111 protein-coding genes, 3 pseudogenes and 1 riboswitch (2 of these 115 cut by a window edge) are annotated in these 110,524 nt (G+C 71.6%); of the genes and pseudogenes, 51 read left to right on the plus strand and 63 right to left on the minus strand.

Annotated elements, in window-relative coordinates; all coding sequences use genetic code 11:
• Positions 1-477, minus strand: partial view of an endonuclease VII domain-containing protein gene (locus ACZ3I4_RS18970; RefSeq protein WP_465383247.1) — the 5' portion only. It extends 3 nt beyond the left edge of the window; 477 of the gene's 480 nt are visible here — the first part of the coding sequence; its start codon is at positions 475-477; its stop codon lies beyond the left edge, outside the window.
• 10 nt (positions 478-487) lie between these two features.
• Here ACZ3I4_RS18970 and ACZ3I4_RS18975 point away from each other — a divergent pair, with 10 nt between their 5' ends.
• A complete protein-coding gene (locus ACZ3I4_RS18975) occupies positions 488-1,444 on the plus strand; it encodes a tyrosine-type recombinase/integrase (protein ID WP_465383248.1) in 957 nt (318 codons plus the stop codon).
• A gap of 1 nt (position 1,445) precedes the next feature.
• On the opposite strand, the gene ACZ3I4_RS18980 is transcribed toward ACZ3I4_RS18975, so the two are convergent.
• Both ACZ3I4_RS18980 and ACZ3I4_RS18985 read right to left on the minus strand, forming a co-directional pair.
• Entirely contained in the window at positions 1,446-1,871 is a 426-nt protein-coding gene (locus ACZ3I4_RS18980; RefSeq protein ID WP_465383249.1) for an organic hydroperoxide resistance protein, read from the minus strand.
• Positions 1,872-1,883: 12 nt separating this feature from the next.
• Positions 1,884-2,306, minus strand: a complete 423-nt coding sequence (locus ACZ3I4_RS18985; RefSeq protein WP_465383250.1) for a MarR family winged helix-turn-helix transcriptional regulator — start codon at positions 2,304-2,306, stop codon at positions 1,884-1,886.
• Positions 2,307-2,371: 65 nt separating this feature from the next.
• Between ACZ3I4_RS18985 and ACZ3I4_RS18990 the strand changes: the two genes are divergently transcribed.
• Positions 2,372-2,896 carry a GNAT family N-acetyltransferase gene (locus tag ACZ3I4_RS18990; protein ID WP_465383251.1) on the plus strand — a complete coding sequence of 175 codons (525 nt, stop codon included), beginning with the start codon at positions 2,372-2,374 and terminating at the stop codon, positions 2,894-2,896.
• Here ACZ3I4_RS18990 and ACZ3I4_RS18995 read toward each other — a convergent pair.
• Positions 2,893-3,666, minus strand: coding sequence for an endonuclease/exonuclease/phosphatase family protein (locus ACZ3I4_RS18995; protein WP_465383252.1), 774 nt, complete (start codon positions 3,664-3,666; stop codon positions 2,893-2,895). The genes ACZ3I4_RS18990 and ACZ3I4_RS18995 overlap by 4 nt on opposite strands.
• 135 nt (positions 3,667-3,801) lie before the next feature.
• Between ACZ3I4_RS18995 and ACZ3I4_RS19000 the strand changes: the two genes are divergently transcribed.
• Together ACZ3I4_RS19000 and ACZ3I4_RS19005 are read left to right on the plus strand one after the other, a co-directional pair.
• Positions 3,802-4,263, plus strand: a complete 462-nt coding sequence (locus ACZ3I4_RS19000) for a heme-degrading domain-containing protein (RefSeq protein ID WP_465383253.1) — start codon at positions 3,802-3,804, stop codon at positions 4,261-4,263.
• 46 nt (positions 4,264-4,309) lie between these two features.
• Entirely contained in the window at positions 4,310-5,269 is a 960-nt protein-coding gene (locus tag ACZ3I4_RS19005; RefSeq protein ID WP_465383254.1) for an NAD-dependent epimerase/dehydratase family protein, read from the plus strand.
• Here the strand turns inward: ACZ3I4_RS19005 and ACZ3I4_RS19010 are convergent.
• Positions 5,258-6,202, minus strand: coding sequence for a threonine ammonia-lyase (locus tag ACZ3I4_RS19010; protein ID WP_465383255.1), 945 nt, complete (start codon positions 6,200-6,202; stop codon positions 5,258-5,260). The two genes, ACZ3I4_RS19005 and ACZ3I4_RS19010, sit on opposite strands and share 12 nt — an antisense overlap.
• A gap of 45 nt (positions 6,203-6,247) precedes the next feature.
• On the opposite strand from ACZ3I4_RS19010, the gene ACZ3I4_RS19015 reads away from it, so the two are divergent.
• On the plus strand, positions 6,248-6,991 hold the full coding sequence (locus tag ACZ3I4_RS19015; protein ID WP_465383256.1) for an alpha/beta fold hydrolase: 744 nt from the start codon (positions 6,248-6,250) through the stop codon (positions 6,989-6,991).
• Here the strand turns inward: ACZ3I4_RS19015 and ACZ3I4_RS19020 are convergent.
• The gene (locus ACZ3I4_RS19020) at positions 6,988-7,974 is read right to left on the minus strand and encodes an AraC family transcriptional regulator (RefSeq protein ID WP_465383257.1); all 987 of its coding nucleotides are present in this window, start codon (positions 7,972-7,974) and stop codon (positions 6,988-6,990) included. The two genes, ACZ3I4_RS19015 and ACZ3I4_RS19020, sit on opposite strands and share 4 nt — an antisense overlap.
• Positions 7,975-8,014: 40 nt before the next feature.
• Between ACZ3I4_RS19020 and ACZ3I4_RS19025 the strand changes: the two genes are divergently transcribed.
• Complete coding sequence (locus tag ACZ3I4_RS19025; protein WP_465383258.1) at positions 8,015-8,749, plus strand: SDR family oxidoreductase; 735 nt, start codon at positions 8,015-8,017, stop codon at positions 8,747-8,749.
• A gap of 20 nt (positions 8,750-8,769) precedes the next feature.
• Here ACZ3I4_RS19025 and ACZ3I4_RS19030 read toward each other — a convergent pair whose 3' ends face one another.
• From ACZ3I4_RS19030 to ACZ3I4_RS19050, 5 genes are all read right to left on the minus strand, one after another.
• Positions 8,770-9,627, minus strand: a complete 858-nt coding sequence (locus ACZ3I4_RS19030) for a sigma-70 family RNA polymerase sigma factor (protein WP_465383259.1) — start codon at positions 9,625-9,627, stop codon at positions 8,770-8,772.
• Between the two features lie 105 nt (positions 9,628-9,732).
• Positions 9,733-10,344: a response regulator transcription factor gene (locus ACZ3I4_RS19035; RefSeq protein ID WP_465383260.1), complete on the minus strand. Its 612-nt coding sequence runs from the start codon at positions 10,342-10,344 to the stop codon at positions 9,733-9,735.
• Positions 10,341-11,438, minus strand: a complete 1,098-nt coding sequence (locus tag ACZ3I4_RS19040) for a sensor histidine kinase (protein ID WP_465383261.1) — start codon at positions 11,436-11,438, stop codon at positions 10,341-10,343. Before ACZ3I4_RS19040 ends, ACZ3I4_RS19035 begins: the two co-directional genes overlap by 4 nt.
• A gap of 17 nt (positions 11,439-11,455) precedes the next feature.
• Positions 11,456-12,244 carry an ABC transporter permease gene (locus ACZ3I4_RS19045; RefSeq protein WP_465383262.1) on the minus strand — a complete coding sequence of 263 codons (789 nt, stop codon included), beginning with the start codon at positions 12,242-12,244 and terminating at the stop codon, positions 11,456-11,458.
• Positions 12,241-13,179 carry an ABC transporter ATP-binding protein gene (locus ACZ3I4_RS19050; RefSeq protein WP_465383263.1) on the minus strand — a complete coding sequence of 313 codons (939 nt, stop codon included), beginning with the start codon at positions 13,177-13,179 and terminating at the stop codon, positions 12,241-12,243. Before ACZ3I4_RS19050 ends, ACZ3I4_RS19045 begins: the two co-directional genes overlap by 4 nt.
• 117 nt (positions 13,180-13,296) lie before the next feature.
• On the opposite strand from ACZ3I4_RS19050, the gene ACZ3I4_RS19055 reads away from it, so the two are divergent.
• Entirely contained in the window at positions 13,297-13,821 is a 525-nt protein-coding gene (locus ACZ3I4_RS19055; RefSeq protein WP_465383264.1) for a 2'-5' RNA ligase family protein, read from the plus strand.
• A 17-nt stretch (positions 13,822-13,838) separates the two neighbouring features.
• On the opposite strand, the pseudogene ACZ3I4_RS19060 reads toward ACZ3I4_RS19055, so the two are convergent.
• A pseudogene (locus ACZ3I4_RS19060) lies at positions 13,839-14,078 on the minus strand (MMPL family transporter); the annotation flags it as partial.
• 5 nt (positions 14,079-14,083) lie between these two features.
• Here ACZ3I4_RS19060 and ACZ3I4_RS19065 point away from each other — a divergent pair.
• A pseudogene (locus ACZ3I4_RS19065) lies at positions 14,084-14,185 on the plus strand (DNA-binding response regulator); the annotation flags it as partial.
• Between the two features lie 9 nt (positions 14,186-14,194).
• Positions 14,195-16,354: an ATP-binding protein gene (locus ACZ3I4_RS19070; protein ID WP_465383265.1), complete on the plus strand. Its 2,160-nt coding sequence runs from the start codon at positions 14,195-14,197 to the stop codon at positions 16,352-16,354.
• Here the strand turns inward: ACZ3I4_RS19070 and ACZ3I4_RS19075 are convergent.
• The 3 genes from ACZ3I4_RS19075 to ACZ3I4_RS19085 all read right to left on the minus strand — a co-directional run bounded on the left by ACZ3I4_RS19075 (position 16,279) and on the right by ACZ3I4_RS19085 (position 19,208).
• Positions 16,279-16,731, minus strand: coding sequence for a response regulator (locus tag ACZ3I4_RS19075; RefSeq protein WP_465383266.1), 453 nt, complete (start codon positions 16,729-16,731; stop codon positions 16,279-16,281). The genes ACZ3I4_RS19070 and ACZ3I4_RS19075 overlap by 76 nt on opposite strands.
• The gene (locus tag ACZ3I4_RS19080; protein ID WP_465383267.1) at positions 16,724-18,283 is read right to left on the minus strand and encodes a PP2C family protein-serine/threonine phosphatase; all 1,560 of its coding nucleotides are present in this window, start codon (positions 18,281-18,283) and stop codon (positions 16,724-16,726) included. Before ACZ3I4_RS19080 ends, ACZ3I4_RS19075 begins: the two co-directional genes overlap by 8 nt.
• Before the next feature lie 97 nt (positions 18,284-18,380).
• Positions 18,381-19,208, minus strand: coding sequence for an alpha/beta hydrolase family protein (locus ACZ3I4_RS19085; RefSeq protein ID WP_465383268.1), 828 nt, complete (start codon positions 19,206-19,208; stop codon positions 18,381-18,383).
• An 86-nt stretch (positions 19,209-19,294) separates the two neighbouring features.
• Between ACZ3I4_RS19085 and ACZ3I4_RS19090 the strand changes: the two genes are divergently transcribed.
• A complete protein-coding gene (locus ACZ3I4_RS19090; RefSeq protein WP_465383269.1) occupies positions 19,295-19,861 on the plus strand; it encodes a TetR/AcrR family transcriptional regulator in 567 nt (188 codons plus the stop codon).
• A gap of 12 nt (positions 19,862-19,873) precedes the next feature.
• Here ACZ3I4_RS19090 and ACZ3I4_RS19095 read toward each other — a convergent pair whose 3' ends face one another.
• Genes ACZ3I4_RS19095 through ACZ3I4_RS19115 form a run of 5 tightly spaced genes read right to left on the minus strand, consistent with a single transcriptional unit; the run spans position 19,874 to position 24,608 of the window.
• On the minus strand, positions 19,874-20,212 hold the full coding sequence (locus ACZ3I4_RS19095) for a DoxX family protein (protein ID WP_465383270.1): 339 nt from the start codon (positions 20,210-20,212) through the stop codon (positions 19,874-19,876).
• Positions 20,213-20,235: 23 nt separating this feature from the next.
• On the minus strand, positions 20,236-21,183 hold the full coding sequence (locus ACZ3I4_RS19100) for a DUF3626 domain-containing protein (RefSeq protein ID WP_465383271.1): 948 nt from the start codon (positions 21,181-21,183) through the stop codon (positions 20,236-20,238).
• Positions 21,180-22,016 carry an undecaprenyl-diphosphate phosphatase gene (locus ACZ3I4_RS19105; RefSeq protein ID WP_465383272.1) on the minus strand — a complete coding sequence of 279 codons (837 nt, stop codon included), beginning with the start codon at positions 22,014-22,016 and terminating at the stop codon, positions 21,180-21,182. The genes ACZ3I4_RS19100 and ACZ3I4_RS19105 overlap by 4 nt, the downstream gene beginning before the upstream one ends.
• 54 nt (positions 22,017-22,070) lie before the next feature.
• The gene (locus ACZ3I4_RS19110) at positions 22,071-23,003 is read right to left on the minus strand and encodes a tyrosine-type recombinase/integrase (protein ID WP_465383273.1); all 933 of its coding nucleotides are present in this window, start codon (positions 23,001-23,003) and stop codon (positions 22,071-22,073) included.
• A 12-nt stretch (positions 23,004-23,015) separates the two neighbouring features.
• A complete protein-coding gene (locus ACZ3I4_RS19115) occupies positions 23,016-24,608 on the minus strand; it encodes an ABC-F family ATP-binding cassette domain-containing protein (protein WP_465383461.1) in 1,593 nt (530 codons plus the stop codon).
• Positions 24,609-25,009: 401 nt separating this feature from the next.
• Between ACZ3I4_RS19115 and ACZ3I4_RS19120 the strand changes: the two genes are divergently transcribed.
• The 5 genes from ACZ3I4_RS19120 (at position 25,010) to ACZ3I4_RS19140 (ending at position 30,272) form a co-directional block, all read left to right on the plus strand.
• On the plus strand, positions 25,010-26,533 hold the full coding sequence (locus ACZ3I4_RS19120; protein WP_465383274.1) for an IucA/IucC family protein: 1,524 nt from the start codon (positions 25,010-25,012) through the stop codon (positions 26,531-26,533).
• Positions 26,530-28,011 carry an IucA/IucC family protein gene (locus ACZ3I4_RS19125; protein ID WP_465383275.1) on the plus strand — a complete coding sequence of 494 codons (1,482 nt, stop codon included), beginning with the start codon at positions 26,530-26,532 and terminating at the stop codon, positions 28,009-28,011. Before ACZ3I4_RS19120 ends, ACZ3I4_RS19125 begins: the two co-directional genes overlap by 4 nt.
• Positions 27,998-29,113, plus strand: a complete 1,116-nt coding sequence (locus ACZ3I4_RS19130) for an alanine racemase (protein ID WP_465383276.1) — start codon at positions 27,998-28,000, stop codon at positions 29,111-29,113. Before ACZ3I4_RS19125 ends, ACZ3I4_RS19130 begins: the two co-directional genes overlap by 14 nt.
• Before the next feature lie 149 nt (positions 29,114-29,262).
• Complete coding sequence (locus tag ACZ3I4_RS19135) at positions 29,263-29,799, plus strand: nucleoside deaminase (protein ID WP_465383277.1); 537 nt, start codon at positions 29,263-29,265, stop codon at positions 29,797-29,799.
• On the plus strand, positions 29,787-30,272 hold the full coding sequence (locus ACZ3I4_RS19140) for an NUDIX hydrolase (RefSeq protein WP_465383278.1): 486 nt from the start codon (positions 29,787-29,789) through the stop codon (positions 30,270-30,272). Before ACZ3I4_RS19135 ends, ACZ3I4_RS19140 begins: the two co-directional genes overlap by 13 nt.
• Before the next feature lie 180 nt (positions 30,273-30,452).
• On the opposite strand, the gene ACZ3I4_RS19145 is transcribed toward ACZ3I4_RS19140, so the two are convergent.
• Both ACZ3I4_RS19145 and ACZ3I4_RS19150 read right to left on the minus strand, forming a co-directional pair.
• Entirely contained in the window at positions 30,453-31,289 is an 837-nt protein-coding gene (locus ACZ3I4_RS19145) for an alpha/beta fold hydrolase (RefSeq protein ID WP_465383279.1), read from the minus strand.
• 64 nt (positions 31,290-31,353) lie between these two features.
• Positions 31,354-32,181, minus strand: coding sequence for an EamA family transporter (locus ACZ3I4_RS19150; RefSeq protein WP_465383280.1), 828 nt, complete (start codon positions 32,179-32,181; stop codon positions 31,354-31,356).
• Between the two features lie 110 nt (positions 32,182-32,291).
• Here ACZ3I4_RS19150 and ACZ3I4_RS19155 point away from each other — a divergent pair, with 110 nt between their 5' ends.
• Positions 32,292-32,723 (plus strand): Lrp/AsnC family transcriptional regulator, encoded by a 432-nt coding sequence (locus ACZ3I4_RS19155; protein ID WP_465383281.1) that lies wholly within the window; start codon positions 32,292-32,294, stop codon positions 32,721-32,723.
• Here the strand turns inward: ACZ3I4_RS19155 and def are convergent.
• The 4 genes from def to ACZ3I4_RS19175 all read right to left on the minus strand — a co-directional run bounded on the left by def (position 32,720) and on the right by ACZ3I4_RS19175 (position 35,920).
• Complete coding sequence (def, locus tag ACZ3I4_RS19160) at positions 32,720-33,208, minus strand: peptide deformylase (RefSeq protein WP_465383282.1); 489 nt, start codon at positions 33,206-33,208, stop codon at positions 32,720-32,722. The two genes, ACZ3I4_RS19155 and def, sit on opposite strands and share 4 nt — an antisense overlap.
• Before the next feature lie 29 nt (positions 33,209-33,237).
• Positions 33,238-33,729 carry a SigE family RNA polymerase sigma factor gene (locus ACZ3I4_RS19165; RefSeq protein WP_465383283.1) on the minus strand — a complete coding sequence of 164 codons (492 nt, stop codon included), beginning with the start codon at positions 33,727-33,729 and terminating at the stop codon, positions 33,238-33,240.
• A gap of 17 nt (positions 33,730-33,746) precedes the next feature.
• Positions 33,747-34,595 carry a hypothetical protein gene (locus ACZ3I4_RS19170; RefSeq protein WP_465383284.1) on the minus strand — a complete coding sequence of 283 codons (849 nt, stop codon included), beginning with the start codon at positions 34,593-34,595 and terminating at the stop codon, positions 33,747-33,749.
• Between the two features lie 113 nt (positions 34,596-34,708).
• The gene (locus ACZ3I4_RS19175; RefSeq protein ID WP_465383285.1) at positions 34,709-35,920 is read right to left on the minus strand and encodes a chorismate-binding protein; all 1,212 of its coding nucleotides are present in this window, start codon (positions 35,918-35,920) and stop codon (positions 34,709-34,711) included.
• Positions 35,921-36,045: 125 nt separating this feature from the next.
• Between ACZ3I4_RS19175 and ACZ3I4_RS19180 the strand changes: the two genes are divergently transcribed.
• Positions 36,046-36,246, plus strand: coding sequence for a DUF5999 family protein (locus tag ACZ3I4_RS19180; protein WP_465383286.1), 201 nt, complete (start codon positions 36,046-36,048; stop codon positions 36,244-36,246).
• Positions 36,247-36,426: 180 nt separating this feature from the next.
• On the opposite strand, the gene gcvP is transcribed toward ACZ3I4_RS19180, so the two are convergent.
• A complete protein-coding gene (gene gcvP, locus ACZ3I4_RS19185; RefSeq protein ID WP_465383287.1) occupies positions 36,427-39,231 on the minus strand; it encodes an aminomethyl-transferring glycine dehydrogenase in 2,805 nt (934 codons plus the stop codon).
• A 77-nt stretch (positions 39,232-39,308) separates the two neighbouring features.
• Positions 39,309-39,413: riboswitch (glycine riboswitch) on the minus strand.
• A 51-nt stretch (positions 39,414-39,464) separates the two neighbouring features.
• On the opposite strand from gcvP, the gene mgrA reads away from it, so the two are divergent.
• From mgrA to ACZ3I4_RS19270, 17 genes are all read left to right on the plus strand, one after another.
• On the plus strand, positions 39,465-40,460 hold the full coding sequence (gene mgrA, locus ACZ3I4_RS19190) for an L-glyceraldehyde 3-phosphate reductase (RefSeq protein ID WP_465383288.1): 996 nt from the start codon (positions 39,465-39,467) through the stop codon (positions 40,458-40,460).
• 41 nt (positions 40,461-40,501) lie between these two features.
• Positions 40,502-41,176 carry a nucleotidyltransferase domain-containing protein gene (locus tag ACZ3I4_RS19195; RefSeq protein WP_465383289.1) on the plus strand — a complete coding sequence of 225 codons (675 nt, stop codon included), beginning with the start codon at positions 40,502-40,504 and terminating at the stop codon, positions 41,174-41,176.
• Positions 41,173-41,925, plus strand: coding sequence for a nucleotidyltransferase domain-containing protein (locus ACZ3I4_RS19200; protein ID WP_465383290.1), 753 nt, complete (start codon positions 41,173-41,175; stop codon positions 41,923-41,925). The genes ACZ3I4_RS19195 and ACZ3I4_RS19200 overlap by 4 nt, the downstream gene beginning before the upstream one ends.
• 401 nt (positions 41,926-42,326) lie before the next feature.
• Positions 42,327-42,701 carry a hypothetical protein gene (locus ACZ3I4_RS19205; protein WP_465383291.1) on the plus strand — a complete coding sequence of 125 codons (375 nt, stop codon included), beginning with the start codon at positions 42,327-42,329 and terminating at the stop codon, positions 42,699-42,701.
• 536 nt (positions 42,702-43,237) lie between these two features.
• Complete coding sequence (locus tag ACZ3I4_RS19210; RefSeq protein ID WP_465383292.1) at positions 43,238-43,687, plus strand: MarR family winged helix-turn-helix transcriptional regulator; 450 nt, start codon at positions 43,238-43,240, stop codon at positions 43,685-43,687.
• On the plus strand, positions 43,684-44,337 hold the full coding sequence (locus ACZ3I4_RS19215) for a nucleotidyl transferase AbiEii/AbiGii toxin family protein (RefSeq protein WP_465383293.1): 654 nt from the start codon (positions 43,684-43,686) through the stop codon (positions 44,335-44,337). Before ACZ3I4_RS19210 ends, ACZ3I4_RS19215 begins: the two co-directional genes overlap by 4 nt.
• 436 nt (positions 44,338-44,773) lie before the next feature.
• The gene (locus ACZ3I4_RS19220; protein ID WP_465383294.1) at positions 44,774-45,136 is read left to right on the plus strand and encodes a hypothetical protein; all 363 of its coding nucleotides are present in this window, start codon (positions 44,774-44,776) and stop codon (positions 45,134-45,136) included.
• 173 nt (positions 45,137-45,309) lie between these two features.
• Positions 45,310-45,888 (plus strand): hypothetical protein, encoded by a 579-nt coding sequence (locus ACZ3I4_RS19225; RefSeq protein WP_465383295.1) that lies wholly within the window; start codon positions 45,310-45,312, stop codon positions 45,886-45,888.
• Positions 45,889-46,027: 139 nt separating this feature from the next.
• Positions 46,028-48,520 (plus strand): DEAD/DEAH box helicase, encoded by a 2,493-nt coding sequence (locus tag ACZ3I4_RS19230; protein ID WP_465383296.1) that lies wholly within the window; start codon positions 46,028-46,030, stop codon positions 48,518-48,520.
• Entirely contained in the window at positions 48,517-50,202 is a 1,686-nt protein-coding gene (locus ACZ3I4_RS19235) for a sensor histidine kinase (protein WP_465383297.1), read from the plus strand. The genes ACZ3I4_RS19230 and ACZ3I4_RS19235 overlap by 4 nt, the downstream gene beginning before the upstream one ends.
• Complete coding sequence (locus ACZ3I4_RS19240) at positions 50,199-50,867, plus strand: response regulator (RefSeq protein ID WP_465383298.1); 669 nt, start codon at positions 50,199-50,201, stop codon at positions 50,865-50,867. Before ACZ3I4_RS19235 ends, ACZ3I4_RS19240 begins: the two co-directional genes overlap by 4 nt.
• Positions 50,868-50,972: 105 nt before the next feature.
• Entirely contained in the window at positions 50,973-51,854 is an 882-nt protein-coding gene (locus ACZ3I4_RS19245) for an alpha/beta fold hydrolase (protein WP_465383299.1), read from the plus strand.
• Positions 51,855-51,863: 9 nt separating this feature from the next.
• Positions 51,864-52,019 (plus strand): hypothetical protein, encoded by a 156-nt coding sequence (locus ACZ3I4_RS19250; protein ID WP_465383300.1) that lies wholly within the window; start codon positions 51,864-51,866, stop codon positions 52,017-52,019.
• Positions 51,980-52,534 carry an alpha/beta fold hydrolase gene (locus tag ACZ3I4_RS19255; RefSeq protein ID WP_465383301.1) on the plus strand — a complete coding sequence of 185 codons (555 nt, stop codon included), beginning with the start codon at positions 51,980-51,982 and terminating at the stop codon, positions 52,532-52,534. The genes ACZ3I4_RS19250 and ACZ3I4_RS19255 overlap by 40 nt, the downstream gene beginning before the upstream one ends.
• 28 nt (positions 52,535-52,562) lie before the next feature.
• A complete protein-coding gene (locus tag ACZ3I4_RS19260; RefSeq protein WP_465383302.1) occupies positions 52,563-53,483 on the plus strand; it encodes a helix-turn-helix transcriptional regulator in 921 nt (306 codons plus the stop codon).
• 112 nt (positions 53,484-53,595) lie between these two features.
• Positions 53,596-54,075, plus strand: coding sequence for a hypothetical protein (locus tag ACZ3I4_RS19265; RefSeq protein WP_465383303.1), 480 nt, complete (start codon positions 53,596-53,598; stop codon positions 54,073-54,075).
• A 118-nt stretch (positions 54,076-54,193) separates the two neighbouring features.
• Positions 54,194-54,583, plus strand: coding sequence for a ClpX C4-type zinc finger protein (locus tag ACZ3I4_RS19270; protein ID WP_465383304.1), 390 nt, complete (start codon positions 54,194-54,196; stop codon positions 54,581-54,583).
• 6 nt (positions 54,584-54,589) lie between these two features.
• Here the strand turns inward: ACZ3I4_RS19270 and fxsT are convergent, their stop codons facing one another.
• From fxsT to ACZ3I4_RS19355, 17 genes are all read right to left on the minus strand, one after another.
• Positions 54,590-58,456 (minus strand): FxSxx-COOH system tetratricopeptide repeat protein, encoded by a 3,867-nt coding sequence (gene fxsT, locus ACZ3I4_RS19275; protein ID WP_465383305.1) that lies wholly within the window; start codon positions 58,454-58,456, stop codon positions 54,590-54,592.
• The gene (locus ACZ3I4_RS19280; protein ID WP_465383306.1) at positions 58,440-59,624 is read right to left on the minus strand and encodes a TIR-like protein FxsC; all 1,185 of its coding nucleotides are present in this window, start codon (positions 59,622-59,624) and stop codon (positions 58,440-58,442) included. The genes fxsT and ACZ3I4_RS19280 overlap by 17 nt, the downstream gene beginning before the upstream one ends.
• Entirely contained in the window at positions 59,621-60,325 is a 705-nt protein-coding gene (locus ACZ3I4_RS19285; protein ID WP_465383307.1) for a TIR-like protein FxsC, read from the minus strand. Before ACZ3I4_RS19285 ends, ACZ3I4_RS19280 begins: the two co-directional genes overlap by 4 nt.
• A gap of 36 nt (positions 60,326-60,361) precedes the next feature.
• Positions 60,362-62,611 carry an FxsB family cyclophane-forming radical SAM/SPASM peptide maturase gene (locus ACZ3I4_RS19290; protein ID WP_465383308.1) on the minus strand — a complete coding sequence of 750 codons (2,250 nt, stop codon included), beginning with the start codon at positions 62,609-62,611 and terminating at the stop codon, positions 60,362-60,364.
• Between the two features lie 271 nt (positions 62,612-62,882).
• Entirely contained in the window at positions 62,883-63,092 is a 210-nt protein-coding gene (locus tag ACZ3I4_RS19295) for a hypothetical protein (RefSeq protein ID WP_465383309.1), read from the minus strand.
• A 43-nt stretch (positions 63,093-63,135) separates the two neighbouring features.
• On the minus strand, positions 63,136-63,900 hold the full coding sequence (locus ACZ3I4_RS19300) for a transglutaminase-like domain-containing protein (RefSeq protein ID WP_465383310.1): 765 nt from the start codon (positions 63,898-63,900) through the stop codon (positions 63,136-63,138).
• A gap of 33 nt (positions 63,901-63,933) precedes the next feature.
• A complete protein-coding gene (locus ACZ3I4_RS19305; RefSeq protein ID WP_465383311.1) occupies positions 63,934-64,545 on the minus strand; it encodes a class I SAM-dependent methyltransferase in 612 nt (203 codons plus the stop codon).
• A 62-nt stretch (positions 64,546-64,607) separates the two neighbouring features.
• Entirely contained in the window at positions 64,608-65,189 is a 582-nt protein-coding gene (locus ACZ3I4_RS19310; protein WP_465383312.1) for a hypothetical protein, read from the minus strand.
• Positions 65,190-65,197: 8 nt separating this feature from the next.
• A complete protein-coding gene (locus ACZ3I4_RS19315; RefSeq protein ID WP_465383313.1) occupies positions 65,198-65,752 on the minus strand; it encodes a MerR family transcriptional regulator in 555 nt (184 codons plus the stop codon).
• A 136-nt stretch (positions 65,753-65,888) separates the two neighbouring features.
• The gene (locus ACZ3I4_RS19320; protein WP_202994508.1) at positions 65,889-66,356 is read right to left on the minus strand and encodes a bifunctional nuclease family protein; all 468 of its coding nucleotides are present in this window, start codon (positions 66,354-66,356) and stop codon (positions 65,889-65,891) included.
• Between the two features lie 148 nt (positions 66,357-66,504).
• The gene (ftsR, locus tag ACZ3I4_RS19325; RefSeq protein ID WP_465383314.1) at positions 66,505-67,176 is read right to left on the minus strand and encodes a transcriptional regulator FtsR; all 672 of its coding nucleotides are present in this window, start codon (positions 67,174-67,176) and stop codon (positions 66,505-66,507) included.
• 68 nt (positions 67,177-67,244) lie between these two features.
• Positions 67,245-67,697: an oxoglutarate dehydrogenase inhibitor Odhl gene (gene odhI, locus ACZ3I4_RS19330; protein WP_133878075.1), complete on the minus strand. Its 453-nt coding sequence runs from the start codon at positions 67,695-67,697 to the stop codon at positions 67,245-67,247.
• A 165-nt stretch (positions 67,698-67,862) separates the two neighbouring features.
• The gene (gcvH, locus tag ACZ3I4_RS19335) at positions 67,863-68,243 is read right to left on the minus strand and encodes a glycine cleavage system protein GcvH (RefSeq protein WP_465383315.1); all 381 of its coding nucleotides are present in this window, start codon (positions 68,241-68,243) and stop codon (positions 67,863-67,865) included.
• Between the two features lie 36 nt (positions 68,244-68,279).
• Positions 68,280-69,344 carry a DUF881 domain-containing protein gene (locus tag ACZ3I4_RS19340; RefSeq protein ID WP_465383316.1) on the minus strand — a complete coding sequence of 355 codons (1,065 nt, stop codon included), beginning with the start codon at positions 69,342-69,344 and terminating at the stop codon, positions 68,280-68,282.
• A 16-nt stretch (positions 69,345-69,360) separates the two neighbouring features.
• Positions 69,361-69,693, minus strand: coding sequence for a small basic family protein (locus tag ACZ3I4_RS19345; protein ID WP_465383317.1), 333 nt, complete (start codon positions 69,691-69,693; stop codon positions 69,361-69,363).
• Positions 69,690-70,655: a DUF881 domain-containing protein gene (locus tag ACZ3I4_RS19350; protein ID WP_465383318.1), complete on the minus strand. Its 966-nt coding sequence runs from the start codon at positions 70,653-70,655 to the stop codon at positions 69,690-69,692. Before ACZ3I4_RS19350 ends, ACZ3I4_RS19345 begins: the two co-directional genes overlap by 4 nt.
• A complete protein-coding gene (locus ACZ3I4_RS19355) occupies positions 70,655-71,257 on the minus strand; it encodes a CDP-alcohol phosphatidyltransferase family protein (RefSeq protein WP_465383319.1) in 603 nt (200 codons plus the stop codon). The genes ACZ3I4_RS19350 and ACZ3I4_RS19355 overlap by 1 nt, the downstream gene beginning before the upstream one ends.
• 353 nt (positions 71,258-71,610) lie before the next feature.
• Here ACZ3I4_RS19355 and ACZ3I4_RS19360 point away from each other — a divergent pair, with 353 nt between their 5' ends.
• The gene (locus ACZ3I4_RS19360; protein WP_465383320.1) at positions 71,611-72,822 is read left to right on the plus strand and encodes an MFS transporter; all 1,212 of its coding nucleotides are present in this window, start codon (positions 71,611-71,613) and stop codon (positions 72,820-72,822) included.
• A 37-nt stretch (positions 72,823-72,859) separates the two neighbouring features.
• Here the strand turns inward: ACZ3I4_RS19360 and ACZ3I4_RS19365 are convergent, their stop codons facing one another.
• On the minus strand, positions 72,860-73,489 hold the full coding sequence (locus tag ACZ3I4_RS19365; protein WP_465383321.1) for a hypothetical protein: 630 nt from the start codon (positions 73,487-73,489) through the stop codon (positions 72,860-72,862).
• Positions 73,490-73,855: 366 nt separating this feature from the next.
• Here ACZ3I4_RS19365 and ACZ3I4_RS19370 point away from each other — a divergent pair, with 366 nt between their 5' ends.
• Positions 73,856-74,773, plus strand: a complete 918-nt coding sequence (locus tag ACZ3I4_RS19370; protein WP_465383322.1) for an SDR family oxidoreductase — start codon at positions 73,856-73,858, stop codon at positions 74,771-74,773.
• Here ACZ3I4_RS19370 and ACZ3I4_RS19375 read toward each other — a convergent pair.
• Genes ACZ3I4_RS19375 through ACZ3I4_RS19385 form a run of 3 tightly spaced genes read right to left on the minus strand, consistent with a single transcriptional unit; the run spans position 74,764 to position 79,099 of the window.
• Positions 74,764-75,723, minus strand: coding sequence for a helix-turn-helix transcriptional regulator (locus ACZ3I4_RS19375; protein ID WP_465383462.1), 960 nt, complete (start codon positions 75,721-75,723; stop codon positions 74,764-74,766). The genes ACZ3I4_RS19370 and ACZ3I4_RS19375 overlap by 10 nt on opposite strands.
• Before the next feature lie 6 nt (positions 75,724-75,729).
• Positions 75,730-77,679, minus strand: a complete 1,950-nt coding sequence (locus tag ACZ3I4_RS19380) for a vWA domain-containing protein (protein WP_465383323.1) — start codon at positions 77,677-77,679, stop codon at positions 75,730-75,732.
• Position 77,680: 1 nt separating this feature from the next.
• Positions 77,681-79,099 (minus strand): sigma 54-interacting transcriptional regulator, encoded by a 1,419-nt coding sequence (locus ACZ3I4_RS19385; RefSeq protein WP_465383324.1) that lies wholly within the window; start codon positions 79,097-79,099, stop codon positions 77,681-77,683.
• 124 nt (positions 79,100-79,223) lie between these two features.
• Between ACZ3I4_RS19385 and ACZ3I4_RS19390 the strand changes: the two genes are divergently transcribed.
• From ACZ3I4_RS19390 to ACZ3I4_RS19400, 3 genes and pseudogenes are all read left to right on the plus strand, one after another.
• On the plus strand, positions 79,224-80,135 hold the full coding sequence (locus tag ACZ3I4_RS19390; RefSeq protein WP_465383325.1) for a GNAT family N-acetyltransferase: 912 nt from the start codon (positions 79,224-79,226) through the stop codon (positions 80,133-80,135).
• 43 nt (positions 80,136-80,178) lie between these two features.
• On the plus strand, positions 80,179-81,000 hold the full coding sequence (locus ACZ3I4_RS19395; RefSeq protein ID WP_465383326.1) for a PhzF family phenazine biosynthesis protein: 822 nt from the start codon (positions 80,179-80,181) through the stop codon (positions 80,998-81,000).
• A gap of 12 nt (positions 81,001-81,012) precedes the next feature.
• Positions 81,013-82,646 (plus strand): annotated as a pseudogene (locus ACZ3I4_RS19400) (ABC-F family ATP-binding cassette domain-containing protein).
• On the opposite strand, the gene ACZ3I4_RS19405 reads toward ACZ3I4_RS19400, so the two are convergent.
• Entirely contained in the window at positions 82,643-83,491 is an 849-nt protein-coding gene (locus tag ACZ3I4_RS19405) for a hypothetical protein (protein ID WP_465383327.1), read from the minus strand. The pseudogene ACZ3I4_RS19400 and the gene ACZ3I4_RS19405 overlap by 4 nt on opposite strands.
• 90 nt (positions 83,492-83,581) lie before the next feature.
• On the opposite strand from ACZ3I4_RS19405, the gene ACZ3I4_RS19410 reads away from it, so the two are divergent.
• A complete protein-coding gene (locus tag ACZ3I4_RS19410; RefSeq protein WP_465383328.1) occupies positions 83,582-84,892 on the plus strand; it encodes a neutral zinc metallopeptidase in 1,311 nt (436 codons plus the stop codon).
• On the opposite strand, the gene ACZ3I4_RS19415 is transcribed toward ACZ3I4_RS19410, so the two are convergent.
• The 3 genes from ACZ3I4_RS19415 to ACZ3I4_RS19425 all read right to left on the minus strand — a co-directional run bounded on the left by ACZ3I4_RS19415 (position 84,893) and on the right by ACZ3I4_RS19425 (position 87,345).
• Positions 84,893-85,666, minus strand: coding sequence for an N-formylglutamate amidohydrolase (locus ACZ3I4_RS19415; RefSeq protein WP_465383329.1), 774 nt, complete (start codon positions 85,664-85,666; stop codon positions 84,893-84,895). It lies immediately after the preceding gene.
• Positions 85,667-85,671: 5 nt separating this feature from the next.
• Positions 85,672-86,682 carry a glutamine synthetase gene (gene glnII, locus ACZ3I4_RS19420; protein ID WP_465383330.1) on the minus strand — a complete coding sequence of 337 codons (1,011 nt, stop codon included), beginning with the start codon at positions 86,680-86,682 and terminating at the stop codon, positions 85,672-85,674.
• A 153-nt stretch (positions 86,683-86,835) separates the two neighbouring features.
• Positions 86,836-87,345, minus strand: coding sequence for a DUF4142 domain-containing protein (locus ACZ3I4_RS19425; RefSeq protein WP_465383331.1), 510 nt, complete (start codon positions 87,343-87,345; stop codon positions 86,836-86,838).
• A gap of 71 nt (positions 87,346-87,416) precedes the next feature.
• On the opposite strand from ACZ3I4_RS19425, the gene ACZ3I4_RS19430 reads away from it, so the two are divergent.
• The 4 genes from ACZ3I4_RS19430 (at position 87,417) to ACZ3I4_RS19445 (ending at position 92,092) form a co-directional block, all read left to right on the plus strand.
• A complete protein-coding gene (locus ACZ3I4_RS19430) occupies positions 87,417-88,457 on the plus strand; it encodes an LLM class flavin-dependent oxidoreductase (RefSeq protein WP_465383332.1) in 1,041 nt (346 codons plus the stop codon).
• A gap of 10 nt (positions 88,458-88,467) precedes the next feature.
• On the plus strand, positions 88,468-89,118 hold the full coding sequence (locus ACZ3I4_RS19435) for a chemotaxis protein CheB (protein ID WP_465383333.1): 651 nt from the start codon (positions 88,468-88,470) through the stop codon (positions 89,116-89,118).
• A gap of 72 nt (positions 89,119-89,190) precedes the next feature.
• Positions 89,191-91,641 carry an Hsp70 family protein gene (locus ACZ3I4_RS19440; RefSeq protein WP_465383334.1) on the plus strand — a complete coding sequence of 817 codons (2,451 nt, stop codon included), beginning with the start codon at positions 89,191-89,193 and terminating at the stop codon, positions 91,639-91,641.
• Positions 91,642-91,648: 7 nt separating this feature from the next.
• A complete protein-coding gene (locus ACZ3I4_RS19445; protein WP_465383335.1) occupies positions 91,649-92,092 on the plus strand; it encodes a GNAT family N-acetyltransferase in 444 nt (147 codons plus the stop codon).
• 10 nt (positions 92,093-92,102) lie between these two features.
• On the opposite strand, the gene ACZ3I4_RS19450 is transcribed toward ACZ3I4_RS19445, so the two are convergent.
• Positions 92,103-92,831, minus strand: coding sequence for an SMI1/KNR4 family protein (locus ACZ3I4_RS19450; RefSeq protein WP_465383336.1), 729 nt, complete (start codon positions 92,829-92,831; stop codon positions 92,103-92,105).
• Between the two features lie 84 nt (positions 92,832-92,915).
• Between ACZ3I4_RS19450 and ACZ3I4_RS19455 the strand changes: the two genes are divergently transcribed.
• Positions 92,916-93,938 (plus strand): sialidase family protein, encoded by a 1,023-nt coding sequence (locus tag ACZ3I4_RS19455; RefSeq protein WP_465383337.1) that lies wholly within the window; start codon positions 92,916-92,918, stop codon positions 93,936-93,938.
• Between the two features lie 125 nt (positions 93,939-94,063).
• Positions 94,064-95,161, plus strand: a complete 1,098-nt coding sequence (locus ACZ3I4_RS19460) for a methyl-accepting chemotaxis protein (protein ID WP_465383338.1) — start codon at positions 94,064-94,066, stop codon at positions 95,159-95,161.
• On the opposite strand, the gene ACZ3I4_RS19465 is transcribed toward ACZ3I4_RS19460, so the two are convergent.
• The 5 genes from ACZ3I4_RS19465 to ACZ3I4_RS19485 form a co-directional block, all read right to left on the minus strand.
• A complete protein-coding gene (locus ACZ3I4_RS19465; RefSeq protein WP_465383339.1) occupies positions 95,162-97,867 on the minus strand; it encodes a CHAT domain-containing protein in 2,706 nt (901 codons plus the stop codon).
• Positions 97,868-97,935: 68 nt separating this feature from the next.
• On the minus strand, positions 97,936-98,487 hold the full coding sequence (locus ACZ3I4_RS19470) for a hypothetical protein (RefSeq protein WP_465383340.1): 552 nt from the start codon (positions 98,485-98,487) through the stop codon (positions 97,936-97,938).
• Positions 98,484-99,050, minus strand: coding sequence for an RNA polymerase sigma factor (locus ACZ3I4_RS19475; RefSeq protein WP_465383341.1), 567 nt, complete (start codon positions 99,048-99,050; stop codon positions 98,484-98,486). The genes ACZ3I4_RS19470 and ACZ3I4_RS19475 overlap by 4 nt, the downstream gene beginning before the upstream one ends.
• Positions 99,040-100,086: a S8 family peptidase gene (locus ACZ3I4_RS19480; RefSeq protein ID WP_465383342.1), complete on the minus strand. Its 1,047-nt coding sequence runs from the start codon at positions 100,084-100,086 to the stop codon at positions 99,040-99,042. The genes ACZ3I4_RS19475 and ACZ3I4_RS19480 overlap by 11 nt, the downstream gene beginning before the upstream one ends.
• A 124-nt stretch (positions 100,087-100,210) precedes the next feature.
• Positions 100,211-100,810 (minus strand): TetR/AcrR family transcriptional regulator, encoded by a 600-nt coding sequence (locus tag ACZ3I4_RS19485; protein WP_465383343.1) that lies wholly within the window; start codon positions 100,808-100,810, stop codon positions 100,211-100,213.
• Positions 100,811-100,872: 62 nt separating this feature from the next.
• On the opposite strand from ACZ3I4_RS19485, the gene ACZ3I4_RS19490 reads away from it, so the two are divergent.
• From ACZ3I4_RS19490 to ACZ3I4_RS19505, 4 genes are read left to right on the plus strand one after another with little or no spacing between them, the layout of a single operon-like run.
• A complete protein-coding gene (locus ACZ3I4_RS19490) occupies positions 100,873-102,036 on the plus strand; it encodes an acyl-CoA dehydrogenase family protein (protein WP_465383344.1) in 1,164 nt (387 codons plus the stop codon).
• A gap of 30 nt (positions 102,037-102,066) precedes the next feature.
• Positions 102,067-103,269: an acetyl-CoA C-acetyltransferase gene (locus tag ACZ3I4_RS19495; protein WP_465383345.1), complete on the plus strand. Its 1,203-nt coding sequence runs from the start codon at positions 102,067-102,069 to the stop codon at positions 103,267-103,269.
• Entirely contained in the window at positions 103,269-105,260 is a 1,992-nt protein-coding gene (locus tag ACZ3I4_RS19500; protein WP_465383346.1) for a 3-hydroxyacyl-CoA dehydrogenase NAD-binding domain-containing protein, read from the plus strand. Before ACZ3I4_RS19495 ends, ACZ3I4_RS19500 begins: the two co-directional genes overlap by 1 nt.
• Complete coding sequence (locus tag ACZ3I4_RS19505; protein ID WP_465383347.1) at positions 105,257-106,333, plus strand: CaiB/BaiF CoA transferase family protein; 1,077 nt, start codon at positions 105,257-105,259, stop codon at positions 106,331-106,333. Before ACZ3I4_RS19500 ends, ACZ3I4_RS19505 begins: the two co-directional genes overlap by 4 nt.
• A 2-nt stretch (positions 106,334-106,335) precedes the next feature.
• Here ACZ3I4_RS19505 and ACZ3I4_RS19510 read toward each other — a convergent pair whose 3' ends face one another.
• From ACZ3I4_RS19510 to ACZ3I4_RS19525, 4 genes are read right to left on the minus strand one after another with little or no spacing between them, the layout of a single operon-like run.
• Positions 106,336-106,989, minus strand: a complete 654-nt coding sequence (locus ACZ3I4_RS19510; RefSeq protein ID WP_465383463.1) for a response regulator — start codon at positions 106,987-106,989, stop codon at positions 106,336-106,338.
• 59 nt (positions 106,990-107,048) lie between these two features.
• Entirely contained in the window at positions 107,049-108,323 is a 1,275-nt protein-coding gene (locus ACZ3I4_RS19515) for a sensor histidine kinase (RefSeq protein ID WP_465383348.1), read from the minus strand.
• Between the two features lie 17 nt (positions 108,324-108,340).
• Entirely contained in the window at positions 108,341-109,096 is a 756-nt protein-coding gene (locus ACZ3I4_RS19520; RefSeq protein WP_465383349.1) for an ABC transporter permease, read from the minus strand.
• Complete coding sequence (locus ACZ3I4_RS19525) at positions 109,093-109,818, minus strand: ABC transporter ATP-binding protein (protein ID WP_465383350.1); 726 nt, start codon at positions 109,816-109,818, stop codon at positions 109,093-109,095. Before ACZ3I4_RS19525 ends, ACZ3I4_RS19520 begins: the two co-directional genes overlap by 4 nt.
• 92 nt (positions 109,819-109,910) lie before the next feature.
• Between ACZ3I4_RS19525 and ACZ3I4_RS19530 the strand changes: the two genes are divergently transcribed.
• On the plus strand, positions 109,911-110,102 hold the full coding sequence (locus ACZ3I4_RS19530; protein ID WP_465383351.1) for a hypothetical protein: 192 nt from the start codon (positions 109,911-109,913) through the stop codon (positions 110,100-110,102).
• Between the two features lie 122 nt (positions 110,103-110,224).
• On the opposite strand, the gene ACZ3I4_RS19535 is transcribed toward ACZ3I4_RS19530, so the two are convergent.
• Positions 110,225-110,524, minus strand: partial view of a class I SAM-dependent methyltransferase gene (locus ACZ3I4_RS19535; RefSeq protein WP_465383352.1) — the 3' portion only. Its footprint extends 408 nt past the window's final position; the window shows 300 of its 708 coding nt (coding positions 409-708); its start codon lies off the right edge, out of view; its stop codon occupies positions 110,225-110,227.

The following is a 110,524-nucleotide window of genomic DNA, read 5'->3' on the forward strand; positions in this document are numbered from 1 at the left end:
GCGTTGAGAGCGGAGGTAGTCGGCGCAACCTTCGAGCAGCAGCGGCTGCTCCTTTGCTATGCCGATCACTCGGTTGCACGCCGAGCAAAGCAGCCCACGGATTCTCCCCGTCGAGTGGCAATGATCGACCTGCAACGGGAACGGCGTCGCTTTGGAGCCGTCGCGGCGAGGCCGTCCGCTGCGCGGCACTTCGAGCTCGCTCTCGTGTGTTCCACATGCCGCGCATCGGTGCCCCTGGGCGGCGAGCATCCTGTCGTATTCGTCCACCCTGATCCGGTAGAGCCGCCATAGATTCATGCGCCGCACCGATGCCGCGTCTCTGGGTGGCGTCGTTCGCTTGCGCTCAGCATTGATCTTGCTCCGACAGTCCAGGCATGTGGGGTCAGCCTTGGTCGCCTGCCACCCGAAGTCAGGCTTGGGTTTCGACGTCGAGCATCGCCGGCAGACGCTACGTAAGTTCGTGTATGAATGCTGCATACTATTACATATGCATGAAACCCAAAGTTTTCTCGCGAAGGACCTGATTCAGGATTTTCTGGCGGCTCGGGCTACGCGGAAGCCGTCGGTTCATACGCTTCAGGCGTACGAGCGGGATTTGAACTTGGTTGTCGGGCTGATCGGCTCGGAGGGGGTCACTCTCGGTGACCTCTCCCCTCGTCTGCTGCGCGGTGCCTTTGCCCGTTTTGCGAGCACGCGGGCGCCGGCGTCGGTGGCGCGGGCGTGGACGAGCTGGAATGCGTTCTTCACGTTTCTGGTGACTGAGCAGATTGTGGCCGGTAATCCGATGTCGGCGGTGGACAAGCCGCGGGCGGCGGCCCACTCCCCCAAGCCGTTGCGGGGTGAGGACACTCCGGAGCAGTTGCTGGTGGCGGTGAGTAAGGCGGATGACCGTCAGCGGGATCCGTGGCCGGAGCGGGATGTGGCGGTTCTGGCGTTGGCTTTGTGTGCGGGTTTGCGGTTGTCGGAGTTGCTGGCGTTGCGGGTGGGGTCGTTTCTGGGGCGTCCGGGTGAGCGGCGGGTGGAGGTGGCGGGTAAGGGTGGGCGTCCGCGGACGGTGCCGGTGGAGCCGGAGCTGGATGCGGTGGTGCAGCGGTATGTGGAGAGCCGGCGGGTGCGGTTCGGGCGGGTGCGGCCGGATGAGGCGTTGATGGTGGATCGTAAGGGCGCTCCGCTGCAGCGTGGTGGTCTGCAGTATTTGGTGAGCTCGTGTTATCGGCGGGCGGGTGTGAATGATCGGGTGCCGAAGGGTGCTCAGTTGCATGCTTTGCGGCACACGTTTGCGACGCGGCTGGCTGAGGACGGGGCGAATGCCAGCGAGATCATGCGGTTGCTGGGGCATGCGTCGCTGGCGACGTCGCAGAACTACATCGAGGTGACGGCGGAGCAGCAGCGCGCGGCTGTACGGGCGAACCGTACGAACCGCGCGCTGGGGCAGTTGGGGTGAGTCAGGCGACGGAGAGTTTGACGTCGATGTTGCCGCGGGTGGCGTTGGAGTAGGGGCAGACCTGGTGGGCGGCTTCGAGGAGCTGGAGGGCCTTGTCGTTGTCGACGCCGGCGAGTTCGGCTTCGATGGTGGCGTTGAGCTGGAAGCCGGGGGTGCCGTCGGTTTTGGGGCCGATGCCGACGTCGACGGTGATGGCGGTGTCGGTGAGGTCGATCTTCTCGTTGCGGGCGACGAGTTTGAGGGCGCTGTGGAAGCAGGCGGCGTAGCCGGCGGCGAAGAGTTGTTCGGGGTTGCTGTGGGCGCCGCCGGGGCCGCCCATTTCCTTGGGGACGGCGAGGTCGAAGTCGAGGACGCCGTCGCTGCTGCGGACGTGGCCGTTGCGGCCGTCGCCGGAGGCGGTGGCGGAGGCGGTGTAGAGCGTGGACATGTGGTGGTCCTTTCAGGTGGCGCCGCGGAGGCGGCTCAGCAGGTGGGTGAGCTGGTGGATTTCGTCTTCGGTGAGGTCGACGGCGCAGGCGATGCGGGCGGGCAGGTCGGAGAGTTCGTCGCGTAGGTGCCGGCCGGTGTCGGTGAGGGTGACGTCGACGGTGCGTTCGTCGGTGCTTCCCCGGGTGCGGCGTACGTGTCCGGCGGTTTCGAGTCTTTTGAGCAGGGGCGAGAGGGTGCCGCTGTCGAGGTGGAGCTGGTGGCCGAGGTCGCGGACGGTGGTGGGTCCGTGGTCCCAGAGGGCGACCAGGACGAGGAGTTGTGGGTAGGTGAGGCCGTGTGGTTCGAGGATGGGCCGGTAGATCGCGGTCATCGCGCGGCTGGCGGCGTAGAGCTGGAAGCAGACCATCTGCTCGAGCGCGCTCGGGGTGACCATGCGGAGAACGGTAGTGCGCAATTCAGTTGTGCGCAATTGGTGTGTGGCGTTGGTCGCAACTCTGTGTGATCCTTGCCGGCGTGCCGGATATCCGTTTCGTACAGCTCTCCCCCGTCGCGTTGTCGGCGTTGATCGCGGGTGACCTGGCCGCCGCCAGTGCCGCGGCGGGTGCTGCCTTGAGCCCGTACCTGGTGGATGAGGCCTGGTTGTGGCGTATCCGCCTGGCCGAGCTGGAGGCCGATCCGGCGCGGGCGGAGTGGATCGCCCGGGCGGCGGTGGCCGAGCCGGAGGGTGTAACTGTCGGTCACGGAGGGTTTCATGGGCCGCCGGATGATGACGGTGTGGTCGAGGTGGCCTATTCGGTGGATCCGGGGCATCGGCGTAAGGGGTACGCCAAGGCGATGCTGCGGTCGCTGCTGGAGCGCGCCGACGCCGATCCGCGGGTGTCGGCGGTGCGGGCGAGTATCCGTCCCGACAATGTGGGGTCGCGGGCGACGATCGCCGGGTTCGGTTTCCGCAAGATCGGTGAGCAGTGGGATCCGTTGGACGGCCTGGAGGATGTGTTCCTGCGCAGGTGCGCCGGCCGTTAGCGGTCGAGCTGGACGATCAGCGGCAGGTGGTCGGAGACCGGCGGGCGGGGTGTGGAGACCTGCACGACGCGGCCGAGGGCGTCCATGCCGCGGGGGTCGGCCAGGATGTGGTCGAGTTGGGCGCGGGGCATGGGGCTGGGGAAGGTGGCGGCCCGGCCGAGGGGGCGCCAGCCGGTGACGGCCCGTACGGGGCGGGTCGGCATGTTGAGGTCTCCGAGCAGCACCCGGGGGGCGGGCAGAGCACGGAGGGCCCGTACGGCGTGGCGTAGTTGCCGCAGGTTCCAGCCGGGCACGAAGGACAGGTGGGTGGTGGCCACGGTCATCGGGCCGCGGGGGGTGTCGAGGACGGCGGCCAGCAGCACGCGGGGTTCGTCCTGCAGCAGTCGCAGCCCGTTGTCGGGGTCGTAGATGGGTGAGCGCATGGGGGCGCCGGGCAGGGTGGTGATCTGCCAGCGGGTGACCGGGTAGCGGCTGACCAGCGCGATGCCGTACAGGGGGTGTTCGTTGTCGTCGTCGCTGCGCCAGGGTTGCCAGGTCTCCCCCGGTGTGCCGACGACGGCGGCCGCGAACCGGTGGACGGGGGCGCCGAGGGCGTCGGCGGCGATGGCGGTGAGGTCGAGCAGGCCGCTGCGGGGTTGAGCCCGGTCGACTTCCTGCAGGCCGAGGACGTCGGCGTCGAGGTCGGCGATCGCCGCGGCGACCCGGTCGGCGTGTACCGTGCCGTCGGACAGTGATCGTCCGTGCAGCAGGTTGAAGGTGGCCAGGCGCACGAGATACGACCTTAGCCAAGACGGGGGCGGCGATGTTCATCAAGATGCTGTGCTGTTCGGCGCTGGTGTTCGTGGCGGTGGCGGCGATGGGCATCTGGCTGCAGCGCCGGCGTGGCAAGTGACGATAATGCGTTCATGACTCAGGAATTGATCGCCGAGCTGGAGGCTCAGGAGGCCGAGCTCGAGCTGGCCCGTTTCGACAATGCGGACGCGTGGCGGCTGGGCAGTCTGCTGGTGCAGCTGGCGGGGCAGCGGTCGCTGCCAGTGGCGATCGACATCCGGCGCGGGGCGCAGCAGCTGTTCCATGCGGGTCTGGCGGGCAGTGTGGCCGACAACGACCGGTGGATCGAGCGCAAGGTGCGGGTGGTGGAGCGTTACGGCGCTTCGTCGTATCTGGTGGGCCGTCGTCTGGCCGTGAAGGGTCAGGAGCTGGATGCGGGCATGGGTGTCGACCCGGCGGATTATGCGGCGCACGGCGGGGCGTTCCCGATCCGGATCCGCGATGTCGGGGTGGTGGGGGTGGTGACCGTGTCGGGTCTGCCGCAGGCCGAGGATCACGCGCTGGTGGTGGAGGCGTTGCGGGCGTTTCGCTCGTAGCGAGAAAACCTTCCGGAGCCCGTACGGGGGAAGGCAGGGTCGGCGCATGAGATTGCTGATCCTGGGCGGGTCCGGCTTTGTGGGCCGGGCTGTGGCCGACGAGGCTGTGGGCCGCGGGTATGACGTGACCGTCTTCAACCGGGGTTCCAAGGGCGCGCCGGCCGGGGTGCGGGCCTTGACCGGGGATCGCCTGGGTGACTTGGGGGCGTTGGCTGCGGGGACGTGGGACGCGGTCGTGGACACCTGGTCGGCGCAGGGTGAGGTGGTCCGGCGTACGGCGGAGCTGCTCAGCGGCCGGGCGGGCTACTACTCGTATGTGTCGAGCCGGTCGGTGTATGCGGGAACCGGGCCCGAGAAGGCCGAGCAGGCGCCCCTGGTGGACATCGCGGACGAGGGGTATGCCGGGGACAAGCTGCGCGGTGAGCGGGGTGCGGCCGTGTTCGACGGTCCGGTGCTGCTCGGGCGGGCGGGGCTGATTCTGGGCCCGTACGAGGACATCGGTCGTCTGCCGTGGTGGCTCAACCGGCTGGCTCGGGGCGGGCCGACTCTGGCGCCGGGGCCGCGGGATCTGGGGTTGCAGTACATCGACGCCCGGGACCTGGCCGTTTTCGTGCTGGACATGGCGGCGCGGCGGGCCGGGGGCGCGTTCAATCTGGTCAGCCGGCCCGGGCATACCACCATGGGTGAGCTGCTGGACACGGCGAACGAGGTGACCGGTGGGCGGGCCGGGCTGCGCTGGGTCGATCCGGGCGTGATCGAGGCGGCCGGGATCGAGCCGTGGAGCCAGTTGCCGATCTATCTGCCGCCCGGTGAGCTGCACGCGTTCCTGCACCAGGGGGACGTGAGTAAGGCGTACGGGCAAGGTCTGGTCTGCCGTCCGGTGCGCGAGACGGTCGAGGACACATGGGTGTGGTTGCAGGGCCTCGGGGGGCAGGCGCCGCAGCGTGGGGACCGGCCGCGGGTCGGGCTGGATCCGGCGGTGGAGGCGAAGGTGTTAGGCGAGTAGCTCGGCCAGGCGGGCGGCGCCGATGTTGCCCCCGGAGATGATCACGCCGATGCGGCCGGGGGTGATGTGGCCGGCGAGCAGGGCGGCCAGGCCGCTGGCGCCGCTGGGTTCCATGACGAGTTTGAGGCGGTCGACGGCGAAGCGCAGCGCGTAGCGGATCTGGTCGTCGCTGACCAGCACGATCTCGTCGACCAGCCGCTTGTTGATGGAGTAGGTGAGTTCGCCCGGGATGGGGGCGGCCTGCCCGTCGGCGATGGTGCGGGGCACGGGGACGGCGATCCGCTCCCCCGCGGCCAGCGACAGGTAGGTGTCGTTGCCGGCTTCGGGTTCGACGCCGATGACGCGGATGCCGGGTTGCAGGCCCTTGGCGGCGATGCTGCTGCCGGCGATGAGCCCGCCCCCGCCGACCGGTACGACGATCGCGTCGAGGTCGCCGGTGTCGGCGAGCAGTTCGAGGGCGGCGGTGCCCTGCCCGGCGATGACGTCGGGGTGCTCGTACGGGGGGATCAGCGTGAGCCCGCGGTCGGCGGCCAGCGCCTGCCCGATCTGTTCGCGGTTGCCGGTGTACCGGTCGTAGGTGATGATCTCGGCGCCGTACCCGGCGACGGCGTCGAGTTTGGACGGCGGGGTGTCTTCGGGCATGACGATGACGGCGGTGGTGCCGAGTTCGCGGGCCGACAGGGCGACGGCCTGGGCGTGGTTGCCCGAGGAGTAGGCGGCGATGCCGCGGGCCAGCTGGCCGGGGGCGAGTTTGCGGATGGCGTTGTAGGCGCCGCGGAACTTGAACGCGCCGACGCGCTGCAGGTTTTCGGCCTTGAGGTGGACCTGGGAGCCGGTGCGGGCGTCCAGGGTGCGCGACCGGATGACCGGGGTGCGGTGGGCGACCCCGTCGATGCGTTCGGCGGCGTCGCGGACGTCGGACAGCGTGACCATAAGTCGTTTCCCCCCGGGCCGGTCCGTGGCGTAGCGTGCGCGCCGATGACGCTATCGCATGATTCTTACGGTTCCGGCCCGGCGGTTCTGCTGCTGCATTCGACGGTGTGCGATCGCCGCATGTGGGATCCGCAGGTCGGGGCTCTGCCCGGCCGGGTGATCCGGTGCGATCTTCCCGGGTACGGCGACACGCCGGTGGCGTCCCCGCCGGTCGACACGGCCGCGCTGGCGCTGGAGCTCGCCGGTCCGGGGCCGGTGGCGCTGGTCGGTTCGTCGGGCGGGGGCCTGGTCGCGCTGGAGATCGCCGCGCGGTGGCCGTCGCGGGTGTCGGCCCTGGCGTTGCTGTGCACGGCGGCGCCGTCGCTGAACCCGACGCCGGTGCTGCGGGGCCTGTGGGATCAGGAGAACGCGTTGCTCGAGAAGGGCGACGTGGCGGCGGCAACCGAGCTGATGGTGCGGTCGTTCGTGGGGCCGCGCGCCTCCGGCGAGGTGCGCGATTTCGTGGGGCGGATGCAGCGGCACGCGTACGAGGTGCAGCTGGCCGCCGGGGACGTCGAGGAGTTCGAGGCCGACTGGTCGGTGGGCACGATCACCGCGCCGGCGCTGCTGGTGTCGGGGGCGCACGACCTGCCGGAGTTCCGGGAGGTCGCCGTCGACCTGGCGGGGCGTCTGCCGGGGGCGCGGCATGTGGAGCTGGAGTGGGCGGGCCATCTGCCGAACCTGGAGGACCCGGAGCCGGTCAACGAGCTGCTGACCGGCTTCCTGCGATCTGTCGGCACCGGGGCCTAGTGCGCCCGTGCTGTCCGATCGTCCGAGGCGTCGCGGTACTGCTTGGGTGAGGCGCCGACCACTCGCCGGAAGGCCGTGCTGAAGGCGCTCTCGGATTCGTAGCCGGTGGCGACGGCGAGTTCGGAGATCGAGCGGGTGTTGCGGCGCAGGGCGTCGCGGGCCAGGCTCATGCGCCACTGGATCAGATACTCCCCCGGTGCGGTGCCGAGCTGTTTCTTGAAGGCGGCGGCGAACGCCGAGCGGGACATGCGGGCGATGCCAGCCAGTTCCTGCAGGCTCCAGCGGCGCGAGACGTCGGCGTGCAGAGCGCGCAGGGCCGCACCGACGCCGTCGTCGCACAGGGCCCCCAGCCAGCCGGCCGGGTGGCCGGTCTGGTTGACGTGCGCGCGCAGCACGTGCACCAGAAGGATCTGCACGAGGTGGTCGAGCACCAGGGAGCTGCCGGCGGTGCGGTTCTTCGCCTCGATGCTGAGCAGCTGAGCCACCTGGGCCAGCTGTCTGTTGCGCTGCTCGCCTGCCCGGACGTGCAGGAGTCGTGGGAGCACGTCGATCAGCATGGTGGCGTTGGCCTCGTCGAACCAGAACTGCCCGCCGCACAGGCCGAAGTCCGCATCTGCCTCGGCGCCGAGGCGCACCCGGCCGTTCACGGCCGTCTCCCACAGGGCCTGCGCCGGCCGCGGTTCGACGGTGAGGGAGCTGGCCAGCCGGTACGCCGGAGAGTTGACGACCAGGAAGAGGTCGCCTTCGCGCAGGCGCACGGGTTCGCTGTCGTCCTCGAACACCAGCCAGCACTCACCCCGATCAACACCTCCGAGGCGCACGTGCGCGAACGACTCGAAGCTCAGCGCCCACGGCCCGGCCGCGCCGAAGTCCGGATAGACCTCCGTGCGGGGACGGAGCAGGGCGATGGCGGCGGCGAGCGGGTCACCGGACTCCAGCGGCACCCCCGCCTTGGACGATACGTAAGAAACCCCGGACTCCACGTTATGGATCGTACAGCCAGCCGGATTCAGGATTGTTCTCATGACCACCACGCATCAGACCGCGCTTGTCACGGGCGCCAACAAGGGCATCGGCTTCGAGACCGCCCGTCAGCTCGCCCGGCAGGGATTCACCGTCTGGCTGGGATGCCGTGACCAGGGCCGGGGCGGGGCGGCCGCCAAGGAGCTGGCCGCCGACGGCGACGTCCGCTTCGTCCGCCTCGACGTGACCGGCACCGCCGGCATCCAGGCCGCCCGGGAGCACATCGCCCAGCAGAGCGGCGTGCTGGACGTCCTGATCAACAACGCGGGCATCGCCCTCGGGGATCAGGACGGCCCGCCCAGCACGGTCACGTCCGAGACGATCGCGACAACGCTGGACGTGAACTTCTACGGCATGCTGCGTGTCACCCAGGCCTTCCTGCCGCTCGTGCGCCAGGCGCGGGCCGGGCGCATCGTGAACGTGAGCAGCTCGATGGGCTCGCTGAGCATGCTGACCGCCCCCGGGCAGCCGCTGGCGCCGTTCGGCATGAGCTACGCCTACGCCACGTCCAAGACCCTGGTGAGCACCCTCACCGGCTGGTTAGCCGTCGAGCTGAAGGACACGCCGGTGAAGGTGAACGCGGTGTGCCCCGGGTTCAACGCCACCGACATGAACGGCCACATGGGCACCCAGCACCCGTCCGAGGGCGCGAAGGTTGTCGTCCGGGCCGCCACGCTGCCGGCCGACGGGCCCAGCGGCAGCTTCTTCGACGCCGCCGGCCCGGTGGGCTGGTGACCGCCGGCGCTCACCCCGGCTCAGGCGGCGGTGCGCAGGCCGTGCAGGTCGGTGGCGCCCAGGCGGGACGCCATCGTGGTGCGGGCGGCGATCTTGGCGACGTAGAGGGCGCGTTTGCGGGCGACGCAGCCGTCCCGGCCGGGGGCGGCGGTGTGCTGCTGCTCCAGGTGGGTGCTCAGGCCGGCCTTGAGCAGGGCCAGGGCCTCGGTGCGCAGCTGCGAGACGCGTGACTCGGTGACGCCGAGGTCGGCGGCGACCTCGGCCAGGGGCCGCTCGCGCAGGTAGGAGGCCTCGACGACGTGGCGCAGCTTGTCGGGCAGCGCGGCGACGGCGTCGCTCAGGTAGCCGATGCGCTCGCGGTGCAGCAGCATCTCCTCGGGGTTGAGGGAGGTCTCGGTGACCATCTCCTCGGCGGTGCCGGCGGTGAAGCCCTGCAGCGAGAGCACGGCGGCGCGCTGCACGTCGTCCTGGGTGGTGGCGAGCTCGCCGACGGCGACGCCGAGCAGCGAGGCCAGTTCGGTGTCGGTGGGGGTGCGGCCCAGCTGCACGGTGAGTTCCTGGCGGGCCTGCTCGGCGCGGCGGGCGCGGGCGCGCACCGACCGGCTGGCCCAGTCCAGGCCGCGCAGCTCGTCGAGCAGGGCGCCCCGCACGCGGGTGGCCGCGAACCGGCCGAACGGGACGCCGCGGGCCGGGTCGTACGCGCGGGCGGCGGTGACCAGGGCGGTGTAGCCGGCCGAGGCGAGGTCGTCGCGGTGCACGTGCGGCGGAACCTTGAACAGCATCTCGCGGACCATGTGGCCGACCAGGGCCATGTTGTCGCGGATCAGGATCTCCTGGTCGCGGGTGACGGCCGGGTTCTCGGTCGGAAGCGTGTTCATGGTGGTTCTCCCCCTGTCGTTGCTGACAGGAAGAGACTTTTGTGGGCGCCGGGTGCAGGTTCCGGTGACCCACAGTTGCTACTTGGTTGCTCTACGGAAGAGTTCTCAAGTGAGCAGCCAGCCGTTCTCCACGGCCAGGCGGACGGCTTCGGCGCGGGTGCGGGCGCCGGTCTTGCCGATGGCCGCGGACAGGTGGTTGCGGACGGTTCCTTCCGACAGGTGCAGTTCGCGGGCGATGTCGGCGACGGTGCCGCCGTCGCGGGCGGCGCGCAGCACCCCGGTCTCGCGGTCGGTCAGCGGGGAGTCGCCCTGGGCCAGGGACTGGGCGGCCAGGGCGGGGTCGACGACGCGCAGCCCGTTGTTGACGCGGCGGACGGCGTCGGCGAGCTGACGGGCCGGGGTGTCCTTGACGATGAAGCCGCCCGCGCCGGCGGCCATGGCCTGGCGCAGGTAGCCGGCCCGGCCGAAGGTGGTGACCATCAGCACCCGGACGCCCGGCTGGACGGCCAGCAGGGCGCGGGCGGCGGCGACCCCGTCGAGGCCGGGCATCTCCACGTCGAGCAGGGCGACGTCGGGTTCGGTGGCCTGCGCGGCCGCGACCACCTCGTCGCCGCGGCCGACCTCGGCGACGACCTTGAGGTCGGGTTCCATGTCGAGCAGGGCGGCCATGGCCCCGCGGACGAGGGCCTGGTCGTCGGCGAGCAGCAGTTTGATCATGTTGGTACCTCCACGCGGACCCGGAATCCTGGTTCGTCGTCTCGTGTGCCGGCGGTGAAGATGCCGCCGGCGGCTTCGGCGCGGCGGCGCAGCCCGGCGAGTCCCTGCCCGGTCGGGCCGGGGTGGGCGCCGGGGCCGTCGTCGACGATTTCGACGCTGCCCGCGCTCAGCGAGACCCGGGCGTGGCGGGCGCCGCTGTGCCGGACCACGTTGGTGACGGCCTCACGGATCGTCCAGGCGAACAGTTCCCGGTTGCGGCTGGGCACCTCGTCGGCGGCGCCGGGCAGGTCCGCTTCCACGTTGGCGGCGGCCAGGGCTTCGCGGGCGGCGGCGATCTCGCCGGGCAGAGAGATTCCCCGTACGCCCATGGCGGTGGCCCGCACGTCGGCCAGGGCGTCGCGGGCCAGGGCTTCGAGGTCGCCGAGTTCCTTGCGGGCCCGGTCGAGGTCGACGTCGAGCAGCCGCTGGGCGAGTTCGGCCTTGACGGTCACCACGGTCAGCGAGTGGCCGAGGATGTCGTGCAGGTCGGCGGCGATGCGGGCCCGTTCGTCCTGCACCGCCCGTTCGGAGAGTTCGCGCTGGGCGATGACCAGGCGGGCCTGACGTTCGGTGGCCGCCCTTATCCCGTACGAGGCCAGGCCGCCGAGCAGCACGGCCAGGCCGTACCCGCCGTCGGCCCACCCGTCGACGACCCGCGGCAGGATTTCGGCCGCGGCGAACAGGGTGAGCGCGAACGGGGCGGCCTGCGGCAGGGGCAGGTTCACCACGGCCAGGGCGCCGATGTAGACCAGGCAGGTCAGGGCCTGATCACCGGCGCCGGGCAGCTGCAGCCCGAACAGGGCCAGCAGCAGGGCGATGCCGAGCCAGGTGCGCAGGGTGTGGCGGGGCGGGCGGACACCGCGGCGGATGTGCCGGGCCCGGGCGACCAGGACCAGGTAGGTGACCGCGAACACCGCCACCGATCCCAGCCCGGCGATCCGCCAGTACAGCGACGGCTGGGCGAGCAGGGCCTGCACGTTGCCGCTGAGGTAGAACAGCCAGACGGCGGCGAACACCCAGCCGTACTTCGGGGGGCCGCCCGCCGCCGTCGTCATGAGGCTGAACTTACGGGTCACACGCGGGCGGTGTCGCGGCGGAACCGCCACATCGCGCCCGCCGCGAACAGGGCGGTCCAGGCGACGACGTTGACCACGGCCAGCCACAGGGTGCCGTCGTGGGTCAGCGGGTAACGGGCGATCTCCCCGACCCCGTAGACGGGGGTGAACTTGGCGATCGTGGCGAAGGTGTGGCCGAGCTGGTCCAGCGGCACGAACAGCCCACCGGCGAACGACAGGACGGCCAGCACCGGGCCGAGGATCTGCATGACGTTCTCGCTGGGCAGCAGGTAGCCCATGAACAGGCCGAACGCGGCGAACACGAGCGCGCACACCCAGGCCAGCAGCCCGCACAGGATCCAGGCGGAGGCCGGCAGCTGCGCCCCCGACAGCGCGCCGACCACGAACGCGACGACCACCGACACCGCACCGATGATCATGGCGATGACCAGTTTCACGGCGATGTAGGCGGCCGGGCGCAGCGGGGTCAGCCGCAGCTGCCGGCTCCACCCGGCGGCCCGTTCGATCGAGACCATGGCGCCGCCGCTGGTGGTGGCCAGCATCGCGCCGTAGACGGCCATGCTGATCAGGATGTAGCCGGTGAGGTTGCCGCCGCCGACCCGTTCGGTCTTGTAGTCGCCGCTGGTGCCGAACAGCAGGAAGAACACGGCCGGCATGACCAGGGTGAACACGACGGTGCGGCGGTTGCGGACCATGCGGCGCAGCTCGAGGGCGATCATGCCCGCGCTGAACCCGCCGAGTTTCGGCAGGCTGCGTTCGGGCCGGGCCAGGGCGGTGGTGGTCATCGGGTCTCCTCGTCGGACGTCAGGGCCAGGAACGCGTCCTCCAGGTTGCGGCTGGTGATCTCCAGGTCCCGGGCGGTGGTGCGGGTGAGCAGGTGCCGGGCGATCGCGTCGCTGTCACGGCCGTGCAGGTAGACGGTGTCGCCGCGGACCTCGGCCTGTTCCACCCCGGCGATCGCGGTCAGGGCGGTCTCGTCGGCGCCGGGCAGGGTGGCGCGGACGGTGCGGCCGGCCGCCAGGGCCTTGACCTCGGCGGCGGTGCCGTCGGCGACGATGCGCCCGCGCCGCACGAACACGATCCGGTCGGCGTACGCGTCGGCCTCTTCCAGGTAGTGGGTGGCGAAGATGACGGTGCGGCCGCGGGCGGCGTCGTCGCGGATGGCCGACCAGAACTCGTGCCGGCCGGCGACGTCCATGCCGGTGGTCGGCTCGTCGAGGATCAGCAGTTCGGGGTCGGGCAGCAGCGCCATCGCGAACCGCAGCCGCTGCTGCTGCCCGCCGGAGCATTTGCCGACCAGGCGTTTGCCGATGCCGGTGAGCCCGGCCCGGTCGAGGGCGTCGGCGGCGGCCGAGCGGGGCCGGCCGAACAGCACCGCGGTCAGCCGGACGGTTTCCTCGACGGTGTAGTCCTTGAGCAGCCCGCCCGTCTGCATGACCGCGGAGATCAGGCCGAGCGCGACCGCCTCCTGCGGCGGCCGGCCGTAGACGGCGACGCGGCCCTGGCTGGGCTGCGACAGCCCGAGCAGCATGTCGACGGTGGTGGTCTTGCCGGCGCCGTTCGGGCCGAGCAGGGCGACCACCTCGCCGGGGCGGATGGTGAGCGTGATGCCGTCGACGGCGGTCACCGCGCCGAAGCGCTTGACCACGCCGTCCAGGTCGACCGCGGCCGTGGCGGTGCCGGGCGCGGCGGCGGCCCCGGGCGCAGTGGTGAGAGTCATGGGTTCAGCGTGGGCCGCCGGGCGGGGCGGCGCCGCTGCCGCGCGTCACGACGTGACCGTGACATTCGTCAGGGCCGGGCACTGGCGCGCCGCGGCCGCCTCGCCCAGAATGCGTCGATGGAACCGACCCACAGCGCGCTGATCGTCGCCGTCGCCGAGGCCGAACCGTACGTGGCCGCCCACCGCGACCGCCTCGACCGGGCCGCCTCGTGGGGAGTGCCCGCCCACATCACCGTGCTGTACCCGTTCCTGGCCCCGCCGGCCATCGACGAGCACGTCCTGGCCGGGCTGGCCCAGGCCGCGGCCGGGGTGCCCGCGTTCTTCTGCTCGCTGGCCTCGATCGGCTGGTTCGGGGAGCGGGTGGTGTGGCTGGCCCCGCACCCGGGCGAGCCGTTCCGGGCGCTCACCGCCGCGGTGAGCGCCCGGTTCCCGTCGGTGCGGCCCTACGACGGGCAGTTCGACGACATCGTCCCGCACCTGACGGTCGGCCACGACCATCCCGTGGCCGACCTGAAGGCCGCGGCCGACGCGGTCGGCGAGCATCTGCCCATCCCCTGCCGGATCACGTCGATGCGGCTGGCCGTCGGCGTCCCCGAGGGCGGCGCGTCCTGGTCGACCCTGGCCGAGTTCCCCCTGGGCTGAGCAGGCCCCCGGCCGGGTCAGCGCAGGGCCAGCTCCTGCGGTTCGGGCTCGCCGGCGGGCCGGGCGGCCAGGTGGCGGGTCAGTTTCCCGCCTTCCACGTCGACGTCGGGCAGCAGCCGGTCGAGCCAGCCCGGCAGCCACCACGCGGACCGGCCGAGCAACGTCATCACCGCCGGCACCAGGATCATCCGCACGACGATCGCGTCGAACAGGATCGCCACCCCGAGACCGAACCCGACCGACTTGATGATCGCTTCCGGGCCGGGCCATGGCCAAGCTGGAGGTCCGCGACCGCGCCCAGCTGGTCGTGCTGGCCTACCAGAGCGGCCTGGTTACCCCCGGGGATCCGCTGCCGGGCGGATAGGGTCGGATCATGACCGAGTGGCTGCCGGAACGTCTGGCCGCGACTGAACGCGAAGCCGGCGCCCCGTTCGACCTGAGCGCCTGCGTGCGCGAGCCGATCCACCGGCTCGGCGGCGTCCAGTCGTACGGGGCCCTGATCGCCGTGCGCGCCGGGCGGGTGACGGTGGCCAGCGACAACGCGGCCGCGGTCCTCGGCATGGACACGCCCTCGGACGACTCGTTCCTGACCGCCGGGCAACGCGACACCCTGTACGCGCTGGCCGGCGCGGGCAACGGCCCGTCGGCGGTGCCGCTGGACCTGGACGGCCGGCTTTTCGACGTCACCGTGCACGCCAGCGACGACCATGTCGTGCTCGAGTTCGAACCGGCCGGCGACAGCCGCGAGTTCGGCACCCTGTACGCCCCGGTCCGCCAGGCCCTGACCGGGCTGCAAAGCGCGGGCACGGTCGTCGGCGCCTGCCAGGCCGCCGTCCGCGAGATCCGCGAGCTGACCGGCTACGACCGGGTGGTGGCCTACCGGTTCGAGTCGGCCGACGGCCCCGGCGAGGTGATCGCCGAAGAGGCCGCCGACGGCCTGGAGCCGTGGCTGGGCCTGTGGTTCCCGGCCACCGACATCCCGCCGCAGGCCCGCCGCCTCTACGAACGCAACTGGATCCGGGTGATCGCCGACGTCGGCGACACCACCGCCGTCCTGGTGCCCGAGGTGCTGCCCGGCACCGGCGAGCCGCTGGACCTGTCGCTGTCGGTGCTGCGCACGGTGTCGCCGTTCCACCTGGAATATCTGCGCAACATCGGGGTGGCCTCGTCGATGTCGGTGTCGCTGCTCGACGGCGGCCGGCTGTGGGGGCTGATCGCCTGCCACGGCCGGGACGCCAAGGTGCTCAGCTCGCAGACCCGGGCCGCGTGCGAGTTCTTCGGGGTGGCCCTGTCGCTGCACCTGGCCGCCCTGCGCGAACGCGACGAGGCGGCCGCCCGCGAGCAGTCCCGCACGGTGATCGCCCGGCTGCTCGAACGCTATTCGATGGACCTGTCGATGCGCTGGTCGCAGAACCCGGCCGGGCTCGAGCAGGTGATCGCCTGCGACGCGGTCGTGGTGCGCACGGACGGCGCGTTGTCGGTGCACGGCATCGGCGCCGGCGAGGCCCGCGACGTGCTGGCCACGCTGACCGTGCCGGCCCCGGGCGACGTGTGGCACAGCGACACCGCCGGCGGGCCCTTCCCGGGGGCGCTGGTGCTGCCGTTCGGCACCGGCGAGGACTGCATCGTGTGGCTGCGCCGCGAACGCACCGTCGCCCGCCGGTGGGCCACCGACCCGAGCACCCCGGTGACATTGGGCCCGCACGGGCAGCGGCTGACCCCGCGCGGGTCCACGGCGGTGTTCCTCGCCTCGGTCCGCGGGCGCAGCACCCCGTGGACGACGACCGACCTGGCCATGGCCGTCGAACTGGGCCGCGCGGTGATGGGGGTGGCGGTGGCCCAGGCCCGGCAGCTGGCGCTGCTCAACGTCGACCTCGACTCGTTCGCGCACGCGGCCGCCCACGACCTGAAGGAGCCTTTGCGGGGGATCGCCAACACCTCGACGTTCATCATCGAGGACGCGGCCGCCGGGATGGACCCGGTCACGCTGCGCCGCCTGGAATCGATCCAGCGGCTGGCCACCCGGATGGACGAGCTGCTCAACGCCCTGCTGTCGTACGCGCGGCTGGGCCGTACGGAGCTGGCCCGCTCGCCGGTGTCTCTGCCGACGGCCGTGGCGCGGGCGCTGGAGGTGGCCGGGCCGCGCCTGGACGAGGCCGGGGTCACGGTCGAGGTCGCCGACTCACCGGGCGAACTGTCGGCCGACCCGGTCCTGCTCGATCAGGTGCTGGTCAACCTGCTGGTCAACGCGGCCAAGTACGCGCGTCCCGGCGGCGGCCGGGTGGTCGCCGGCGTGTCCTCGGGCGCCCTGTTCGTCCGCGACGACGGCATCGGGATGCCGGCGCATCTGCGGGAGCAGGCGTTCCAGCTGTTCCGGCGGCTGCACCCGGAGGCTGTCCGGGACGGCTCCGGGGCGGGCCTGGCGATCGTGCGGCGCATCGCCGAACGGCACGGCGGTCAGGCCTGGGCCGACGAGTCCCCCGGCGGCGGCACCACCGTCTGGGTCACCTTCGCCGCCCGCGACCTCCAGTAATCCAGGGTCTGGCTGAGCACGCTCTGGAACAACGCGAAGTTGATCGGCTTGTAGATGTAGCTGTCCGCGCCGGCGGCGTAGCAGGCGTCGGCCTCGGCCTGGTTCTCCGACGAGGTGAACACGACCAGCCGCAGATCGTCGAACTCGGTGCGGGCGCGGACCTGGGCGATCACGTCGAGACCGCCCTCGCCGGGCATGTTCAGATCCAGCAGCACCAGCCCGGGCGCCTCGGCGGCGGCGTCGTTGAGGCGGGGCAGCACCCCGGAGCCGGACCGCAGAAATTCCAGCCGTACGCCGGGATGGGAGCGGCCGAGGGCCCGGGCGATCGCCTCGATGTCCTCGTCGGAGTCCTCGACGACCAGCACCAGCTCACTCATGGGCACTCCGCTTCACGCCGAGCAGGGCGATGTCGTCGGTCGCGTCGGCGGCGCTGCTCAGTTCGTCGACGAGGGTCTGCAGGGGCACGTCGCGCAGCCGGGCCAGGGCCTTGCCGAGGGCTTCGTCCTCGAACATGCGCCCGTCGGCGTCGCGGCTCTCGGTCAGCCCGTCGGTGAACATCAGCAGGACGTCGTCGGGGTTCAGCTGCAGCCGGGTCCGCGCGAGCCGCGGCTCGTCGAGGATGCCCAGCGGGATGCCGCCGCCGCTGGTGCGGCGCGGTTCGGCGCCGCCCTGGATGAGCACGGGGGCGGGATGCCCGGCCGACGTCCACTCGACGTGGCCGTCCGGGCCGATCAGGGCGACCGCGGCGGTGATGAACCGCCACGAGCCGTCCAGGCGCAGCCGCGCGTTGAGCCGGGTCAGCGCCCGGGCCGGGGACAGGCCCTCCTGCAGCAGCGTGGCCAGGGTGTGCCGGGCCATCCCGGTCAGGGCGGCCGCGTCGACGCCGCGGCCGCACACGTCGCCGATGACCGCGGCGACCTCGCCGTTGCCGCGCACGATGACGTCGTAGAAGTCGCCGCCGACCTCCAGGACCCGGTCGCCGACGGTGTAGGAGGCGGCCAGCACCAGCCCGTCGGCGCGTGGGAGCCGGCTGGGCAGCAGATGTTCCTGCATCCGCACGACCTCCTGGCGGCGCTGCTCGTACAGGGTGCTGTTGTCGATGGCCAGGGCGGCCCGCGCGGCCAGGTCCCGCAGGAACGCCGGCGGCGGGATCCGGTCGGCGGCCCGGTCGAACAGGAACACCAGCAGCCCGATGACCCGTCCGCGGGCCCGCAGCACCTGCGCGTGCTCGCCCGGGGTGGCCAGCCGTTGGACCGCGCCCGGTTCGCGCAGCATCGCGTCCAGGCGCCGCATGTCGACGTGCACGGCACTGCGCAGCACCGGCTTGCCGTCCTCGTGGATGAACACCAGGCAGCCTTCGGCGATCGCCGGGACGGCCATCCGCGGCACCCGGTACATCGTCTGGGTGGTGTCGAGCACGGCGTCCATCTGCAGCGACGCCTCGGCCAGCAGCGCGTCGCGGACCTGCTGCTGCTGCTCGTCGCGGACCGCGCCGAGGCGCCGGACCGCCTCCCGGGTGACCTCGACGACCTGCAGCAGGCACTCGCCCACGAAGGCGGCGTCGGCGGTGTCGTCGACCCCGGCCATGATGGTGCCGGCGGGCCGGCCGGGCAGGTCGAACCGGGCGATCACCATCCGGGTGATGCCGGGCAGCGCCACCGGCTCCACCCGGACCGGCCCGGCCTGCGGCGGGGCGAGCCGCACGGCCAGCTCCCGCAGCTCCTCGGTCAGGGGAAGGCCCTGCCATCGGTAGGCGAGGATCTCGTCGCCGTGCTCGGCGTGCCGCAGCCCCCACACCGTGCGGACCCCGGGCAGCTGGTGCAGCGGCGGCAGCACCAGCCCGGCCAGCTGCTCGCGCGCGTGGATGACGACGGCGGCGCTCCACAGACGGTGCAGGGCCGCGGCCCACCGCACGTCGACCTCCGACAACCCGTCACCCCCAGCGGGAGCCAGTATCCCCTGGTTGATTGCCCACCAGCAACTATGCCGGGGCGGGCCGGCCGGATCGTTGCCTGTTCGCCGCCGGTCAGCGTGACTCGAGGCGGCCCAGCGCCGGGTCCACGGCCGGCAGCGGGGAACCGGTCAGGAACGCCGTGCTGACCTGCTGGATCACCGCGACCAGGGCCGGGTTCTCGTCGGTTGTCTCGGTGACCGCGTACCCGGTGACGCCGCCCAGCGAATGCTCGGCCCCGTGCAGCGTCAGCAGCGCCCGCGCCCCCGGGCTGTCGTGGTACACGTCGGTGAACCAGTCCGGGCCGCGGGTGGAGGTCAGCGCCGACTGGTCCTTGTCCCCGGCCACCACCAGCGCCGGCACGTCCAGGGTGCTGAAGTCGGGACTCATGAACGGGAAATGCGCGGCCGCGAACGCCGACAGGTCGGCGCCACCGCGGCCGGTCGCGGCCAGCAGCACCCCGGCCGACACCCGGGCGTCGCGATAGTCGTCGTCCAGGCCGGCGACCCGCGCCCCCAGCAGCATGCCGGCGCTCTGCGCCCCCCACGAGTGCCCGGCCACCGCGATCCGGGAGTCGTCCAAGCGGCCCGGAACCACGGCCTGGACCGCGTCGAGGCGGTCGATCACCCGGATCAGGTCCCGCACCCGCAGACGCCAGATCTCCGGGGTGCGGGGGTCCTCCGGCGGCAGGCCGACGCTGCGCGAGTCGAGGTGGGTGGGCTGCACGACGGCGAAGCCGTGCCCGGCCCAGAACTCGGTCAGGGGCGCGTAGCCGTCCAGCGACTGGCCGAACCCGTGCGAGAACACGATCACCGGCATCGGCCCGGCCGCGGCGAACGGGGCGGTGACCCGCGCGGACAGGCCGCCGAGGTCGACCGGCTTGACGGACAGGATCTGGTGCATGACATGCCTCCAGGCAAACGGAGCGTTGTTCCGGAAGCAAACATACGGAGCACTGTTCCGTTTGACAACCCTGTCATGCTGGTCCGGTGAGCGAGAAGTCCAAACGGGCCGACGCGCGCCGCAACGAGGAGACCCTGCTCGACGCGGCCGCCGCCGTCTTCGTCGCCGCCGGAGTCGAAGCCCCGGTCCGCGACATCGCCGCTAAAGCCGGCGTCGGCATGGGCACCATCTACCGGCACTTCCCCACCCGCGCCGACCTGATCGTCGCCGTCTACCGCCACCAGGTGCAGGCCTGCGCCGAAGCCGGCCCCGCCCTGCTCGAAACCTGCGACAGCCCGTACGAGGCGCTGGTCCGCTGGATCGGCCAGTTCGTCGACTTCCTCGTCACCAAACACGGCCTGGCCGCCGCCCTGCAATCCGACCAGACCGGCTTCGAAACCCTGCACGCCTACTTCCTCGACCGGCTGCTGCCCGTCTGCGCCCAGCTGCTCGACGCGGCCGCCGCCCACGGCCAGATCCGCGCCGACGTCCAACCGATCACCCTGATGCGCGGCGTCGGCAACCTGTGCATCGGCGCCGAGACCGACACCCGCTACAACGCCCGCCAGATGGTCGACGTGCTCATCGCCGGCCTGTGCGTCACCAGTGCATGACGCGCCTCCGCGTCACCAGTGCATGACGTTGACGACCAGCGCGGCGACCTCGGTGACGAAGAAGACCGCCCACCCGGCCAGATTCCGCGAACCCACCCGAAGATGCGCGGCCAGCGCCCCGCTGAAATAGAGCACCAGCCCCGCCGCCGCCAGCACCCCCAGCACCGGCACCGCGAACCCGGCCACCAGCCCGGCCGCGCCCAGCGCCAGCAACGACCCCAGCACCGGCACCCACGACCGCGGAATCCGCTTCAGGTCGGCCTGCGCCCTCGGATACTCGTGACCGCTCAGATAGACGACGGCCGCGAACCCGGTGAACACCGCGGCGACGATCGTGACAATGGTGTACATGCCCCCAGGGACGACCCACCCCGTCACAACGTGACAGGCGTACCCCGCAGCACCAGGATGTGCCACAGATACTTCAGCAGCTGCAGCACCTCGGCCGCCGAACCGAACGACGACCACACGGCCGGCTCGTGGGTGGCCCGCCCGATGACCGCCGCGTCCAGAACCGCACAGCCGTAACGGTCGGCCACCGCCCAGGCCAGCGGCGGCACCTGCGGCCCCCGCAGGTCGGCCGGGAACTCCCCGGCCGGCAACGCGAACCCCGGCGACCACCGCAGCTCAGGCGCCAGACCACGCAGCTGCGCCTCCACCGGCGTACCGCGGAAACCCGGGTCGGCCACCACGGCCGTGACATCCTCGCCCAGCGTCAGCCCGCCATGCACCTGGGCCTCGACGTAATCGTCCATCGCCCGGCCCGCACCGGTGCGGGGCGCCCCCAGCAGAGCCACCCACTCGGCAGGCGTTTCCGCGGCCAGGTTCAACGCCCGCCCGGTCCGCGCCACCTCGTCCAGCAACGCCGCCCACACCGCCCCGAACGAACCCGCCGTCCCGACCACCCGCGGCTCGGTGACACTGTCGCCGTGACTGAACGTGGCCCGCGCCGACACCGACGCGTCCAAAACCAGATGACAACTGCCGAACCGCGGCGACGCCCCGTCCGGATAGCCGGCCAGATTCAACCCGCCGTAGATCGGCCGGCCCGCCGCACCCTCGTACACGCCGGGAAACATGCGCTGCTCCCACCGGTCCCGGTCCCCACCGGCGTACGCGGTCAGCCCGCCGTTGGAAATCCCGGTCTCGAACTGGCTGCGATAAACCCCCTCGGCCGCCAGATGCGCGGCCACCGTCACCCCGTCGGCCAGCAGCCGATCCGGATGAAAACTCACCGTGATCGGCGCGTCGATCGTCACCGGCCCCGGCTCCGGGAACAACTCCCGCACGTACGCCAGCGCCCGCTCGACCGGCGAACTCACTTCGGCTCGATCACATTGAAGCTCAGCAGCAGCATCAGGATCACACCCAGCGCCACCCGGTAGTAGATGAACACGCTGTACGAGTGCCGCGACACGAACCGCAGCAGCCAGTTGACGCTGAAATAGGCCACCACGAAACTCACCGCCGTCGCGATCAGCGTGTTCGCCCAGCCCACCCCGTCGGCGATGTTGCCCGCCTCCTGATAGCCCTGCAGCAGCGACGCCCCCAGCAACGCCGGAATCGACAGGAAGAACGACAACTTCGTCACCGTCACCCGGTCGAAGTCACGCAGCAGACCGGCCGACATCGTCGCCCCCGACCGCGACACCCCCGGAATCAGCGCCAGGCACTGCACCGTGCCGATGATCAGCGAATCCTTCCAGGTCACGTCCTCCTGATGCTTGACCTGCGTGGCCGCATGATCGGCGAACGCCATCACCCCCGACCACAGGATCAGCGCCCCCGCCACGAACCACAGGCTCCGCAACGTCGTCTCGACCTGATCCTTGAACAGCAACGCCACGAACACGATCGGGATCGCCCCCAGCAGCACCGCCCACCCGAACCGGAAATCCGGATTGTCCCGCTTACCCTTGTCGAACAACCCGGCCAGGAACGCCGGAACCACCCGCGCGATGTCCTGACGCAGGAAAATGATCGTCGCCAGCACCGCACCCGACTGGATGATCACCGTGAACGCGGTGATCGCCGGATCATCGATCCGATACCCGAGCAACTTCTCCAGGATCGTCAGGTGGCCGGTACTCGACACGGGCAGGAACTCGGTAAAGCCCTCCACCGCGCCCAGCAGCACCGCTTCGAAGATGTTCAAACCCGACCGCCTCTTTGATCCGCTTTTTACCGCGGACGAGCATAGGGGGCGCCGTCACTGCCCGGCGCGGCGGGCACGCGCAGCCGCCAGGGTGTAGGCCGGATCACGATCCAGATTGTGCCGGTCCCGGTCGTAACGCCGCGTCGTCCGCGGATCGGCATGCCCCATCGCATCCTGCACATCCTCCAGCGGCACCCCCTCGGCCCGCGCCGCCGTCGCGAACGCATGCCGCAGCGAATGCGGCGACAACCGGTCCGCCCCCGCAATCCCCGCCTCGGCCGCCAACCGCCGGATCAACCGGAAAATCGCATGCCGATCCAGCCGGGCCCCCGTCGACGTCCGGAACAACGGCCCCTCATCGTGACCGCGAACCTCCAGATAGACGTCCAGAGCCTGCGCCGCCGCCGGCGTCAGCGCACGCCGCCGCGCCTTGTTGCCCTTGCCCACGAACCGGACCGTCCGATGGCCACGCTCCCAGCCGACATCCTCCAGATCGAGGCTGACCAACTCCCCCACCCGCAAACCCAGATCGGCGAGCAACGTCATCACCGCATGATGGCGTTCACTCGCCCGCGACGCCCGGGCCAGCAGCGCATCCACTTCCTCCGGGCTCAGCCCCACCGTCGCCGAATGATCCCGCGACACATTCGGCCGGTCCGCGCCGGCCACCGGATTCGCGTCCACCGCCCGAATCTTGACCAGAAAGTCGTACCAACTCGACAAACCAGACAGCTTGCGGGCCACGGTCGCCGCGGCCAGCTTCTGATCCTCCAGACCCCGCGCGTACGCGTTCACATCCAGAAACGACGCCCGCAAAGGATCCCGGCCGAACCCGGCACACCACTTCAACCACGCATGCACATCACGCCGATACGCCGCCCGCGTGTGCTCCGACAACCGGCGATTCGCCAGCCACACCTCCGTGACCTGCTCAGCCGCCCCGACATCGGCCAGCTCACCGCCACCCTGCCTCGGCACAAGCTGCATGACCCCATCGTGTCAGCTTTCGATCACCACACCGCCCGCGACATGCCAGCGCCGCCCGAACCCGGCCGCCTCCGCGAAAAACCGGTCATGCGTCACCACCAGCAACGTCCCCCGATACCGCCGCAAAGCCTCCTCAACCACATCCAACGCATCCAGATCCAGAAAGTTCGTCGGCTCATCCAGCAGCAACACCCGCGCCGGACTGTTCACCAGCACCGCCAGCAGAAGCCGCCGCAACTCCCCCGCCGACAAACTCCGCAACGACACCTCCCACTGATCCGGCCCGAACTGATGCCCCAGCAACAACCGCTCCGCATCATCGAGATACACCGGCACCCGCGACCGGAAAAACTCCATCACCGTCTGCTTCGACCGCACACCATCACTGGTCTGCGGCAACACCGCCGTCTCGTCACCAGCCAGCGCATGGAGCAACGACGTCTTCCCCGCCCCGTTCCGGCCCGTGATCAAAACCCGGTCACCGCGGCGCACCTCCAGATCCACATGCTCGAGCAGCACCTTCGGACCCGCCGCCACCGTCAGATCCCGCGCCTTCAGCACCACCTCACCGGGATCAGCCTGATCAGCCGGAAAAGCCAAAGTCAACGGAGGACGCGTACGCGGCCGGGCAACCCACTCCACCGACTCCATCTGCCGCCGCAGACGCCGCTCCCGCACCTTCGCCTTACGCGCCACCAGACGAGCCACCCGCCGCAGATGCGGACCCGCCACCCCCAACCCCGACGCGTTCTCCACCCCGAGCGAAAACTGCTTCGTCCGCTCGATATCGGCCTCCCACCGCCGGCGATCCTTCTCCTGCGCCTCGAAATCCAGCAACAGCCGCTCCCACCGCCGCTGCTTCTCCGCCCGGAACGCCGAATAACCACCACCCGGATAGTCCTGCACCTCGGTGTCGATCCCATCGAGCTCCAGCACCCGCGACACCACCGCATCCAGAAACGCCCGATCATGACTGACCGTCAGAACCGCACCCCCGTACGAGGCCAGCCAGCCCTGCAACCACGCCATCCCCTCGGCATCCAGATGATTGGTCGGCTCATCCAGCAACAACACATCCGGCTCGTCCAGCAACGCCCGCGCCAGCAACAACCGCGCCTGCTCACCCCCGCTGACCACCCGCAACGCCAGCTCATCAGGCAAATGATCAATATCCAGACGCTGGCGGATCTCGGCCAGCCGGCTCTCCGCCTTCCACCCCTCCAGAGCAGTCCACCGCTCCTGCACCGCCGCGAACGAGGCCAGCACGTCCTCGCCGCGCTCCAGACGCGACTCCAGCTCCCGCATCTGCGCGGTGACCGCGGCCAGCTCACCGAGGCCGCCGGTCAAGAACGCCCCGACCGTGCCGTCCGGGTCGGGCATCTGCTGCGCCACATAACCCACCCGGGTCCGCGGCCCATAGGTCACCGCACCCGAATCCGGCTTCAACTCACCGGCCAGCACCCGCAGAAGAGTCGACTTGCCCGCACCGTTCGGACCGACGATCCCCACCCGGTCACCGTCATTGAGCACCAGGTCGAAACCCTCGAACAGGGGCTCACCATCGTACGAACGAGCGAGATTGACAGCTTTCAACAAGAGCCACACTCCAAGGGGCGAAAACACCGACAGGACAGCACCGCCATCGAGCGGGCACTCACAGAGGTCGGGTCGCTCTCACATGAAGAAAGGCACTCCTAGCTTCCGGCAACAGAACCGTGCCCACTCTGCCCGGCCGGGGATGCGGCCGCAACCGCTTTACCGACCGCCGCGCCATCCGCTGCCGACCCGACTCCGCACGACGCGCCCACCAAGCCTCGAGCCGGGCTCGAGAAGAGAGGCAGGGATGTCGTTGATTCCTTTGGGCTCTTGATTCTTGAGGTCGGGTGCACCGGTGTTCAGGTGCACACCCTGTAAGCCGTCCTAGGATGGTGGTTTGGTTACTGCGTTCTCGCTCACCCCGGACCGCCCCGCGCGGATCTTGTCGAGGCCGTGCGGACAATTGGTTCGTGCCGCGACCACCCGGAAACGCCCACACCGCCGGTCCCCTTCGGACACGGACGGAACTGGCGTCCCTGCGTCCCGACCTGATCGCAGACTACGACGCGGCACTACCGGGAGCCCGGGCCGCCGTCCTGTCCCGCCTGCTCGGTGCGGTGGCCCGCGAACCACTCCCGGAGCTACAGGCCCGAGACACCGGCCAGGCCACCTTCGGCCGGACAAGCCTCCAGTACCCGTCCGAAGCGGCGCTGCCCTTCGCCCGAGCAACCGCCGGACTGGCCGTCCACGTGAACGACACCACGGCAGTCACCGACCCGGGTGAACTCGTCCGCCTGCTGTGGGGCGACGTCCCCCTCGCCACCGAGATCGACAACAGCGTCGCCAACCTGGCCCTGGCCCGCGCCGACCGGCCCGCCCGCCAACTGCCCCAACCCGGCGACCCGGACGCGCTCGGACGCATCGAGCAACTCGTCACCGACGGGCACCCCCTGCACCCCTGCTGCCGCACCCGCGGCGGCATGACCGTCGCCGACGTCCTCGCATACGGGCCCGAACACTCCCCGATCATCCGGCTCCAACGCCTCCGCGTCCCCCGCGACCGCTGGTACGGCACCGCCGCACCCATCCTGTTCGCCCACCCGTGGCAGGCCGCCCGCCTCGTCACCCGCCACCCCTGGCTCACCCCGGACGGCCAGACCGAACCCGTACGCCCCTTGATGTCGCTTCGTACGGTCGCGCCCGTGAACGGAGGACCGCACATCAAAACCGCGGTGGACGTGCAAATGACCAGCGCCGTCCGCACCGTTTCACCGGCCGCCGTGCACAACGGGCCCCTGCTGTCCAAACTCCTGCGCCACCTCACCGCCGACCAGCCCATCGACATCCTCGCCGAAATCTCCGCCGGCGCCGTCATCGTCGACGGCGAACCGCAACGCCACCTGGCCCACGTCATCCGCGAAGCCCCCCAACTGCGGCCCGGCGAACTCGCCATCCCCCTGGCCGCCACCGACGCCCTCGACGTCGACGACCCGTACGAGTGGACCGCCGCCCTCGCCGACGTCTTCTTCGGACCCGTCACCTGCGTGCTGGCCCGCGGCGTCGCCCTGGAAGCCCACGGCCAGAACACCCTCGTCGTCGTCCGCGACGGCCGCCCCCAGCGCATCCTCTACCGCGACCTCGGCGGCGTCCGGGTCAGCGCCCGCCGCCTGCGCCACGCCTGCGCCGAACCCCCGCCCCTGCACGGCGACCTGCCCAGCGACGACCCGGCCGAACTACGCACCAAACTCGCCGCCGCCGCCTTCGGCACCGTCGCCGCCGAACTGATCGCCACCTTCACCCGCACCCACGGCGCCGACCCCGACCGGCTCTGGGGCATCATCGCCCGCTCCGTCCGCGCCACCGGCACCGAGGACGTGCCCTCGCTGCTCAAAGAACCGCTCCCCCTCAAGGCCACCACCGCCATGCGGCTCGCCCCCGACCCGCTCGACGACCAGTGGGCCCTGATCGACAACCCGATGACGGGACACGCATGAACAAGACCCTGCGCCCGGAACGGATCGCGCACACCGAGGCCGCCCTGGCCGTGCACGCCCCCGAACTCGTTCCCGGCTTCCTGGCCGCCCTGCCCGAAGCAGCCGACACCGTCGGACGGCGGCTGCGCGGCGCCCTCGTACGCGAAGGCATCAAGGACATGGGCCCCGGCACCCGCCACGGCTTCGGACGCGTCGAATACCCCAGCGCCGGCGTCGACGACCCGCTCGACCTGCTCGACGGCCTCAGCGCCCCCGGCTTCGCCGCCGAAATCCGCAACGCCGTCATGAACCTCGCCATCGCCCTCGCCCGCCCCCACCCCCCAGCCGGCGACGACCCCGACGAACAAGCCATCGCCCTGGAACGCCTCGCCGTCGCCGGGCACAACCTGCACCCCTGCGGCCGCACACGCCTGGGCTGGGACACCGGCGACGTCCTCGCCCACGACCTCGAATCCGAACGCACCCGCATCGGCTTCGTCGCCGCCCGCACCGACCTGCTCGTCGGCGACGACGTATACCCCGAAATCGGCGCCCCGCCCGGCTACGCCGTCCAGCCCGTCCACGCCTGGCAACGCGACAACGTCATCCCCGAACGCTACGGCGACCTGCTACGCACCAAAGCACTGATCATCCTCGACGACGAACGCGAAGCCATCCCCACCGCGGCCCTGCGCACCCTGCTGCTGCCCGGCACCGGCCAATACCTCAAACTCTCCCTCGACATCCAGGTCACCTCGACCCGGCGCAGCATCAGCGTCGCCAGCACCCGCAACGGCCCCGCCGTCTCCCACCTGCTGCACCAACTCGTCGACGACGACCGCATCCTGCTCATGGCCGAAACCGCCGGCGCCGCCGTACCCGTCGGATCGGGACGCGACCTGTCGGCCATCCGCCGCGACGGCCTCACCGGACGCCTGCAACCCGGCGAACGCGCCATCCCCGGCGGCGCCCTGCCCCTGCTGCTCGACGAACTCGTCACCGGCGACCCGGGCGACTGGCTCCGCGCGTACGGGGAAATGATCATCCCCCCGCTCATGAAACTCACCGCCCAGGGCGTCGCCCTCGAAGCCCACCTGCAGAACTGCCTGCCCACCTTCATCGCCGGACGCCCCCACCGGCTCGCCCTGCGCGACTTCGCCGGACTCCGCCTGCACCCACCCCGCCTCGCCGCCGCCGGGCACACCATCGACCTGTGGCCCGGCTCCGTCGTCGGCACCCACGACCTCGACCTGTTCCGCGCCAAGATCGGCTACACACTCTTCCAGGCCCACCTCGGCGAAATCGTCATGCGCCTGCCGCTGGACGAGACCGACGCCTGGAAAATCCTCCGCCGGATCGTCGACGACCACGTCACCGGCGACGACCACGCCGCCTTCACCGCCACCCAGGTGCCCCACAAAGCCCTCGTCCGCATGCGGCTCGCCGGCGACGGCGACATCTACGTCCCCGTACCCAACCCCCTGCATGCACCCGCCTGACCACGTCGCCCAGGCCCTGCTCACCCTCGAGCCACCGGCCTGCGCCTACGTCTACGACACCGCCGCCCTGCGCGCCCGGGCCACCCTCGTCCGGCAGAACCTTCCGGCCACGGCTTCCCTGCTGTACGCGGTCAAAGCCAACGGCCACCCCGCAGTGCTCGCCACCCTGGCCGCCGAATGCGACGGCCTCGAAGTCGCCTCCGGCGGCGAACTCGACCTGGCCCGGCAAGCCGGCGCCCGCCGCATCGTCTTCGGCGGCCCGGCCAAAACCGACGCCGAACTCGCCGCCGCCCTCGACGCCGGCGTCCAGATCAACGCGGAAAGCCTCCACGAACTACGCCGCATCGCCGCCCTGCGCCCCGGCGCCGAAGTCGTCCTGCGCGTCAACCGGCCCGGCGGCGCCCTCACCGGCAGCCACACCATGACCGGCGCCCCCACCCCCTTCGGCCTCGACGAAGCCCAGCTCGGCGAGGCCCTGTCCGTGCCCGGCGTCCGCATCATCGGCTTCCACCTGCACGCCGTGTCCAACAACCTCGACGGCGCCGCCCACGCCGCCTTCGTCCGATCAGCCCTCGACTGGGCCCTCGGCACCGGCATCCACCCCCGCGTGGTCAACGTCGGCGGCGGCTTCGGCGTCGACTACCTCGGCCCCGGCCAGATGGACCTCACCCCGCTCCGCACCATCCCCGTGCCCCGCGGCGTCGACCTCATCTTCGAACCCGGACGCTTCCTGGCCGCCGACGCCGGCTGGTACGCCGCCACCGTCGTTGACGTCAAAACCACCCACGGGCGCACCTTCGCCGTCCTGCGCGGCGGCACCCACCACTTCCGGCTCCCGGCCGCCTGGGGCTACTCCCACCCGTTCACCGTCCTGCCCGTCCCCGCCTGGCCCCACCCCTACCCCCGCCCCGAAGCCACCGATACCCCGGTCGACGCCGTCGGCGAACTGTGCACCCCCCGCGACGTCCTCACCCGCAACCAGCACGTCCGCTCGGTCCGCGCCGGCGACCTGCTGGTCTTCGGCCGCACCGGCGCCTACGGCTGGGACATCTCCCACCACGAATTCCTGCGCCACCCACCACCCACCTTTGTGATCCTCTAAGGCGTGTTTCATTACTGGGGTAGGCCTGCGGCGAGGTCCAGATTTCGTCTGCGTGTGGCCCGCGGAAGGCAGGCTACCGGTGTTGTAACCGGCCTTTCGCGGGCCGCACGCAGACGAAATCTGGGCCCCGGCGCAGGTCTGGTCCAGTTATGAAACACGCCTTAGGCGGCATGACCCCCGACGAACTCGTCCAGGCCGCCCTCGACGTCGCCGAAGAAGGCATGACCCACGGCGAGATGCCCATCGGCGCCGTCCTCGAAATGGACGGCCGCGTCATCGCCCGCTCCTACACCCGCGACGTCGGCCTCGGCCGCCGGCTCGTCCACGCCGACCTGCTCGCCATGACCGAGGCCGACACCCTCCTCGGCTGGCAGCCACGCCCCGCACCACTCCGCCTGGCCGTCAACCTCGAACCCTGCCTGATGTGCGTGGGCGCGGCCATGGCCCTCAAGGTCTCCGACATCTACTACGGCCTCGAATCCCCCGCCGACGGCGGTGCCCGGATCGCCGCCACCTGGCCGATCGACCCCGCCCTGCCCTGGTACCGCCCACCGGCCATCACCGGAGGCATCCACCGCACCCAAGCCCGCGACCAGTTCCGCCGCTACGCCGAAGCCGGCCCCGACAACAACTTCCGCCGCTGGGCCCGCACACTGGTGGCTGAGTCGCCAGAATGCAGGACGTGAACCTTCGCCACGCCGCCCGCGCCATCATCCTCGACGAGCAGGACCGGATCCTTCTCGTACGCCACCGGACGCACGGAACCACCGTCTGGGCAGCGCCGGGCGGCAAAATCGAGGCCGGGGAGACCCCGCTGGAAGCCCTGCGGCGCGAACTACGCGAAGAAGTCGGCCTCACCCTGCACACCACGCCACCACACGTGTGGCATCGCAAGGTGCCCGCCCCCGACTACCTGCCCGGCTACGACGTGTCCGTCAGCGACTACTTCCTCGTCCACACCCCGGCCTTCCTGCCGCGCGGCGACATGAGCGACATCGAACTGGCCGCCGAGAACGTCTACGGCGTCCAATGGTGGCCACTCGCCGAGATCCAGGCGTACCGGGGACCGGACCTCTTCGGCCCCCGCAACCTGCCCGCCCTGCTGGCCGACCTGATCACCCACGGCGCGCCGCCCGAGCCGGTCGTCCTGCTCCAATAGCCCACACGGGCCTGGTGCTTTCGATAGCTCAGCGAGCCGCCCGTAGGGTCGCTCTTCCGCTGTTGTCGTCAGAGTCTCTCCATTTAGAGCGTCCTAGGATGCTGGTTTAGGTCGACTGTCAGCCGGTGGCCGGCCGAGATGTTGGACTGCTGCCCGGTCAACTTGCGGCACACGGCCGATTCAGCCTGCCAAAGTGGCGATCAATTCGACCAGTTGCTCAGGGGATTCCTCGGTGACCAGGTGACCGGCGGCAGGTATCACGCGCAGCTCGGCGTCGAGGATGCGGCGTGCCGCGGGTCGCAGGCGCTGCGGTGAGATGAGGCGGTCATGCTGCCCGGTCGCAACGACGACCGGGACCGCCGATGGCGCCGAGACGATGTCGCTGCTGCTGACCGGGCGGGTATGCCGGGCGACCAGGGTCATCCAGTCGGCCAGTTCCAGCCGGACGCTGCTGCCGGGCGCGGACAGTGCTCGCAGCAACCGGTCGCTGCTGGTCGGGCCCGGCCGGGCCATCCAGGCGGTGAAGGCCAGCAGGATGCCGGGCGTCAACCGGACCGAGCACAAGCCACCGGTCGAGACCGCCACCTTCCCGTGGATGCGGGGACTACGGGCCGCCAGCACGACTGCACCGCCGAACGAATGGCCGAGCAGCACCACCGGGCCGGTCGTCGCGTCCTCGACCACCCGGTCCAGCCACGACCCGTACCAGGCAAGACGGCCGTCGGCCGGGGCGACGTCGCTGCTGAGCCCGGGCTGACCCGGCACGTCAGCCGCGATGACCCGGTAGCGACGAGCCAGCACGGTCAGCAGCGGCAGGCAGGCCGCAGCGCTGAACCGGTCTCCGGCGACGAACACGACGGACAGCGAGCCTGCGCCGGCACGCAGCAGGTGGGTGTCGAGCCCTCCGGCGTGCAGCACATCGCGTTGATGGTCGACCGACCAGGCATCGAGCTGACCTTCGCACCACCGACGCACATTGTCCCGGCCGGCCTCGCTGCGGTAGATCGTGGCATTCACCTGCGTGATCATCCCACTCCGGCCCGCTGTGCATTGCCCCCAGAAGTACACCGGGGACAGCAAGTCACGCCGGTTTCGGTTCGGCCGGCGAGCGCGGCCGCTCCTGATGGAAGGCCACCCCGGCCACGACCAGAACCACCCCCGCCACTTCGCCCCACGACGGCCACTGGGACAGCACGACTATCCCGATCACCGTCGCCACGGCCGGCAGCAACGACACCATCAGGGCGTACGTGGCTCTCGGCAGGCGGGCCATGGCGAGCTGGTCGGTGACGTACGGGATGACCGACGAGCACACCCCGACACCGGCCGCGGCGGCCAGCAGCAGCGGGTCGCTGAAGGCGGGCAGGGCCGGGATCATGCCGAACGGCAGGGCCAGCACGGCGGCGATCAGCATGGCCATGGCCAGGGCGTCGATGCCGTCGTCGGCGGCCATGCGGTGGCTCAGGACGATGTAGAGGGCGAACAGCACCGCGTTCAGGCCGGCCAGGGCGAAACCGAGCGGGGAGGCGACCAGGCGTACGTCGGTCAGCAGGTAGACGCCGGCCACGGCGACGGCCAGGGCGGCCAGGTTGCGGGGGGTGCGGGCGGCGAACGCGGCCAGGACGATCACCGGCAGGAACTCGATCGCGGCCACGGTGCCCAGCGGCAGGCGGTCGATGGCCAGATAGAAGACGCTGTTCATCAGGGCCAGTACGGCCGCCCAGGCCCACAGGACCCGGGTGCGGCGTACGTGCCAGGGGCGGCGCCACAGGGCGAGGACGACGGCGGCGGTGGCGATGCGCAGCCAGGCGACGCCGAGCGCGTCGATGCGGGCGAACAGCAGCACGGCCAGCGCCGGGCCCAGGTAGTGGAAGATCGCGCTGACGACGAAGTAGAGGTATGGCGGCACGCCTTCTAGTCTCGAAAGACACCGGGCGTACGACCATGAGCGATCGACGGCGCGGGAGGCCAATAGTGTCGGCTTCGGAAAGCCTGAACGGCGAACGGTTCCCGAATCGAATGGACGAGGCGAACCGGCGGTTGCTGCGGGCCCTGCGGGACGATCCGCGGGCGAGCACGGCCGAGCTGGCCCGGCAAATCGGGATGTCGGCCCCGGCCGTACGGGAAAGGCTGTCCCGGCTGGAGCAGAGCGGCGTGATCCGCGGGTATCGCGTCGACATCGACCCGGCCGCGGTCGGGCTGCCGGTCGCCGCGTGGGTGCGCATCCGCCCGGGGCCGGGTCAGTTGCCCAAGCTGGCCGCGCTGGCCCGGGCCACGCCGCAGGTCAGCGAATGCCACCGGATCTCCGGCGAGGACTGCTTCCTGATGAAGGTGCACGTCGCGGCGATCGAGGACCTCGAGCCGCTGCTCGACCGGTTCCTCATGCACGGCCAGACGAACAGCTCGTTCGTGGTCGCGACCCCGGTCCAGCCGCGGTCACCGCTGGTTTAGGCGCGGGGCAGGCGGCGGATCTCGCGCAGGGCCTGGCGGCGGACGTCACCGGTCAGCGTGTCGACGTAGAGCGTGCCGTTGAGGTGGTCGGTCTCGTGTTGCAGGGCGCGGGCCAGGAAGCCGGTGCTGTGCAACACCAGCGGCTCGCCGTGGCGGTCGAAACCGGTGGCCGTGACCGACATCGCGCGCCTGGTCGGGAAGTAGAGGCCGGGAATGGACAGGCAGCCCTCGTCGTCGTCCTGCTCGCCCTCGAGGGCCGTCAGCACCGGGTTGACCATGTGACCGACCACGTCGTCGACGTTGTAGGAGAACACGCGCGCGCTCACACCGATCTGCGGCGCGGCCACCCCGGCCCGGCCGGGCTCGCGAACCGTGTCCTCCAGGTCGTCGATCAGGGCGCGCAACTCCGCGTCGAACGAGGTGACCGGGTCGCATTCGGTGCGCAGCACCGCATCGCCGATGATCCTGATGGGCCGTACCGTCATGGGGGAAAGGCTATCGGCTCGTTACCGGCCTAGCCGAACAGGGCCAGCTGCTCGGAGGCGAGAAGTTCGCGGAGTTTGGCCAGCGAACGCCGGGTCTGGCTCTTGACCACGCTGACCGGCAGTTCGAGCACGTCGGCGACCCGGTCGACGCTGTAGTCCTCGAAGTAGCGCAGGATCACGATCGCGCGGTCACGCTCGGGCAGGCGGGCCAGCGCGTCGAGCATGGTCAGCCGCAGTTCATGGCTTTCCCGGTACGCCGGCTCGTGCAGGACCTCGCTGGCCGACTCCGACGACGAGCGGCGCCGCCGGTGGTCGAGAAAGACCCGGAGCAGGATCTTCTGCGCGTACGCCACCAGGTTGTCCGACTCCGAGGCCCGGCGCCACGACAGGAACAGCTTGGTCAGCGCGTTCTGGGTCAGGTCCTGCGCGAGATGCCAGTCGCGGCACAGCATGAACGCCGTCGTGCGCAACCGCTCGGCGTGCGCGCCGGCGAACTCGACGAACTGCTCCTCGTCGGTCATGAGGCGGACACCGCCGGTCACGAGACGAACACCGGGGCCCGGCCGAACCGCTTGTCACCGTCGTCGACCAGGCCGGCATCCATGATCATGCCCCAGCGCGGGTCGGTGGCGATCGTGATGGCCTCGTCGGTGGTGAGCACCTCGCGGCCGGGCGGGTTGACGCCGTCCCGGCCGGCCAGGCAGGACGCCACGTCGAGCTGCACGGACGTGCCGTCGGGCCAGCGCGAGACCACGACGTAGCTCTGCTCGCAGTTGTCGGGCACGGGCACGATCGAGACGGCCGCGGTGGCGCCGCGGGCACTGTCGGCGGGCAGCCGGCCCATCGTCATCCGCAGCATGCCGGGCCCGTCGCCCCGATCGAGGTAGATCTGCACGTGCAGATCGTCGTTGGCCGCGACGGCCGCGTGACTCGTCCGTCCGGGCGGGAGTAACTGGGTCAGAAGATGAAGCATGGCCCCCGTTGTCGCCTTCTTCCGCGGTCCGGCAGCGCTTTCGACGCCGCTGTGGACCGCCAAACTACGCTCCGGGGGCGCCGTCGCGGGGGGCGTTACGGTGACTGGCACAGATCCGGGAGACTTCTGCGCCGCCCGGGCCATCGGGGCGGTGCTCGCCGGAAGGGCCGGCGCCTGACCCGGAGCGGCCGGCTCGGCCACGACCGCCCGGCGGGGCTCGGAATGCGCGGCGAGACCGCCCAACAGCACGACGGCCAGCAGCCCGGCCGCGCCCGCGCCCACCGTGCCGGCCCGGCGGCGGCGCCGGCGGATGCGCCGGCCGTCGCGCACGGCGGCGCCCACCATGTCACCCAGCGGCGGCGGCCGCTCGCTGTCGAGCTCGGCCCGCATCAACGCCCGGAGGTCCTCGGTCACAAACGAAACCCTTTCCGCACCCATCTAGGGCAAAGACGAGCCGGCCCGTCCGTTCGGTGACCACCGGCAGGCGCCGACGCCAAAGCGTGACCAATGGTGCCCGGCCGCGCCACTTATCGGCCGGCCAGGGCCGCCTGGACCGGGGCCAGCTTGGCCGCGGCCTCGGCCACCTCGGCCGCCGGGTCGCTGTCCCAGACGATGCCGCCGCCGGCCCACGCGTGGAGGCGGTCACCGTCGGCGGCGACCGTGCGGATGGTCAGGCCCAGGTCGACGTGGTCGTGGCCGATCCAGCCGACGGCGGCCATGCTCACGCCGCGGCCCACCGGCTCGAGCCGGGCGATCTGCGACAGGGCGGCGACCTTGGGGGCGCCGGTGACCGAGCCGCCCGGGACCAGGGCCCGCAGCAGGTCGGGCAGCGCGAGCGGGCCGTCGATCGGGGCCGAGACCACCGACTCGGCCTGCCAGAGCCCGGACCAGCGGCGTACGGCGAAAAGCTCGTCGACCGTCACCGGGCCCGCGCCGGGCAGCCGGGCGAGATCGTTGCGGGACAGGTCGACGATCATCACGTGCTCGGACCGTTCCTTGGCCGAGGCCAGCAACTCCCGGCGGCCCGCGGCGGTCGCCGGGCGGGTGCCCTTGATCGGCCGGGTGACGACCCGCCCGGCGCGCACCTCGACCAGCGTCTCGGGTGAGGCGGTGGCCAGCGCCCAGCCGGGGCCCGCCAGAACGCCGCCGTAGCGCGCGCCGGGCAACGCGGCCACCCGGTGCAGGGCGGCCAGCGGCGAACCGGCGTACGGGGCGCTGGTGTGGCCGACGACGTTGACCTGATAGACGTCACCGCGCCCGATGGCGTCCCGGACGGCCGAGACGGCGGCCGCATGCTCCTGCGGCGTCCACGACGGGGTCCACTCCCCCAGCTCGAATCCGGGCTTGACGGCGGGCTCCCCGGGGCGCGAAGGCGGCGAATCGGTATGGACATGGACAACCGCGTACACATCGGGGATGCCCGGCACCGGTGAAGGGGCGCCGAGGGGGCCTCCGGACATTACGGAACCGGCATCGGCCGACACGTACAGTGCCGCGCCGCAGACCGAGCCAGCGCCGGTCGGACAAACCTGGTCATCCGTTCGGCCAATGTTTCGCACGCGGAGTCCGTTGTCGGCCAGGTACTCGGAGACAAGCTCTGCGGGGTCGCCACCGTCACTCCTGAACCACTGGAACGAATTTGACGCACGGTGACGGCCCTGGCAGGACGCCGGACGACCCGGCGGCGACACAGAAGGGTGGGCCGCAGAGTGGCCGAACGACCGGCTTCCGTGGACCATCGGAAGCGAGGATTCTGTCAATGGAGACACCGTCACCCGCTCGATCCGTCGTCGTTCGATTTGCGGTAACGTCCGTCACCGTCGTTGTGAGTCATCACACAACCCCCCGACCGGAGCAACACACAATGTGCCAGCACCAGACCCCCTGTCCCAGCGCAGACGCCACCGATCGTGAGGCGGCCCGCACCGTTTCGACGTGCCGAGAGCAAGGCTGGAGCCTTCTCTGCAACGGCGTCATCGTCTTCGAGGACACCGGCGAGATTTTGCCCGACGGCACCATGATCGAGCCGCACCGGGGACCCGCGCCACACGCTCTCGCGGCCTGAGCTGAACGGCCTCTGAGAGGTCGTTGAAAGACCCGTTGAGAGGTTCGGCACCACCGTTCGACATGGTTACACAGAGTAGTCGAACGATCCCCATCCGACCCGGCCGGCCCGCGTGAACGACGACGATTCGCGCGGCGGACGGGAAGGCGCGTCCCGCGAACGGAACGCGCCTCATTCGGATCAGTCCTCGAACGCCTCCGGCGAGGGGCACGAGCAGACCAGATTGCGATCCCCGTACGCCCCGTCGATGCGGCGCACCGGCGGCCAGTACTTCGCCGTCCGGTCCACCCCCGCCGGGAACCCGGCCACCGACCGCGGGTACGGGTGCTCCCACTCGTCGGCCGTCACCGCCGACGCCGTGTGCGGGGCGTTGGCCAGCGGATTGTCCCCGGCCGGCCACACCCCGGCAGCCACCTGGTCGATCTCGCCCTTGATGGCGATCATCGCCGCCACGAAACGGTCCAGCTCGGCCAGATCCTCGCTCTCGGTCGGCTCCACCATCAGGGTTCCGGCCACCGGGAACGACATCGTCGGCGCGTGGAACCCGTAGTCGATCAGCCGCTTGGCCACGTCGTCGACCGAGACACCGGTGGCCTTGGTGATCGGCCGCAGGTCGAGGATGCACTCGTGCGCGACCAGGCCGTTGTTGCCCGCGTACAGCACCGGGAAGTGCTCACGCAGCCGCGCGGCCACATAGTTCGCCGTCAGCACGGCCGTGCCGGTCGCCGCGGCCAGCCCGTCCGGACCCATCATCCGCAGGTACGCCCACGAGATCGGCAGAATGCCGGCCGAGCCGTGCGCCGCGGCCGACACCGCGTGGTGCTCCCCCGGCTGCAGCGGGTCGCCCGGCAGGAACTCGGCCAGGTGCGACCGGACAGCGACCGGGCCCACCCCAGGACCGCCACCGCCGTGCGGGATGCAGAACGTCTTGTGCAGGTTGAGGTGCGACACGTCGGCGCCGAACTTGCCCGGCCGGGCGAACCCGACCAGCGCGTTGAGGTTGGCCCCGTCCACGTAGACCTGACCGCCCGCCTCGTGCACGGCCGCGCACAGATCGGCGATCGACGTCTCGTACACGCCGTGGGTCGACGGGTAGGTCACCATGATCGCCGCCAGCGACTCCGCATGCTTCTCGACCTTGGCGTGCAGGTCGGCCATGTCGACGTTGCCCAGGTCGTCGCAGGCCACCACGACCACCCGCATGCCGGCCATCACGGCGCTGGCCGCGTTGGTGCCGTGCGCGCTCGACGGGATCAGGCACACATCACGGTGGGCCTCGCCCCGCGACCGGTGATAGCCGCGAATGGCCAGCAACCCGGCCAGCTCACCCTGCGAACCCGCGTTCGGCTGCACGCTCACCGCGTCGTACCCGGTGATCTCGGCCAGCCACCCCTCCAGCGTCGCCACCAGCCGCTCGTAGCCGGCCGTGTTCGACGCCGGGGCGTACGGGTGGATGTTGGCGAACTCCGGCCAGGTGACCGGCTCCATCTCGGTGGTCGCGTTCAGCTTCATCGTGCACGACCCGAGCGGAATCATGCCCCGGTCCAGCGCGTAGTCCCGGTCGGACAGCTTGCGCAGATAGCGCAGCATGCTCGTCTCGGAGTGATGCGAGCTGAACACCGGATGCGTCAGGTATTCGCTCGTGCGCCCCAGGGGCTTCGCCCCGCAATCAGCAACAGCGGTTTCCCGTACGCCGAAAGCCCGCAGAACGGCGGCGACATGCGCCTCCGTCGTCGTCTCGTCGGCCGCGACCGACACCCGGTCGGCGTCCACCAGCCGCAGGTCGATGCCCGCCTCGGCCGCCGCCGCCACCACCGACTCCGCCCGGCCCGGAACGACCGCCGTCACCGTGTCGAAGAACGCGTTGTGCGCCACCTCGACACCCCCGGAGGCCAGACTCCCGGCCAGCGTCAACGCGTGGTTGTGCACCCGCTTGGCGATGTCGCGGAGCCCCTGCGGACCGTGATAGACCGCATACATGCTCGCCATCACGGCCAGCAGGACCTGCGCCGTACAGATGTTGCTGGTCGCCTTCTCACGACGGATGTGCTGCTCCCGGGTCTGCAACGCCAGACGGTAGGCCGGGGCGCCGTCCGCGTCCTTCGACACCCCGACCAGGCGGCCCGGCAGCGAACGCTCGAGCCCGGCCCGCACGGCCAGGTAACCGGCATGCGGCCCGCCGAAGCCGAGCGGCACACCGAAACGCTGGGTGGTGCCGGCCGCGATGTCCGCCCCGATCTCCCCCGGCGCGCGCAGCAGCGTCAGCGCCAGCAGGTCGGCCGCCACGGTCACCAGCGCGCCCTGAGCGTGCGCCTGCTCGATGACCGGCGCGTGATCCCGTACGGCGCCGGAAGCTCCTGGGTATTGCAGGTGCAGGCCGAAGAACTCGCCCGGAAGCTCCTCACCGGCGCCGAGATCCACCAAGGCGAGCTCGATGCCCAGCGGCTCGGCCCGGGTCCGCAGCACGGCGAGCGTCTGCGGAAGCGTGTCGGCGTCGACCACGTACACCTGGGACTTGCTCTTGGAAGCCCGCTTGGCCAGTGTCATCGCCTCGGCCACCGCGGTGCCCTCGTCCAGCATCGAAGCGTTGGCCGTGGTCAGCCCGGTGAGGTCGGTCACCATGGTCTGGAAGTTCAGCAGCGCCTCCAGCCGGCCCTGACTGATCTCCGGCTGGTACGGGGTGTACGCCGTGTACCAGGCCGGGTTCTCCAGCACGTTGCGCCTGATCACCGCCGGGGTGTGCGTGCCGTAGTAGCCCAGCCCGATCATCGAGGTCGTCACCCGGTTCTGCGACGCGATCGCGCGCAGCTCGGCGATCGTCTCCTCCTCGGAGGCCGCCGCGGGCAGATCCAGCGACCCGTGCCAGCGGATCACCTCGGGGACCGCGGCGTCCATCAGGGCGTCCAGCGACGCATACCCGATGGTCTTGAGCATGTGGGTCTGCTCGTCGGTGTCCGGCCCGATATGCCGGTTCGCGAACGTCATGACGGACTCCTGAGAGAGAGGTCGACAAGGCGGCCTCCCCCTCTGTCACATCCCGTCCGAGGAATGCTTCAGAGTCGCCTGCCCACGCGGTCCTTTTGCCTGAGAGGTTCCGGGGAGGATTTGCCCCTTCGGCGCCGCCCTCAACCGTTTCCGGCCGTGGCGGACTCTCCCGCATGGCTGGCACCCAACCTACCAGCGATCATGGAGACCACCCTCGTCTCTAGGGTGGGGTTGTGACCTACACCCCCGCGGGCGACCGCTACGACACCATGCCCTACCGGCGGACCGGACGAAGCGGGCTCCGGCTGCCCGTCATCTCACTCGGCCTGTGGCACAACTTCGGCCACGAACGTCCCTGGCAGCGCCAGCGCGACATCGTCCGCCGCGCGTTCGACCTCGGCGTCACCCACTTCGACCTGGCCAACAACTACGGCCCGCCACCCGGCAGCGCCGAGGAGAACTTCGGCCGCATCCTGGCCACCGACCTCAAGGCGCACCGCGACGAGATCGTCGTGTCGACCAAAGCCGGCTACGAGATGTGGCCCGGCCCGTACGGCGACTTCGGCTCCCGCAAATACCTGATCAGCTCGCTCGACCAGTCGCTGAAACGGCTCGGCCTCGACTACGTCGACATCTTCTACCACCACCGGCCCGACCCGGAGACGCCGCTCGAGGAAACCATGGGCGCGCTCGACGCCGTGGTCCGCGCGGGCAAAGCCCAATACGTCGGCCTGTCGAACTACAACTCGCAGCAGACCGCCGCGGCCGCGGCCATTCTGCGCGACCTGGGCACGCCCCTGCTCATTCACCAGCCGTCGTATTCGATCCTCAACCGCTGGATCGAGAAGGACAATCTGCTCGACACCCTGGCCGACGCCGGCGCCGGCTGCATCGCCTACAGCCCGCTGCAGCAGGGCCTGCTCACCGACCGCTATCTCGGCGGCATTCCCGACGATTCCCGCGTCCGCACCAGCCACTTCCTCAACGAGGACGCGCTCGACAAGCAGACCCTCGGACGCATTCACTCGCTCAACGACATCGCCCGCAAACGCGGCCAGTCACTGGCCCAGATGGCCCTCGCCTGGGCCCTGCGCGACGAGCGGATGACCAGCGTCATCATCGGCGCCAGCAGCGTCGGGCAACTCGAGAACAACGTCGCCACCATCGGCAACCTGTCGCTGACGGAATCCGAGATCGGCGACATCGACGGCACGGTCCTCGACCTGTAAATCGGCGGCATTTCCCGCCCGGCGTCACTACCGTCGTCCGCATGATCGAACTGGTCGAGCGGCACACGGTTCTCGCAGTCGTGGTCGGATCGCGGGCGTACGGACTCTCCGGGCCCGGCTCCGACCACGACCGCCGCGGCGTGTTCGTCGCCCCGACCCGCTCCTTCTGGACGCTGGACAAGCCGCCCACCCACCTCGACGGGCCGCAACCCGAACAGTTCTCGTGGGAAATCGAACGGTTCTGCACGCTCGCCCTGCAAGCCAACCCGACCGTTCTCGAAGTGCTCTGGTCCCCCATCGTCGAAACCGTTTCCCCCGCCGGTTCCGAACTGCTGTCCCTGCGGGGCGCATTCCTCTCCCAAAAGGTCGCCACCACGTACGGCGAATACGCCCGCGACCAGCTCAACCGCGTCGCGGCCCGGCGCGCCCGCACCGGCGAGACCAACTGGAAACAGGCCATGCACATGATCCGGCTGCTCCTGGCCGGCGCCCACGTGCTGCGAACCGGCGACGTCCTCGTCGACGTGACCCCGCTGCGGTCCACGCTGCTCGACATCAGGAACGGCGCGATGACCTGGGACTCGGTCACCTCCTGGGCCACTTCCCTGCAGGCCGACCTCACCCTCGCGGCCTCGGCCACCGACCTGCCCGCGGCCCCCGACCGCGACACCATCAATCAACTGCTTTCCCGCGTACGCGAAAAGGGGCTGGAATGACCGTCACCGTGCCCTCCTGGTCGGCCGAAGTGGTCGCGGCACTGCCCTATCCGGTGGTCTTCGCCACGGTCAGCGGCGCCCACCTGTACGGCTTCGCCTCCATCGACTCCGACCTCGATCTGCGCGCCGCCCACCTGCTGCCCGCGGCCGAAGTCGTCGGATTGCGAACCGGCCCCGAAACGGTCCAGTCCGCCGGCGTACGCGACGGGGTCGAACTCGACGTCGTCTCCCATGACCTGCGAAAATTCGCCCGCCTGCTCAACAGCCGCAACGGCTACGTCCTCGAACAACTGCTCTCCCCCCTGGTCGTCGCGACCGGCCCGCTCCACAACGAGCTCGTCGAATTGGCGCCGTCGTTCGTGACGTCCGGCCACGCACACCATTACCTCGGATTCGCCACCTCCCAGGAAAAGCTGTTCAACCAGACCGGCCGGTTGAAGGCCGCCCTGTATTGGCTGCGCGTGCTGCTGACCGGCATCCACCTGATGCGTACCGGCCGGCTCGAAACGGACCTGTCGGTGCTCGGCACGGGCCTGCCCTATGTGCCGTCCCTGATCGACCTGAAGCGCTCGGCCGAGAAGGCCCCTTTCCCGGCCGACCTCGAACCCCGGTTGCGCGCCGACGCCGCCACCCTCCGCACCGAACTCGAATCCGCCCGCGACAGGTCCCCCCTGCCCGCACAGCCGCCACCGGCCGCCGTCGACGCACTCCACGAACTCGTCGTACGGTCCCGCCTGGCCACGGTCTGAGCCTGTCGCCTCATTACTGCGCTCTATGGGCCGGCCTCAGGTCCGCACCGCCGGCCTCATTCCCGCGTTCTATGGGTCCGGCCCCAGGTCCGCACCGCCGGCCTCATTCCCGCGTTCTATGGGTCCGGCCCCAGGTCCGCACCGCCGGCCTCATTACCGCGCTGTGTGGGCCGGTTCGCACCGCACTGTTTCCTGCACCGCGCATATCACCCCCGCAGCGCCCTATACCGGTCACCGAGCCTGTGCCCGGTTTGCCGCTACGCCGAGCCGACGTCGTTTCCGGAATACCGCGCTGTGGTAGTCGCCGAAGGCGTCGTTTCAGTGTTCTGGCGCTCTGCCCTTAAGGCATCCTAGGACACTAGGAATTCTGTTTCCGCCTGTTGTCGGTTTACGCTGATCGCATGTCCACCGCTGCTCGTGTCGCCGTTCACCTCGCCCGGCCCCACCGGCCGGTTCTGGTGGCGGGCACCCTGGGCGAATTGGCCGGGCCCACGCACGGACTCGTCGAGTTGCCGTTGCGGCTCTGGTGGGGCCCGCAAAGGGCGTTCGATCTGTCCGAGCCGACGATGCTCGCGTGGATGTACGAAAACGTGCTGCGCGAGGCCATTCGGGTCGAAGAACTACGCACCTATCTGCACGGCCCGACCCTCGTCGCGGTCTGGCGCGAGCTCAACCTCCCGCGCGGCGTCCGCGCGGCCTGGGAGGCGCGGCACCCACGGCTTCGCCGGGCCGCCGCCCGGCGGCCCACCGACCAGCTCGTCGGCGCCCCGGCCTGACCGGCCGCACCGATCCAATGGCGCGGCCGTCAACGTCTCCGCCGTTCGCGGCGTCACGGCCCAGGTCCAGCCGCCCGCGGCTTCCGCGCGGGTGCGGGCGCCGGTCTCGCCGATGGACATCCTCCAGCGGCACCCCCTCGGCCCGCGCCGCCGTGGTCAGCACCGCGACCGGAAACCAGCGGAGGTGCGGCCCGCCGTAGCAGCCGGGCCAGGCCTGCACGGCCGGCGGCGGTCAGCACCGCGATGGGAAACACGAACCGATAGCCGAGCCGCGGCGGCGGCGGGCGACGTAGGCGCCCGACGCGCTCCGGTTACCTGGCGCCGGCGGTCAGTCGGAGGCGATGGCCAGCGTGAGCGCCACGGCGGACAAGCCGGTGGTGACCCGCTCGTCGCGGCGGATCTTGGCGGCGGCGGAGCCGATGGCAGCTAGCGCGAGCACGACAGCGACGACATGCGAGCCTCAGACAATTTGAGTCGGCTAATCGTTGGAACACGACAACGGTTTGGGCCGTGGGACTATCCGCTAGAGTTGCCGGGTGGTCTCGCCTTCCCGTCCCGCAGCGCCGGCTCAGCTGGGCGTGCTGCTCGCCGGTCGCGGCGCGGTCGCCGGAAACCGGGTGCGCGACGCCCTGGCCGGGGCCGGGCTGACCTTGCGGTCGGTGCACACGCTGATGCATCTGGACGGCGGCCCGGTCAACCAGCAGACGCTGATCGAGCTGCTCGGGGTGGACCCCAGCGCCCTGGTCGCGGTGCTGAACGAGCTGGAGGGTCTCGGCCTGGTGTCCCGGCAGCGCGACCCGGCCGACCGCCGCCGGCACATCGTCGTGATGACCGGGAAGGGCGCCCGCGCGCTGCGGGACGCGGACAAGGTTCTCGACGAGACCGACGACGACCTCTTCGGCCCGCTGTCCCCGGCCGAGCGCGAGCAGCTCGAACGGCTGCTGACCAAGGTCGCCGCCGCCGGCTCGTGCGGTGATCAGCAGTGACGGTGACCGACGACTTCTACGCCGACGTCGCGCGGATCGCGCTCACGGTGGCCACCAAGCACGGGTTCGTGCTCGGCGGGGGCTTCGCCTGGCTGGTCAACGGGCTGGTCGAGCGGCCGACCGAGGACGTCGACCTGTTCACCGACACGGCCGGGGGCGTCGCCGCGGCGGCCGGCGAGGTGAGCGCCGCGCTGCGGGAAGCCGGCTACCGGGTCGTACGGGAAGAGGGTGACGAGCTTTTCGAGGGGATGGACGAGGACCTGCAGGAATTCCTCGTCGCCGGCGAATCCCGGGCGCTGCGGCTGACGCTGTGCCGGCTCGACCGCCGCCGCACCCCGGTCGTCATGGAGGTCGGTCCGGTCATGCACCTCGACGACCTGGTCGCCACCAAGGTCGCGGCGCTGGTCAACCGGCGCGAGGTGCGCGACTACATCGACGTCGCGGCCGCGCTCGAACGCTACTCGCTCCCCCAGCTGCTGGCCCTGGCCCGCACGGCCGACCCGGCGCTCGACCCGGAGGACGTGGCCGACGCCGGACGCTACCTGGACCGGCTGCACGACGCCCGGTTCGCCCTCTACGGCCTCAGCAAGCACCAAATCGCCGAACTGCGGGAACGCCTCGCGCAGTGGCCGCGCGGCTCATCCATATAGCCGGCAGATCACTTAGTGGTCCGGTGCGTAAGTCCTTCGGGGGTTATGCGGCCAGGGCGAGTGCGGCAGGCTGGTGATCGCAGCCAGCGGGTTGCTGGGGGTTCTGCTCTTTCTTTTTGTGCCGCTCGATCCGGGCCATGAGGTCCTCGAGGTCGGCCGGGGTGAATCTCCATGTGATGGGCCGGGCAGTCGCGTTGTAGCGCTGCTCGAATGCGGTGGGCCGGTCTTCGACCTGGTCAAGGCTGGTGAAGTCGTTAGGTGTAGGCGAGCAGGGTCAACTGCCGTCGTTCGGTGGCGGTCAGCGTGATGAGGCGTGCGTGAGGGACGGGCACCGGCCAGCTTCCATCGAAGGCGATCGTGTTGAAGGCCGGACGAGGATGCCGCTCAGGCGTGCCGGAAGCCGGCAGGACACGCCGCAGGGGCAGGATGTGAACCCATGCCGGTCATTCCTGCTTCCACCAAGACGTCTCTGCCGCAACGGCTTCGTGCCCGGGCCAAGGCGAACTGGCCGCAGCTGGCCGGAATCCAGGTGCGTTACCACGGCCAGTTCGCCTACGTCACCGTCGAGTTGACCGGCGGTGAGCAGTTGCCGGTGATGCGACTGCGTTACAGCGGCTCCGCCCACCGCTGGAGCCTGGCCACCTACCGCGCCAGCAACAACAGCTACGAGGACCAGTACTGGTTCAGCGGCACCACAGAAGAAGCCCTCGACTTCGTCTGCGACGTCCTCATCAGCCCCATCACCGACTGGTCGCATCGAAGCCCCGAACCGTCAACCCCCAACGGACTTACGAACTGAAGCACTAAGCGTCGAAAGGAGTTGCCTTTCTCTTCTCGCTTAGGGCAGGTCGGCGACCAGTCCTACGCGGAATGCCCGACCCGATCGGCCATCCGGAACCGTCCATGTCGGTCACTACGTGGTGACGGTAGGTGGGGGATGCTGGCAGTCCACCGATCAGGAAGCGCCCGCCGATGACTTACGAGCCGCCCACTCCCCTGCCCGCGGAGCCGCTACTTCCGCCCCAGCCGCGCCGGCTCAACCGGGCCTGGGTCATTCCTGCCGCCGCAGTTGCTGCACTCGTCCTGTTCATGGCCGGCTGGCTGTCCGGCAGCGCCTACACCGACAACCAGCAGACCAAGTCCAACAACGCGGCCACAACCGTCGCACCGGCAGTCGATCCATACGCAGCCCTTGACGAGGGCGAGATCGGCGTCCCTGACGAAGGTGTGGCGGAAACGACTCCGCCAGCCGGGCCGATGCTGTCCCCAGCCGATATCAAGCTGACCCCGAAGGTCGCCGAGAAGAACTGTTTCGGCTCGGCGGGCTGCAGTGTCACGGTCAAGGTGCAGATGGCTTACAACGGCCCGACCCTGTCGGAGGACGAGACCTTCGAAGTCACCTACCAGTTGACCGGCAGCGAGGACGGGCCGATCATCGGCACTTTTGAGGTGACCGGGCCGAGCTACACCGAGGACGAGCAGTCACTATCGACCAAGTCGAGCAAGACGAAGATCACCGCGAAGGTGACGGACGTGGAAAAGGTCGGCTGACACCATCGCAAGCCCGGCATGGTGGCCGTGGGCAAATTCTGCCCCAATTCGGCTTTCGTCCCTCGCCACCAGGGGTCGATAGAATAAGCGTGACCTGCAGTTATGTGCTACTTAACGCCTACTCTACAGTTGACAGATCATGACGCTGACCGACCGCCTTCCCGGTTCCAATGATCCCGACGCCGTGTTCGACGCCTTTCAGAAATGGGCGACCGAGCAGGGCCTGGCCCTCTACACCCATCAGGAAGAGGCGCTCATCGAGATCGCCACGGGGGCGAACGTCATTCTCAACACCCCCACCGGCTCGGGGAAGAGCCTGGTGGCGACCGGGGCGCACTTCGCCGCGCTGGCCGATGGGCGCACCACCTTCTATACCGCGCCGATCAAGGCGCTGGTCAGCGAGAAGTTCTTCGCCCTGTGCGCAACCTTCGGGGCGCACAACGTGGGCATGCTGACCGGGGACGCCAACGTCAACGCGGACGCCCCGATCGTCTGCTGCACGGCCGAGGTGCTGGCCAACCTGGCGCTGCGCGAGGGGGCGGACGCCGACGTCGGCCAGGTCGTGATGGACGAGTTCCACTTCTATGCCGAGCCCGACCGCGGGTGGGCCTGGCAGGTGCCGCTGATCGAGCTGCCGCAGGCCCAGTTCATTCTCATGTCGGCGACGCTCGGCGACACCACCCGCTTCGTCGACGACCTCTCCCGCCGTACGGGCCGGGAGACCGCCGTCGTGGCCAGCGTCGAGCGTCCCGTCCCGCTGCTTTTCTCGTACGCGATGACGCCCCTGCACGAGACGATCGAGGAGCTGCTGCAAACGAAGCAGGCGCCGGTCTACATCGTCCACTTCACGCAGGCCGCCGCCCTCGAGCGCGCGCAGTCGCTGATGAGCATCAACATGGCCACCCGCGAGGAGAAGGACAAGATCGCGGCGGCCATCGGCAACTTCCGGTTCACCGCGGGCTTCGGCAAGGCGCTGTCCCGGCTCGTGCGCCACGGCATCGGTGTGCACCACGCGGGCATGCTGCCCAAATACCGGCGCCTGGTCGAGACCCTGGCCCAGGCCGGCCTGCTCAAGGTCATCTGCGGCACGGACACGCTGGGCGTGGGCATCAACGTGCCGATCCGCACGGTGCTGTTCACGGGCCTTTCCAAGTACGACGGGGTCAAGACCCGGCTGCTCAAGGCGCGCGAGTTCCACCAGATCGCCGGGCGCGCCGGGCGGGCCGGGTACGACACGCTCGGCACCGTGATCGTGCAGGCCCCCGAGCACGTGATCGACAACGAGCGGGCCCTGGCCAAGGCGGGCGACGACCCCAAGAAGCGGCGCAAGGTCGTCCGCAAGAAGCCGCCGGAGGGCTCGATCGGCTGGGGCCAGCCCACGTTCGACCGGCTCGTCGCGGCCGAACCCGAACCGCTGACCAGCTCGTTCCAGGTGTCGCACGCGATGCTGCTCAACGTGATCTCGCGCGGCGGCGACCCGTTCGTGGCGATGCGGCACCTGCTCACCGACAACCACGAGGAGCCGGGCGCCCAGCGCCGCCACATCCGCCGGGCCATCGGCATCGCGCGCGCCCTGATGGCGGGCGGGGTCATCGAGCGTACGGGGGAAGGAACTTATCGCCTCACCGAGGACCTGCAGCTCGACTTCGCCCTGAACCAGGCGCTGTCGCCGTTCGCGCTGGCCAGCCTGGAACTGCTCGACCGGGAGGCGCCGGACTACCCGCTCGACGTGGTGTCGGTGATCGAGTCGACGCTGGAGGACCCGCGGCAGGTGCTGTCGGCGCAACGGCAGAAGGCCCGCGGCGAGGCCGTCAACGCGATGAAGGCCGAGGGCATCGAGTACGAGGAGCGGATGACGCTGCTCGAGGACGTGACCCACCCGCGGCCGCTGCTGGAACTGCTCGAGGCCGCTTACGAGACGTACCGTCAGGGCCACCCGTGGGTCGCCGACTACGAGCTCAAGCCCAAGAGCGTCGTGCGGGACATGTACGAGCGGGCGATGACCTTCACCGAGTACGTCTCGTTCTACGGCCTGTCCCGCTCCGAAGGCCTGGTGCTGCGCTATCTGGCCGACGCGTTCCGGGCGCTCCGGCAGACCGTGCCCGAGGACGCCCGTACGGAGGAACTGACCGACCTCATCGAATGGCTGGGCGAACTCGTGCGGCAGGTCGACTCCAGCCTGCTCGACGAGTGGGAGCGGCTGCGCAACCCGGGCGAGCAGATCGAGGAGGTACGCCTCGACGACAAGCCGCCCGCGGTCACCCGCAACACCCGGGCGTTCCGGGTGCTGGTCCGCAACGCCATGTTCCGCCGCGTCGAACTGGCCGCGTTGCGCCGCTGGGACCTGCTGGCCGAGCTGGACGCCGAATCCGGCTGGACGGCCGACCGGTGGGAGGACGCGATCCTCGACTACTTCGACGAGTACACGTCGCTCGGCACCGGCCCGTCCGCGCGCGGCCCGTCCTTCCTGCACATCGAGGCCGGTCCCACGGCGTGGGTCGTGCGGCAGGTGTTCGAGGACCCCGAGGGCGACCACGACTGGGGCATCGAGGCGACCGTCGACCTCGCCGCCTCGGACGAAGCCGGCGCGGCGGCCATCGTCGTGACCGCGGTCGGCCCGCACTCCGGATGACCCGCGGGCGTGTCGCCGCCGGCTTCCTGCTGGCGGCGATGCTGCTGCCCGCGTTGACGGCGGTGGCCCACGCGACCCGGCTCGAACTGGCCGACGGCGTGCTGCTGTTTCTGGCCGCCGTCGTCGGGGTGGCGCTGCTGGGCGGTCTGGGCCCGGCCCTGCTCGCCGCCGTCGGCGGGTTCCTGCTACTCAACTACTTCTTCACGGCTCCCGTACGCAGTTTCGACGTCAACACCGGGCGGGGCGCGCTGGCGCTGACGGTGTTCGTGCTGGTCGCCCTGTCGGTGTCGTGGATTGTCGACCTGGCCGCCCGCCGCCTGCGCCGGGCCGACGCGGCCGCCGACGAGGCGCACGTGCTGGCCGCGGTGGCCGGAGGTGTGCTGGCCGGGCCGGATCCGCTCGCCGGGCTGCTCACCGAGTTGCGCGAGCACTTCGGGCTGGAGTCGGTGTCGCTGCTCGAACGCCGCGGGGACGGGTGGGGTGTCGTCGCTTCCACGGCGGCCGACACGACGGTGGCCGGCTCTGCGAAGGCGGGCCCCGCGGCAGCCGTCGCCGCCTCCGCGCCGACGTTGCCGCTCAGCACGTGCGCGTTGTCGGGCAGCCAGCCCTCGGCGCCGTCGAATGCTGCCGCCGCCGGAGCTGCGGAAGCTGCCGGAGCTGCCGACCGTTCGATCCTCCAGCAATCCGACATTTCTGATTTTTCGGATTCACGTGAAACATTCGGTTGTGCTGGTGGTACGGCCACCGCCTCCCCCTCCCACCCGGGTGCCTTGGACCCTAACGCCTCCCCGGCGGACTCGGCGGCTTGTCCACAGGGCGCGACTTATCCACAGCTCGCCCCCGCCCCGCTTGACGACCACGACCTCCTGGCACTCGCCGACGACGGCCTGATGCTGGCCCTCCGGGGCCGCGAACTGGACGACAACGAGCAGCGCATAGCCGCCGCGTTCGGCGCCCAGGCGGCCGTGGCGCTCCGCCAGCAGCGCCTGGCCACCGCGGCCGAGGGCGACCGCGTCCGCACCGCCCTGCTGGCCGCGGTCAGCCACGATCTGCGCACTCCCCTGGCCTCGGCCAAGGCCGCCGTGGCCGGCCTGCGCAGCGACGACGTCCAGTTCGGCGAGGACGACCGCCGCGAGCTGCTGGCCACCGCCGACGAGTCCCTCGACCGCCTCGGCGGGCTGCTGGCCAATCTGCTGGACATGAGCCGCCTGCAGGCCGGCGCGCTCGCGGTGCATCCGGCCGACGTGGGCCTCGAGGATGTCGTCCCGCCGGCACTGGACGAGCTGGGCGACCCGGGCCGTGCCGTCCTGCTCCGGCTGCCCGACGACCTGAATCCCGTACGGGCCGATCCCGGTCTTCTGCAGAGGGTGCTCGTCAACGTCATCGGGAACGCCCTGCGCTACAGCCCGGCCGGCCGCCCGCCCGAGATCACCGGACGGGTCACCGGCGGCCAGGTCGAGCTGCACGTGACCGATCATGGGCCGGGCATCCCGGCGGGCGACCGCGAGCGGGTCTTCCAGGCGTTCCAGCGGCTGGGCGACCGTGACAACCACACCGGCGTCGGGCTCGGCCTGGCCCTGTCCCGGGGCCTGACCGAGGCGATGGACGGCACCCTGACCCCCGAGGAGACCCCCGGAGGAGGCCTCACCATGGTCCTGAGCCTGCCGATGGGCACGCCGTGACGCGCATCCTGGTCGTCGACGACGACCCGCAGATCCTCCGGGCGCTGCGGATCAACCTGCGCGCCCGCGAATACGAGGTGGAGGTGGCCGCTGACGGCGCGAGCGCGCTCAAGGCGGCCGCGGCGCATCCGCCCGACCTGGTCGTGCTCGACCTCGGGCTGCCCGACCTGGACGGCGCCGAGGTCATCCGCGGGCTGCGCGGCTGGAGCAGCGTCCCGATCATCGTGTTGTCCGGGCGGGCCGAGGGCCGCGACAAGGTGGACGCGCTCGACGCCGGCGCCGACGACTACGTGACCAAGCCGTTCGGGGTGGACGAGCTGCTGGCCCGCATCCGCGCGGTGACCCGGCGCATCCAGGCCTCCGGCGCGGCGCCCGGGCCGGTGACCATCGGGCAGTACACGATCGACCTGACCGATCACACGATCGTCCCGGAGCAGCGGCTCACCCCGACCGAATGGCAGCTGCTCGAACGGCTGCTGCGCAACCCGGGCAAACTGATCACCCAGCGCACCCTGCTGCACGAGGTCTGGGGACCCCAGTACGGCTCCGAGACCAACTACCTGCGCCAATACATGGCCCGGTTGCGGCGTAAACTCGAGGACGATCCGGCCCGCCCCGCGCACCTCATCACCGAGCCCGGGATGGGTTACCGCTTTCAGCCGTAAGAGGCGCCATTCGCAACACCCGGCTGGTGCCGTCGGCCGATACTGGTCTCGACGCCCCGGCGTCAGTAACGTGACCACTGATTGACGGTGGCCCGAGGAGTGACCGTGTCGTACAGCGACGTGTACACGAGCGACGGACGACGCCTGCGCTACGAGGTGTCCGGCGCCCGCGACGGGGTTCCCGTCTTTCTGCTCCACGGCACCCCCGGCAGCCGCGTCGGGCCCAAGCCCCGGGCCGGCGTGCTCTACCGTCTCGGCATCCGGCTGATCAGCTACGACCGCCCCGGCTACGGCGGCTCCGACCGCCATCAGGGCCGCGCGGTGGCCGACTGCGCCGGTGACGTGGCCGCCATCGCCGACGACCTGGGCCTCGACAAGTTCACTGTGGTCGGACGCTCCGGCGGCGGCCCGCACGCGCTGGCCTGCGCCGCGCTGCTGCCCGAGCGGGTCACCCGGGCCGCGGTGCTGGTCAGCCTGGCCCCGCACGACGCCGAGATCGACTGGTTCGGCGGCATGATGCCGTCCAACGTGCAGGAGTTCGGCACCCCCGTGCAGGACGAGTCGCGCCTGGTCGAAAGCCTGCGTTTCCAGGCCGACCGCACGCGGCGCAGCCCGGTCAGCCTGCTCGAGTCGCTGCGGCAGGAGATCGCCGGCCCCGACCGCGTCGTGGTCCGTGACCTGATGATCCAGCAACTTCTCGTCGAGACGTACGCCGAGGCGATGCGCGGCGGCCCGTACGGGTGGATCGACGACGTGCTCGCCAGCCGCCGCGACTGGGGTTTCCACCTGACCGACATCGACCAGCCCGTACGCGTGTGGCACGGCGCCGAGGACAACTGCGTCCCGCCCGCCCACGCCCGGTGGCTGGCCGACCGCATCCCCAACGCCGAGCTGACCGTCCAGTCGGGCACGGCCCACTTCGGCGCCATGGAGATCCTGCCCGAGATCCTGTCCTGGCTGGCCCAGCCCGCCGCCGTCCTCGTCTGACGGCCGCTCATGTCGACGTTCGTGCTCGTCCCCGGAGCCTGGCACGGCGGGTGGTGGTACGAGCCGCTCGCCGCCGAACTGGAGAAGCTGGGGCACACGGCCGAGTGCGTCACCCTGGCCGGGCTGTGGCCCCACGACGACCTCACCCGGAGGCCGGTCACCTGACGACCCACGTCGATCAGGTGGCCGAGCTGGTGGCCGACCTGACCGCGGGCGGCGGGCAGGTGTTGCTGGTCGGGCACAGCTATGGCGGGCAGGTCGTCAACGGCGCCGCCGACCGGGACCCGTCCAAGGTCAGCGCGCTCGTGCACCTCGACAGCGACGTGGTCGAGGACGGCGAGTCGTGCTGGGACGTGACGACCGAGGACAACCGCAGATACTTCCTCGACTCGGTCGGCGGGGACGGGCTGGGGCTGGCGCCAATGCCGTTCTTCGACGAGCGGGCCCGGCCGCATCCGTTCGCGACGCTGCTCGAGAAGAGCCGGCTGACCGGGGCGTGGCGGCAGGTGCCGATCAAGCGGTACGCCGCCGCCCTCGACACCCCGGGCGGCCCGCAGGCGCCGACGACCATGGAGCGGCTGCGCCACGATCCGGGCTGGCGGTACGAGGAGTGGCCGGTCACGCACAACGTTCTGCGCGACGGCCCGCAGCGGGTCCTGGAGCTGCTGCGCGACCTGTGAGCGGCCGGTCATCGGCTATCGTGCGGTGATGTCGGGCGCCACCATCGAGAACAAGTCGACACTCGTGTATTTCGGGGACGACTCGTTCACGTACGCCGGGCGGCACCTGCACGAGACCGAGATGCGGGTGCACACGCACAGCTTCGTCGAGGTGGCGATCGTGGCGGGCGGCCGCGGGGTGCACCACAGCCTCAACGGGCGGCAGGCCCTCACGGTCGGCGACACGGTGCTGCTGCGCCCCGGCGTGTGGCACGGCTACGAGCAGTGCCACGACCTGGAGCTCTACAACTTCTGTTTCTCGGCCGAGTTGCTGCGCCGCGAGCTGGCCTGGACCCGCGACGACCCGCTCCTCGGCCATTTGCTGTGGACCGGCCCGTACGCGGAACGCCGCCGCGGCATCCTGGCCACCCATCTGACCGAAAGCGCCCGCGAGGCCTGTTTCGCACACCTCGACGCGCTGGCCGCCCTGCGTTCGCTGCCGCCGCACCTGCACCGGGCCGACCAGATCGCCCAGGTGGTGCTGGCCCTCGGCTGCGTCGCCCGGGCCGTCGGCGCCGACGTGCGCCGCGAGCCGCAGCACCCGGCCGTGGTCGAGGTGATGCGCCGCATCGAGGGCGACCCGGCCCGCAACTGGACCCTGGCCGAGCTCTCGGAGGGCCTGCACCTGGCCCCGGGCTACCTGGTCCGCCGGTTCAAGTCGGTGACCGGCCTGCCCCCGGTGGCTTTCCTGTCGCGCCACCGGGTCGAGCTGGCGGCCGAGATGCTGCTGCACACCGACCGCACCGTCCGGACGATCGCCGAGAGTGTGGGCTGGCCCGACCAGAACTACTTCGCCCGCCGCTTCCGCGCCCACTACGGCCTGACCGCCACCGAATACCGGACCCGCTTCACCACCGGCAAGGCCATCGGCTCCCCCGTCGCCACCGACGACCCGCCACTGGACGGGTGAGAACCGGCGGGTGGCTTGGTTCGTCGGTTTCCGGCGTGGTGGGCAGGCGTGCCGGCCTCGGACCGCAGAGTTACTGGGAACCGTTGCGTACCGGATCGGGAAGGGAACCGTCGTGAGCGACGCCGGCCAAGTGAGTGAAGTCGAACTGCCCGGCGCAGGCTGGTGGCTGCAGTGGCGACGGGACGGTTTTTGGCGTGACGTCAACGACGCTCAGCACCGCGACGAGGCCGCCGGCGTGCACGTACCGGCGGACGACGATTGGGCTGCCTGGACCGGAGACCTGCAGCCTCAGGCGCACGGCGGCGAATGGGGTGAGGCACCCACCTGGTGGCTCGCCTACGGCGAGCTTCCCGCAGACGGTGAGATCGTCACCGTCGTGCTCGACGATGGCACGCACCCTGCAGTGCATGTGATCGGCCGGGTCTGGGCGTGTGAATGGCGGGCCGTCGCGCAGCCGGCGACCGTGCACGTCGCCGGCCAGACGTTCGTCGTGCCGTTCAGCGAGCCGATCTCTCGTCGCTGGCTCGATGAAGGCCCGGCAGACGACGGTCCGACCGACGGCGGCTGGTTCCGTCCGGGGTTGCCCGGCTGACCCGGTCGGCGCCGGCCAAGGCGATACCAGCCTCACTGTCGCTCGACTTCCCGCCTTGTCAGGCCTAACCTGACAGACGTCAGGGAAGCCCTGACACGTCGCTCTCTGAGGGAGAACCATGACGAGCAAACCAGGCATCGCTGCGACCGCGACCCCGCTGCGCTGCTCCTTCTGTGCCAAGCCGAGCTCGGAAGTCGAGAAGGTCGTGGCCGGCCCCGGCGTGTACATCTGCAACGAGTGCGTTGGTCTGTGCAACGACGTCCTCGGATCCGGGCAACCGGACCCGGTCGAGTCGGGCACGCGCCTGTCCGCCTGGGAGGAGGGCATGGCCGATGAGCAGATCCTCGACCAGCTTCCCCGCATCGCCGCGGTCGGCGCCCAGTCCGAGGCGAGCCTCCAGCGACTGGTCACCGTCTTGCGAGAGCGCAGAGTGACCTGGGCCCGCATCGGCACTGCCCTCGGGATGACCCGGCAGTCCGCCTGGGAGCGGTTCTCCGGCGAGGAATAGGCGTCCTCAGAACGGATGTGGGTCGAGGGTTCGGTGCAGGTAGCGGCCCTCGCGCAGGGCCTCGACGGCCGGGTGGGGGTCGCCCAGCGTGTCGCGCAGGCGGCGCTGGGCCTCGCGGTCGGCGGTGGCGCTGCGGCCCTCGATGTCGGCCCGGATCAGGGTGAGGTTGGCTCTCGCGCGGGCCGTGTCGGGGTGCTGGGGGCCCAGCACCTGTTCGATGCGCTCCACGACCGGCACCATCATCGCGTACGCGTCGGGGACCGCGCCCCACTCGGCGGTGAAGATGGCCTGGTTCATGCGGGCGGCCAGCGTGTAGGGGTGGTCGGCACCCAGGCGGCGTTCGAAACCGTCGGCGGCCTCGGTGGCCAGGCGCCGGGCGGTGCCCGGGTCGCCGGTCGCGCGGGCCACCGTGGAGCGGTTGTTCAGGCAGGTCAGCGTGTGCGGGTGGGAGGCGCCGAGGCTGGTCCGGTACGCCCGTTCGACGCGGCCCATCTCGTCGGCCGCCGTGTCGGGTTCACCGATCGCGGCCAGGCTCACCGCGCGGCTCAGGCGGCAGGCCAGGGTCTCGGGGCTGTCCGGGCCGAGCAGCCGGTTGAGGTTGTCGTACGCGGTGTCGAGCCGGTTGGCCGCCTCGCGGTTGCGCCCGGCGCTGCGTTCGGAGACCGCCAGGTTGGCCATCACGCTGTAGGTGCGCGGGGCGTTGTCGCCGAGGGACTGCCGGTTGCGGTTGAGGATGTCGGTCAGCAGCACGATCGACTCGACGTACTCGCCGGCCTCGCGCAGGTCCCGCCCGTAGTTGCTGCCCACGGTCAGGGTCAGGGTGTGGTGTTCGCCCAGCACGAGCGTGCACCGCTCGTACAGGTGCCTTTCCCGGTCGCGGGCCTCGCGCACCCGGCCGGACAGGCGCAGCGAGCTCGCCAGGTTGTTCATGGCCATCATGGTGCGCAGCACGTCCTCGCCGAAGATCTCGGTCCAGGCCGCCGTGGTCCGCTCGTCCAGGCGCAGCGCGTCGGCGTACAGGCCCAGCGCGCGCAGCGAGGCGCCCAGGCCGCCTGCCGTGGTCAGCGTGTTCGGGTGGTAGTCGCCGAGCAGTTCGCGCTGCTCGGCCAGGACCCTCTCGTCGAGCGCGCGGGCCTCGGCGAAGTCGGCCCGGTCGCGCAGGATGTTGGCCAGGTGGAACTGCAGCTGCAGCAGCTGGCGGCTCAGCGACGCGCGGGCGTAGTCGTCGGTCAGCTCGTCGCGCAGCCCGGTCCAGCGGCGCACGTACTCCTCGGCCAGCCGGCGGGCGTCGTTGTAGCCGCCGGACTGCCACACGTACCGGACCCGGTCGATGATCAGCCGCCGGACCGGCTCCTCGTGCGACAGGTAGGCCCGGGACACCTCCAGATGCGCCCACAGCTGCCGGAACCGGGGCCAGGTGGCCGGGTCGTCGACCTCGCCGGTCGGGCGGGCGGCCGCCAGCACCTGGTGGACCTGCCGGCGGGCCTCGTCGAGCTGTTCGGGGCTCATCCGCTGGCGGACGACGTGCTGCACGATCCGGTGCACGTGGATCTGCCCGCCGCCGATGTCGAGCTTGAGCAGCGCGAGCCGGTTGATCTGCTGGATCAGCGCGCCGCGGTACATGGGGTCGGTGACCATCGGGTCGAGCGGGCTGAGCAGTTCGGCCATCCGGTCGCTGTAGATGAGGTCGAGCGCGATCTGCGGCGCCAGCACGGAACAGAGCATGAGCAGCCGGTACGCCGCGGCGGAGCGCTCCTCGAGACGTTTGAGCGACAGGTCCCACACCGACTCGAGGTTGGCCGGGCCGAACCGGTCGATGTGCTCGAGGTAGTCGTCGATGGGGGCGCCGGTGTCGGCCAGCCACGCGCCGGCCGCGGCGACCGCGATGGGCAGGTCGCCGAGCAGCTCGGCCAGCCGGGCCGCGTCCTCGCTGCGCAGGCTGGGCACCCGCTTGCGCAGGTGGGCGACGCTCTCGCGGCGGTCGAAGACGTCGACCTGCACGACCTGGGCCCGTTCGCCCCAGGCGGCGTCGCGGGAGGTGACGATGACGTGGCCGCCGGGGCCGCTGGGCAGGAACCGGCTGACCGCGGCGATGTCCTCGGCGTTGTCAAAGATGATCAGCCAGCGGGGCAGGGTGCGGCCCCGGCGCAGCTCGCCCAGCACGGCCTGGGCCTGGTCGGCGATGCCGCCCTCGGGGGCCAGGCCCAGTTCGCGGGCGAGGTCGGAGAGCTGGGTGTCGACGAAGGTGACCGGGTCGGCGTCGATCCACCACACGAAGTCGTACGCGTTGCGGAACCGGTGGGCGTACTCCATGGCGACCTGGGTCTTGCCGATGCCGCCCATGCCCTGCAACGCCACCGGGGACGCGCCGGACAGCACCACCGGGCTACCGCTGATCCGCAACTGGTCGCGCAGGTCGAGCAGGTCCTTCTCGCGGCCGGTGAACTGCACGTTGCGGATGGGCGCGTTGAACAGCACGGTCGAGCGGCCGGGGTAGCGCAGCCCGATGCGGGACCGGTCGAAGTCGTCGGACGGGTGCCCGGCCAGCCGCAGCAGCCGGGCGACGGCCACCTCCTCGGTCTGCCCGGCCAGGAAGGCCGAGTCGCGCTCGGACGGCCCGCGCAGGGCGCTCACGTCGGAGACGTACGCGATCAGGGGCGTCCGGGGATCGCGCTGGCCGGGGACACGGGCCTGCTCGGCGAGCGCGTTGGCCGCCGACACCACGGTCAGGAGCCGGCCCTCGGGCGTGGGCACGTTGTCGGCGTCCGGGTCGACGGCGACCGCGTTGACCGTGACCCCGGCCGTCTCGAGCACCTTGGCGATCCACTCGGCCCAGAGCCGGTCGTCGGGCGCGTACCGCAGGGCGATCTTCGACTCGGGCAGGACGGTGGGGCGCACGAACCGGGCGGCCGTGCGTTCGCGCAGCGATTCCTCCATCGGCGGCAGCGACGTGATCTCGCCGTCGGTGATGTAGCCGGTCAGGGTCTCGTACGCGGCCAGCATCGAGCTGCGCGAGCCGGGCCGGTCGCCGAAGGTGGCCAGGGTCTCCTCGTACGCGTAGAACGGCACGTACGGCACCTCGACGGCCGACCAGTAGGCGTCACGGTCGCGGCCCTCCAGCCCGGCCGGCAGCCCGGTGAACCGTTGCCGGGCGGCGAGCCGGCCCGCGTCGGCGCGCTGCAGCTCGGCCAGGTCGACGCGCATGGGCACGGGCAGGATGCGGATCTGCCGGCGTCCCTGCTGGGCCGAGACGTTGGCGGCCACCGTGGCGGCGCCGTCGATGCCCTGCTCGCTGAAGGTGAAGCAGTCGATGAGCACGTCGGGCATGTGGACCGTGCAGATGCCGGCGACGTCGCTCCACCCCGTACGGCTGTCGATGAGGGCGTAGTCGTAACGCCGGCGCATGTCCTCGCGCAGCGCGTCGAACAGCTGCCCGCCGCCGAGCCGCTCGTAGAAGTCGTCCCAGTCGCGCTCGAAGACGCTGCGCGCGTAGTCCTGGTTCTGGCTGCCCGCGCCCAGGAAGTCGAGGGTGGCGCCCTCGGGGAAGTGGTCCCAGCCGATCGTGAAGGCGTGCCGGCTGACCCGGGCGTAGTCGCGGTGCCAGTCGTCGTCGCGATCGACGTCCTGCAGGGTGGCCTGCTCGTAGCCGCGGACCAGCTCGATCACGCCACCGGAGTCGGCCAGCGCCTGCGGGTCGATGAACGGGCGGAAGAACCGGTGCAGGCCGGGCGATTCCAGATCCCAGTCGGCCACCAGCACCCGTTTGCCGTTGGCGGCCAGGATCCAGGCCACGTTGGCCAGCGCCATGGTGCGGCCGGTGCCGCCCTTGTACGAGTAGAACGTGACGATCTTGCCGTCACGGTTCTCGGTCATCGGGGCTCCCGGTGAGCTTGGGCAGGGCCGAGTCGGCGCCCTTGGGCAGGAACACCGGGGCGTTCTTGCGGTACGCCGTGCAGGCCTGGTCGATGATGGACGGCATCCGCTCGACGAGCCGGTCGGCGTCGCGCAGCAGCGTGATGCGGTTGCGTGCGATCCCCGCGGCGACCAGGGTATCGGCCACGGTGGCGTGCAGGGTGGCGCCGCGCGCGGCGTATCCGGGGTCGGAGCGGTCGGCCACCAGCAGCACGGTCGCCCAGTCGGGGATCCGCGTGGCCAGCCCGGAGAGCCGTTCCAGGCCGTCGGGGGTGGCCACCACCCACGGGTCGATCAGCACCAGCGCCGCCCCCTGGGCGAGCACGCCGAGTTCGCCGGGACGGTCGACGATGCGGGCGGGCTGGCCGAGCCGTTCGGCGACGTTGGCCACGTACTCGGCGATCGGGAACTGGTGCAGGTCCCGGTACGGGGTCCAGGCCCGCGGGGACGACCCGTAGGAGCCGGACGAGCGGCCGGCCGGCACGTCGGCGCGCTGCGGGGCCAGCACGGCCACGGTGAACAGGATGTCGGTGGGGGCAGTGGGCTCGGCCGTGACCTCGTCGATGGCCACGGCCAGGGGCGCCGGCCGGGGGGCCTCGGCGGCCAGGGTGACGATGCGGTAGGCCAGGCGGCGCACGATCGCGCGGTACTGCTTGCGGTAGAGGGCGAGCCGGGACATGGCCTGCAGGCCCTCCTCGGCGTACTCCGGGATGCCCGCGCCCAGGCGCAGCGCGGCGGCCCGCTCGGCCTCGTGCTCCCACGGCGGCCACGGCACCCACAGCACCGGCAGCAGGAAGTGGTCGGCCATCTCGGGGTCGGCGTAGCGGCTGGCGAACGAGGCCCGTTCGCGCAGCGGCCACGACTTGTTGAAGTATCCCGGCGAGTACAGCGCGACGAAGACGTCGGAGCTGCTCAGCACGCCGGCCAGCGCCGCCTTCCAGTCGGTCAGCGGCTGCACCAGGTCGTCGTAGTAGCCGACCTGGGTGCGGCGGTCGGCGCCGACCAGCCGGGCCACCTCGGCCGACAGCTCGGTGAACAGCTGCCCGGCCCAGTGGTCGGTGTCGGGCCGGTCGCCGGCCCGCAGCCGCACCGAATGGCCGTAGCTGAGGTAGAAGTAGTACCGCGTCATGCGGCATCCCCCCGCTCGAAATCGGTGCGCAGGTCGAGCGAGCCGGGCAGGCGCAGCGGCTTGACCCAGTAGTTGAGGCGGATGTCGACCACCCGCTGCGCGATCCGCCAGACGACGGTGTCGAAGACCACCCGCTGCCCCGTACGCAGGAGCCCGAGCAGCCCCTCGGCCTGGTATTCGGCGCGGTAGTCGTCGCGCAGCCTCGTCGGCACGAAGATGTTCACGTCGGAGACCACGGGCGGCAGCGGGGTGCTCAGCGGCGTCCACAGCACCGGCACGACCGCGGTCTCGTACGGCTCGGCGAAGGCGTGGCGCGGCTGCACCTCGCGCCGGGTGAACAGGTCCCATTCGCGGGCGCACCACTCGCTGCCGGTCAGGTACGGCGTGGACAGCAGGCTGATGAAGACCTGGCAGGTGCCGGCCGCGTGCAGCAGCTGGCGCTCCCACAGCTCGCCGCCGCCGCGGGCCACGTCGAGGAAGCCGGGATCGCGGCCGGGCATCGAGCCGATCAGGTTGTTGACGTTCTCGCTGAGCTCGTCGAAGAACTGCATGACGAACCGGTTGGGCTCGCGGGGCTGACCGGCGGCGTGCTTGGGCGGGTCGGGCCGCCAGTAGCTCAGAAAGAACACCGGGGCGGACGGGTCGTCGCGCCCGGCCGCCTCGGATCTGCCCGCGTCCTCTGCCACAAGACGCTCAGTCAACCACGTGATCGCAACCTCCATCCAGGACGGTCGGGATCAGCCGGCCCAGCTGCCGACGGTGTCGGCCATCCGGCCCACGAAGCGGGCGCCGGCCGGGGTGAGCCGCCCACCGGATCGGAGCGCGTCGATGGCCTCGGCCGTCCAGTCGCGGTACCGCCGGAACAGCTTGCGGCTCGGCTCGTCCCCGTCGCGGTCGGCCCGGTGCCGCCACACGTCGGCCACCGCCAGATGCGCGTACGCCCCCTGCAGCGCCGCCTCGACCGGGCGCGGATCGGGCCGCCAGCCGACGCGCAACCGGTCGCCGCCGGCCCCGTCGGGCACCAGGTCGATCAGGTCGAGCACCGCGCCGAGCTTGCTGTGCTGGAACTCGTGCACCAGCAGCACGGCCAGGTCGGCCGGGTCGGTGCGGGCGAGGCCCAGCGCCCCGAACGCGTGCCGGGAAGTGGCGCTGCGCAGGGTGCCGTCGGGTGCGGGGGCGAGCGGGACGATCGCGCGCAGGCCCTGGCGCAGGCCGTCGATCTGCCCGGGCGCGTCCCGGCTCAGCTCCTGCCACGCGCCGGCCAGGGCCGAGGACCAGCCGTCGGCGGCGGCCGCGTCGAGATGGCCGGTCGCGGCGTGCTCGAGGCGGTCGCGGTACGGGTCGGCGTCCTCGAGCAGGATGCGGACGCCCTCGACGGTGAGCCAGCGCGCGGCGTGCCAGCCGTGCGGGCCGGCGCCGGCCGCGATCGTCGCCCGGCCGCCCGGCCAGCGCAGCGTGAACGAGTCCGGCCCGGCCGTCACCGTGACCTCGGCCGCGGGCGCCGCGAAGAACCCGACCGTGGGCAGGTGGATGCGCCCGCCGTGGGCCCGCACCGGCACCTCCACGCCCAGTCCGGCCCGCACGGCGACGGCGGCGGCGAGGGCGGCCGCCCAGTCCGGGTCGCAGTCGCGGCCCCCGTCGAGGCAGCTGACCGCCCACGGCCGGACGAACGGGTGACGCAGCACCTCGTCGAAGACCGTGGGCGCCTGCCGTTCCAGTTCGGCCAGCAGGCGGCCGCCCGACGCGGTCTCGCCCGCCACCTCCCCCACCAGGGCCCGGTTGACCGCCAGCTCGGCGTCGGCCAGCCAGGCGACCGCGGCGGCGTCGCCGTAGCCGTAGCCGAGGCCGTCGAAGGCGTCCGCCGGGAGCGCGCCGAGGTCGCCCGCGACCGGACCGGGATGCTCGTTGATCGTGATGATGAGCTCCTTCAGGTCGGCGCAGTACACGGAAGGATTGTCGAAGCCGGCGGCCTGCGACCAGCGGTGGGCGGTGAGGCCGCCGCCGCACTGCCGGACGAGCTCGCAGGACCGGCAGGTGGCTGAGAGCGCGGACAGGCCGGCCCGGCGGCGGCGCATGGCCGGCAACCGGGTGACGTCGTCGGCCGAGGCGTCGAAGACGGTCAGCCCGGTCGCGCCTCCGCCCGGCGCGGTGGTCTTCATCGAGTCGGGTTCCTCCCAGGCCCCGTCGGTCTCGATGACGGCCACGTCACCCGCGTCGAGACCCACGGCCTCGGTCCCGGTCGGCCCGCCCAGGCCGAGCGAGCGGATCGAGTCGAAAAGGCGTACGGGGAAAGGCTGGTCGTCGGCGGCCCAGCGGTCGTGGAACGCGGTCAGCCACGGGCCGAGCGGCTTGAGCGGCGGGTTGTCCCAGGTGGCGTGGGGCAGCAGCAGGTCGATGCGCGGCGGATCCTCGGCCCGCAGCGCCTCATAGACGGCGATCGGGTCGTTGGCGGCGTCGATCGTGCACAACAGCCCGGCGTAGAGCGGCCGGTAGCGGGGCTCACGCAGCCGCCGCAAAGCCACCCGCACGCGGTCGTGGCTGGACGCGCCGTTGCGGTACCGGCGGTGGCGGTCGTTCTCGGCGCGGCCGCCGTCGAGCGAGACCCCCACCCGGACGCCGAACTCGAGCAGAAGCTCACAGGTCGCGGCGTCCAGCCGTACGGCGTTGGTCTGCATCCGCAGGTCGAGCTCGCAGACCCGGGTGATCGTGCCGCGCAGCTCCTCGAGGGCCGCGCGCAGCCGGCGCGGGCCGAGCAGCAGCGGCTCGCCGCCGTGCAGCACCACCCCGACCGAGGCCAGGCCGTGCCGCGCGGCGTGCTGGGCGATGCGGCCCGCCGCGGCCCGTACGGTCTCCGGCGCCATCGCAAGCGGCCGGCCCCGCCACGACTGGTCGGCGTGCTCGTAGATGTAGCAGTGGTCGCACGCGAGATCGCAGCGGCTGTGGACCTTCAGCACGAAGTGGCGCAGCGGGCGCCACGGGGTGTCCACCCCGGGTCAGATGCCCGAGCTGAAGGGGGTGACGTCGGATCGTTCGTGCGTTCGTTCGTGACGGACGATGCGCCGGACGATCGTCGCCGACGCCGTCCGTTCGATCCGGTCGATGGGGCTCCGCCGAGCCTCGTCGAGCGGGTGCGGAGCGGGTGATTTCGCGGAAGGCAACGGCACGACAATTCCCCCAGATCCCGGTCGAGGCATCTGGAAGCATAGACAACACTTGAGGTCATGTCACGGGCACGCTCGGTGCTCGGGACCGGTGCCGTCAGTGCCGATTCGTGCCGATCACCCGATACACCGTGGTCTGCTCCAGCACGCGCGGCTCCTCGACATCGCCGTCACAGAGCAGCGCGACCGGCTGGCGGGGCAGACCGGAGACCTTGTCGGGCATCCAGCCGACGACCAGCCAGACCCGGCCGCCGCCGCCGGTGGCGCCCGGCTCGCGCAGATAGAGCGGAAAGTGCTGCGGGATCACGTCTGCAGACGCTACGCGCTGACCGGGCCGCCGCGCCGGGCTTTCACGGACTGACCAACGACTCCCGCGCGCCCCGGCGGGTGTTGAGCACCGTGCCGGGCACCTCGACGGGCACGTCGCCGGCCGCGATCCGGTCGATCAGAGCAACGTCGACCGGGTCGTCCGGGCCAGGCATCGGGTCCCACACGTCCCACGGAAGCGTCTCGACGCCGGCCCGGTCCCGCATCACGTTGCCGGCGATGAACCACAGTCCCGCCATGTTCGCCGGCGGGTGCCCGAACAACTCCGGATCGGCCTTCCCGTCGCGCACCAGCCGCCACGCGTCCGGTCCGGGCAGGAACCGGTCGCGGGGCACGTCCAGCGGATCGAAGTCGATCTTCAGGGCCTCGGCCTGCAGCGCGTCGATCTGGGCGTCGACCAGACGGCCCCCGACCTCGACGACCCAGTGGTCGTCGTAGCGGCCGGGGGTGAAGTAGGCGCCGAACCCGGCCCGGGAACGCGCCTCGAACCCATGGGCCCGCAGCATCGCCACGGTCAGGACGGTGAAGCTGCGGCACATGGTGGGCACCCGGTCGCCGGGCTCCCGGGCCTCGCTCAGCGGACGGTCCCCGGCCGCGTCCAGCAGCGCCGCGGCCGGTCGCAGGTGCACGGTCGGCGGGTCGTCGAGCTTCACCCCGTACGACCCGGCCCACGCCTCGTGGATCAGCAGTCCCTGCACGGTCCGCACGATCGTCGCCACATCGGCCGGCAGCGCGGCCACCGCCTCGGCATGCCGGCCCAGGCCGGTCATCTCTCTCCGTTGTCTCATGTGCTCAGGATCGGGGCTGACACCGTGTGAGAGTCAAGCGCGGCGGCGGACCTTGACCGTGTTGTCGGTGCGGTGGTGGGCCACGCCGTCGATGACCTGCTCGCGCGGGTGCTCCTCGGCCAGCAGCACCTCCCACCCGTCGTCCAGCTGCAGGCTCTTGACGACCTCGTCGGGGCCCGGCAGCGGCGGCATGTCGTCGTGCTCGGGACGGTGCACCGGCCCAGTGTCCAGGTGCCCCTCGATCAGCAGGATCCCCCCGGGCGCGACGGCGGCGGCCGCCCGGCGCAGGATCGCCTCGCGGTCGAACTCGCGCCAGTGGTGCAGGAACTGGGCGCTGACCAGGTCGTACTCGCCGCCGGGGAACTCGTCCGTCAGGTTCCGCTTCTGAAAGTCGATCGTGTCCACGCCCCGCTCGGCGGCGTGCTGCCGCGCCCGGTCCAGGGCCACCCCGGAAATGTCGACCGCGGTCACCCGCCAGCCCCGCCCGGCCAGCCAGATCGCGTCGCCGCCCTCGCCGCAGCCCAGATCGAGGGCCCGGCCCGCGGGCAGGTCGCTCACCTCGCGCACCAGCACCACGTTCGGCTTGCCACTCCAGATCCGGCCGCTCTCGGCGTACCGGGTGTCCCACGCTTGTTCGTCGCTCATGATCCCAGCCTGCGGCACGATCCCCGGGGCGCCTACAAAGCTTGCCGAACCAGCAAACCGGGCTACCCGCACAGCTTCCTGGCGACGTACACGGTCCACTTGTCGCCCTCGAACTCGGGCAGGCCCATCAGGGTCCGCTCGTCCTCGACCATGAACTGCAGCCAGTTGCGCAGGGCCGGACGTGGGGTGCAACGCAGACGCCCGGCCACGGTGAGCTGGGCGAACGACTCGAAGGCGAGCGGCACCGGCCGGGCCGCGGCCGCCTCGACCTGCTCATAGGTGGGCGACGGACCATCTCCTGACCCGGGCATCACCGCCACCGCGAGACGGGCGTACGCCGGATCGGCGGGCTGCTCCATGCCGTGCACGCTCACTGTGGCCGCGTTGTGGTTCTGCACGTCGAAGCTCAGCACGAAGTCCCTGGTCTTCTCGGCGAACGTCGCCGAGAAGCTCTGACCGTTGCTCCAGTTGACCTTGATGGCCTCGAACGACGGCCGGACCGACGGAGCGGGAACGGGCGCGGCCCGCCGATCGCGCCGCCGGAACTCGCTGACCCCGACCACGACCAGCGCGACGACCGCCAGAACGGCGATCAGCGCGGTGCCGGGCCGGCGGGAGTCACTGCCCTGTTCGAGAACATCCACGCAACGGGTCAGCCGGCGCGCTTGCGGGCCCGGCGGGCGGCCAGCTCGTCACCGGCGGACGGCGCGGGGTCGGAACCCACCGGCACCGGGCCGCCGGCCGGCTCGGCCGGCAGGTTGGTCAGCGAACCCTGGATCTCCTTGAAGGCGCCGCCGATGGCGATGCCGAACACGCCCTGGCCGCCCTGGAGCAGGTCGACCACTTCCTCCGGAGAACGGCACTCGTAGACCGTCGTGCCGTCGGAGATGAGGGTGATGCCGGCCAGATCCTCCACGCCACGCGAGCGAAGAGTCTCGATCGCCCGGCGGATGTTCTGCAGGGACACACCGGCGTCGAGCAGGCGCTTGACGACCTTGAGAACGACCAGGTCGCGGAACGAATAGAGCCGCTGGGTGCCCGAGCCGGAAGCGTCCCGGATGCTGGGCACCACCAGCGTCGTGCGCGCCCAGTAGTCGAGCTGGCGGTAGCTGATGCCGACCGCCTGGCACGCCGTCACCCCGCGATAACCGACCGAGCCGTCCTCGCCGACGAGAGGACCCTCACGTTCAAGGGGCTGCTCGTGCACGCGACCACCTCCCCGCTGCGCGGTGCCGCCGCTTCACCTGGACTTCACGAGCGTATATCTCAGCGCCCGCGGAAACAGCTAGGTAACGCGGCGACACGCCGCGACGGAGCGAGGCGCTTGTCGATCAATAGGGCGGTTATCCCGCGAAATCCTCGGGCCGGACCTGATCGAGGAACTCACGGAACTTCTCGACCTCGTCCTCCTGCTCGTCGGGGATGACGATGCCGGCCTCGGTGAGGACCTCGTCGGCGCAGCGGATCGGCGCACCCACCCGCAGGGCGAGCGCGATCGAATCGCTGGGCCGGGCCGAGACCCGCACCCCCTCCTCGCCGATCAACAGGTCGGCGTAGAAGACGTTGTCCTTCAGCTCGGTGATCTCGACCGCGGTCAACGGCGCCTCGAGGGCGGCCAGGATGTCCCGCAGGAGATCGTGGGTCAGCGGACGGGCGGGCTTGACACCCTGCTGCTCGTACGCGATCGCGGTCGCCTCGACCGCCCCGATCCAGATCGGCAAATACCGATCACCGTCAACTTCTCGGAGGAGGACGATCGGCTGGTTGCTCGGCAGCTCCACCCGAACTCCGACCACGCTCAGCTCGCGCACCGCCGCCTCCGTGTCGTTGTCTGCGTGTCGTTGTTGTGAGTCGTTGTTGTGCCGCCCCGCAACGGCTGCCCCTATCCTGCACGGTACACGCACGCCGTCCGGATCCGACGGCTCCCGCATACCCCTGGAAAGCCTAGGCGAATCCGCCTCAACGGCCGAGTTCGCCGCGCAGTCCGGCCCGCACCAATGCGGCGTGCAAACGCTGCGAAAGCGCCTGCAGATCGCGGGCCGTCTCGTTGGCCCGGGCCCGCGCGGCCGGGTCGCTCTGCCGCACCAGAGGCGCCAGGAGCTGCGTGAACAGACCAACCTCACGATCCGAGGCGGCCCGGAAACCCCGCAGGTGGCGCAATTCCAGCCCGAACTTCGTGAGACCCACCACGGCCTCGACAATGATCACGGCATCGCCGTCGTACCAGCCCGGCGGCCGCGCGGTCACCAGACCCATCCGCTCGAGCTCGTCGAGGAGCTCGGCCGACGCGCCCGTGCGTTCCATCACATCCTCCCGGGGGACCCGGGAGTCGGACGGATCGGCCGCCTTCTCGGCGCCCACGGCGACCAGGGTCGGGCGGCTCGGCGCCACCGGTTCCTCGGTCTCCATGCGGTCGAGCTGCTCGCGGATCACCCGCAACGGAAGATACTGATCGCGCTGCGCGGTCAGCACGAACCGCAGCCGGGCGACGTCGTTCCACGAGTACTTCCGGTACCCGGAGGCGGTGCGCTGGGGATCGACCAGCCCCTCCGCCTCCAGGAACCGCAGCTTGGAGATCGTGGTGTCGGGGAACTCGGTGCGCAGATGGGCCAGCACCTCCCCGATGCTCATCAGCGCAGGCTCGCGCCCGCCCTGGGGACGCGAGGCCCCCGGGTCGCGCGCGGCCGCCCCCGACGAATTCACCCCTGGCTGCCCTCACCCTCGGGCCGCGGACCGGCGATGAACACCAGCCGGAACTTGCCGATCTGGACCTCGTCGCCGTTGCTGAGCGTGGCCGCCTCGACCCGCTCACGGTTGACGTAGGTGCCGTTCAGCGAGCCCACGTCGCGCACCGTGAAGGTGCCGCCGTCGCGGTGGAACTCGGCGTGGCGGCGGGACACCGTCACGTCGTCGAGGAAGATGTCACTGTCGGGGTGACGTCCACTGGTCGTCACGTCGTGGTCGAGCAGGAAGCGTGCACCCGCGTTGGGACCCCGGCGCACCACCAGCAGCGCCATCCCGGGCGGGAGCGAGCCCGACATGCGGCTCGGCACCACGTCGGTGTCGGGACCCTCGAGCACCTCGTCGAGGGCGCCGAGGTTCAGCGTGGACGTGACGTCGAGTGGGGGGAACTCGTCGTCTGGGCGCGTCATCGGACCACCTCACGGATCAGTTGGTCGTGGCGTGCGGCCAAGGTCTCCCCCGCCGCGCCGTAAGGCTGGGACGCACGACTATCGGTTTCAAAGAGATAACACTGTTGTGCCCCGCAACCCTAGTCAGGGCCAATATCGCGGGGCAACCGGACGCGCTGACTTCAGTCAGCTCTCCGTCAAAGCTTTGTATGCGTCGGCGTCGAGCAGCTGCGCAATCGCGCCGGAATCGGCCGGCGCGATTTCCACCAGCCAGCCCGCCGCATAGGGCTCGGCGTTGATCAGCTCGGGCTCGTCGGTCAGCGAGGCGTTCTTCGACACGACGGTGCCCGCGATCGGCGCGTAGATCTCCGAAACGCTCTTCGTCGACTCGATCTCGCCGAGCGAGTCGCCCGCCGCCACCTCGGTGCCCTCGTCGGGCAGCTGCACGAAGACGATGTCGCCCAGAGCATCCTGCGCGAAGTGGGTGATGCCCACCCGCACGGGCCCGCTGCCGTCGCCGGCCACCCACTCGTGTTCCGCCGTGTACCGCAGGTCCTCAGGAATCACGCTTTCTCTCCCGTTTTCACGATTCCCGGCGCCCTTTCAGGAGGCCGGACGTGCGTATTGCATTGGCTTGGCGTCCCGGACGGCGGTCACTTCGACCAAGGTCCGTTGTTCCAACGTCACGCTACCGCCGCCGCTGTTCACCGACGCCACCACCCCGCCCGGGATCTGCAGCGCCGTCTGCATGACCGAAGGCTGCCCGATCACGGTCAGCACGAACGGCCCGGTGAGCCGTTGACCGTCGGCGAGAATGCCGCCGCCCTCGGCGTCCACGAAATAGCTCGACGCCACGATACGTACGGGCTGACCGCCCGCACCGCCGATCTGCATGACCTCACCGCCGGCGCCGCGCAATTCCTGCACGGTGTTGAGGACCGCGTTCGCCTTGACCCCGTCGATCACGATCCGCAGCCCCGGACCGCGCCCCGGCAGAGTCCCGGCCAGCAGCCCCAGCTCGTCGGACCGCTTCTGCGCCTCGGCCAGCGCCGCCTGCCGACCGGCCACGCCCGACGTGAGCTGCCGCTGACTGGTCTCCAGCGCGCTGATCTCGCTCTGCAGACGGCTGTCGCGCGCCTCCAGATCGCTCAGGATCCGCACCAGATCCTCCTGCCGGGCGCTGGCCAGGCCCTCGTCGCTGCCGTTGCTGCGCAGCTGCACCACCAGCGTGAACCCGAACAACGCGACCAGCACCAGGATCAGCACGCCGGCCGAGCTCGGGCGTTTGCCGCGCGGCCCGCCTCCGGCGGCCGGGGTGGTCGGGGCGGGCGGGTCCGCTTGCGCTTCCTTTTCCCGTACGGGCTCAGGTGGCTCTGTTGTCTCCGAGGTGTCCGGCTGGAGCGTCTCGGCCGGGGGCGGCTCGGATGCGGGCGCCTTCAAGTGCTGCGTCAGCACCCGCGTCGACTCCCCCGCTTCCGGCGCCGTCACCGGATCAGGTGACGGCGGGGAAGGCACCGACAGACGCTGTGTCGGGCCGTCCAGCTCGACCGTCGACGAATCCATCGCGGGCCGCTTCGGCTGCTCGAGCGTCGGACCCTCGCCGGAATCGGGCGGCGGCTTGCGGCCGGCCGTGGGCATGCCCTGCGCGGGCTCGTTCTCCTCGGTCATCGTGTCCCTGCCCCGGTCAGGCCCGGAACAGGTGCCGGCGAATGGCCGCCACATTGCCGAAGATGCGCACCCCGAGCACCACCACCACGCCCGTGGAGAGCTGCGTGCCCACGCCCAGCTGATCGCCGAGATAGACGATCAGCGCGGCGACCAGCACGTTCGAGATGAACGAGACGACGAACTGCTTGTCGTCGAAGATGCCGTCGAGCCGGGAGCGCACCCCGCCGAACACCGCGTCCAGCGCCGCCACCACCGCGATCGGCAGATAGGGCTGCAGGGCCAGCGGCACGGTGGGATCGAACAGGATGCCCAGGGCGACACCGGCGATCAGGGCGAGTACGGCGATCATCGGCCGCCTTCCGAGGTGGAGCTGGACGGCTCGGCCGGGGAGGTGGCCGGACCGGAGGACGTCAGGGTCGAGGGGGTCGGCGGCGGCGTGGACGGCTGGGCGACCCGCAACTTCAGCTCGGTCGCCGCGACAAGCTGCAGGTCCTCGGCCTTGCGGGCGTCGAACGACATGCCGTACTTGCCGGACAGCTGGTCGAAGAAGCGGCCCGCGTACCCGTCCCGGAAGTCCTTCGCGAGGTCGTCGGGGCCGATCGCCACCACCTCGTACGGGGTCGTGACCGGACGCAGATCGACGAGAATCGCCTCGCCCGCCTGCCGGATCGTCGACGTCGCGGTCAGCCGCTGCCCGTTGATCGCGATCGCCTCGGCGCCCAGCGACCACAGCGCGTTCGTGGCCAGCTGCAGATCCGAGTCCTTGACCCGGGCCACCGTGTTGCGGTCGCCGGTGACCGGGTCGATCGGCGTCGGGCCGTCACCCACCGTGACCTTCGCCCCCGACCCGCGTACGGCGGCCAGACCCGTCGCCGCCTCGGTGTCGCGCAGCCGCTGCACCTCGTCGTCACTGAGCTCGGCCTCGCGCAGCCCCGACACCTCTTCGGCCAGCTTGTCGGCCCGGTCCTGCAGCGCCGACGTGACCTCCCGCCGGTTCTGCACCTGCTGGATCAGCTCGGCGCGGGCGGTCGTGCGGGCCGGCTCGTCGGCGACCGTCTGCTTGTACGCGACCACGAGCAGGAACCCGAGCGCGACCAGCGTGACCACCAGGGCACTGCCGGACAGCCGTTTACGCAGGCCGGTCGGCTCGCCCTCACGCAGCTTGCGGGCGGCGGCGTCGGCGTACCCGGGATCGAGGGGATTGCGGAACAGCTCGGTGAGGAAGTCGGGCTGATAGGTGCGCTTCGGAGGCTGCTCGGCGGCCTCGGGCTGCTGGGTGCGCTTCGGAGGCTGCTCGGCCGTCCCGGGCATCACTGGGCCGTCCGGGGCGCGCGCAGCAGCTGCGTGGCCTGGGCCAGATAGAGGACGCCGGCGGCCCAGTAGAGACCGAGCGCCCACCACGCCAGGCCCCACCCGATCGGGCCGGCCCACGAGTCGATCGACGGAACGGCGTTGGCCAGCAGGATCACCGGGAACGCGGCCAGCAGCACGAACGTGCCGGTCTTGCCCACATAGTGCACCGGCGGCGGGCCGTACCCGTGGCGCCGCAGCACCAGCAGCGCGATGGCCAGCACGAACTCGCGCAGCAAGAGAGCGCCGGTCAGCCAGTACGGCACCACGCCACGTACGGTGAAACCGATCAGAGTGGCCAGGATGTAGAGCCGGTCGGCGAACGGGTCGAGCAGCTCGCCCAGGCGGCTCACCGAGTTCATCCGCCGGGCCACGAAGCCGTCGACCCAGTCGGTGGTGCCGCCGATGGCCAGCACGATCACCGCGGCCACGTCGTTCTCCGGGCCCAGCAGCAAGTAGAGAAAAAGCGGCACGCCGAGCAGGCGAATGAAGCTGATGACGTTCGGGATGGTCCAGATCCGGTTGGACGGGGCAGCAACGGACGGCGCAGGCTGCTGCGACATCGCGATTCCTCTCCCCCTCCGGTGCCGGGCTCGCCGCCCAGCATGACCCCGGCGCACACGCCGGCCCGGATAGACGCGTCCCCCGACGCCCGGGCCCCCCACCGGTCACTCGCCGAGCAACTATAACGAGCTTCAGAATCTTCGTCGCCAACCAGTCACGTGTCGCACATCGCGTCCGGCATCCTAGGAACCTAGTTCTGTTGAGCCAGAGCGCCCAGATCGCGGCCTGATGGATCATCTGACCGGGCGCTTTGGGGATCGATAGGGCTAAGATCCGGAGCATGTCCTCGACGCCGCCGTAGGGAACCCGTCGTCTCCCGGTTCCCTGTCGCTTCGTTCGAGGAGTCTCTTTCATGTCCCGCGCCCTCGGCGGGGGAAGTTACCGTGCCGTGCTCACGTTGCCGTTCGCGCTGCGCACCTTTGTGCCCGCGATCGGCGGCCGCCTGGCCTACGGTCTCTTCCCGCTTGCCACCTTGTTCACGATCCAGCAGTCCACCGGTTCGTTCACCACGGCCGGTCTCGCGGGGGCCGGCTTCGGCCTTACCGCCATCGCCTTGCCCGCCAAGGCACGTCTGGCCGAGCGGTACAGCCAGCGCGTCATCCTTCCCCCGCTTGCCGTGGCGTGCGCCGCGGCCCTGATCGGCGCCACGGTGGCCGGCAATCCGGTCGTGCTGGTCATCCTCATGACGCTGGCCGGCCTGACGGCCCCACCCCTGGGCCCGGCGATGCGAGCGAACTGGCGCCGGCTCACGGCCGGCACCTCGCTCAAACCCCGGGCGTACGGCTTGGACTCGGTTGTCGAGGAGACGCTGTATCTGATCGGTCCGCTCATCGCCGGGCTGCTGGTAGCGGTGGGGCCGGCACGGTGGGCGCTGGTTCTCACCGCGGCCTTGCTGCTGTCGGGCACGCTCGGCCTGGCTGCCGCCCCACCGGCTCGTCACCGCGAACCGACGACCCGAGGTGAATCGACGGCCCCGCAAAAGTGGTTCAACCCCGGACCGCTGCGCTCATCCGCCCTGCGCCGGCTGCTCGCGACGATCCTCGTAGTCGGAGCCGGAACCAATGTGGCTTATACCTGTCTGGCTGTCATCGCTCAGGACCACGGCAAGCCCGGAGCCGCCGGCCCGCTGGAAGCGTCAATCGCAGTGGGCAGCGTGGCCGGTGGCCTGCTCTGGGCCCGCCGCGAACACGGCCGGCACCATTTCCGGCAGCTTGCGATGCTGGCCGGCGTACTCGCGGCCGGCCTCACGACCGCCTCGGCAGCGCCCGGGCTGGTCGCGCTCGGTCTTGTGCTGTGTCTGACCGGGACGGCGCTGGCCCCGATTTTCGTCGTTGCCTACCTGGCCGCCGACGACCTGGCCGGTGAGGGCGCCGCCACCGAAGCCGGCACCTGGGTGAACGTAGCCACCACCGCGGGAGGCGCGGCCGGCGCCGCACTCGCCGGGATCATCGCGGAGTCGTGGGGAGCGCGCCCGGGTCTCCTGTCCGGTGGTTTGCTCCTGGCGGTGACGGCCGCACTCTTAGCCCTCACCGCGCGTCAACCACACCCGGCACCGACCAGATGACTGTCACGCTGCCCGCTCCGCGCCGGTAGCCCGCGTCTCAGGGCGCGTCGAACATGTTGAATTCGTCGGGGCGGCTGACGATGCTTCCCAGCCGTGCGCGAAGTTGATGCATGCCTGCTTCCGCGTATGGTCCGGCGGGCGCCCCGGCATCGCACACCGAGGACTCACGCCCGTTCCACATCATCGAATAGGTCCGCCGCTCCCCTGGTGCGAAAACCTGCCGGCTGCTGCCCCGCCCAGCACTGCATTGGTGCGACGACCAGAACTGCATGTTCTGGAAGTCGACCGTCAGTTCGATCGAGCCTGTGCCGACGTCACGCGTACAGATTTGCTTACCGACGTTCTCGATGGTGACGTGGATCTGGAACGCGGATTCCCGGAAGACAATTGGCGGCTCCGGAAAGGTCGATACCTTCAGGTCCGCGTCGCCGCAGGTCTCGTGGGCCGGGTCGGCGGAGGTGCTGGTCGCGGTCGGCTTGGCCGGGGAGGCGGGCGATGCGCTGCGGCCGGCTCCGGGCAGCAACGTGGGAAGATTCAGGCCCCGGCCGAAATCGACGATCTGAAGAACATTCGCCACCAGGCCGAGAAGAACCACCGCCAGGCTTCCGCCCAGAACTTGCGCCAGTCTTTGCGAGGCTCGATGCGACGGCGGAGAGGTGTCAGGCACCGCATCATTATCGTCTTTGCCATCAAGCCCAGCGACGTTCCTCGTCGAAAGTTCGCGTCCTGACTTCAATCGGTTTCCGGGCCGCCTGCCGGTGTCGAACAATCTCTTGTTCTCACGGTCCGAATCGGCTGCCGCCCCCGCTTAACAGAGACTCGATGGATTGCGCGGTCCGCGGCTCGGTCCTTTCGATGGCCGGGCAGAGAGGGGGCATGGACGCCGTTGATTGCTCGCCGCCCGGGCCGAGATCTTCGGCACGGGCATGTGGTCACCCGCCCACGAGGAGACCGCGAGCAACCCCAACCGTGGGATCAGGAGGCGCAGAAACCCGGACACGGGCTGTCAGGTTTTGGCGGGAGAGTCGTCGGCATGTCAGAACAACCATTGGCAGGCAAGATCGCTCTCGTGGCCGGGGCGACCCGCGGCGCCGGGCGGCAGATCGCTGTGCAGCTCGGCGCGGCCGGGGCGACGGTCTATGCGACCGGGCGCAGCACCCGGGGCAAACGGTCGGAGATGAACCGGCCGGAAACGATCGAGGAGACCGCGGAACTGGTCACCGCGGCCGGCGGCACGGGGATCGCGGTCGCCGTCGACCACCTCGTGCCCGGCGAGGTCGAGCGGCTCGTCCAGCGGATCGACGGCGAGCAGGGGCGGCTCGACGTGCTGGTCAACGACGTGTGGGGTGGCGATCCGCTGGCCACCTGGCACAAGCCGGTCTGGGAGCAGCCGCTCGACGCCGGGTTCCGGCTGCTACGGCTGGCCATCGACACGCACATCACGACCGCGCACTACGCGATGCCGCTGCTCATCCGGAACCAGGGCGGGCTCGTGATCGAGGTCGGCGACGGCACGACGGCCTACAACGAGAGCAACTACCGGCTGTCGGTCTTCTACGACCTGGCCAAGACGAGCGTCAACCGGCTCGCGTACGCCTGGTCCCGGGAGTTGCCGGAGCATGGCGGGACGGCGGTGGCGGTGACCCCGGGCTGGCTGCGCTCGGAGATGATGCTGGAAAACTTCGGCGTGACCGAGGACACGTGGCGCGACGCCTGCGAGAAGGAGCCCCACTTCGCGATCTCGGAGTCCCCGGCGTACGTGGGCCGGGCCATCGCCGCCCTGGCCGCCGACCCGGACAAGGCCCGCTGGAACGGCAAGTCGGTCTCCAGCGGCGAACTGGCCCAGGTCTACGGGTTCACCGACCTCGACGGCAGCCGGCCCGACGCGTGGCGCTACCTGGTCGAGGTGCAGGACCCGGGCCGGCCGGCCGACGTGACCGGCTACCGGTAAAGGGCGGCGGTGCGCTCGGCCGCCTCCCGCAGGCGCGACCGCAGCGACTCCGGTTCGAGCACCTCGACGTGCGGGCCGAGCCGCAGCATGTACGAGTAGGCGACGTCGAGCGATTCGACCCGCAGCCGGGTCCGGACCCACCCGTCCGGATCCGGCTCTCCGGCCCCGGTCAGGGCCTCGTCCAGGGCGACCGTCTCGGCGACGAACCGCAGCGCCCGTACGCCGTCGGGGCTCAGCCGGATCGTGATGACCTCGCGCAGCATCTGCCGTACGAACTCGACGGCCCGGCCGGCCCAGAACTCCGCCAGGTCGAAGGGCTCGTCACGGTCGAAGAACCGCCCGGTCGGGGTGACTCCGGTGATCCGGTCGACCCGGTAGGTGCGCAGGTCCTCCCCCACCTTGCCGACCAGATACCAGACACCGTTCTTGAGGACGAGCCCGTACGGCGCCACCGTGCGGGTCACCTCACCCTGCCGGTAGGTCATCGTCAGTTCCTGGTCGTGCCACACGGCCTGGGCCAGGTCGGCCAGCACGGCCGGGGTCTGCGGATCCTGGAACCAGCCGGGCGCGTCGAGGTGGAACCGCTGCCCGGCACGTTCGGACGCCTGCTGCAGGCCGGGCGGCAGCGCGGCCAGAATCTTGAGGCGGGCCGTGCGCGCCGCCTCGGTCATGCCCATCTCGCGGGCCGGGCCGGGCAGCCCGGCCAGGAACAGGGCCTCGGCCTCGGCCCGGGACAGCCCGGTCAGCCGGGTGCGATACCCGTCGACCAGGCGATAGCCGCCGACCCGGCCCTGCTCGGCGTAGACCGGGACACCGGCCGCGGACAGGGCGACCACGTCGCGATAGACCGTGCGTTCGGACACCTCGAGCTCGCCCGCCAGCTCGGACGCCGTCATCGTGCCGCGCGACTGCAGCAGCAGAACCAGGTTGATGAGCCGCGCGGCACGGATGACTGATCAGCGCCCGCGCCGGGCCCGCACGTAGTCGTCGACCACATAGCGTCCGAGCTCGTCGGCGTCGGGACTGAAGACCCGGCCGCCGTTGCGCTCGGCCACCTTGGCCACGAACCGCTGCAGACCGGGGTCCTCGCCCAGCATGAAGAAGTTGAGCGTGGCCCCGAACCGGGTCAGGTGATCGACCTCGTGGACGGTGGCGCGGATGGTTTCCGGCAGCGGTGGCCACCAGAACATCGCCTCGCCGTCCTCCAGATGCGCCGTGGGCTCGCCGTCGGTCACGACCAGCACCACCGGCTCGGCCCCCGGATGCCGCCGCAGGTGCCGGCCAGCCAGGTTGAGGGCGTGCTGCAGGTTCGTGCCCTTTTCCATGGACGGCTCGATCGCGGCCAGCTGACCCTGCGACAACGTCGACGCGTACGGGCCGAAGCCGATGATCTGCAGCGAGTCTTGCGGGAACTGGGTCTCGACCAGATGCGACAGCGCGAGCGCGGTCTGCTTCATCGGGCCCCAGCGGCCGTCGGCGAACATCGAATACGACAGGTCGACCAGCAGCGCGACCGCCGCCGACGCCCGCCTCTCGGTCTCGGCCACCTCGAAGTCGTCGGGCTCCAGGCGTACGGGAAGGACACCCACCCCGTTACCCCCGGCCCGGCGCCGGACCGCGTTGCCGATCGTGCGGACCACGTCGAGCGGCTGCTCGTCGCCGAACTCCCAGCGCCGCGACGACCCGATCAGGTCCCCCGCGGCCCCGGCGTCACGCAGGTCGTGCTGCCCCTGCTTGCGCCCGGAAAGATCGTCGAAGACCTGGGCCAGAGCCGTACGCCCGAGCCGGCGCAGCGCCTTCGGCGAGAGGGTCAGACCCTCGGTGTCACGCGTCACCCAGCCCTGCCGGGTCAGCTCTCGTTCCAGTTCCCGCAGCCGCCGTACGTCGTCGGCCGCGCCCCGGCCCAGCTGACGCTCGACCATCTCGACGTCCACGTCGTCGAGCGTGGCCCCCGGATGTTCCTGCCCGAGCTGGTCGAGCAGCTCGTCCAGGTCGCCGATCTCGCCCAGGGCCGAGGCCGCGTCGCCGTAGCCGAGGTCGTTCGGGCCCTTCATCCGTTCGCCGCGTCCCCAGTTGAGCTGGGGCCGCAACGCGCGCAGATTGTCGGTGAGCTGCCCGAGCTGACCCCGCAGCGGGCCGTCGCCCAGGGCCTGGTCCATGAGCCGGGACAGCTCCTCCTGCTGCTGCGGGCTGAGCGAGCGCATGAGCCGCTCGGCCGCCGCGGCCCGCCGGGCCAGGGAGTCGATCAGCTCCTCGACGTCCTTGGGGTTCTCCGGGAAGAACTGGCCGTGCTTGTCCATGAACTGCTGGAACGCGTCGTCGGTGTCCTCGCCCCGGGCGTGCTTGGTGAGCAGGTCGTTGAGGTCGGACACCATCTCGTTGACGCCGTCGAAGTCGCCCTGTTCGAGGGCCTGCTTCATGCCCGCGAACCGCTGCTCGACCACCTCGCGCCGCAGCCCGTCGAGGATCTGCTCGTAGAGCTGCCGGGCCTCGGCGGACGCCCAGTTGTAGTCGGACAACTCCTCGACCGCCCGCGACGTGGAACGCGGCAGGTTGTCGAGCACCGCCTCGGCGAAGCGGGAATCGTCGTCGTCGCGGCGGTGCAACTCGTCGCGTTCGGTCGCCACGGCCTGGTCGAGCAGCTGCTGGGCCCGGGTGACCGCGCCGTCGAGGTTGCCCCGGCGCAGCGCCTCCCGCCGCATGCGGCGGGCCCGGTCGCGCAGCTCGTCGAGCCCGCGACCGGCCCGGGGGCCGCGCCGGATCAGGTCACGCAGCACGTCGCGCAGGTTGTCGCCCTCGAGGACACGCTCGCCGACCTCGTCGACGGCGGCGCGCACGTCGTACGGCGGGGCGAGCGGGTCGGGCCCGTCCCGCCACACGCCGTACCGAAACCGGTTGCCGGCCATGTCAGCTCCCGTACAGGGTGCGGCCGTCGTCGGTCAGCTCCTTGGCCAGCCGTCTGGTCAGGTGCAGCCCCTCGAGCACGAACTCGATGCCGGACGCGGCCTGCCCCGGGCTCGGCGCGTCACCGAGACCGAGCCGGTCGAGCACCTTGGCCAGGCCCGGCACGGTGCCGATCTGACCCAGCAGCTCGTCCGCGCTGACCAGGTCGCCGGTCTCGATGATGGCGCCCTCGGAGACCAGGTCGGTGAAGCCGGACAGGTCGAGCCCGCCCAGCCGGTCGCGGAACGTCTCGGCGGTGGCGACCCGCAGCAGGTGGCTCAGCACCTCGGTCTCGCGGCCCTCCTCGCCGCTCTCGAACTCGACCTTCCCTCGCAAGGTCGAGGTCACCGACACGGTGTCGCAGATGCGGGCCACGGCCTCGCGTTCCTGCCGCAGACCACTGCGGCGCAGCGCGGACGCGGCCACCGTCTCGGCGGCGGCGATCGCGAACCGGGCCGAGATGCCCGAACGGGCGTCGACCGACGGCGACTCGCGGACCGCCCGGGTGTATCGGGCCAGCACGTCGAGCAGGTGCTCGGGCACGGCCGCGACCAGGTCGGCCTCCTGGCGGATCAGCTCGGTCTCGAGCGCCAGGTCGACCGGGTAGTGCGTGCGGATCTCGGCGCCGAACCGGTCCTTGAGCGGCGTGATGATGCGGCCGCGGTTGGTGTAGTCCTCCGGGTTGGCCGAGGCCACCAGCAGCAGGTCGAGCGGCAGCCGCAGCTGGTAGCCGCGGACCTGGATGTCGCGTTCCTCGAGCACGTTGAGCAGCGACACCTGGATGCGCTCGGCCAGGTCGGGCAGCTCGTTGACGGCGAAGATGCCCCGGTTGGTCCGGGGAACCAGGCCGAAGTGAATCGTGTCGGGGTCGCCCAGCGCGCGCCCCTCGGCCACCTTGATCGGGTCGACGTCGCCGATGAGGTCGCCGACGCTGGTGTCCGGGGTGGCGAGTTTCTCGCCGTAGCGCTCGGAACGGTGGAGCCACGAGATCGGCAGCAGGTCACCGGTCTCGGCGACCAGCCTGCGGCTGGCCGGGGTCAGCGGCTGATAGGGGTGTTCGTGCAGCTCGGAGCCGGTGATGACCGGCGTCCACTCGTCGAGCAGGCCGATCAGCCCGCGGATGAGCCGGGTCTTGCCCTGGCCGCGCTCACCGAGCAGGACCATGTCGTGGCCCGCCAGCAGCGCCCGCTCGACCTCGGGCAGGACGGTGTCGTCGTAGCCCACGATGCCCGGGAAGCGCGGGCCGCCGTCGCGGAGGCGGGCGAGCAGATTGTCGCGCAGTTCCTGCTTGACGGTCTTGAACTCGTGGCCCGCGGACCGGAGCTCGCCGAGGGTGCGCGGAAGGTCGGATGGGGGTGTGATCGCGGTTGGTGCGTCTGTCACCGAAAGAACGCTACTCCGCCGTTGTGACAAGCGACCGCCCCTCGCGCCCGGAGCGGCTCCGGGAAAGCAGTTCGGGGCGGCAATATCGGTTGTCGGCCAGCCGGAGCGGTGCCAGTGTCACGGCGTGCACACGGGTCTGTTCTGCGACATCGATCTGGCCGCGCGTATCGAGCGCCTCGAGGCCGGCCTCATCGCCCGCGGCAGCGACGCCGCCCGCCGCCGCGGCGCCGATCCGCGCGGGTTCGCCCGGCCCCTGGCCGGCGGGGTGGCGAGCTTCGCCGAGGCCGGCTCGCCGCTGAACAAGGTGGCCGGTCTCGGCTTCGCCGGCGTCCCGGCGGCCGCCGACCTCGACACGATCGAGCGAGACTTCGCGACCTGCGGCAGCCCGGTCCAGGCCGAGGTGGCCACGCTCGCCGACCCGGCGATCGGTGAGGTGCTGACCGGGCGGGGCTATCGGCTCGTGTCGTTCGAGAACGTCCTCGGTTGCCGGCCGGGCCCCGTGGCCGTAGCCGGGGCGGCCGGAGTCGAGGTCCGGCTGGCCACAGCGGCTTCCGGAGTCGAGGTGCGGCGGGCCACGGCGGCTTCCGGAGTCGAGGTGCGGCGGGCCACGGCGGACGAGTTCGGCCGGTGGCTGGACCTGGTCGCCGACGCGTTCGCCGTCGCGGACAGCCAGGGCGTCGCCTCGCACGAGGAATTCCCCCGCGAGACGGTGGTCAACGCCATGCGCGACATGGCCGCGGCCGGGCTGCGGCACTACCTCGCGCTGCGCGACGGCGTCCCGGCCGGCGGCGCCAGCATGCACGTGGTGGACGGAGTGGCCCAGCTGACCGGCGCGGCGACCCGGCCCGAGCACCGCCGCCGCGGCGTCCAGTCGGCGCTGCTCTCGGCCCGGCTGGCCGACGCGGCCGACGAGGGCTGCGACCTCGCCGTCGTCACCACCCAGCCCGGCTCCCGATCCCAGCAGAACGTGCAGAAGCAGGGTTTCGACCTGCTCTACGCCCGCGCCGTCCTGGTCAAGCCGGAACATGCGGTGTGAAACACACTGGCGTCCGTGCAGGTGGGGCGGCAATGTTGCCGGCATGGCGACCATTGAGCGATACGCGGCCTTCACCGAGGATCCCCTCGGCGGCAACCCGGCCGGAGTGGTGCGCGACGCCGCCGGGCTCGACGAGGCGGCGATGTTGAATATCGCGGCCGGCCTCGGCTACTCGGAGACCGCGTTCCTCACCGAGGACAAGGGCGGCGGCCACTACCGGGTGCGCTACTTCAGCCCGCTCGCGGAGGTGCCGTTCTGCGGGCACGCCACGGTCGCCACCGCGGTCGCGCTCGGGCCGGGCGATCACCAGTTCACCACCAACGCCGGTGAGGTGCCCGTGACCGTCGACGAGCACGGGCGGGCGACCCTCACGAGCGTGCCGCCGACGATCGGCGACCTGCCCGCGCCGGCCCTGAAGGCGCTGCTCACGGCGCTGCGCTGGGACGAGGAAGACCTCGACCCGGCCTTTGCGCCGCGGGTGGCGTACGCGGGGGCGCACCACCCGGTCCTGGCCGCGCGGACGCGGCAGCGGCTGGCCGAGCTCGACTACGACTTCGGGGCGCTCCAGGCGCTGATGCTGGCGCAGGAGTGGACGACCATTCAGCTGATCTTCCGGACCGGTCCGGCGGCGTTCGACGTCCGCAACCCGTTTCCGGTCGGCGGCGTGGTCGAGGACCCGGCGACCGGGGCCGCGGCGGCCGCGCTGGGTGGCTATCTGCGGGCGCTCGGGATCGTCGGCGAGGACGCCACCGTCGAGCTGCGGCAGGGTGACGACCTGGGCCGGCCCAGCCGGCTCACCGTCGCGTTGCGGGCGGGCGACCCGCGGGTGCGGGTCAGCGGCAACGCGGTGCCGATGACCGCCTAGACTCGGGGCCCGATGAGCGCCACTCTGATTGCCCGTGATCTCGCCGCCGGGCACGGCGACCGCGTCCTGTTCTCCGGCCTCGACCTGGTCGTCGCGCCGGGCGACGTCATCGGCCTGGTCGGTGTGAACGGGGCGGGCAAGACGACCCTGCTGCGGACGCTGGCCGGTCTCGTGCCGGCCGACAGCGGAACCGTCTCGCTCAGCCCGCCCAGCGCGAACGTCGGCTATCTGCCGCAGGAACGCGAGCGCCGCGAGGGCGAGACCGTGCGCGACTTCCTGGCCCGCCGCACCGGCGTCGGTCCGGCGCAGGCCGCCCTCGACACCGCGACCGAGCGGCTGACCGAGGGGGCGAAGGGCGCCGACGACGAGTACGCGACGGCGCTCGAACGCTGGCTCGACCTGGGCGGCGCCGACCTCGACGAGCGGGCCGGGCAGGTGGCGGCCGAGCTGGGCCTGGCCGTCGGGCTCGACCACCCGATGACCGCGCTCTCCGGCGGGCAGGCGGCCCGGGCGGGCATGGCGTCGCTGCTGCTGAGCCGGTACGACGTGTTCCTGCTGGACGAGCCGACCAACGACCTCGACCTGGACGGGCTGCGCCGCCTCGAGGAGTTCGTCGGCAGGCTGCGGGCGGGCGCGCTGCTGGTCAGCCACGACCGCGAGTTCCTCACCCGTACGGTCACCAAGGTCCTCGAACTCGATCTGGCCCAGCAGCAGGTCAACCTGTTCGGCGGCGGCTACGCGTCCTATCTGGAGGAGCGCGACCGGGCTCGCCGGCAGGCCCGGGAGAACTTCGAGGAGTACGCCGACAAGAAGGACGACCTGCTCGATCGGGCCCGCACGCAGCGCGCCTGGATGGAGAAGGGCGTCAAGAACGCGCGCCGCAAGTCGCCCGACAACGACAAGATCGGCAAGGCGTACCGGGCCGAGTCGAGCGAGAAGCAGGCGGCCAAGGCCCGTCAGACCGAAAGATGATCGAGCGCCTGGAGGTGGTGGACGAGCCGCGCAAGGAGTGGGAGCTGCGGATGGAGATCGCCGCCGCGCCGCGCTCGGGCTCGGTCGTGGCGACCCTGCGCGAGGCGGTCGTGCGGCGCGGGGACTTCCAGCTCGGACCGGTCACGCTGCAGATCGACTGGGCCGATCGGGTGGCGATCACCGGCGTCAACGGCTCCGGCAAGTCCACCCTGCTCGCGGCCCTGCTCCAGCGGTTGCCGCTCGACGAGGGCTCGGCCCATCTCGGTTCCGGCGTGGTGGTGGGCGAGATCGACCAGGCGCGCGGGCTGTTCCTCGGCGGCCAGCCCCTGATGGCGGCGTTCGGCGAGGCGGTTCCCGAGCTCAGCGACGCCGACGTGCGGACGCTGCTGGCGAAGTTCGGGCTGCGCTCCGCGCACGTGCCCCGGCCGGCGGCGAGCCTGTCACCGGGCGAGCGCACCCGCGCGGCCCTGGCGCTGCTGCAGGCCCGCGGCGTCAACCTGCTGGTGCTCGACGAGCCCACCAACCACCTCGACCTGGTCGCCATCGAGCAGCTGGAATCGGCCCTGAGCTCGTACGCGGGAACGCTTCTGCTGGTCACCCACGATCGGCGGATGCTGGAGGCGGTCACCACCACGAGGCATCTGGAAGTCGCCGACGGCAAGGTCACCGGTTAGGGCGTGTCGTCGAGCAGGATCGTCGCGCGGACGCCGGTCAGGCCGACCGCGGGCCACGACACCACCAGGTCGAGGATGTCGCCGGCCGGGCGGGGCAGGGCGAACTCGGCGGCCGCGTAGGAATCGCTCGCCTCACCCTCGTACGGGTCGAGGTGCACGGCCTGCTGGTCGCGCAGCACGGCGACCGTGGCGCCCCACGGACCGTAGGTGTCGATCGGCAACGCAATGCGGGTGTGACTGTGCACGGCCATCGACAGCGTGCCGTCGACGTCGGTGAGGCGGGACAGCACGACCACGCCGTCCTGGTCGCGGGCCAGCACCCGGGGCCGGGCACACACCCGGCCGGTCTCGATGCGCGGGGCGTCGAGAACGGCGTCGCCGAGCAGATGGCGTACGCCCGCGGGAACCGGTGCCATGTAGACCGGCGCCTCCCAGACCGACGCGCAGTCCCGCTCGACCTCCTCGCGACCGGGCACCGGCAGCACGGCCGTGAACTCGGGGAAGCCGATCTCGGGCCAGGCCAGCACGAGGCGCAGCTCGTCGTAGTGGGCCGGGAACCTGGTCCGGGTGCGCCACACCTCGTCGTCCCACGCGACGGCGCCGTACTCCCAGTGCGCGCGGCCCGCGGCGTCGAGCCAGCCCACCCGCAGATCCACCCCTTCGTCGTACGGGGGAAGCAGGTTTCTCGGTGAGCGGGGGCCGGGAACGCCGCGCCGAGCGATCAGCTCGACCTCCAGACCGGACGGACGTGACGTCATCTGGACCACGCCGACACTCAGCGAGGGGTCACGAATCAGCAGCCCACCGCGGTGCGCGGGCACTCCCATGATCTCCTCGGGGCCCATGCGCCCACGGTAGCCCCATATTCATCTGCTTTAGAACGCGTGGACCGGGGAACCTACCCTGAACCCGGCCACCTTGAAGAGGAGAAGCCGATGCCGTCGAAGCGTCTGTACCTGGTGGCTGTGATCGCCGTGGCCGGGTTGCTCGGTGGGTGCGGCCTCGTCCCGCTCGAGGAACAACAGGGGCAGCAGCGGCGCGGGAGCACCGGCGACTCGGTCACCCCGGCCCTGCGCGATGTGGAGCGTTTCTGGACGGCCCGGTTCGGTGAGGTGTCCGGCGGCGAGAAGTTCACGCCGGTGCAGGGCGGCTACTACCCGTACTCGCAGGCCGATCCGCCGCCGTCGTGCGGGGGCCAGCAGGCATCGTACGAGCCGAACGCCTTTTACTGCCCGCCCGACGACTTCATCGCCTGGGACGCCCAGGAACTCATCCCGCAGCTCGAGAACGACTACGGCCCGCTGCTGGTCGGGGTGGTCATCGCCCACGAGTACGGGCACGCCATCCAGACCCGCCTGGGCACCGGCAACCAGCCCACCGTCGTGCTCGAGCAGCAGGCCGACTGCTACGCCGGGGCGTGGATGGCCGACGTGCTGGCCGGCAAGTCCACCGCGTTCAAGAACGTGACGCCCGCGCAGCTCGACGACGCCGTCGCGGGCGTGCTGACCCTGCGGGACCAGCCGGGCACACCGGCGCTGGCCGAGGGCGCCCACGGCAACGCGTTCGACCGCATCCGGGCGCTGCAGGACGGCGTCGAGGAGGGTGTGACCACCTGCGCCGGATACAACCGGCAGAACCTGCCGGTCACCGAGGTGCCGTTCACCACCCGCGAAGACGCCGAGAGCGGCGGCAACCTCGACTACGACCAGGCGGTGTCGCTGCTCGCCGACGACGCCCAGGCGTACTGGCAGCGCACCTATCCCCGGCTGGCCGGCGCGCGGTGGGCCGATCTGCCCATCCAGCCGTTCCGCGCCGGCAGCCCGCCGGAGTGCCCGAAGCCGGACGCCTCGGCCGAGGGCCGCGCGTTCTACTGCCCCGACGGCGACTTCGTGGCCTTCGACAGCACCGAGCTGGGCCCGGCGCTGCACAAACGGATCGGCGACTTCGCGCTCGGCATGCTGATGGGCGACCTGTTCGCCCGGGCCGCGCAGGACCGCCGGGGTCAGCCGACCCGCACCGAGCAGGGCCAGCTGACCGTCGACTGCCTGGCCGGCTCGTGGACCAACGACCTGCTGACCCGCGACCGGAACAGCCGCGTCAGCCTCTCCCCCGGCGACCTCGACGAGGCGGTGCAGGCGTTGCTCGCGTTCGGCCGGGCCGGCGAGGGTGAGGGCCCGACCGCGTTCGGCCGCATCGCCGCCTACCGCGAAGGCACGCTCAAGGGCCTCGCCGCCTGCACCGACTGATCAGAGCGCGGCGGTCAGGGCGGCCAGCGCCTCGGCCACGTCGCCCAGGCCCTCGTGGGGGTCGCCGCCGGGCTCGGTCATGTACGTGTCCCGGCGGATCTCCACCATCAGGGCCGACACCGCGGTGTTCCGGCCGTAGTGGGTGAGCGGGATGTAGGCGCCGGCGAACGGGGTGTTGACCGCCGTCTCGAAGCCCGCGAACGCGCTTCCGGCCGCGGTCAGCAGCGAGGACGGGGTGTGGAACTCGTCGGCGCCCAGGCAGATCGGCGGGCGGGGGCCGTCGCCGTGCAGCTCGTACGGGAGGGTGACCGTGGGATACGAGTGGACGTCGACGATGACGGCGCGGCCCGTGGCGGCCAGCCGCTCGGTCACCAGATCCGACATGCCTTTCGCGTACGGGTCGAAGTGCTCGCGGATCAGCTCGGCGTCGCGTACGGGATCGTCGTCGCGCAGCCGCCGGCCCGCATAGCCGTGCGTGTAGACCGCCCCCATGCCGGCCGCGCGCATCTCCTCCCGCTCGTCGGGGAAGCGCTCGGGGTCCACGACCAGGCGCGACAGCCCGTTGGCGAGGATCCACGGGCGTACGGGGGACGTGTCGGCCGCCCGCAGCGCGATGAGGTCCGTGTGCGAGTCGGTCAGGTGGTCCAGCTCGTCTTTCAGCGCGGCGTCGTCGAGGAGCAGGCCGGCCCGGGCCCGCTCGGTGAGCTCCCGCGACGCGTGCGGCACGTGGAGGATCACCGGCGAGCCCGGGTCGCCGGGCAGAACATGGAACATCGCAGTTACTCGGCGAGGGCCGAGCACACCGTGTTGACGATCAGGCGGGTCACGACGTACGGGTCGCAGTTGGCGTTGGGCCGTCGGTCCTCGATGTAGCCCTTGCCGTCCTTCTCGACCTGCCACGGGATCCGCACCGAGGCGCCCCGGTCGGAGACGCCGTAGCTGTACTTGCTCCACGGCGCGGTCTCGTGCATGCCGGTCAGGCGGTGCTCGATGTCGGCGCCGTAGCCCGCGACGTGCTCCTCGACCTTGCCCTCGGCGCCCATCGACTCGGCCGCCGTGATGATCGCCTCGTAGTTGCCGCGCATCGCGTTGGTGGAGAAGTTGGTGTGCGCGCCCGCGCCGTTCCAGTCACCCTTGACCGGCTTGGGGTCGAGGGTGGCCGAGACGTTGTAGTCCTCGGCGATCCGGTAGAGCAGCCACCGGGCGATCCACAGCTCGTCGGCCACCTGCGGGGCGGCCACCGGTCCGATCTGGAACTCCCACTGGCCGGGCATGACCTCGGCGTTGATGCCGGACAGGTGCAGGCCGGCCTCGAGGCAGAGGTCCATGTGGGCTTCGACGATCGCGCGGCCGAAGACCTCGTCCGAGCCGACGCCGCAGTAGTAACCGCCCTGCGGGGCCGGGTAGCCGCCGCCGATCGGGAAGCCGAGCGGGCGGCCGTCCTTGAAGAACGTGTATTCCTGCTCGATGCCGAAGATGGGCTCCTGGTCGGCGAACTTGGCCGCGACCTCGGCGCACGCCGCGCGCGTGTTGGTCGGGTGCGGGGTGCCGTCGATCAGCAGGACCTCGCACAGCACCAGCATGTTCTTGCCACCACGAACCGGGTCGGGGCAGGAGAAGACCGGCTTGAGCACGCAGTCGGACTTGTCGCCGGGCGCCTGGTTGGTGCTGGAGCCGTCGAAGCCCCAGATCGGCAGGTCCGCGCCGTCCTCGACGATCTTGGTCTTGGAGCGCAGCTTGGCGGTCGGCTGCGTGCCGTCGACCCAGATGTATTCAGCCTTGAACGGCAAAGCGATCTCCTTGCGGTGGCGACGTTCGGACCTGAAGCAGGCTACCGACGGTTGACCTGCAGGAACGACGCCGAACGGTGAGAGGATCAACACGCTCCGCGTTAACACAGGAGTAACAGTGGCGTGTCGCCGCCCCGGAGATCCCGCGCTGTCTTACCGGTGGCCGCCGTAACCGACCCCGTCGAGGGCCTGGTGGTGCGAGGCGATGACCGGGACGGCGGCCGCGGCGACCTCGCGGACCCGGGCGTCGTCGCCGGAGGTGGCTTCCTGGCGGGCGGCCGCGAGAGCCTTCTTGTGCCCGGCCATCTGGGTCGAGACGTAGAGCGGGTCGAACAGGCTGGGCGGCGTGACCTCGTACCGGGCCGCGATCGCCTGTTGCTTCTTGTTCGGCTGGTCGGGCAGGCGCACCTGCAGCTGGGCGGCCACCCGGATCACGGCGGCGTCCATGGCCGTGTGCTCGCGGACGAACCGGGCGGCCACGGCCCGGACGTCGGCGTCGGGCGACTTGCGTTCGGCGATCCGGCCGCCGGCGATCTCGGCGAGGTTGCTCTGGTGGGCGGCGCGCAGGTACGCGGCGTCCCGGCCGGCCACGTCGGCCAGGGCGGCGGGGCCGGGCAGCAGTGCGCCCACGAGCGCGGCGGCGGCTACGGTGGAACGGAACATTTGGTGCCTCCTTCACATATCGGATACCGATTACCCGGGCCACGGTCCGATATGCGTACGGAATACGCGGTGTGACCGACGGGGTTGGGGTGGTCGTGAAAAAGAAGATCGGGTTCTTGTCGTTCGGGCACTGGCGAGACGCCTCCGGGTCGCAGACGCGCACCGCGGCCGGCTCCCTGCTGCAGACCATCGAGCTGGCCGAGGCCGCGGAGGAGCTGGGCGTCGACGGCGCGTACGTCCGCGTGCACCACTTCGAGCGCCAGCTGGCCTCCCCGTTCCCGCTGCTGGCGGCGATCGGCGCGCGCACCCGGAAGATCGAGATCGGCACCGGGGTCATCGACATGCGGTACGAGAACCCGCTCTACATGGCCGAGGAGGCCGCGGCGGCCGACCTGATCAGCGGCGGGCGGCTGCAGCTGGGCGTGAGCCGGGGATCCCCCGAGACGGTGCTGCGCGGCGCCGAGACGTTCGGCTACGCGCCGCCGGAGGGGATGACCGCGGCCGATCTGGCCCGCTCGAAGACCGAAGTCTTCCTGCAGGCGATCTCGGGGCACGTCGTGGCCCGCACCGACCCGGCCCGCACCGGTGTCAGCGGCGGCCTGGCGATCCAGCCGCAGTCGCCCGGTCTGCGCGACCGCATCTGGTGGGGCGCGGGCACCCGGGCGACGGCCGAGTGGGCGGCCGGCCTGGGCGTCAACCTGCAGAGCTCGACGCTGCTGTCCGAGGACACCGGCGTGCCGTTCGACGAGTTGCAGGCCGAGCAGATCGCGCTGTTCCGCGAGTCGTGGAAGGCGGCCGGGCACAGCCGGGAGCCGCGCGTGTCGGTGTCGCGCAGCGTGCTTCCGATCACCGAGGAGATCGACCGGATCTACTTCGGAGGCCAGGACCAGGGCGACCAGGTCGGGTTGCTCGAAGGGGTGAGGTCGCGCTTCGGGCGCACCTACACCGGTGAGCCCGACCGGATCGCCGAGGAGCTGGCGGCCGACGAGGCGGTGCGCTCGGCCGACACCGTTCTGTTCACCGTGCCCAATCAGCTCGGCGTCGCCTACAACGCCCGCATCCTCGAGACGATCACCAAGCACGTCGCGCCCGCCATCGGCTGGACAGCGTAAACTTGCCGGGGTGACGGGTTCCGGCGCCGACGAGCTCACCGCGATGGAACCGATCGCGGTCGCGCTGCCCTCGGCCGACGCCTTTCCGGTGCCGTTCCCGGTGGTGGCCCTGGTCGCCTCGGCGGGCGGCGTGCTGGCCCTGGCCCACATCCTGACGTCCCTCCCGCCCGATCTGCCGGCCGCCGTGCTCGTGGCCCTGCACCAGGATCCGAGGCGGGACAGCTCGCTCGGGCCGATCCTGGCCCGCACCAGCCGCCTGCCGATCGAGGTGGCCGGCAACAACACGTTGATGCGGCCCGGGCTCGTGCTCGTCATCCCGCCCGCCTACCACCTGCTGGTCACCTCGGAGGCGCGGGTCGGGCTGATCGCGACCGGGGCGATCCCGCCCGCCCGGCCCTCGGCCGACCTGATGCTCTCGACGCTCGCGGTCACCTGCGGCGCCCGCGCGCTGGCCGTCATCCTCACCGGGATGGGCCACGACGGTCAGGCCGGCGTGCGGGCCGTGGCCCACTGCGGCGGCACGATCATCGCCCAGGACGCGGCCTCCTCGGACTTCCCGTCGATGCCGTCCGCGGCGGTCACGACGGGCAGCGTTCAGCAGATCCTGCCGCTCGACGCCATCCCCGAGGCCATCGTCAAGCACGTCTCCGCCGACCGATAGACGCGGGACTGTCCGCTTCGGCCGGTCTTGTGGCGCTCCGCAACGGCGTGATCACGTGGCACTATGCCAGGCATGACGGTGTCGGCGCGGGCCTGGCGGGTCGGGATCAGCTTCGGATCCGCGTCCACGGTGGCGATGCTGCGCGCGCCGGGCGCGCAACCACGGCCGATCCTGGCCGGCGGTTCCCCGCGCATGCCGTCGTCGGCCGACCCGGTTTATCCCGGCCCCCGCGACCCGTTGCGGGCGGGCTCGATGCCGCAGCACCTGGCGCGGATCGCCCACGACGTCCGGCGGGCCGCGGGCGCCGGGTTCGTCGAGACCACCGTCGGCTGCCCGCCCGAGTGGGACGACACGCGGCGCGGCGCCCTGGCCGAGGCCGTCACCCGAGCCGGGCTGAGCGGGGTCGAGGTGGTGAGCGAGACCCTCGCGGCCGCCGCCTGCCTGACCGGCGCCGACGACGACGCGGTGCCGCCCGGCGGTTTGCTGCTCGTGTTCGACGCCGGCGCCAGCAGCTGCGACTCCGGCCTGCTGCGCCGCACGCCGGACGGCTTCGAGACGGTGGCGTTCGAGACCGTCGAGAACTCCGGCGGCATCCGCTTCGACACCGACCTGGTCGAGTTCATCGGCGCGCGCATCGCCACCGCCGACCGGGCGGTCTGGCAGCGCCTCAAGGATCCGCTCACGCCCGTCGACCGGGCCGCCCGCCTGCTGCTGTGGGAGCAGGTGCGCGCGCTCAAGCACCGGCTGTCCGAGGACACCGAGTCGACGCTGACCGTGCCGCTGGCCGGCACGGATCTCACCGTCACGCGCGAGGAGTTCGAGACGCTGGCCCGCCCGGTGCTCGATCGGGCCCTGCGCGCGACCCGTGACGTCCTCGGCCCGGCCGGCGTCTCCGCGGTCTTACTGGTCGGCGGGTCGAGCCGGATCCCGCTGATCGGCCGGCTGCTCACCGAGGTCACCGGCCACGAGCCGATCACCGTCAAGGATCCCGACCTCGTGGTGGCCGAGGGCTGCACCCTGCTGGCCCGCCGGGAGGCGCCGCTGATCGACGACGACGTGCAGTTCACCGTCTACCGACCGAGGCGCCTGCCGCCCAACCGGTGGGAGTCGATGCTCGTGTTCGCGCACAAGTCGGACCCGGTCGTCGATCCGGTCGCCGGCCCGATCGACCCGGTTCGCGAGGTCCACGCCCGGGCCCAGCGCTTCTTCGGCGGCGATCAGGACCCTTCCCCCCGTACGGCCGACGCCCACCAGCCGCTGGCCCGCGGCGCCCGCCTCCGGGTCGTGCCCGAACTGCCCGGAGTGGAATGCAACCCGCCCGAACATGTCCTGGACTGGCAGGAACCCGTGCACGAGATGGCGTTCCGGCTGCGGGTCTCGCCGACCGCGCCCGAGGTCGTCCGCGGCTTCGTCCGCGTCTGGTGCGGTCCGATCGTCATCGGCGAGGTGTCGCTCGCCCTCCCGGTCGCCCTGGGCGACGTGCCGGTCGAGCGCACCCCCGAGCCGATCCGCCGCTACCGCAAGATCTTCCCGTCCTATTCGAGCCGCGACCGGGCCATGGTCGAGGAGTTCGCGGTCGCCGCCCGCGCGCTCGGCGATCAATATCTGCAGGACGTCGTGACGTTACGGTCCGGTGAGGAGTGGAGTCCCCGCCTGCTCGAACTGATCGAGGAGGCCGACGTCTTCCAGCTGTTCTGGTCGAGCAGCTCCATGGTCTCGGAGTACTGCCGCGCGGAATGGGAATGCGCGCTGGGCCTGCGACGGCCGTCGTTCGTCCGGCCGCTCTACTGGGAGGACCCGCTTCCGCAGGCGCCCCATCTCGGGTTGCCGCCGGCCGAACTGCGCCGCCTGCACTTCGCGAGAGTGCCCGTCGCCGTGGCCGCGCCGGATCCTCCCCCGCCGCCACCCCCGTCCACATTGCCCGAGCCGGCGCCCGCTGTCCCGGGCGCTCCGGCCTGGAGCCCGCCTCCCCCGGTGGCTCCGCGGTCATCGGCGCCGGCCCCGCCCGCCCGGGTGGCCTGCCTGCGGGTGACGGCGGCCGACGGCGAGCCGGCCCTGTTCGCCCTGCCCCGGCAGCGTGCGACGGTCATCGGCACCGCGGTCAATTCCGACCTGCGGCTCACCGACTCGTACGCGAGCCGCCGCCACGCCGAGATCACCCCGTCCGGGGCCCGGTTCCTGGTCGACGATCTGGGCAGCACCAACGGCACGACCCTCAACGGCCGCCGGGTCAACGGGCGCGAGCCGCTGCGTGCCGGCGACGTGATCGGGATCGGCCGGACCCGCCTCGAGTTCACCGAACCGGCCGGCGAGGTTCCGCCGTTCGCCGCGCCCGGGGGCGTCCGGATGCGCCCGGGCGACGCCCCGCGGGTCTCGGCCGGGCTCATCGCGACCGGCGCGGGACTCGCGGTCGCCGGCATCGGATGGTGGCTCCTGTCCCCGTACGCGGGAACGGTTGTCGGCTCGGGCGCCCTCCTCGCCGGGCTGGTCCTGCTGGCGAGCGGATTCCGGCGGAGGGCATGATCGGGCCATGGATGTGCGCCTCGCCTCGGGATCGGACGCTTCCCTCGTACGGGAGATGGTGGAGAACGCCTTCGCCCACTACATCCCGCGGATCGGCCGGAGACCGCGGCCGATGGATGCCGACTACGACGCGGTCGTGGCGTCCGGCCGCTGCTGGGTGGCCGTCGACGACGGCGAGATCGTCGGCATGGTGCGGCTCGAGAGAGAGGGCGGCCACCTGGAGATCGAGACCGTGGCCGTCTCTCCGCACGCGCAGGGCCGGGGAGTCGGCGGGCGGCTGCTCGCCTTCGCCGAGCAGCAGGCTCGGGAGCTCGGGCTGCCCGAGGTCCGGCTGTGCACCAACGAGAAGATGACCGAGAACATCGCCTTCTACCCGCGGCGCGGCTACCGGGAGACCCACCGCCAGGTCGAGGAGGGGTTCAGCCGGGTGTTCTTCGCCAAGCGGCTTTAGCTGGTGCCCCTCAGTCGCTGCCGAAATCGATGGCGAACGTGCCCGCCTCGATCCGGGTCAGGAGCTCGCCGACGTCCTCCGCCTGCCGGAACGTCGTCTCCCAGCCCTCGCTGGCGAAATCGGCCAGCATGATCGGCGCCGGGTCCTGGCGCAGGTCGAGCACCAGCTGCTCGCGCGACCCGTCACCCCCGATGATCGCGATGCCCGGGTGGGTCGCCACCGTGTCGCGCCAGGCGTCGTGCAGCTCGATCATCTCGCGCGGCGAGTGCAGCGAGACGTAGGTGCCGCTCTTCTCCAGCCAGCCGCTGTGCAGCCACGAATCGCCCTGCAGGTATTCGCGCCAGGCGGCGGGCAGCGGCCGGCCCAGCACGGCCTCGGCCTCAGCGAACTCGTCGTCGCCGACCGGGCCGCGGAAATCGGCCTCCTCGGTGATCGCGCCGGTCAGGTGTTCGAGCGCCTCGCCGCGACCCAAGAACGACCGCTCCACCTGCACCCGGGTCACGTAGCCGACGCCCTCGGCGGGCACCAGCGACTCGCGGACGATCTTGGTGGCCTCGTCCCGCCCGACCAGCGGGCGGTCCACGGGCGAAGACGGCCAGGACCGCCAGCCGGACCCGGCCACGAGGTCGAGTTCGGCCTGACTTGTGGGACGCCAGAGCGTGACAGTGTCGATGCCGCCGACCATACCGGCGAATCGGGCGATTGTTCGCGAAAGCGAGGGGTTTTTCGGCGTGGTCATCCGGAATCGGCCGACCCGGGGTCGGCCGACCGGCCCGCGCCGGGGTTAGATGGACCCCCGAACCGATATCGGAGGGGGTACAGCGTGCCGACGCCGTTCACCGTGGCACGAGCCGAAGCGGGTCAGCTGGCCCATTTTCCCGATGTGGTGCGGCTGCTCGACGGCCGCCTGCTGGCCACCTATCGGGAAGGGGCGGGCCACGTCCGGTCCGACGGCCGGATCAGCCTGGTCGAAAGCACGGACGGCGGCGAGACGTGGTCGTCGCCGTGGGTGGCGGTCGACGGCGAGTTCGACGACCGCGATCCGAAGCTGGCCCGGCTGGCCGACGGCACCGTGCTGCTCAGCTACTTCGTCATCGACTGGAACACGACGCCGCTGCACACCACGCACGGCACGTTCGTGCACCGCAGCACCGACGGCGGCCGGACGTGGAGCGAGCCGATACCGGTCGGCACCGCCATGATCGACGAGGGTGGCCGGTTCACCCCGGCCGTGCCGACCTGGGCGGCGTCGCACGGCGGGGCGGCCGAGCTGCCCAACGGCGACGTGCTTCTCCCCCTGTACGGTCGTCTCCCCGGCGAGAAGTGGCAGCGCGCGACGGTGGTGCGCAGCACGGACGGCGGTCGCAGCTGGCCCGCCTCGTCCGAGGTGCTGCTGGGCGCCGGCCCCGACGTGCACTTCCAGGAGCCCACGCTGACCGTGCTGGACGACGGCGACGTGGTCGCGCTGATCCGCACCACGGCCGACCGGGCCTGGATGTGCCGCTCGTCCGACGGCGGCCACACGTGGAGCGAGGCCCAGCCGACCGACATGCCCGCGTCCTCGCACCACGCGCTGCCGCTGAGCACCGGGGAGGTCCTGGTCACGTACGGGGATCTCTCGAAGCGTTTCTCCGAGCACCGCGACACGGTGGGGCGGCTGGTGCGTGACCCGGCCAAGTCGTGGGACGGCTACCCCGACGTGCAGCTCTACGACTCGGGACACCCCGACCAGGCCAACCCGTCGAGTGTCGAGGTCGAGCCGGGGCGGTTCCTCACGCTGAGCTTCGACGTCCGGGAGGCGACGGTGGTGGGCGTCTTCACGACGGCCGCCGACTATCCGGCCTGAGCCGGGACGGGCCGACCCCTCAACTGCGGACGCGCGGGACCGATTCTGGGGGCCAATCGCCGACCGTCGAACAGGAGTCCCGTGCCGTGACTGTGCTTTGGGTCCTTGTCGCCTTGGCTGTGGCCGTGGGAGCGCATGCGCTCGGCTCGGCCCGCCGCGGGCGGCGGGACCGGCGCGAACTGGACGAGATACGCACCGAGCTGGCCACGCTGACCGAGGAACGGCAGGGTGAGATCGACCAGCTGCGCACCGAACGCGAGCACCGGCTGCTCGACGCCCAGCAGGAGCAGCGCAAGAACAGCCATCGGCTGCGCCGGCGGGCCCGCGAGGCGATCGACGAGTCCGGCGCGGTGATCACCGAGCGGCTGCAGGCCGTGGTCGAGCAGGTCGGCGCGGCCCGCGAGGCCGCCACCGCGACGCACGGCCGGGTCGCGGAGACCAGCGAGGCGGCCGCGGTGATGGTGCACCGGGCCCGCTCGGCCGACGAGGCCGCGACCAAGCTGAACACCAGCCTGCACCAGGTGGCCGGGATCGCCGGGGTGATCGGCGAGATCGCGTCGCAGACCCGGATGCTGGCCCTGAACGCCACCATCGAGGCGGCCCGGGCGGGCGCGGCCGGCAAGGGCTTCGCCGTCGTCGCCGACGAGGTGAAGAAGCTGGCCGGCACCACGGCCGAGTCGACCGAGCAGATCGCGGCGACGATCGCGGCTCTGGAGGCCGACGTCGCGCAGATGGGCGGCACGCTGTCCGCGATCGTCGGCGGCGTCGCCGAGATCGAGAGCGCGATGGGCCAGCTCGGGGGCATCGCCGACGACCAGCACCAGATCGTCGAACGGCTCAACAGCACGGTCGGCGCGACGATGGAGCAGATCCAGGACCTGTCCGAGGTCGCCGACCGCCTCGAGCGCCGACGCAACGAACGGATGGCCGCGGCCGGGCCGCTGACCGTGCGGGTGGCCGGCCGGGCCGCGGTGGACGGGGAGCTGATCGACCTGAGCTCGGACGGCCTGGGCTGCCTGCTGCCGCGCAACGCGGCCGTGTCGGTCGGCGACCGGGTCACCGTCCACGTGTCGTTGTCCGGTTCGACGTTCGAGGTCAGCGGCGACGTCGTCCGGCGGGCCGACCGCACGGACGGGCGCGAGCTGGGCCTGCGGCTGACGTCGGTCGCCGCGGCGGCCCAGAGGCAGATCGAGGCGTACGTGACCGCGGCCCTCGCGGCCTGATCAGGAGCCCCCGAAACACACGAACCCGGTGCCCGCGGCCGCCCCGGCCAGGGCCCGGGCCGGGGTGTCGCCGGCACTGAGCGACCGGTGGAAACGCACCATGACGGCGCGGGCGTCCTCGTCGGCGACGCGGGCCACGCTGGCCACGACGGTCGCCGTGCCCGCGGCGAGCAGGGCGGAAGCCATCCCGAACGACTCGTCGCCCGGCCGCACCTCGCTCAGCCCGAGCTCACAGCTCGACAGCACCACGAGCCGGGGCGGCCGGGCCAGGCGTTGCAGGTCGTAGCCGAGCACCGGACCACCGGCCAGCTCGAGCGCCGAGAACAGCGCGTTCTCGGCCTCGTGCCGCCCGTGCGCCGCCAGGTGGGCCAGCCCGGCTCCGTCGAGCGCCCGCAGCGTGGCCGCCGGGCCGGCGCGGTCACCGGTGAGCACGATCGCCTCCGGGTGCAGCGCGGCGATCTCGCCGACCTCGTCGGCGCCGCGACGGTTGCCCGGCCCGGCGATCAGCGCGACCGGGCCGCTCACCGGCCCGCCCGGTCCCTCGACACGACGCCCGGCCGGTCCTTCGACAAGGCGTCCGCCTGATCCTTCGGCGCGGCGCCCGGCCGGCTCTTCGGCACCCCGCCCGGCCGATCCTTCGGCACCGCGACCGGCCAACTCTTCGGCGCGGTGCCCGGCCGATCCTTCGGCACCGCGACCGGCCGATTCTTCGGCGCGGTGCCCGGCCGATCCGCTGACACCGCGCCGGGCCAGCCAGGCCGTGGCCGACGGTGTGACGGTGACCGGCCGCCCGGAACAGCTCGGCAGCAGCGCCCACGGCGCCGTCATCAGCACCCCGGTCGGCACCACCACCAGGTCGCGCAAGCCGATCAGCTCGGCGATCGGGTCGAGCACGGCGGCCTGCAGCGCCCCGGCGTCGCGGCGGGTGGCGCCGGCGACCGCGACGGCCAGCCGTTCCGGCAGCGCACGCCCGGCCGCGGTGTCGAGGTCGGCCCGCAGCCGCAGCACCGCCTCCTCGATCGGCGCCCACTCCCCCAGCCCGGCCACGACGGCGCGGTCCCGGGTCACGACGAGCGCTTTCAGATCGAGACCGGTGCGCACGTACGCCACCAGGGCCGCCCCGCCGAGCCCGGCCCGAACCGCCGCGAGCGACGCCACCTTGTTCCCGCCCGGGCCGCCGCCCCGCACCGACCACGCACTCTCACGGACGAGTCGCTCGAGTTCCTCGGCCCGCCCGCGCAAGGAACCCGCGCGTGCTGCCGCGGCCGGGACTTCCGGGCGTTCCAGCTCGGCCGCCCGCAGCGCGAACCGGGTCTGCCGCAGATCCTCGAGCGCGGCCGCCACCGCGGGGTCGTCGGGCGGCCGCACCGGGGGCAGAAGCAACGCCTGCGCCCGGGCCCGCTCCGACCAGCGGTGGACGCCGGCCGGTGAACCGTTCTCCAGCGCCGCCGCCAGGCCCGCCGCGGCCAGGTCGTGCCCGTGCGCGGACGCCCCGGTCTGCAGATCGAGGCATCCGAACCGGGCTCGGTGCCGGTGCAGCGCGGCCATCCCGGCGCCCAGTTCCCGGTCGGCCTCCGCGGGCCGCCCGGCGGCGCGGGCCAGCTCGGCCCGGGCGAGCCGCCACAGCAGCCGCGTATCGAGCCGATCGTGCCGGCCGGGCCGTCCATACCGCGCGAGAAGACCTCCCGCAGTCACCACGGCCGCGCGGCCACGATCAGGCGGTCCGCACGCGCGGTCACCATCGGCCGGCCCAGCGTCGGCGCTGTCGGTGGCAGGCAGCCTCGTGGCCGGAGCCGCCGCGTCCGCGATCAGGGAACGCACCGCGGTCAGGGCGGCCACGCGGGCGTCCTCGGTGAGTCCGAGCCGCCGCAGTTCGACCGCGAGCCGCTGCGCCCGCGCAGCGACCGCCCTCGACCGGGGCGCGGCTCGCAGACCCAGCAAGGCCGCCAGCGCGGCGCGCCGCGGGTTGCCCCGCCGGACGAAGACCGCGCGGGCCTCCGCGGCCCATTCCGCGGCCGCGGCGGGACGGCCGGCCAGCAGCGCCGCCTCGGCCCGGACGTGCAGGGCCTCGGCGACGGTGTTGTCCTGGGCCTGCGAGCGGGCCTGGGCCACGGCGAAGGCCAGCTCGCGGTCGGCCGCCTGGAACAGCCCGGCGGCGACCAGCGCCCGGGCCCGCTCGACGGCCAGGGTCGGCAACCGGCCCGGCACCACCCGCGAGTACGTGACCCGCGACGCCGCGAACGACCCCAGCGCGGCCGGCAGGTCGCCCCGGACCACGTCCAGGCAGGCCAGGTTGACCTCCAGGAAGGCGATCCCGGGCTCGATGCCGTGGCGGCGGCACAGGCGCAGAGCGCGGGTCATGTCGTCGCGGGCCGGAGCGACCCGGCCCGAGTCCAGGTGCAGCATGCCGCGGTTGTTGAGCGCCTTGGCCAGGTCGAGCGGCTCGGACAGGCCGGCGATCGCCCGGTCGAACCACGGCATCGCCAGGTCGGCCCGGCCGTTGCGGTTGAACAGGGCGGCCCGCTGGGCGTGCAGCACCGGGCGGCCCTCGGGCGGGGTCAGCGGTTCGGCCTCGTCGAGCAGCCGGTGGCCCAGCTCGACGTGGCCCCGCTCGGCCTCGGCCCAGGCCAGCGTGACCAGCACCCGCCCGCGCGCGGCCGGGTCGCCGGCGCCGGTCAGCCGCAGGGCGGCGCGCAGCCGGCGCACGGCCAGGGCGGGGCGGCCGTCGTCGCTGGCCGCCAGGCCCGCCGCGAACAGCTCGCCCGCGCGTCCGGTCAGAGCACCAGCGATGGCGTCACCACCCGCCCGGTTCCGTTTCCGCCGTCGACCAGCAGCTGGGCCAGGCCGTGCGGCACCTCGTCGAACACGAACCGGCCGGACGGGTCGGCCGTGACCGTGCGGGAGGCCGCCGGTTCGGGCAGGCGCAGCTCGACTTGCAGGGGCGCGCCGGGGGCGAGCCAGCCGTCGATCCGGACGAGGTTGTCGGACCGCTCGACCACGGTGATCATGACCGTCCGGCTGTCGGCCCCGAACGTGATCGTCCGGGTGCGTTCGGCCGCCCGCGCGCCCGATCCGGCGTACGCGGTCGCGGTCAGCTTGGCCACCTCGGCGTCGACCCGGTCGAGCTCGATGGCGAACAGCACCCGCTCGTCCAGGCCGGGCGGCGGCGGGTCGAGCCGGGCGATCCGCGCGAGAATTTCGGCATCGAGACCGTCGAGGCCGTCAGAGCCCTCGAGGCCGTCGAGGCGGCCGGAGCCGCCGAGGCCATCGGCGCCGCCGGGGCGATCGGGGCCGCCGGGGCGACCGGGGCCGCCGGGCGACGTCACGACGCGCCCCAGCCCGGGTCGGCCAGCAGCATCGAGCGCAGTTTGGCCAGGCACCGGGCGCGGGTGGGCCCGATGCTGCCGTGCGGCATGCCCAGCCCGGAGGCGATGGCCGCGTAGTCGGGCCGCTGCACCTCGGCCACGATGCTCAGCAGCTCCCGGCAGCGGCCGGACAGCCGGGCGAAGTGCCGCCACAGCACCCGGTCGCGCTCGTCGGTGATCAGCCGCTGGTCGGGCGGCGGGCCGGAGTCGACCGCCGCCTCAAGCACGGTGGCGGAGTCGGGTATGTCGCGGCGGCCCCGCTGCTGCCGGTGCCACGCCTCGCGCCGGGTCGCGGTGATCAGCCAGGCCGTGACCGCCCGGGGCGTACGGATCTCGTGGATCCGCCGCAGCAGCTCCAGCCAGGTCGTCTGCACCACGTCGGCCGCGTCCTCGGCCGTCAGGCCCTGCCCGCGGGCCACCCGCCAGAGCACCGGATCGAGCTCGTGCACCAGTTCGCGCAACGACTCGCGGTCGCCGTCGCGGGCCCGTTCGAGCAGGGCGCCGAGATGGACGTCAGCGGACATGGGGACGCGCCAGGTCACCCGCGAAGGCGGCGGCCGAGAACGACGTGCCGCTCCACTTGGCCAGCTTGCCGCCCGGCATGGGCCCGACCACGTCGACGCCGTCGCGATAGCGGTCGACCCAGTCGCCGTAGTTGCTGAAGTCGGCGTGGTAGCGGCCGAACCCGGCGCCGACCCCGGTGACGAACTCGAAGGCGGCGGGATAGATCGGCGAGGACGTCTCGTGGTCGTTGCCGGCCGAGGCGACCAGCGGGATGCCCAGCTCGGCCAGCGGCTCCAGCGCCTTGCGCAGCTGATCGACGGTGTCGGCCGGGTCGTTCTCGCGGCCGAAGGCCATGCAGACCACGTCGACCGGGCGTTCCCGGGGCTCGTAGTAGGCGGCCAGCCATTCCAGGGCCCTGATCACGTTGTTTTCCTCGACCCGGCCGTGGTCGTCCATCACCCGCAGGGACAGCACCCGGGCGCTGGGGGCGGCCTGCCGCAGCAGCCCGGCGATGAAGGTGCCGTGCCCGGCCGCGGAGACGTCGCCCGAGTGGACGTCGTGCACCCGGCCGTCCCAGTGCTCGGGGGCCGGCAGGTCCTCGGCGCGCAGGACGAACGGGTCGTCCGGTTCGGACTTGAGCCATTCGTGCTCCTGCACCCCGCTGTCGAGCAGGGCGATCACCGGGCGGCGCAGGTTGCCCCCAGGCGCGGTGCCGGCGAACGCCGGGGGCCTCAGGTCGACCGGCTCCCCGGTGAGCTCGGACCACGAGGTTCCGTGACCCCAGTGCCGGCCCAGCAGCTTGAACGTCCCGCCGAGCAGCAGCGGGACCCGCTGGGCGCCCGTGCCGGGCCGCGCGGCCTGCAGCGTCTCGAAGATGTCGGTGGCGTCACCCTCGTGGACCTCGACCACGGCCCGGCCCCCGGAGCGGCGTCCGGTGTGCACCAGCGGGCGTTTACGGCCGGTGCCGTCCAGAAAGTCGTTGAGTTCCTCGGCCCCGTCCGCCGTGAAGTGCGGGCCGAAGGTGAGGGTGTCCACGCTGTACCGTTCCGAATCCATGTCTGACTCCGCCGTGCAGAGGTATGGGCACCGGTGATGGGTCCGCGTGAAGCGCGCAGATACTTCATCGTGGCCATCGCCGGGACGGAACACACCCCTCCGAACGGACGAGCGCGGCGAACTCTCAGACGTCCGTGAAGACCTGTTCCACCATGGTCAGCAGGGTGGTGGCGAGCAGCCGGTGCACCTGGGCCCGGGTGAGCACGCCGCGTTGCAGCCATTCGCGGGCCGTGGAGACGGCCAGGCCGACGTAGGAGCGGGCCATCGCGTGCTGCGCCGGGCCGGTCGTGTCCTGTCCGACGGCGGTCAGCACGGCGTCGGCGGCGGTGTCGATGGCCTCGGCGATCACCCGGTCGACGTCGGTGTCGCCGGCCATGCCGCCGGCCGTGATGGCGGCCAGCCACGAGCGGCTGTGGCGGGAGACGACGTCGAGGAACCAGGCGACGATGGCGTCGATGCGGGTCGGCAGGTCGCCCTCGGGCAGCCCGGCGATCGCCACCCCGGGTACGGTCAGCATGACCCGGATGACTTCGAGGTAGAGGTCCTTCTTCGTTCCGAAGTAGTGGTTGACCAGTCCGCGGGCCACCCCGGCCTCGCGGGCGACATCGGTGGTCGATACGTCGGCGTAGCCGCGCTCACCGAACAGCCGCACGGCCACCGACAGGATCTGCGCCCGGCGGGCGTCCGGCTCCAGACGCCGTCGCTGTCCGGCCTCCACACTCATCGTCTGGACCTTACTGCACGCCCTTGTTGACAGTCTGCCAATAACTCGGAAGGGTAGGGACCATGCTCACCCCCGGACTGGACGGGTACTCGCCGGCGTGGCTCGAGCCCGAGCACGACGACCTCGCCGAGCTGGCCCGCTCCTTCTTCGTCAAAGAGGTGCTGCCGCATGCGGCGCGCCACGAACAGCAGGGCCACCCCGACCGCGAGCACTACCGGCAGGCCGGGGCGCTCGGGTTGCTGGGGCTGAGCGTTCCCGAGGAGTACGGCGGCGGGGGCGGCGACTTCACCCACGAGGCGGTCATGCTGCACGAGCAGATGGTCGTGGGCGAGGGCAGCCTCGGCCTGGCCGTGCACAGCGGCATCGTGACCGGCTATCTGGTGGCGTACGGGAACGAGGAACAGAAACGGCGCTGGCTGCCCGGACTGTGCTCGGGCGACCTGGTCGGCGCGATCGGCATGACCGAACCCGGCGGCGGCTCCGACCTGCAGGAGATCAAGACCCGGGCGGTCCGCGACGGCGACGACTACCTGATCAGCGGCTCCAAGACCTTCATCACCAACGGGGGCCTGGCCGACCTGCTGATCCTCGCGGTCAAGACCGACCCGGCGCAGAAGGCGGCCGGGATCAGCCTGATCGTCTGCGAGCTGCGCGACGACGCTCCCGGCTTCCGGCGCGGGCGCCTGCTCCAGAAGATCGGCCTGCACGCCAACGACACCGCCGAGCTGTTCTTCGACGACTTCCGCGTGCCCGCGACGCACCTGCTCGAGACCGAGGGCAGCGGGTTCTTCCAGATGATGCGGCAGCTCCCCCAGGAGCGCCTGGTGATCGGCGTGGGCGCGGTCGCCGCGATGCAGCGGGCCGTCGAGCTCGCCACCGCGTACGCGAAGGAACGGACCGCCTTCGGCAAGCCGCTGATCGGCCATCAGAACACCCGCATGGTGCTGGCCGAATGCGCGACCCGGACGCGGGTGTCCCGGGTCTTCCTGGACGACTGCATCGCCCGGCACGCCCGCGGCGAGCTCGACGTGGCCACGGCGGCCATGGCCAAGGCGTGGCTGACCGAGGGTCAGTGCGAGGTGGTCGACCGCTGCCTGCAGATCTTCGGCGGCTACGGCTACACCACGGAGTATCCGATCGCGCGCATGTACGCCGACGCCCGCGTTCAAAAGATCTACGGCGGCACCAACGAGATCATGAAGGAGCTGATCGCCCGTGCGCTGTGACGCCCCGCGGCGGAGAACCGAGGCGAAACCATGACCGAGGCTTTCGTGTACGACGCGGTCCGCACCCCGCGCGGCCGGGGCAAGGCGGACGGCGCGCTGCACGGCGTCAAGCCGATCACCCTGGTCACTGGTCTGATCGATGCCCTGCGGAGCCGCCTGCCCGGTCTCGACCCGGCCCGCATCGACGACCTCGTGCTCGGCATCGTCACCCCGGTCGGCGAGCAGGGCGGCGACCTCTCGCGCGCCGCCGCGCTGCTGGCCGGGCTGCCCGACACCGTCGCCGGCGTCCAGCTCAACCGCTTCTGCGGCTCCGGGCTCGAGGCAGTCAACCAGGCCGCCGCGCGCGTCCGCTCGGGCTGGGAACACCTGATCGTCGCGGGTGGCGTCGAATCGATGTCGCGCAACCCGATGGGCTCCGACGGCGGGGCCTGGTTCCTCGACCCCGAGACGTCGCTGGCCACCGACTTCGTGCCGCAGGGGGTGAGCGCCGACCTGATCGCCACCCTCGAGGGCTTCTCGCGCGAGGACGTCGACACGTACGCGGTCCGGTCGCAGGACCTGGCGGCCAAGGCCTGGGCCGGCGGCCACTTCAGCCGCTCCATCGTTCCCGTACGCGACGCCAACGGCCTCGACATCCTCACCGCCGACGAGCACCCCCGCCCCGACACCACGGTCGAGGGGCTGGGCCGGCTCCGACCGTCGTTCGCCCGTACGGACTTCTTCGACGCCGTCGCCCTGCGCAAGTTCCACTGGCTCGAACGCCTCGACCACGTGCACCACGCCGGCAACTCGTCCGGCATCGTGGACGGCGCGGGCCTCGTGCTGATCGGCTCCGCCTCCGTGGGCGAGGAGCTCGGCCTGACCCCGCGCGCCCGGATCGCCGGGGCCGCCGTCACGGGCGCCGACCCGACGCTGATGCTCACCGGCCCGGCCCCCGCGACCCGCAAGGCCCTGGCCGCCGCCGGTCTGACGGTCGGCGACATCGACCTGTTCGAGATCAACGAGGCGTTCGCGGCCGTCGTCCTCAAGTACATCCGCGACCTCGGCCTCGACCCCGGGACGGTGAACGTCAACGGCGGCGCGATCGCGCTGGGCCACCCGCTCGGCGCGACCGGCGCCATGCTGCTCGGCACCGCCCTCGACGAGCTCGAACGGCGCGATCAGCGCCGGGCCGTGGTCACCCTGTGCATCGGTGGCGGCATGGGCGTCGCGACCGTCCTGGAGAGGCTCTGATGATCGACTACTCCCGCGACGACGACGGCGTCGTCACGCTGACCCTGGACGACCCGGCGCAGTCGGCCAACACCATGAACGCGGCCTACGTGACCGCGATGTCGGCCGCCGTCGACCGCCTGTACGCCGAACGCGACCAGGTCACCGGCGTGATCGTGACCAGCGCCAAGAAGACGTTCTTCGCGGGCGGCGACCTGCCCTCGATGGCCCGCGCCGGCCGGGAGGACGCGCCCGCCCTGTTCCGGCTGCTCAGCACCATCAAGGCGGATTTCCGGCGCCTGGAGACGTACGGGCGTCCGGTCGTGGCCGCCGTCAACGGCGCGGCGCTGGGCGGCGGCCTCGAAGTGGCGCTGGCCTGCCACCACCGGATCGTCCTCGACCGGCCGGACACCCGGCTCGGCTTCCCCGAGGTCACGCTGGGGCTGTTGCCCGGGGCGGGCGGCGTGACCCGGACGGTCCGGATGCTGGGCCTGGCCCCGGCGCTGACGACCTGGCTGCTCACCGGCCGCCGTTTCCGCCCCACCGACGCCGTCGCCCACGGACTGGCCGACGCGCTCGCGGCCACCCCGGCCGAGATGCTCTCGCAGGCCCGCGAGTGGATCCTGGCCAACCCGGACGCGGCCCAGCCCTGGGACCGCGACGGCTACCGGATCCCCGGCGGGCTGCCCGCGGCGCAACTCCCGGCGTTCGCCGCCACCCTGCGGCAGCAGCTCAAGGGCGCCTCGCTGCCCGCGCCGGAGAAGATCCTGGCCACCGCGGTCGAGGGCGCGCAGGTCGGCTTCGAGACGGCCCAGGTGATCGAGACCCGGCACCTGATCACGCTGCTCACCGGCCGGATCGCCAAGAACATGATCGGCGCGCTGTTCTTCGACATGCGCGCGGTCAACGGCGGCCTGGCCCGCCCCCGCGCCGAGGTGCCGCCGGCCCGGCGGGTGGCGGTGCTCGGCGCGGGCATGATGGGCGCCGGCATCGCCCAGGCCTGCGCCCGGGCCGGTCTCGAAGTCGTCGTCAAGGACGTCACCCCCGAGCTCGCCGCCCGCGCGGCCGGGCCCGGCATCACCACCACCGCCGACCCCGCCGGCCTGGCCGGCTGTGACGTGGTGATCGAGGCCGTCTTCGAGGATCCGGCCCTCAAGCAGACGGTCTTCGCCGAGGTGCTGCCGGTCGTGGCGCCGGACGCCCTGCTCGCCTCGAACACCTCCACGCTGCCGATCACCGGGCTGGCCGCCGGCGTCGAGCGGCCGGACGACTTCCTCGGCATGCACTTCTTCTCCCCCGTCGGCAAGATGCCGCTGCTGGAGATCGTCGTCGGGAAGCGGACGTCGGACGCGGCGGTGGCCCGGGCGTTCGACCTGGGCCGGCTGATCGGCAAGACGCCGATCGTGGTCAACGACGGGCGCGGCTTCTTCACCAGCCGGGTGATCGGCAAGTTCCTCGACGAGGCCATCGGCATGCTGGCCGAGGGGGTGCCGGCGCCGTCGATCGAGCACGCCGCGCTGCAGGCCGGCTATCCGACCGGTCCCCTGGCCCTGGCCGACGAGGTCAGCCTGACCCTCGTGCAGCGGATCCGCCGCCAGTTCGAGGCGGCCGGCGAATCCTTCACCGCGCTTCCGTCCCACGCCGTGGTCGACGCCCTGGTCGACCAGCACGATCGGCCCGGACGGGCGGCCGGGCGCGGCTTCTACACGTACGGGAATGCCCCGAAAAAGCTCTGGGACGGTCTCGCGGCCATGGCGACGCCCGCCGGGCGCGCGGTGCCCCTGGAAGACCTCAAGGACCGGTTCCTGTTCGCCGAGGCCCTGGACGCGCGGCGCTGCCTCGACGAGGGGGTGCTGCGGACGGCCGAGGACGGCAACGTCGGCTCGATCCTCGGCATCGGCTACCCGGCCTGGACCGGCGGCGTGCTGCGCTTCGCCAACCAGCATCCCGACTTCGCGGGACGGGCACGCGACCTGGCCGCCCGCTACGGCCCCCGATTCGAGCCCGCGTGACGGCGCTGGCCGGCATCCGGGTCGTCGAACTGGCCGGGCTCGCGCCGGGACCGTTCGGGTGCATGATCCTGGCCGACCTGGGCGCGGAGGTGGTCCGGGTGGATCGTCCCGGCGGCTCGGGCATGCCGCCGGGACCGCTCGACCGCAACCGCCGCACGATCACCCTCGACCTCAAGACCGACGCGGGCCGGGCCGACCTGTTGCGGCTGGCCGAGCGGGCCGACGTGCTGGTCGAGGGATACCGGCCGGGGGTCGCCGAGCGTCTCGGTCTCGGGCCGGCCGACTGCCACACGATCAACCCCGGTCTCGTGTACGCCCGGATGACCGGCTGGGGCCAGGACGGTCCGCTCGCCGCCCGGGCCGGGCACGACATCGACTACCTCGCCGTCGCCGGGGCGCTCGAACCCCTGGGCCGCGCCGGGCAGCGGCCGCACGCGCCGATCAACCTGCTGGCCGACTTCGCCGGGGGCGGCATGCTGCTCGCCGTCGGGGTGCTCGCGGCCCTGGTCGAACGGTCCCGCTCCGGGCTCGGGCAGGTGATCGACGCGGCCATGGTCGACGGGTCGGCTCTGCTCACGACGTTCCTGCACGGGATGATCGCCGGCGGGTCGTGGCCGGGCGGGCGCGGGACCAACCTGCTCGACGGCGGGGCGCCGTTCTACGACACGTACGAGACGGCCGACGGCCGGTTCATGGCCGTCGGCGCGCTCGAACCCGTCTTCTACCAGGCCCTGCTGACCGGGCTCGGGCTCGAGGGCGAAGACCTTCCCGGCCCGTACGATCGATCGGGCTGGCCGGTGCTGCGGTCACGTTTCGCCGCCGCCTTCCGCCGCCGGACGCGCGACGAGTGGACGGCCGTGTTCGAGGGCTCGGACGCCTGCGTCGCGCCGGTGCTCTCCCCCGCCGAGGCGCCCGCCCATCCGCACAACCGGGCGCGCGGGACGTTCGTCGACGTGGACGGGGTCACCCAGCCCGCACCGGCGCCGCGCTTCGGGCGTACGGGCGCAAGCACACCGCAACCACCCACGGCCGTGACCGTCGCCGAGGTTCTCGAGGGCTGGTCCCTCGAGTAGGTTCAGTTGCCCACCGCGCCGACGTGGTGCAGGACGGCCAGCACCCGCCGGTTGTCGCTGTCCGAAGCGGGCAGACCGAGCTTGGCGAAGATGTTGGCCACGTGTTTCTCCACGACCCCGGGCGTGATCACCAGAGCGGCCGCGATCCCCGCGTTCGACCGCCCCTCAGCCATCAGCGACAGCACCTCCCGCTCGCGCGGAGTCAGCGCGGCCACCCCGGTCGTGTGCTGCCCGGCCCGCATCAGATGACCGACCACCTCCGGGTCCAGGGCCGTCCCGGCGGAGGCGACCCGGGTCAGCGCGTCCACGAAGTCGGCGACGTCGGCCACCCGGCCCTTGAGCAGATAGCCGACGCCGCCGGGCCGGTCGGCGAGCAGCCGGGTCGCGTAGCGGGTCTCCACGTACTGCGAGAACACCAGCACGCCGACGCCGGGCTGCTCGCGCCGGATGTCGATCGCGGCGCGCAGCCCCTCGTCGGTGTGCGTGGGCGGCATCCGGATGTCGACGACGGCCACGTCCGGGGTGAAGGCCGCCACCGCCGACCGCAGAGCGTCGGCGTCGGCCACCGCCGCGCACACCTCGAAACCGCGGTCGGTGAGCAGCCGCACCAGCCCCTCGCGCATCATCGCGGCGTCCTCCGCGATCACCACCCGCATGCCGTCGCCTCCGTTCGTCGCGGCATCCTCCGCGATCACCCGCATGCCGTCGCCTCCGTTCATACGTTTGTGGGCAGCTCGATGCCGACCCGGGTCGGACCGCCGGCCGGGCTGTGCACGCGCATCCGGCCGTCGACGACGGCGATCCGCCGGGCCAGGCCGGACAGGCCGGGACCGTCCGGGTCGGCCCCGCCCGCGCCGTCGTCCTCGACGGTCAGTACCACCTGCCCGCCGGACCGGACGACTCCCAGCGTGATCCGGCTCGCCCGGCTGTGCTTGGCCGCGTTGGCCAGCAGCTCGGCGGCGCAGAAATAGGCGATGGTCTCGATCGCGGGCGCGGGCCGGCCGGGCAGCTCGACGCTCACCGCGACCGGGATGGCGCTGCTCGTCGCGAGCGTGGCCAGCGCGTCGCCGAGGCCGTTGTCGAGCACCGGCGGGTGGATGCCGCGGACCAGGTCGCGCAGGTCGGCCAGGGCGTCCTTGGCGCCACGGTGGGCGAGCGCGACCAGTTCGCGGGCCTGGGCGAGGTCGGGCGGCGGGCCGTCGGCGCCGAGCTTCTCGGTCGCCATGCCCAGGTTCATCGCCAGCGTGGCCAGCCGGACCTGCGCGCCGTCGTGCAGGTCCCGTTCCAGCCGGCGCATCATCGCGGCCGCGTCGTCGATCGCCTGAGCCCGGGTGGCCTGCAGTTCGCGGACCCGCTGGGCGAGCCGGCGCGGGCCGAGCAGCCGGCGCATGGCGGCCACGTCCCAGGCGGCGCCGGCCCGCATCAGCCACGGCGCGGCCAGCAGCATGGCCAGGCCCGCGGCCGCGATGAGGAACGTTCCGGCGAACGTGCGCGTGCCGAGGGTGCCGAACGGCGTCAGCGCGTGCACCGGGCCCAGGGTCGTGCCGGGCGGGTGGTTACGGAACAGCGGCCACCACACGGGATAGCTGAGATTGACCACGCCGAACACGTAACAGAACGCGCCATAGCCCTGGGGTATGGCCAGCGGCACCTTGAGCAGGGCGTACCCGGCCGCACGCCAGCCCGGCTCGCCCGCCTCCACATGCTCGCCCAGCAGCCGGTCGGCCAGGAAACGGTTCACCGCCCCGATCGCACGCCCGATCCGCGGGCCCAGCAGGACCAGGAGCGCGACGGTCAGCGGAAGCAGGACCAGGAAGATCGGGGCGACGACGGGGGCGTTCCGATCGGCGAAGGCCCCGGTCGCCCACAGGACGAGGACGCCCGCGGCCGGGAGGATCGCCGGAACGGCCAGGACCGTGAGCGCGCTGACCACCCCGGCGACGCAGAACACCACCTGGCGCAGGGCCTGGGCGCTGAACGGGGCGGTCATCGGTCCATTGTCGCCGTTCACGCGTCCCGGTGGCGGATCAGGACGCTGCCGCCCAGGACCACCACCGCCGCGTACCCGCACATCAGCGACGCGCTGATCCAGCCCGGGAACAACCCGGGAATCGGTGAGGTGACGGCGATCGAGTTGAGCAGCATGAGCAGCGGCAGGAACCGGCCGACCGCGATGCCGCCCTCGCCGAACAGCCCGGCCGCGATCATCGGGACGAACATCAGGGCAAACAGCGTGCCGATCGCCGCGCCGGAATGCCGGACGACCGTTCCCAGTCCCACCCCGATCAGCGCCGTGGCCGCCAGGTACACGCCGGTCAGCAGGACCGCCCGCAGGATCGTCGGGTCGCCGAGGGAGGCGGCCGGGATGGCGGTGCCGCGGATCGCGAGCTGCCCGGCCAGATAGCCGGCGAAACTCGCGGCCAGGCCTGCGGTGAGCGCCGCGCCCCCGCCCACGACCGCCTTCGCGGCCAGAACGGTCCGGCGACGGGGAACGGCGGCGAACGTCGAGCGGATCATCCCGCTGCCGTATTCGCCGGTCACCATCAGCACCCCGAGCGCCCCGAGCAGCAACTGGGCCAGGATGGCGCCGCCCAGGCTGTTGTTGAAGATCTGCGCGGCGGTCGCCACCGGGGTGTGCGTCCGATAGCCGAGACCCACTCCCGCCCCCGCCGCGGCCATCGAGGCCACCGCGGCGATCGCCAGCCACCACGTCGACCGGACGCTGCGCAGCTTGATCCATTCCATCCGAATCGTGCTCTTCACGATGCCTCCACTCCCCGGTACTCGGTGTCCTGCGAGGTGAGCCGGAAGAACGCGTCCTCCAGGCTGTCGCCGCCCGCCGCCAGCTCGGCGACTGTCGTCTCGGCCAGCAACCGGCCGCGGCCGATCACCACGAGCCGGTCGGCGGTCAGGGCCATCTCGGCGATCAGGTGGCTGGAGACGAACACCGTCCGGCCCTCGGCCGCGAGCCCGCGCAGCAGGTCGCGGATCCAGCGGATGCCCTCCGGGTCCAGCCCGTTGACCGGCTCGTCGAGCAGCAGGACCCCGGGGTCGCCGAGCAGGGCCACGGCGACCCCGAGCCGCTGGCGCATGCCGAGCGAATAGGTGCCGGCCCGTCGGGTCGCCGCGTCGGTCAGCCCGACCGTCCGCAGCACCTGCCCGACCCGCGAGAAGGGGATGTCGTTGCTGGCGGCCAGGGCGGTCAGGTGGGCCCGGGCACTGCGGCCGGGATGGAACGCGCCCCCGTCGAGCAGGGCGCCGACCGTCGTCAACGGCCGCTTCAGGCCGGCGTACCGGACCCCGCCGATCAGGGCCTCGCCCCGGTCCGGAGCGTCCAGGCCGAGGATCATCCGCATCGTCGTGGACTTGCCGGAACCGTTCGGCCCGAGGAAGCCCGTCACGGCCCCCGGCCGCACCCGCACGGTCAGCCCGTCGACGGCGGTCCGGTCGCCGTAGCGTTTCGTCAGCTCACGTAGCTCGATCATAGGAACGACGCTAGGCAGCGCGGCCGGCACCCGGAAGCCGGAAACCCTCCGCCCCGGCCTGGGGGTTTCCACCCCCGTTTTACGCTGGCCCGGTGAACCTCGATGACGAACGGCTGCTGAGGCTGGCCGCCGAACTGCGCACGCTCGCCGCCGCGTCCGGCCGCACCGACGTGGTCGCCCAGGTCGACGACGTGATCCTGCTGCTCAACGGCTCCCCCACGCAGGCCGAGGGCGAAACCAAGGGCAACATCGTCTTACGCATCCTCGACGGCCTCGGCTTCTGACGCGGTCTTGCACCCACGCTTTCGCCACATGCCAGGCATAGAGCTGACATGGACCGCCAGGTCCTCCCGGGAACCTGAGCGGACGCTTTCACGTAACACGAATTGACAGCCGGTCAGTCTGATCAGCCCCAGACCGAGATGTGGGCCGGACTGTCGGCGGTGAACGGCCCGCGCTGCCAGTCCGACCAGCGCTCGCGCAGGGTCAAGCCGGCCGCGCGGGCCATGCCGTCGAGTTCGGCCGGGCCGACATACCGGTGCGGCGAGGAGAAGGAGTGGACCTCGCCGTCGAGGTTCCAGGTGTGATGCGAGACGGCGATCTGCGCGTCGACGTCGTACTCCTCGTAGCCCTGGTGGCGCGGCGTGGAGACGATCACCCGGTGTGGCTCGGCGGGCCGGGGCACATAGTTCTCGACGACGAAGCA

This window comes from Actinoplanes sp. NPDC021490, from assembly GCF_055562135.1.

Bases quoted from the DNA above. Each gene is read 5' to 3' on its own strand.
- ACZ3I4_RS19235 (WP_465383297.1), top strand. From the start codon at position 48,517: ATGACCCGCGGGCGTGTCGCCGCCGGCTTCCTGCTGGCGGCGATGCTG.
- gcvP (WP_465383287.1), bottom strand. From the start codon at position 39,231: ATGACGTTCGCGAACCGGCATATCGGGCCGGACACCGACGAGCAGACC.
- ACZ3I4_RS19045 (WP_465383262.1), bottom strand. From the start codon at position 12,244: ATGACCACCACCGCCCTGGCCCGGCCCGAACGCAGCCTGCCGAAACTC.
- ACZ3I4_RS19195 (WP_465383289.1), top strand. From the start codon at position 40,502: ATGATCGAACTGGTCGAGCGGCACACGGTTCTCGCAGTCGTGGTCGGA.
- ACZ3I4_RS19345 (WP_465383317.1), bottom strand. From the start codon at position 69,693: ATGATCGCCGTACTCGCCCTGATCGCCGGTGTCGCCCTGGGCATCCTG.
- ACZ3I4_RS19395 (WP_465383326.1), top strand. From the start codon at position 80,179: ATGGCGACCATTGAGCGATACGCGGCCTTCACCGAGGATCCCCTCGGC.
- ACZ3I4_RS19110 (WP_465383273.1), bottom strand. From the start codon at position 23,003: ATGCAGCTTGTGCCGAGGCAGGGTGGCGGTGAGCTGGCCGATGTCGGG.
- ACZ3I4_RS19300 (WP_465383310.1), bottom strand. From the start codon at position 63,900: ATGAGACAACGGAGAGAGATGACCGGCCTGGGCCGGCATGCCGAGGCG.
- ACZ3I4_RS19095 (WP_465383270.1), bottom strand. From the start codon at position 20,212: ATGTACACCATTGTCACGATCGTCGCCGCGGTGTTCACCGGGTTCGCG.
- ACZ3I4_RS19130 (WP_465383276.1), top strand. From the start codon at position 27,998: ATGCACCCGCCTGACCACGTCGCCCAGGCCCTGCTCACCCTCGAGCCA.
- ACZ3I4_RS19440 (WP_465383334.1), top strand. From the start codon at position 89,191: ATGACGGTGTCGGCGCGGGCCTGGCGGGTCGGGATCAGCTTCGGATCC.
- ACZ3I4_RS19515 (WP_465383348.1), bottom strand. From the start codon at position 108,323: ATGACCGCCCCGTTCAGCGCCCAGGCCCTGCGCCAGGTGGTGTTCTGC.
- ACZ3I4_RS19360 (WP_465383320.1), top strand. From the start codon at position 71,611: ATGTCCCGCGCCCTCGGCGGGGGAAGTTACCGTGCCGTGCTCACGTTG.
- ACZ3I4_RS19030 (WP_465383259.1), bottom strand. From the start codon at position 9,627: ATGAACACGCTTCCGACCGAGAACCCGGCCGTCACCCGCGACCAGGAG.
- ACZ3I4_RS19425 (WP_465383331.1), bottom strand. From the start codon at position 87,345: ATGTTCCGTTCCACCGTAGCCGCCGCCGCGCTCGTGGGCGCACTGCTG.
- ACZ3I4_RS19500 (WP_465383346.1), top strand. From the start codon at position 103,269: ATGATCGACTACTCCCGCGACGACGACGGCGTCGTCACGCTGACCCTG.
- ACZ3I4_RS19200 (WP_465383290.1), top strand. From the start codon at position 41,173: ATGACCGTCACCGTGCCCTCCTGGTCGGCCGAAGTGGTCGCGGCACTG.
- ACZ3I4_RS19480 (WP_465383342.1), bottom strand. From the start codon at position 100,086: ATGGATTCGGAACGGTACAGCGTGGACACCCTCACCTTCGGCCCGCAC.
- ACZ3I4_RS19350 (WP_465383318.1), bottom strand. From the start codon at position 70,655: ATGCCCGGGACGGCCGAGCAGCCTCCGAAGCGCACCCAGCAGCCCGAG.
- ACZ3I4_RS19230 (WP_465383296.1), top strand. From the start codon at position 46,028: ATGACGCTGACCGACCGCCTTCCCGGTTCCAATGATCCCGACGCCGTG.
- ACZ3I4_RS19525 (WP_465383350.1), bottom strand. From the start codon at position 109,818: ATGATCGAGCTACGTGAGCTGACGAAACGCTACGGCGACCGGACCGCC.
- ACZ3I4_RS19085 (WP_465383268.1), bottom strand. From the start codon at position 19,208: ATGCACCAGATCCTGTCCGTCAAGCCGGTCGACCTCGGCGGCCTGTCC.
- ACZ3I4_RS19260 (WP_465383302.1), top strand. From the start codon at position 52,563: ATGTCGGGCGCCACCATCGAGAACAAGTCGACACTCGTGTATTTCGGG.
- ACZ3I4_RS19055 (WP_465383264.1), top strand. From the start codon at position 13,297: ATGGAACCGACCCACAGCGCGCTGATCGTCGCCGTCGCCGAGGCCGAA.
- ACZ3I4_RS19410 (WP_465383328.1), top strand. From the start codon at position 83,582: ATGCCGTCGAAGCGTCTGTACCTGGTGGCTGTGATCGCCGTGGCCGGG.
- ACZ3I4_RS19250 (WP_465383300.1), top strand. From the start codon at position 51,864: ATGTCGACGTTCGTGCTCGTCCCCGGAGCCTGGCACGGCGGGTGGTGG.
- ACZ3I4_RS19050 (WP_465383263.1), bottom strand. From the start codon at position 13,179: ATGACTCTCACCACTGCGCCCGGGGCCGCCGCCGCGCCCGGCACCGCC.
- ACZ3I4_RS19015 (WP_465383256.1), top strand. From the start codon at position 6,248: ATGACGCTATCGCATGATTCTTACGGTTCCGGCCCGGCGGTTCTGCTG.
- ACZ3I4_RS19075 (WP_465383266.1), bottom strand. From the start codon at position 16,731: ATGAGTGAGCTGGTGCTGGTCGTCGAGGACTCCGACGAGGACATCGAG.
- ACZ3I4_RS19165 (WP_465383283.1), bottom strand. From the start codon at position 33,729: ATGACCGACGAGGAGCAGTTCGTCGAGTTCGCCGGCGCGCACGCCGAG.
- ACZ3I4_RS19125 (WP_465383275.1), top strand. From the start codon at position 26,530: ATGAACAAGACCCTGCGCCCGGAACGGATCGCGCACACCGAGGCCGCC.
- ftsR (WP_465383314.1), bottom strand. From the start codon at position 67,176: ATGAGCATCGGGGAGGTGCTGGCCCATCTGCGCACCGAGTTCCCCGAC.
- ACZ3I4_RS19405 (WP_465383327.1), bottom strand. From the start codon at position 83,491: ATGGGCCCCGAGGAGATCATGGGAGTGCCCGCGCACCGCGGTGGGCTG.
- ACZ3I4_RS19445 (WP_465383335.1), top strand. From the start codon at position 91,649: ATGGATGTGCGCCTCGCCTCGGGATCGGACGCTTCCCTCGTACGGGAG.
- ACZ3I4_RS19155 (WP_465383281.1), top strand. From the start codon at position 32,292: ATGGACGAGGCGAACCGGCGGTTGCTGCGGGCCCTGCGGGACGATCCG.
- ACZ3I4_RS19205 (WP_465383291.1), top strand. From the start codon at position 42,327: ATGTCCACCGCTGCTCGTGTCGCCGTTCACCTCGCCCGGCCCCACCGG.
- ACZ3I4_RS19475 (WP_465383341.1), bottom strand. From the start codon at position 99,050: ATGTCCGCTGACGTCCATCTCGGCGCCCTGCTCGAACGGGCCCGCGAC.
- ACZ3I4_RS19270 (WP_465383304.1), top strand. From the start codon at position 54,194: ATGACGAGCAAACCAGGCATCGCTGCGACCGCGACCCCGCTGCGCTGC.
- ACZ3I4_RS19140 (WP_465383278.1), top strand. From the start codon at position 29,787: ATGCAGGACGTGAACCTTCGCCACGCCGCCCGCGCCATCATCCTCGAC.
- ACZ3I4_RS19450 (WP_465383336.1), bottom strand. From the start codon at position 92,831: ATGACCACGCCGAAAAACCCCTCGCTTTCGCGAACAATCGCCCGATTC.
- ACZ3I4_RS18975 (WP_465383248.1), top strand. From the start codon at position 488: ATGCATGAAACCCAAAGTTTTCTCGCGAAGGACCTGATTCAGGATTTT.
- ACZ3I4_RS18980 (WP_465383249.1), bottom strand. From the start codon at position 1,871: ATGTCCACGCTCTACACCGCCTCCGCCACCGCCTCCGGCGACGGCCGC.
- ACZ3I4_RS19220 (WP_465383294.1), top strand. From the start codon at position 44,774: ATGCCGGTCATTCCTGCTTCCACCAAGACGTCTCTGCCGCAACGGCTT.
- ACZ3I4_RS19510 (WP_465383463.1), bottom strand. From the start codon at position 106,989: ATGCGGGTGGTGATCGCGGAGGACGCCGCGATGATGCGCGAGGGGCTG.
- ACZ3I4_RS19180 (WP_465383286.1), top strand. From the start codon at position 36,046: ATGTGCCAGCACCAGACCCCCTGTCCCAGCGCAGACGCCACCGATCGT.
- ACZ3I4_RS19280 (WP_465383306.1), bottom strand. From the start codon at position 59,624: ATGACGCGGTACTACTTCTACCTCAGCTACGGCCATTCGGTGCGGCTG.
- ACZ3I4_RS19010 (WP_465383255.1), bottom strand. From the start codon at position 6,202: ATGGTCACGCTGTCCGACGTCCGCGACGCCGCCGAACGCATCGACGGG.
- ACZ3I4_RS19340 (WP_465383316.1), bottom strand. From the start codon at position 69,344: ATGACCGAGGAGAACGAGCCCGCGCAGGGCATGCCCACGGCCGGCCGC.
- ACZ3I4_RS19495 (WP_465383345.1), top strand. From the start codon at position 102,067: ATGACCGAGGCTTTCGTGTACGACGCGGTCCGCACCCCGCGCGGCCGG.
- ACZ3I4_RS19035 (WP_465383260.1), bottom strand. From the start codon at position 10,344: ATGATCAAACTGCTGCTCGCCGACGACCAGGCCCTCGTCCGCGGGGCC.
- ACZ3I4_RS19225 (WP_465383295.1), top strand. From the start codon at position 45,310: ATGACTTACGAGCCGCCCACTCCCCTGCCCGCGGAGCCGCTACTTCCG.
- ACZ3I4_RS19025 (WP_465383258.1), top strand. From the start codon at position 8,015: ATGACCACCACGCATCAGACCGCGCTTGTCACGGGCGCCAACAAGGGC.
- ACZ3I4_RS19070 (WP_465383265.1), top strand. From the start codon at position 14,195: ATGACCGAGTGGCTGCCGGAACGTCTGGCCGCGACTGAACGCGAAGCC.
- ACZ3I4_RS19305 (WP_465383311.1), bottom strand. From the start codon at position 64,545: ATGAGCGACGAACAAGCGTGGGACACCCGGTACGCCGAGAGCGGCCGG.
- def (WP_465383282.1), bottom strand. From the start codon at position 33,208: ATGACGGTACGGCCCATCAGGATCATCGGCGATGCGGTGCTGCGCACC.
- ACZ3I4_RS19040 (WP_465383261.1), bottom strand. From the start codon at position 11,438: ATGACGACGGCGGCGGGCGGCCCCCCGAAGTACGGCTGGGTGTTCGCC.
- ACZ3I4_RS19355 (WP_465383319.1), bottom strand. From the start codon at position 71,257: ATGTCGCAGCAGCCTGCGCCGTCCGTTGCTGCCCCGTCCAACCGGATC.
- ACZ3I4_RS19415 (WP_465383329.1), bottom strand. From the start codon at position 85,666: ATGTTCCATGTTCTGCCCGGCGACCCGGGCTCGCCGGTGATCCTCCAC.
- fxsT (WP_465383305.1), bottom strand. From the start codon at position 58,456: ATGACCGAGAACCGTGACGGCAAGATCGTCACGTTCTACTCGTACAAG.
- odhI (WP_133878075.1), bottom strand. From the start codon at position 67,697: ATGACGCGCCCAGACGACGAGTTCCCCCCACTCGACGTCACGTCCACG.
- ACZ3I4_RS19370 (WP_465383322.1), top strand. From the start codon at position 73,856: ATGTCAGAACAACCATTGGCAGGCAAGATCGCTCTCGTGGCCGGGGCG.
- ACZ3I4_RS19135 (WP_465383277.1), top strand. From the start codon at position 29,263: ATGAAACACGCCTTAGGCGGCATGACCCCCGACGAACTCGTCCAGGCC.
- ACZ3I4_RS19490 (WP_465383344.1), top strand. From the start codon at position 100,873: ATGCTCACCCCCGGACTGGACGGGTACTCGCCGGCGTGGCTCGAGCCC.
- ACZ3I4_RS19175 (WP_465383285.1), bottom strand. From the start codon at position 35,920: ATGGTCCACGGAAGCCGGTCGTTCGGCCACTCTGCGGCCCACCCTTCT.
- ACZ3I4_RS18985 (WP_465383250.1), bottom strand. From the start codon at position 2,306: ATGGTCACCCCGAGCGCGCTCGAGCAGATGGTCTGCTTCCAGCTCTAC.
- ACZ3I4_RS19005 (WP_465383254.1), top strand. From the start codon at position 4,310: ATGAGATTGCTGATCCTGGGCGGGTCCGGCTTTGTGGGCCGGGCTGTG.
- ACZ3I4_RS19485 (WP_465383343.1), bottom strand. From the start codon at position 100,810: ATGAGTGTGGAGGCCGGACAGCGACGGCGTCTGGAGCCGGACGCCCGC.
- ACZ3I4_RS19000 (WP_465383253.1), top strand. From the start codon at position 3,802: ATGACTCAGGAATTGATCGCCGAGCTGGAGGCTCAGGAGGCCGAGCTC.
- ACZ3I4_RS19380 (WP_465383323.1), bottom strand. From the start codon at position 77,679: ATGGCCGGCAACCGGTTTCGGTACGGCGTGTGGCGGGACGGGCCCGAC.